The following is a 111,713-nucleotide window of genomic DNA, read 5'->3' as shown; positions in this document are numbered from 1 at the left end:
CAGACCCTCAGACCTTTCGGAGCCGCACGATGGGACGCCTCGCACAGACCGACGGCCTCACCGAGATCCAGCGGGACATCCTCGCCACCGTGCGGGATTTCGTCGACAAGGAGATCATTCCGGTCGCGACCGAGCTGGAGCACAAGGACGAGTACCCGACCGCCATCGTCGAGGGGATGAAGCAGCTCGGCCTGTTCGGCCTCACCATCCCCGAGGAGTACGGCGGCCTCGGCGAGTCGCTGCTCACCTACGCCCTGGTGGTCGAGGAGATCGCCCGCGGCTGGATGTCCGTCTCCGGCATCGTGAACACCCACTTCATCGTGGCGCACATGATCAACGCCCACGGCACCCAGGAGCAGAAGGACTACTTCCTGCCGAAGATGGCGGCCGGCGAGATCCGCGGTGCCTTCTCGATGTCCGAGCCGGGCCTCGGCTCCGACGTTTCGGCCATCTCCACCAAGGGCGTCAAGGACGGGGACTTCTACGTCCTCAACGGCCAGAAGATGTGGCTCACCAACGGCGGCACCTCCACCCTCGTCGCGGTCCTCTGCAAGACCGACGAGGGCGGCAACACCCCGTACAAGAACATGACCACCTTCCTGATCGAGAAGGAGGCCGGTTTCGGCCCGAACCCCAGGGTTCCCGGCCTGACCGTGCCCGGCAAGATCGAGAAGATGGGCTACAAGGGCGTCGACACCACCGAGCTGGTCCTCCAGGACGTCCGCATCCCGGCCGACCGCGTCCTCGGCGGCGTCCCGGGCCGCGGCTTCTACCAGATGATGGACGGCGTCGAGGTCGGCCGCGTCAACGTCGCCGCCCGCGGCTGCGGCGTCGCCCGCCGCGCCTTCGAGCTCGGCATCTCCTATGCCCAGCAGCGCTCCACCTTCGGCAAGAAGATCGCCGAGCACCAGGCGATCCAGTTCAAGCTCGCCGAGATGGCCACCAAGGTCGAGGCCGCCCACCAGATGATGGTCATGGCCGCCCGGAAAAAGGACAGCGGCGAGCGCAACGACCTCGAGGCCGGCATGGCCAAGTACCTCGCCTCCGAGTACTGCAAGGAGGTCGTCGAGGACGCCTTCCGCATCCACGGCGGCTACGGCTTCTCCAAGGAGTACGAGATCGAGCGCCTCTACCGCGAGGCCCCGATGCTGCTCATCGGTGAAGGTACTGCGGAGATCCAGAAGATGATCGTCGGACGCCGGCTCCTGGAGGAGTACCGGATCGCCGACTGATCCCCGGGCCGCCCGCCGACGGACCACATCGCCGGGCGGCCCCTCGAACCGCCGGTCGACGGGCGTGCGGGCCCGTACCGGCGGAGCGCCGTGCCCCGTCACGGGCCCGGCCTGGTCCGCCTGGGTCCGGCACGGCCCTCCCGAAGCGGCCGCAGGGCGTACAGCTGCAACGACGCGCCCTGCGGCCGCTTCCGCACACCCGCTTCCGGCCGCCACGGCCGTTTCGCCCGACGGGTTCCTTCGGCGTACCCGTTGAGACAAGAGTCACCAGCCCTGTCCGGTCCCTTGGGAACCGGACCGGGTCGAGCTACGGTCGTAGGGGTGGACGCGCACACGCGCCGCCACCGGACACGTGAACGAGCAGGCGGGTTGCCCACCCACCGTGTGCTCCCGATAGCATCCACCGGGACAGCAAGCCGTCCCTCTATTACCGATCCCGCGGTGGCCCCCGTCCAGCGGCCATGATCCCCCGCGACAAAGGTCTTCGATGCCCATCAGCCCGTCCCCTCACACCTCCGTCACGGACCGCGATGCCCTCGCAGCCCCGACGGCCGGTCGGCGACCCCGCGTGACCATCGCGCGCGGAGCCACCCCCTGGTTCGTCCCCACCCTCGCCACGGCCGCCGTGACCACCGCCCTCACCCGGCGCAGCGGCAAGTGGGCCCTGGCGGCGGTACCCGCCTGCGCGCTCAGCGCGGGCATGCTGTGGTTCTTCCGCGACCCCGAGCGTGAGGTCGGCACGGGCAGAGTGATCTCCCCCGCCGACGGCGTGGTGCAGAGCATCGACGCCTGGCCGGACGGCCGCACCCGGGTCGCGATCTTCATGAGCCCGCTGAACGTCCACGTCAACCGCGCGCCCCTGCCGGGCACGGTGACGTCGGTCGAGCACGTCGCGGGCGGCTTCGTCCCCGCGTTCAACAAGGACAGCGACCAGAACGAGCGGGTCGTCTGGCACTTCGACACCGAGCTCGGCGACATCGAGATGGTCCAGATCGCGGGGGCCGTGGCCCGCCGCATCGTGCCGTACGTGGACGCCGGAACCAAGGTCGAGCAGGGCGACCGGATCGGCCTGATCCGGTTCGGGTCCCGGGTCGACACCTACCTGCCGGCCGGCGTCGAGGTCGGCGTCGAGGTCGGCCAGAAAACCACAGCCGGGGTGACGCGCCTTGACCGTGACTGATCCTGAAACAATCGTCGGCCTGGACGACGAGGAGACGGCCCTGCGCCGCCGCCGCTGGGCGCGCGACCGCGAGCTGCGCGCCCCGCGCTCTCCTCAGCACCTGTCCACCGCCGACTTCCTGACCCTGGGGAACGCCGTCTGCGGCTTCCTGGCGATCTACTCGATCACCACCGGGGTCCTGGTCCCGCACATCACCAACCCGGACGCCGCTCCGGACCGGCACAGCGCCGCCACCGCGGTGACGCTGCTGCTGATCGGCTCGATGTGCGACCTCTTCGACGGCCTGGTGGCGCGCAAGCTGCGCTCGTCCGCCCTCGGAGCGGAACTGGACAACCTGGCGGACCTGATCAGCTTCGGCATCGCGCCGGCCTATTTCGTCGCGGTCTGGGGCATGGTCTCGCAGGGGTCCAACACCAAGCTTTCGGCGCTCATCGCGATCACGGTGCTGCTCGCGGTGGTCCTACGGCTGGCCCGCTTCTCGGCCGTCAAGATGCGGCCAGGGGTGTTCCAGGGCATGCCCTGCCCGATGGGCGCGATGACGGTGATCGCCATCGTGCTGCTCGACCCGCCGTTCCTGCCCGGTCTGCTCGCCATCTTCGGCGCCGCGTACCTGATGGTCAGCCGGATCGAGTACCCGAAGCCGCAGGGCCTGCTGGCCACCGCCACGCTCTGCTGGATCGTGGTCTCCATCGGCTGCCTGGCCGCCTGGGCCACCGGACTGCCCGGTGGCGACAACCTGATGCACGTCGGCGCGTTCGCCCAGATCACGCTCGCCGCGATGGCGCCGCTGCTGGTCATCCGCCGCAAGGTGGGGCAGAAGGTCGGCGACGTCCGCGCCCGGCGGGCTGAGTCTCGGATCGGCTGATTCCCCGCAGAAGTCATAAGAGTCAGGGCCCGGAACCAACAGGTTCCGGGCCCTGACTCTTATGACTTTTCACGACAGTCGAACGCCGCGGGTGCGGGCGCCCAAGGCGCGGTCGGTGCTGGCGACGACGTGAACGACGCAGGCGCGGTCGGTGCTGACGACGGAGCCGCCGTCGCCGTGGACGACGAACTCCATCTCAAATGTCATAAAAATCAGGCGCCACCGGTGTGCACGCTGAACGCCGAACGACGGGCCGCCCGGGCCACGCCCGGGTCCGGGTGCACGCCCGAGACCGCCGTCAGCACCGAGGCCGCCCGCGGGTGCCCGGACTGCCGGGCCCGGGCGAACAGCCGCACCGGGTCGCCCGCCGAGGCGCCCTCGACGTGGCCCACCAGCAACTCGGTCTCCCCGTGGTCGAGCACTGCGGCCGCGGTGTCCACCCAGAGCCAGGCCGCATCCTCCGCACCCAGCACGTCCGCCGGGGAGACGCCCTCGTCCGCGCGCTCCGCCAGCCACAGCAGCGCGTAGGGGCGCAACACCGGCGCGTCCACCGCCGCGCGCACCGCCTGCTCGGCCGGCCCCCCGGCCACCCGCAACGCCTCGAAGGCCAGCCCGCGCACCAGCGCGTCGTCGCCCCGGGCGGCCTCCAGCAGCTCGCCCACCGCGCGGTCGGCCGGACGAGCCGCGACCCAGGCGCGGAACTCGGCGCGGGCCGGGCCCGGCGAGTAGTCGGCGCAGGCGTTCAACAGTTCGAAGGCACTCTGCTCGATGTGCCCGGCCGCGGTCTGGGCGACCGTGCAGATCTCCTCCAGCTTGGCCCGCACCGCCCAGTGGCCGAGCGGCGACAGCTCCGCGGCATCGTTCCTGCGCACCAGGGCGCCGACCGCCGCCAGGCCGTCCAGCATCCAGTCCAGGACGGCGGCCACGTCCGAGGGCGCGGCCGGGGTGTCGATCTGCGGCGCGCGGCAGGTGCCGCGGACGGCGGAGACGGCCGAGGCCGCGTGCGGCACCGGCGACAGGCCCGGCCCGCCGAGGCCCGCGCCGACCCGGCGCTCGTCCAGCCCGCGGCGCAGCAGCTCCAGCAGCTCGCTCTCGGCGACCGGGCCGTCCACCAGGTGCAGGAAGGAGAGCAGCTGCGGGGCCTGGTCCACGGCCTGCCCGGCGAGTACGGCGAACACGCCGCGCAGCGCGGCGGGCGGCACCGGGGCGAGGAGGGTCCAGGCGTCGAACAGCGCCGACCAGCCGCGCACCACGGCCTCGTCGTCGTGCTCCCAGGCGTGCAGGCGCCAGCCGGGGCCGGCTCCGCCGTCCCGGGCCTCGACCAGACCCACCAGCAGCGCCCGACCCCATGCCTTGGTGGCGGCGCCGACCGTCATGGCCAGCGCCCGGCCCGCCGCACGGGCGTCCTCCGGGAGCAGCTCGCCGCGCTTGTCGACCTCGGCCAGCTCGCCGGCCCAGCGGGCGACCCGGACGGCGTCCACCAGCATCCGGCGGGCCAGCGGCGCCAGCTCGGCGGGTGCCGGGAAGCCCTCCGGCACGGGAACCCGACCCCGCCCGGGAGCCGGAGCCGGTCCCCGTCGCCGGGGTACTCCGTTACGGGGGACACCCGCCCCGCCCGGCCTGCCACCGGCGGGCCGTTGGGCCGTTCCGGGGAGACGGGTCACCGTCGCACCGGTACCGATCGTCGGCGGGAGCGGGGCATCACGGTCGCGCGGGTTCCGAGACGTCACGTCGAGCAGTCTTCCCCTTGTACCGGCCTTCTGTCACATCCGGTTGTCCGTACGACCGGGCGAGCGGCGGTGGCACCTCCGCAAGATCGGGCAACAGCGGCAAACCGCCTGGCCGGAATCGTATGGCCTGCCCATGCCATCCCGGGCGCCCCGGTTGCCGGGAATGCTCGACCGGTCACCGTGCGTACGGGTGGGGGGTAAGAGCCCGGGCCAATTCTTGCCCCTGACGACGGGCCGGATTTCGCGCGGGCAATCCCCTCCCCCGACATCCGGCCGGGCTGTCCAGCCCGAATCCGGACGGATGGAGGGCGGGGGCGGGGGATCGTGCCGCACGAGAAGTCGGGCCGGCCGACTTCTCGTGCGCGCTCGACGGAATGAGAGAAACGTTCATTCGTGGACGGGGGAAGACAAACGGAAAAACCGACGGGACCCGGCCGAAAGCGCCGGCGCGGTGAGAGGGGGGCTCACGCGGAACGGATCGAACGGCAGGACCCGCGCGGAAAGGCTCGCACGGAACGGCTCGCGCGGAAAGGCTCGCACGGAACGGCTCGCGCGGAACGGCTCGCGCGGAAGGCGGCTAGAGCAACGGAGTGAGCCAGCGCCGGAGGAGTTCGGTGTAGCGCTCGGGGGCGCTGTTCCAGAGGGTCGCGTGGTCGGCGCCGGGAAAGGCCTGGAGGCTGACCACGTCGCGGCGGGCGGCGGCCAGCTTCTCGGCGGTGCCGAAGGGGGCGATCCGGTCCTCGGGGCTGTGCAGGAGGAGGGTGGGCACCCGCAGGTCGGCGCCCTCGGCGATGCGGCCGAAGTCGGCGAGGTCGACGCCGGTCCGGCCTTCGGCGGCGAGGGCGCCGAGCTCCGCCGCGACGCCCGGGAAGCCGGAGCGGGCGGCGTCCCGGCGGGCGGACGCCGGGAGGTCGAGCACGGGCGAGTCGAGGACCAGGCCGCGGACGGCGTGCGACCAGGCGGAGTGGGCCGCCGTGTGGAGGACCATGGTCGCGCCGAGGGACCAGCCGTAGAGGATCACCTTGCCGGCGCCGCTGTCGAGCGCCAGCCGTACCGCCGCCTCGACGTCGCGCCACTCGGTCTCGCCGAAGTGGCTGAGCCCGTCCGGGGAGCCGGGGGCACCCCGGTCGCCGCGGTAGGTGACGGCGAGGGCGGGCAGGCCGAGCCGGTCGAGGACGGGGAGCACCGGAAGGGTCTGCCGGCGGTCGGCCCCGGGGCCGTGCACCAGGATCACCCAGGTGCCGCGCTTGCCGTCGAGCTGCCAGGCGGGAAGGGCGCCGAGCTCGCCGTCGACGGCGGTGTCGGCGAAGGCGAGGCCGAGCGCCTCGGTGGGGTCGCCGAGGTGGACCCGTGGGGTGAAGCGGACCTCGGTGCCGGAGGCGAGGGTGCCCCGGTCGGCGCGGACCAGCCGGCGGGTGACCTCCTGCTCGTCGCCGTGCAGGATCTCCTCGACGACCGCGTGCCCGCCGTCCGCCCACTCGACCGCCCAGCGGCCGGGGCGCAGGCTCCCGGGGCCGCGGGTGAAGGTGACCCGGCCGGGGGCGAGGCCGCGGACGACGACCGGAGCGGACTCCTGAACGGTGGTCACCGGACGGACCATCCGCTCGGAGGCCCGACGGCCGATCACCAGCACGGCGGCCCCGACCGCGGCGGCCGCCACGACGGCTGCGGTTCCCCAACGCATTTCGCTCCCCGCTCTCCTGCTCACGGACCGGACGGTGTTCGGGCACCAGTTCACCGGCGCCCCGCCCGCCCGGCCACCGGGCTGGGCCGTCCGGGTCACCCGGGCGGCGGGCCGGCCCTGCCGAGGAGCCGGCGGCCCCGCGCTGCCGAGGTGGCGCCGGAGACGGACGGTGAGGACGGTAAGGACGGCCGGCCCCGGGAGGGCGAAGGCAGCGGACGAGGGCAGCGGCAGACCCCGTCCTCGGCCCGCCGCGCCGACCGGCCCCACGGGGCGTCAGCGGCGTCCGCGTGTGACCAACCCCTCCGTGACCTCGGTTGACTCCCGGTTCGGGCCCGTGATGGGATCCTGGGGCCAAACGGAGGCATGGAGAGGAAGCCGGTGGAAGTCCGGCGCGGTCCCGCCACTGTCACCGGGGAGCACGCTCGGAACATCGCCACGGCGGGCCGTCGACGGCCGCTGGAAGGCTCCGAGGGTGCGTTCGACCCGGAAGCCAGGAGACTCTCGCCGCCGTCACGTCGATCCAGGGCGCGGACCCTGAGTGAGGACACGCACGCGATGCAGGCTGCCCCGCCCTGCCCGACCCCGAGCTGCCCTCCGCCGTGCGACCGATGACCCCGCCCGCGTCTTCCCCTTCCGCGCGCCCGCTGACCCGCGCCGCCGCGTTCGCGCTCGGCGCCGTCGCGGGCTACGCCGCCGACGCCCGCTTCGCCGACCCCCGCCGGGGCCACCCGGTGGCCGTCTTCGGCAGCGCCGCGACCCGGCTGGAGCGGCGGCTGTGGCGCGACGACCGCGCCGCCGGGGCCGGGTACACGGCGCTGTGCGTGGGCGCGGTCGCGGCGGGCGCGCTCGCCCTGGACCGTACGGTGGGCCGGCGCCCGCTGGGCCGGGCGGCGCTGGCGGCGGCCGCGACCTGGACGGTGCTCGGCGGCACCTCGCTGACCCGGGAGGCGCGCACCATCGGCCGTTCGCTGGCGGCGGGCGACCTCACGGCCGCCCGGGAACGGCTGCCGCACCTGTGCGGGCGGGATCCGAGCGCGCTGGACGGGGAGCAGATCGCCCGGGCGGTGGTCGAGTCGGTGGCGGAGAACACCGCCGACGCCGTGGTCAACGCGCTGACCTGGGGCGCCCTGGCCGGCACGCCCGGCCTGCTCGCCTTCCGCGCCGTGAACACCCTGGACGCCATGGTGGGCCACCGCTCGCCGCGCTACGCCCGGTTCGGCTGGGCCTCGGCCCGGCTGGACGACCTGGCGGGCTGGCCCGGCGCCCGGCTGACGGCGCTGCTGACGGTGGCCGCCGCGCCCGAGCCCCGGACGGCCTGGCGGGTCTGGCGGCGCGACGGCTCCGCGCACCCGAGCCCGAACGCGGGCCAGGCCGAGTCGGCGTTCGCCGGCGCGGTGGGCGTCCGGTTGGGCGGGGCGCTGCGGTACGGCGAGCGTGTGGAGAACCGGCCGGTACTGGGCGCGGAGCTCCGGCCGGTGACGGTGGACGACATCGAGCGGGCCTGCGCGCTCTCCCGGCGGGTGGGCGCGCTGGCGCTGGGTACGACGGTCGCGGGGCACGTCCTGCTGCGGGTGCTGCTGGAGCGGAAGTCGCCGAAGAGAAGGGGACGGGGATGAGCAACGCACTGCTGGTCGCGGGGACGACCTCGGACGCGGGCAAGAGCGTGGTGACGGCCGGGATCTGCCGTTGGCTCGCCCGCCAGGGCGTGCGGGTCGCGCCGTTCAAGGCGCAGAACATGTCACTGAACTCCTTCGTCACCTCCGACGGCGCCGAGATCGGCCGCGCCCAGGCGATGCAGGCGCAGGCCGCCCGGGTGGAGCCGGAGGCGGCGATGAACCCGGTGCTGCTCAAGCCGGGCGCGGACGGCCGCAGCCAGGTGGTGCTGCTCGGCAGACCGGTGGCCGAGGTGGGCGCGCTGGACTATCGCGAGCGCAAGCCCGTCCTGCTGGAGCGCTCCCTGGAGTGCCTGGCCGACCTGCGCCGCCGCTACGACGTGGTGGTCTGCGAGGGCGCGGGCTCGCCCGCCGAGATCAACCTGCGCGACCGTGACATCGCCAACATGGGCCTGGCCACGGCCGCCGCCCTGCCGGTGGTGGTGGTCGGGGACATCGACCGGGGCGGGGTCTTCGCGGCGATGTACGGGACGCTGGCGCTGCTGTCGGCGGAGGACCAGCGGCACGTGGCGGGCTGGTTCGTCAACAAGTTCCGCGGCGACGCGCGGCTGCTGGCGCCCGGGCTGGACATGCTGCGCGAGCTGACCGGCCGTCCGGTGCTGGGCACGCTGCCGATGCTGCCCGGGCTCTGGCTGGACGCCGAGGACTCGCTGGACCTGTCCACGGTGGTGGACCGGGCGGACGGGCCCGGGCCGCTCGGCGCGGACGTGCTGCGGGTGGCCGTGGTGCGCTTCCCCCGGCTGTCCAACTTCACCGACGTGGACGCGCTCGCGCAGGAGCCGGGCGTGCTGGTGCGCTGGGCGACCAGGCCGGAGGAGCTGGCCGACGCCGACCTGGTGGTGCTGCCCGGCACCCGGGCCACCGTCGCGGACCTCGCCTGGCTGCGCGAGCGCGGCCTGGAGCCGGCCCTGCGGGCGCGCGCGGCGGCCGGCCTGCCGGTCCTCGGGGTCTGCGGCGGCTACCAGATGCTGGCGCACTCGATCGTGGACGAGGTCGAGTCGAAGGCGGGCGCCGTCGAGGGCCTCGGGCTGCTGCCGACGCACGTGCGGTTCGGCGCCGAGAAGGTGCTGGCCCGCCCCGTCGGCGAGGCGTACGGGCAGCGGGTCGAGGGCTACGAGATCCACCACGGAGTGGTGACGGTCGAGGGCGGGGACGCCTTCCTGGACGGCTGCCGGGTGGGCGCGGTCTGGGGCACGACCTGGCACGGCGCGCTGGAGAACGACGGATTCCGTCGCGAACTCCTGTGCGAAGTCGCCGAGTTGTCCGGGCGGGCGTTCGTCCCGGCGCCGGACACCTCCTTCGCCGCGGCGCGCGAGGCCCGGCTGGACCGGCTGGGCGACCTGATCGAGGAGCACGCGGACACCGACGCGCTGTGGAAGCTGATCGAGGGCGGGGTGCCGGCGGCCGGATCGCTGCCGTTCCTCCCGCCCGGGGCCCCTGGGAGTGACGCATGACCGACGTCCGCTATCCGTTCACCGCGATCGTCGGCATGGCCGACCTGCGGCTCGGGCTGCTGCTGAACGCGGTCTCCCCGGCCGTGGGCGGCGTGCTGGTGCGCGGCGAGAAGGGCACCGCGAAGTCGACGATGGTGCGCGCGCTGGCCGGCCTGCTGCCGTCCATCGCCACCGTGGACGACTGCCGCTTCGCCTGCGACCCGGCCGCACCCGACCCGCAGTGCCCGGACGGGCCGCACGCCGTCCCGTCCGCGTCCGAACACCCCGCCCAGCTGGTCGAGTTGCCGGTCGGCGTGACCGAGGACCGGATCGTCGGCTCACTGGACCTGGAGCGGGCGCTGGCCGAGGGCGTCAAGGCGTACGAGCCCGGACTGCTCGCCAGGGCGCACCGCGGCGTGCTGTACATCGACGAGGTGAACCTGCTCCAGGACCACGTGGTGGACCTGCTGCTGGACGCCGCCGCGATGGGGCGCTCGTACGTCGAGCGCGAGGGCGTGTCGGTGCGGCACGCGGCCCGGTTCCTGCTGGTCGGCACCATGAACCCGGAGGAGGGCGAGCTGCGGCCGCAGCTGCTCGACCGGTTCGGCCTGACCGTCGAGATCGCCGCCACCCGGGACCCGGTCGAGCGCGCCGAGGTGGTCCGCCGCCGGCTGGCGTACGACGCGGACCCGGCCGGCTTCGCCGCGCGGTTCGCCGGAGAGGAACGGGCGCTCGCCGAACGCATCACCACCGCACGGGAGTTGCTGCCCGCCGTCGAGCTTACCGATGTGGCTCTGCGTCAGATCACCGCCGTGTGCGCCGCGTTCGAGGTGGACGGGCTGCGCGCGGACATCGTGATGGCCCGCACCGCCGTCGCGCTGGCCGCCTGGGACGGGCGCACCGAGGTGCTGGAGGAGGACGTCCGACGGGCCGCCCGGCTGGCGCTGCCGCACCGGCGCCGTCGCAACCCCTTCGACGCGCCGGGACTGGACGAGGAGCAGCTGGACCGCACGCTGGAGGAGCACGCCCAGGACGATCCGGAGCCCGAGGGCGACGGGCCCGGCCCGGACGGCGACGGCGGGCCGGACGGGGGGCCGCAGGACGACGGCCCCGACGGCGGACCCGACGGCGGTGGCCCTGACGGCGGTGGCGCACCCGAGCCGTCCGACGGCGGCTCCGAGGCGCCCGCTCCCGAAGCTCCCGCACCCGAGGCTCCCGCCGCCGAGGGTGCCGACGCGCCCACGCAGCCGCCCATACCGGCCCAACACCCGGCCCCCGCACGGGAGTCGGCGCCGGTCGCGGCCGGGGACCCGTTCCGGACCAGGCTGTTCACCGTCAAGGGCACCGGGCACGGCGCCCAGGGCCGCCGCTCCCCCGCCGAGACCACCGGCGGGCACACCATCCGCGCCCGCCGCCCGCAGGGCGCGCTCGCCCGGCTGCACCTGACCGCGACCCTCCAGGCCGCCGCGCCGCACCAGGCGACGCGCGGGCGCAGCGGGCGGGCGCTGCTGCTGCGCAAGGACGACTTCCGCGAACAGGTGCGCCAGGGACGGGAGTCCAACCTGGTGCTGTTCGTGGTGGACGCCTCCGGCTCGATGGCCGCCCGGCAGCGGATGACCGCCGTCAAGGGCGCGGTGCTGTCGCTGCTGATGGACGCCTACCAGCGCCGCGACAAGATCGGCATGATCACCTTCCGGGGCGCGGACGCCGAGTTGGCGCTGCCGCCCACCTCCTCGGTGGAGGTCGGCGCGGCCCGGCTGGAGTCGCTGCCCACCGGCGGGCGGACCCCGCTGGCCGCCGGCCTGCTGCGGGCGCACGAGGTGCTGCGGGTGGAGCGGCTGCGCGACCCGAACCGGCGCCCGCTGCTGGTCGTGGTGACCGACGGCCGGGCCACCGGCGGGCGGGACGCGCTGGCGCAGTCCCAGCGCGCGGCCGCGCTGTTCGCGGCGCAGGGTACGGCGAGCGTGGTGCTGGACTGCGAGTCCGGCCCGGTCCGCCTGGGCCTGGCCCGCACCCTGGCCGGACTGCTCGGCGGCACCGCCGTCAGCCTGGACGAGCTGCGCCCCGAGGGCGTCGCCTCGCTCGTCCGCGAGAACCGCTCCACGAACCGCTCCACGAACCACTCCGCGAACCGCTCCGCGAACCGCGCGACCACCACGATGCGAAAGGCGGCCTGAGCCGACATGCCCAAGGGTGTCCCCGAGAGCGTCCCCGACGACGGCCTGACGACGCGTCAGCGCCGCACGCAGCCGATCACCGCCGTGCACACCGGCCCGGGCAAGGGCAAGTCCACAGCCGCTTTCGGCATGGCCCTGCGGGCCTGGAACCAGGGCTGGTCGGTCGGGGTGTTCCAGTTCGTGAAGTCCGCCAAGTGGAAGGTCGGCGAGGAGAACGCGCTGCGCGTGCTCGGCGCCTCCGGCGAGGGCGGCACCGTCGACTGGCACAAGATGGGCTCCGGCTGGTCCTGGATCCAGCGCTCCGCCGAGCAGGAGATGTCCAGCGAGGAGGCGGCCAAGGAGGGTTGGGAGCAGGTCAAGCGCGACCTCGCGGCCGAGACCTACCGCTTCTACGTGCTGGACGAGTTCACCTACCCGATGCACTGGGGGTGGATCGACCCGGACGAGGTGGTGTCCGTGCTGGAGAACCGCCCGGGCAGCCAGCACGTCGTCATCACCGGCCGGTACGCGCCCGAGGCGCTGACCGGATTCGCCGACCTGGTCACCGAGATGACCAAGGTCAAGCACCCCATGGACGCCGGCCGCAAGGGCCAGCGCGGCATCGAGTGGTAGACCGTTGAACACCGCCCCCGGCACCGCCCCCCGCCTCGCCCCCCGCACCGTTCCCCGCACCGTTCCCCGCCTCGTGGTCGCCGCGCCCTCCTCGGGCGCCGGCAAGACCACCGTCGCCACCGGCCTGATCGCGGCGCTCGCCGCGCGCGGGCTGGCGGTGTCGCCGCACAAGGTCGGCCCCGACTACATCGACCCGGGCTACCACGCGCTCGCTGCCGGACGCCCCGGCCGCAACCTGGACGCCTTCATGTGCGGGCCGGAGCGGATCGCGCCGCTGTTCCTGCACGGCGCGGCGGGGGCGGACGTCGCGGTGGTCGAGGGGGTCATGGGCCTGTTCGACGGGGCCTCCGGGCGCGGTGAGCTGGCGTCGACGGCACACGTCGCCAAGCTGCTGCGGGCGCCGGTGGTGCTGGTGGTCGACGGCTCCTCGCAGTCCCGCTCGGTGGCCGCGCTGGTGCACGGCTTCGCCTCCTGGGACCCGCAGGTGCGGCTCGCCGGGGTGATCCTCAACCGGGTCGCCTCCGACCGGCACGAGCAACTCCTGCGCGAGGCGCTGGAGGAGGGCTCCGGCGTACCGGTGCTGGGCGCGCTGCGTCGCTCGGCGGCGGTTGCCACGCCGTCCCGCCACCTCGGGCTGATCCCGGCGGTGGAGCGCTCGGCCGAGGCCCTGAAGGCGGTTGCCGACATGGGCGAACTGGTGGCCTCCTCGGTCGACTTGGACGCCCTGCTCGAACTCGCCCGGACGGCACCGGACTTGGACGTCGAGCCGTGGGATCCGTCGGCCGAGGTCGTCCCGGTGGCCGGCCGGCCGCGGATCGCGGTGGCGGGCGGCGCGGCCTTCTCCTTCTCGTACGCCGAGAACGCCGAACTGCTCGGCGCGGCGGGCGCGGAGGTGGTTCCGTTCGACCCGCTGCACGCCTCGGCCCTGCCCGAGGGGACGGCCGGTCTGGTGATCGGCGGCGGCTTCCCCGAGCTGTACGTCCGCGAGCTGAGCGGCAACGCCCCGCTGCGCGGCGCCATCGCCGCGTTCGCCGCCGCGGGCGGGCCGATCGCCGCCGAGTGCGCCGGACTGCTCTACCTGGGGCGGGAGTTGGACGGCCTGCCGATGTGCGGCGTACTGGCCGCCGACGCCCGGATGACCGAACGGCTCACCCTCGGCTACCGGGAGGCGGTCGCCCTGCACGACTCCCCCCTCGCCCCGGCCGGCACCCGAGTGCGCGGCCACGAGTTCCACCGCACCGTCTGCGAGCCCGGCGCGGGCGAACTCCCCGCCTGGGGCTGGCGCCTGCCGACCGGCCCCCGCACCGAGGGCTTCGCCGGCGGCAACGTGCACGCCTCCTACCTGCACCTGCACTGGGCGGGCGCACCGGCACTGGCGTCCTCCTTCACGACCGCGGCGGCGGCCTTCGCGGCGGGGACCGCTACGGCGGGGACCTCCGCACCGTAGACCTCCGGCGCGGGTGCGACCCCCGGCGGATAACGCCGCGACATCGCGCGGCGTCCGGCCTAGGCTTCGCGCATGCATGTGATCGTCCTCAACGGCGGCTCCAGTTCCGGCAAGTCGAGCATCGCGCGGTGTCTGCAGGAGCTGCTGCCGGAACCCTGGCTGCACCTCGGAACGGACACCATGGTCGAGGCGCTGCCACCCTCGCTGCACAGCGGCGGCGAGGGGATCGGCGGGCTGGAGGACGGGGACGGGACGGTCGAGGTCGGGCCGGCGTTCGCCGCGCTGGACGCCGCCTGGACGGTCGGGGTGGCGGCGATGGCCCGGGCCGGGGCCCGGATCGTGGTGGACGAGGTGTTCCTCGGCGGCGCGGCTTCGCAGGCCCGCTGGCGGGCGGCGCTGGAGGGCCTGGACGTGCTCTGGGTCGGGGTGCGCTGCGATCCCGCGGTGGCCGCGCGGCGGGAGGCCGCACGGGGCGACCGGGTGGCCGGGATGGCCGCCGCGCAGGCGGAGGCGGTGCACCGGGGGGTCGCGTACGACCTGGTGGTGGACAGCTCGCAAGCGGCCGCGGCGGACTGTGCCCGGGCCGTGGCGGCACGGGTGACGGCCGGCGGCCCGTCGGACGCGCCGACGGACGGGCGGGCCGGCACCCCCGCGTAGGGCCACGGGCTACTCCCGGTCGAGCAGCGCCGCGAGGTAGGACTCCACCTCGTCGCGCAGTTCCTCCGGCGAAGGGACGTGCCAGTGCCCGCTGCCCGCCGTGGCGTTGAACAGGACGCCGTCGCACCAGCGGATCAGGCGCCGGGCGTCCGCCGCCGGGTCGGCCGAGCCGCTCCGGGCGAGCAGCGCGGCGGCGATGTCGGCGAAGCGCCCGCCCAGCCGGTCGTAGACGGCGCGCAGTTCGGGCCGCCGGGTGGCCTCCAGGGCGAGTTCCAGGCGGGCCAGGGTGAGCCGGCGGCCGGTGGTGAGCGCCCGGTGCAGCAGGTCGGCGCCGACCCGGACGAGGAGGTCCCGCGCGGAGGCGGGGGTGAGCGACGCCGCCGCGGGGGGCTCCACGGTGAGGACCGGGTGGTCCTCGGTCTCCCGCTCGACGATCCGGGTGAGCACGAGTTCCAGCAGGGCGGCCCTGGTCCGGGCGAGGTTGGAGGTCGAGCCGGGGGGCAGTCCGGCCTCCTCGTCCACGGCGCGGTGGGTCAGCCCGCGCAGGCCGCGTTCGGCGACCAGGGTGATGGCGGCGTCGGCGATCAGGGTGGGGCGCGGGGGCGTCATGGGTCCGATCATGGCCTCTCCTCTCGGACGATCCCAAACCACTACATCAGTAGTTTCCAGTGGACTACATCTGTAGTACGGTGCTGGCAGACGCACACTACGGACGTAGTGCGAGGAGAGGAGCCCTTCCATGGGCAGCCCACAGAGCAGTCGGCAGGCGATCGTCATCGGCGGCGGCATCGGCGGTCTCGCCGCAGCCCTCGCCCTCCACCGCCGGGGCGTCCCGGTCCGCGTCCACGAGCGCGCCGACTCCCTCGAACCCGTCGGCGCCGGGCTCGCCCTGGCCCCCAACGCCCTGCGCTCCCTCGACCGGCTCGGTGTCGGCGAGCGCCTGCGCTCCCTCGCCACCCCGCACCCCGCCATCGGGCTGCGCCACCCCTCCGGCCGCTGGCTGGCCCGCACCAGCACCACGGTGTTCGAGGCCTACTTCGGCGACACCATCGCCGCCGTCGCCCGCGCCGACGTCATCGACGCCCTGGTCGACGCGCTCCCGGAGGGCACCGTCCGCACCGGCTCGCCCGCCACCCTCGTCACCCCCGGCGGCCCCACCGAGCCCGCCGTCGTCCGCACCACCGACGGCGAGGAGACGGCCGACCTGGTCGTCGCCGCCGACGGCATCCGCTCCGCGACCCGGAGCCTGCTCTTCCCCCGACACCCCGGCCCCCGCTACAGCGGCTTCACCACCTGGCGCGCCGTCGTCACCCCCGACCGCCGCCCGGCCGCCGCCGGCGAGGTGTGGGGCCGCGGGTGCCTCGCCGGGATCGTCCCGCTCGCCGACGGGCGGGTCTACGTCTACGGCGCCGCCCTCGCCCCGGCCGGCGAACGGGCCGCCGACGGGGACGAGCGGGCCGAACTCCTGCGCCGGTTCGGCGACTGGTGCGCCCCGGTGCCGCAGCTGTTCACGCTGGCCGAGCCCGAGCGCGTCCTGCGCCACGACGTCTGGGACCTCGCCGACCCGCTGCCCGCCCACCACCACGGCCGGGTCGCCCTCCTCGGCGACGCCGCCCACGCGATGTGCCCCTTCCAGGGCCAGGGCGCCTGCCAGGCCATCGAGGACGCCGTCGTCCTCGCCTCCCTGCTCACCCCCGGCACCGACCCGGCCGCCGCCCTGCCCGCCTACACCGCCGCCCGGCTCCCCCGCACCACCGCCGTGGTGGCCGGCTCCCGCCGCATCGGCGACCTCGTCGCCCTCCGCTCCCCCGCCGCCACCGGCCTGCGCACCGCCGCCCTCACCCTCGCCGGCCTCCTCCCCGCCCGCGCCCTGCTGAGCCGCTCGGCCCCGACGTACGGCTGGCAGCCGCCGGCCCTGGGCGAGACGGCGTGAGGGGCCTGCCCCCGCAGCTGAAGAACGCGCACACCGCGGGGGCGTCGGCGTCGAGGCCGGGTTCGGAGCCTACGCGTCGGTGTCCTTCGGGCACCGGGGCGAGGCGTGGACGAGATGGACGGTGCGGGCCGCCTCGTCCACGACGTACCGCACCCGGCCGCCGGCGGTCACCTCGTACGCCCACTGGGGCAGCTCACGGCTCGACCACCTCGCCGTGATCGTCGCCGGGCAGGGGCCCGGTGAGCTCGGCCGACAGGTGCCAGGTCCGGGGAAAGACCGCGGGAGGCGCGGCAGCGCGGTTGGACGGTCGTTCGGAACACATTCCGAAGTCAATCGCGATGGGTCGCCAGGCCGCGTGTGTCGGCGGGGGTTGCGATGATGCGTGCCATGGGTGACTCCGGCCGACGGGCCATTGCCGAGTACTGGGACGCGGCCGCCGCGGCCTTCGACCAGGAGCCCGACCACGGGTTGCGGGCGGAGCCGGTGCGGGCGGCGTGGGTGCGACGGGTGCGGGGGTGGGTGCCGGGTGCGGCGGCGGACGTGCTGGACGTCGGGTGCGGCACCGGGTCGCTGTCGCTGCTGCTCGCGGCGGACGGGCACCGGGTCACGGGGGTGGACCTGGCGCCGCGGATGGTCGGACGGGCCAGGGCGAAGCTGGTCGCCGCGGGGCTGACGGCGCGTTTCCTGGTGGGCGACGCGGGCGCTCCGCCGCTCCGGGACGGAAGCTTCGACGTGCTGCTGTCGCGCCACCTGCTCTGGACGCTCCCCGAGCCCGAGCGGGCGTTGCGCGCCTGGGTCCGGCTGCTGCGGCCCGGCGGCCGACTGGTCCTGGTCGAGGGTCGCTGGCGCGAGGCCGGGCGGGCCGCCGACGCCCCTCCGCCGTACCCGGCCGATGCGGGGCGGCTGCCGTGGGGCGGCGGGGTCGAGGCGGAGGAACTCGCCGCGGCCGTCCGGCCGTTGGTGTCCGAGCTGCGGGTCGAGCCGCTCGGCGGGGAGGCCGAGCTGTGGGGCGGCCCGGTGGACGACGAGCGGTACGCGCTGGTCGCGCGCCGTTGAGGGGCCTGCGGGGCGTCCGCGTCAGGCGCGCCCGCCGAAGGTGCCGTTGAGCGGGTCAAACCGGTGGCAGGCGGCGCAGCGCAGCCGGGTGTAGATCGCCACCGCGCCCATGAAGACGTCCTCGCGACCGTCGGCCGGGGACGCGGAGGAGGCCGGCTCCCCGCAGTCCAGGCAGACGCGGCGCGGCCGGGCGGCGATCGAGCAGGCGCGGCAGACCAGGTGGGTCGGGTGTTCCGCGTGGACGACGACGGGCTGCGGGCCGCCGTACAGCAGGTGGTCGCACCACGTGCAGGACTCGTCCCGCTGCGACGCCAGCATTCGGGCCCGGGTCTCCTGCTGCCACTTCGCGGCCTCCTGCACCGGCACCCTGACCGGCGGCCCCCACCCGGAGGCGGTGAGCCACTGGGCGCCCTCGGCCCCGGCGGCCCGCAGCTGATCGTCGACGGCGATGTCCCTGGGGGTCTTCTTCTTCATCGGGGCCTCTCCTCCGGTGGGCTTCCGCAGGGGATAACGCGGCCGGGACGCGCCTGGACACGCCGCCCCGAGCCCGACGGCCCGGCCCGACCCGAACGGCCCGACCCGAACGGCCCGAGCCGAACGGCCCGAGCCGGCCGGCCGCCCGGTTCAGAGGAGCGGCTCGGTGTCCCCGTGGGCGATGAGGAGCTTGCGCAGCAGGGCGTCGAGCCGGGTGCGCTCCTCCGCGTCGAGGGCGGAGAGGATGCGCTCCTCGTTGTCGACGTGGCCGGCCAGGGCACCGTCGATCAGTTCCTTGCCCGCCGGGGTGAGGCGGACCAGGACGGCGCGACGGTCGGTCGGGCAGGGGTTGCGTTCGACCAGACCCTTGGCGGACAGCCGGTCGACCCGGTTGGTGATGGCGCCGGAGGTGACCATCGCGGACTTGAGCAGCGCGCGGGCGTTGAGCTCGTACGGCTCGCCGGAGCGGCGCAGGGTGGCCAGCACGTCGAACTCGGAGGAGTCCAGGCCGCAGACGGTGAAGTACTCGCGCAGGGCGTTGTCGACCCGGACGTTGAGCCGTCGCAGCCGGCCGATCAGGGCCATCGGCCCGGCGTCCAGGTCGGGGCGGGCCCGGGCCCACTGCTCGACGATGTCGTCCACGGTGTCGCGCTGCTGCATGTCCGCCGCCCTCCTGGAGCCCGTCTGTCCGCGACCGCTCGAGGCCGTCCGGATCCGTCCGTCCAACCCGGATATCTTAACATTCACATACTTGACGTTCACCGATTCCGGGCGTAGAAAGTATCTCAACGTTCAGATAATCAACGTTCAGGGGGAAGTCATGGCCGTCATGGACCGCAAGCGCGCTGGGATCGCCGTCACCGCCGCCCTCGCCCCGGCCGCGTGGGGCACCACCTACCTCGTCACGACCCAGCTGCTGCCCGAGGGCCGCCCGTTGCTGCTCGCCGCGCTCCGCGCGCTCCCGGCCGGGCTGCTCCTGCTGCTGATCGGCCGTCGACTTCCCAAGGGGCGCTGGTGGGGGCGCGCGGCCGTACTCGGGATGCTCAACATCGGGCTGTTCTTCCCGCTGATGTTCGTCGGCGCCTACCGCCTGCCCGGCGGCGTCGCCGCCACCATCGGGGCGATCCAGCCGCTGCTCGTCGCCGGGTTCTCGATCGGCGTGTTGCGGGTGCGGCCCGGGCGGCGGGCGGTGTTCGCCGGACTGGTCGGGGTCGGCGGAGTGGCCCTGCTGGTGCTCAAGAGCGGCGCCCGGCTGGACGGCGTCGGGATCGCCGCGATGGTCGCCGGGATCTCGCTGATGGCCATGGGCACCGTCCTGACCCGCCGCTGGGGCCGCCCCGAGGGCGCCACCCTGCTCGACCTCACCGCCTGGCAGCTCCTGGCCGGCTCGGTCTTCCTCGTCCCGCTCGCCGCCCTGGTCGAGGGCGCGCCGCCCGCGCTGAGCGCCGCCAACCTGGCCGGCTTCGCCTACCTCGGCCTGTTCGGCACCGCGCTCGGCTACGTCCTCTGGTTCCGCGGCATCGAGCACCTCGGCGCCGGCCCGGCCTCCTTCCTCGGCCTGATCAACCCGGTCGTCGCCACCCTCGGCGGCCTCCTCGTCCTCGGCCAGACCCTCACCCCCTGGCAGCTCCTCGGCCTCCTCCTCGCCCTCGCCGCCATGCTCATCGGTCAGGCCCCCGCCCGCCGCACGCCGGCCTCGACCCCCACTCCCGCTCCCACCGCGGCGCCTCTTGCCCCCGCACCCCACCCCACACCGGCCACCACCCGCTGACCACGCCACCACATGCCTGCGCCCCTCCGGGTCCGTCCCGGCGGGGCGCAGGCATGTGCGGCGACCGGCCGCCCGGACGACGGGCCGCCCGGACGACGGCTCCCGGGCCCGGGCGGGGGTCAGCCGGTGGCGCGGATGTAGATGTCGGCGGCGCCGGGCTGGCCGCCGGGGATGGTGGCGACGTAGATGCGGCGGGCGGTGGGCGTGTGGGTGGGGACGGCGGTGGGACTGGGGCTGGGGGTAGGGGTCCAGGTCGGGGTGGGGGCCGGGATCGGGGCCGGGTCGTCGGGGGTGGGCTCGTCGGGGGCCGGGGCGACGGCCGGAGCCGGGGCCGGGTCGGCGGCGGGGTCCGCGGGGGCGGCGAGAGGGTCCGCCCGGTTTCCCGCGGTGCCGGCGGTGCCGCCCGGACCGCCCGGGTCGGCCTCCGGCGACAGGCCCTCGGTGGAAGCGGAGGCGGAGGCGGAGGCGGACGGCGTGGCGGCGGGCAGCAGCGGGGAGGCGGGGAGTTCCGGGGCCTCGGCCGGTTCGTCGCCGCCGAGGGCGGCGACCAGGTCGGCCGGGAGCCGCGAGGCCGGGCCGGGTGAGGGGAGGTCGTAGGCGCTGAGGAAGTCGCCGAGGCCGGGGGCCCTGCCGCCGCCGAGGCGGTAGTGCAGGTAGGCGACCGGGGCGCCGTCGGAGGTGTGGGTGTAGACGGCGCCGACCGGGACGTAGAAGCGGCCGACCCCGGGGTGCTGGGACGGGTGGAGGCCGGCCAGGCGTTCGGCGCGGTCGCGGTCGGTCTCGCGGCCGGCGCTGCCGGCGGTGAGCGCGTTGACGCCGCGCACCACGAGGGCGGCGGCGACGGACACGCAGAGCACCAGCCCGACGGCGACGGTGCGCCGCAGGACCGGGCGCCCGTGCAGGGCGGGCCAGGAGTCGGTCACCATGCGCTCGGGTGGGATGCCGTCCACGGTTGTCTCGCTCCCCCGTTCGATCAGAACGCTCGATCAGGACGTCTGATCAGGGCATTCGTTCAATATGCCCGATCAGGGACGTCACTCTCTGCTCGACGTGGGACCGTAGCCGAGAGTTCCTCAGCCCAGGTAGGCGGGGGCGACCGCGGCCTTGGTGACCGGCTGCGCGCTGCCCGAACCGTCCGCCGGGACGGTCCACAGATCGGCACCGTAGTCGCCGGGCAGCGCGTAGACCAGAGTGCCGTCGCCGGACCAGAGCGCCTGGTCGTCGATGTTGCGCTGCTCGGCGGTGGCGGTCTCGGTCATGGTGGCGAGGTCGAGCACGTACAGCCGCCACGGGGAGTCGGCGGGCAGGCCGGGGACGCGCTTCTTGTACGCGACGCGGGTGCCGTCCGGGGAGAGCGACGGGCACTCGACGTTGTCGTGCAGGGCGGTGAGGGTGCGGGCGGCGAGGTCGCCGCGGACGAGGTGGGTCCGCCCGGCGCTGGCGAGGGTGGCGTAGAAGGTGTTGTCGTCGGCGAAGGTGACGCCCCAGATGTTGACGTCGTGCGCCTGGTACGGGTGGCCGTCCAGGACGACGGCGAAGTCCTCCAGGTTCTCCCGCAGGCTCCAGTCCCGGACGTCCACGATCGAGGTGCGGGTGGAGAAGTCGCTGCCCGCGTACGAGTCGCCGCTGACGAAGACCGTCCAGGCGGCGAGGTGCCCGGACGGCGAGACCCGGGAGCGGGTGGGGATGCCGGCCGCCGGGAACGAGCGGAGCTCGCGCAGGTGGTCGTCCAGGACGACGGCGCGGTAGCTGTCCTCCAGCGCGCCGCGCTGTGCCTGGAGGCAGATGCCGGTGCCGGCTGCGGCGTGGAAGCGCAGGCACTGGACTCCGGAGGCGGTGCGCGGTCCGTCCGGGTGGTCGGCGGCGACGGTGGTGATCTCGTCCCGGTGCGGGCCCCAGGCCATGTTGCGGAACAACAGCCGTCGTCCGCCGCTCTGCACCTGTAGTGACACCGGCCCCGACTCGACGGACGGCCCGCCGGGCTGGGCCTGGTCCCGGCGGGCGGTGCGGCCGGCGGCGTTCAGGACGGCCCCGGTGCCGACCGCGCCGAGCAGGACGACGGCGACCAGCAGGATGATCACCCTGGTCCGGTTCCGCAGGTTCATCGGGTCTCCTCCTGGGTCGTCTCCGACTGCTTCGCGGCGACGGCGGGCTCGGGCCGCCCGCCGACGGATCCGGGCCCGCCGCCGAGCGGTCCGGACGGGCCGGGGCCCACCGGTCCCGACGGGCCCGGCTCCACGGCGCCGGACGGGCGCAGCACCGCCGCCGCGCCGAGCACGCACAGTGCCAGCGCCCCCGCCGACCAGCCCAGCGCGGCCGGGCCGCCGACGGCGCCCCACAGCGCGCCGAACAGCAGCGAGCAGGCGAACCGGGCCAGCGCCTGCCCGGTGCCGACCAGGGCGAGCCCGGCGCCGCGCTGCTCGGCGGGTACCGCGTCGGCGGCCGCGGCGGCGAGCACGCCGTCGGTGGCCGCGTAGAAGACGCCGTGCAGCACCAGCACGCAGAGCACCACCGGCAGCCCGCGCAGCGGCGAGAGCAGCAGTCCGTACGCGAGCAGCAGCACCCCGTGCCCGGCCAGGAAGAGCCGGTGGCGGCCGATCCGGTCGGCGAGCGCCCCGAGCGGGACGGCGAGCACCAGGAAGGCAGCGGCGGTGCCCAGCGGCAGCAGCGGGAACAGGGAGACGGGCAGGTCGAGGCGGCGCTGGACGAGCAGGTAGAGGAAGGAGTCGCTGACGGTGGTGAGGCCGAGCAGGACGGCGCAGAACGTCAGCCTGCGCAGCCCCGGCAGCCGCAGCAGGGCGAGGCCGGCGCGCAGCGAGGGCGCCGAAGTCGACAAGTCGTCACCCCGCTGCCGGTTCGGCACGAACAGCAACAGGATCAGCACGCCGAGCGCGGCGACGCACGAACTGACGGTGAACACCGCGTCGTAGCCGTGCCGTTCCCCGCCGTCGGCGAGCAGCGGCCCGCCGGCCAGCCGCAGCACCAGGAAGGCGGTGAGCGGGCCGAGCAGGGCGCCGGCCGTGTCCATCGCCCGGTGCACGCCGAACGCCCGGCCGCGGTGGGCGGGTTCGGTGGCGAGCGAGATCATCGCGTCCCGCGGCGCGGTGCGCAGACCCTTGCCGGTGCGGTCGACGGCGATCACGGCGCCGATCAGCGGCACGGTGTGGACGAACAGCAGCAGGGGCCGGCACAGCGCGGACAGCCCGTACCCGACGGCGGCGACGGCCTTGTGGCGGGCGGCGCCGTCGCGGCCGCGGCGGTCGGAGAGGTGGCCGCCGACCAGCCGGACGAGGGCGCTGAAGCCGTTCTGGATCCCGTCGAGCAGGCCGAAGCCGAGCGGGGAGAGGCCGAGGCCGGTGAGCAGGTAGAGGGGGAGGACGGCGGTGACCATCTCGGAGGAGATGTCGGTGACCAGGCTGACCGTGCCGAGGGCGATGACCGCCCCGGGCACGGTGCGCGGGCCGGCGCCCCGCCGCACCGGGCCGGCGGCCGGGGAGGCAGCGGCGGCCGGCGAGGCCGGCCCGACGGGGGCCTTCGAGCTGCGGGAGTCCGCGACGTACACGGGCGTCAGTTCCAGATTCCGGTGATGTCGGCGGCGCCGGCGGAGTTGCCCGCGTGGGCGTTGACCCCGGCCAGGTCCTCCAGGGTGTGCAGCACGTCGTAGTGGTTGTAGGTGGTGGCGGTGCTGCTGCCGGGTACGACGTGGGCGCCGTAGAGCAGGGTCGGGATGCGGTTGCCGGACAGCTTGTTGTCCTCGTCGAAGGTGAGCAGCAGCAGGCTGTTGTGGCTCTTCGCCCACTGCGCGTACCCGTCGAGGTTGGCCTGGAGCCAGGAGTCGCCGGTGCCGACGGAGCAGTCGTGCATGTCGTCGCAGAGGTCCGGGACGACGAAGGAGACCTTCGGCAGGGTGCTGTAGTCGCTCGGGAAGGCGTCCATGCCGTACGCGCTGGAGGTGGGCACGTTGCCGAAGCCGAACCACGGGTTGTGCTTCTGGGCGTAGTTGCCGCTGCCGCAGTCGGTGGCGCCGGGGGCGGGCAGGCCCTCGTTGTAGCTGGCCCAGCTCTGGCCGGCGCCGATCAGTTCGGAGGCGAGGTTGGGCTCCTGCAGGGCGCCGACGTCCACGCAGCCGTCGTCCACGACGCCCTGGGAGCTGCCGGAGAACAGCATGTAGTAGTTGGGCTGGCTGGGGTGGGTGAGCGCGTAGGAGCTGGTCAGCGTCGCGCCGCCGGCCACCAGGGTGCTGTTGATGTACGGGGCCTTGGAGCTGCCGATCACCTGCGTGTAGGCGTGGTTCTCCAGCACGACGACGACCACGTGGTCCGGCGCGGGCAGCCCGGCGGCGGCGTCGGCGGCCGCGCTGCCGCCGGCGGCCCACAGGCCGAGCGAGCCGGTGACCAGGCCGAGGCCGGCGGCCAGCGCGGTGAGCGGGCGGCGGCGGAGGGGGCGCGGGAGGGCGCCGGGGACGCCGGGGGCGGGGGTTCCGGGGGTGCGCAGTCGTGCGAAGGCCATGGGGTCCTCCGGAGGTCGGGTCTTCCCGGGCGGGAGCGCCGAGAACAGTACGAGCGCCGCAGTGTCGTGTACCCCACAACGCAGGTGAAGAACAGACGAACAGCTGCCGCGCGGCGGCCCCGGGCGGACCGGCGACGCCGGGCATGGCGTCGGGCACAGCGCCGGGCACAGCGTCGGGCGCAGCGCCGGGCCCGGCGTCCGATGTCACACCCGCCACGATTGACCCGTTCCGGCCGGGCGTGGTGGGATCACCGGAGTTCGGGACGAAGGGGTGCGGCACGTGAGCGGACTGGTCGCCGTCGTCCCGCGCACCCTGGTGGCCGGGATCGGCGCGAGCAGCGGCGCCGAGCGGACCGAGGTGCTGCGACTGCTGACGGACACCCTCCGGGAGGCCGGGCTGGACCGCTCCGCGGTGGCCCGGCTGGCGACCGTGACGGGCAGGGCGGACCACCCGGCGGTGCGTTGGGCGGCCGACCGCCTCGGCGGGGTGCCGGTGGACGAGCACCCGCCCGAGGCCCTGGCGGGCGTGCCGGTGCCGAACCCCTCCGCCACGGTCGGTACGGCCGTCGGCACCGCGAGCGTGGCCGAGGCGGCGGCGCTGGCGAGCGCTCCGGGCGGCCGGCTCCTGGTCACCAAGCGGAAGTCGGCGCGGGCCACGGTCGCGATCGCCCTGGCCGCGGCACCGGACGGGCCCGCCTCGCCGGTCGCGCGGGTCGCGCCGTCCGTCACGCCGCCCGCCGCACCACCCGCCACACCGCCGGGCCCGTACGAGCCCCACGCCACACCACCCCGCACTACGAGCCCCGCCCGCACCACCCGCACCACCCCGCAAGGAGACCCCACGTGACCGCCCCCGAACCCGACCTGCGCCACCACGGCGACGCCGAGGTGCGCGCCGACGGGCTCGGCCTGGTCGACCTCGCCGTCAACGTCCGCACCGGCACTCCCCCGGTCTGGCTGCGCGAGCACCTCGCGGCCACCCTCGGCGACCTCGCCGCCTACCCCGACCAGAGCAGCGCGCGCGCCGCGGTGGCCGCCCGGCACGCCCGCCCGGTCGAGGAGGTGCTGCTCACCGCGGGGGCCGCGGAAGCCTTCGTCCTGCTGGCCAGAACTCTGACGTCTCGTCACGTCGTCGTGGTCCACCCGCAGTTCACCGAGCCGGAGGCGGCGCTGCGGGACGCCGGACACCGGGTGCACCGGGTGCTGCTCTCCCCCGAGGACGGTTTCCGGCTGGGCGCGGTCCCCGAGGAGGCGGACCTGGTCGTCCTCGGCAACCCGACCAACCCGACCTCCGTACTGCACCCCGCCGAGGCCGTCGCCGCGCTGGCCCGACCGGGGCGCACCCTGGTGGTGGACGAGGCGTTCATGGACACCGTCCCGGGCGAGCGGGAGTCCCTCGCCTCCGCCCGGGGCCTGCCCGGCCGGGTCGTCGTGCTGCGCAGCCTCACCAAGACCTGGGGCCTGGCCGGACTGCGGATCGGCTACGTGCTCGGGCCCGCACCACTGATCGCCGACCTCGCCGCCGCCCAGCCGCTCTGGCCGGTGTCCACCCCGGCGCTGGCCGCCGCCGAGGTGTGCAGCGGCCCGGCGGCGCTCGCCGAGGCGGAGCAGGCGGCGGCCGAACTGGCGCTCCGGCGCGACCACTTGGTGAAGGGCTTGGCCGCCTTCCGCTCGGTGCGGCTGTACGGCGAACCGGCCGCCTCCTTCGTCCTGGTGCGACTGCCGGAGGCGGCCGCCGTCCGGCAGCGGCTGCGCGAGCACGGTTTCGCCGTCCGGCGCGGGGACACCTTCCCGGGGCTGGGCGAGGAGTGGCTGCGGATCGCCGTCCGGGACGAGGCGACCACCGACCGCTTCCTCGACGCCCTTGAGGCCGTGCTCCGTTCGGCCTGACCGCCGGAGGGGCCCGGCCGGCCGCCCAGCCCGGCGAACGGCCGAACAGGAACCCCTACCCGAGCCCGAGCGCCTCCGCCGCCAGGGCGGTGCCCCGCACCCGCGCCGCGATCTTGGCGAAGGCGGTCTCACGCGCGGTGGAGGTGTCGTCGGCGAACGGCGAGAACCCGCAGTCGTCGGTGGTGCCGAGCTGGTCGACCGGGATGTGCCGGGCCGCGGCCAGCACGCGGTCGCGCACCTCCTCCGGGGTCTCCACCCTGGGGTCGATCGGGTCGGTCACCCCGACGAACACCCGGATCCCGGGGCGGAGTTGCTCCGCGATGACGGCGAGAACGCGGTCGGGATCGGCCTCGCTCGCCAGCTGTACGTAGAAGTTGCCGACCTTCAGCCGGAAGAGCTTCGGCAGCAGCTCGGCGTAGTCGACGTCCAGGCTGTGGGTGGAGTCCTGGTCCCCGCCCGGGCAGGTGTGCACGCCGAGACGGGCCCGCTCCTCCTCGGTGAACCGGTCGAGCACCCGGTTGTTGAGGTCCACGAAGTCGCCCAGCAGACCGCCCGACGGGTCCAGCTTGAGCGACAACCTCCCCTCGGTGAAGTCGAGTTGGACGACGTGGGCGCCCGCGTCCAGGCAGCCGCGGATGTCGGCCTCGGCCTCGTCGGCCAGGTCCTTCAGGAAGTCCTCGCGCGAGTACCCGTCGATGCCGTCGGCCGGGTAGAGCAGGCTGAGCGCCGAGGGCGCGATGACGGCCTGCTTGACGGGCTGCGAGGTGTGGCGGAGGGCCTCGCGCAGGTAGCTCTCGGCGCGGACCCGGTACCGGAACGGCCCGGCGGTCAGCCGCGGCAGCTGCCGGGTGTGCCCGTCGGCGAAGGGGATGACGGCGCCGTCCCCGTCGAGGGCGGTCAGCCCGGCGAGGGGGTACGTGACGAAGCTGGGCTTCGCCTGCTCGCCGTCCACCAGGACGGGGCAGCCGAGGTCCGCGAGCCTGGCCAGGGTGTCGGCGGTGGCCTCGTCCTGCAGCTTCTTCAGGTCGGCGTCGGACAGGCGCCCTTCGGCGTGCTCGGTCAGGGCGTTCAGCAGGGTGTTCGGCCGCGGGATGCTGCCGATGGGCTCCGTGAGAATGGTCATGATGGGACGTTAGAAAGCGCGGTGCGACGTGCACAACGGGGCGCACGGCGCACACCACCGGCTCGTTCACGCCCCGCGCGCCCCATCCCCCGTGGTTCACGCCCCCGGAACAGCGCGACCCTCAGCCCACTCCCGCAGCCTGGCGAAGTCGTCGGCCAACAGGCCGATCCGGGGGTTGACGTGCAGGGCGAGCGCCGGTCCCGGATGGTGGACGGCGATCCACTCCTCGTCCCGCGGGCCGAGTTCGTCGTCCACCCAGACGAACGGGCGCCCGGCGGCCCAGGCGACCACGTCCCTGGTCTTCCAGTGCAGCCCGTCCGAGTTCGTGCCGAACAGATCGGACCAGCGGATGAACGGGAGTTCGGGCAGGCCGATGTGCGGGCCTATGTGGGTGTTCGCCTCGCCCATCCACCCGGTGGCCCACACCAGTTCGTACGGCAGCGCCAGCAGCTCCTCGCCGTGCGAGGGGTTGAGCCACACCCGCAGCGGCTTGACCCGGACGGCCGGCGGCTTGGCGTGCTTGGCGCGCGTCGCCTGCCGGGCCTGGACCGCCGCCAGGTGCTCCTGCTTCGCCACCCACCAGGAGGGGCGCAGGCGGTGGGTGGCGTAGCCCTCGGGCCTCCGCTTCGGCGCGGCGTAGGGGTTGAGCGGTCCGTCCACGTCGAGGAGGAGCAGGGGCTGCTGGGTCATGCCATGAATTCTCGATCCGGCAGGGGCGCTTGACCAGCGGTTTGCCGGTCACGATCGGGTTCCCGCACCACGAGTCACGGACGGAGCGAGAGGTCCCAGGTGGCCCCGGAGATCACGAGCGGACCCGGAGGCCCCGGGTGGCCCCGGAGATCGCGGGCGGACCCGGAGGCCCCGGGTGGCCCCGGAGATCACGGACGGTCCCAGAGCTTGCGGGCGGCGAGCAGCGGGAGCACGCCCTCGCCGAACCAGTACGCCTCCTCCAGGTGCGGCATCCCGCTCAGCACGAACTCGTCGATGCCCAGGCCGTGGTACTCGCAGATCAGGTCCGCGACCTCGCGGTGGCTGCCCACCAGCGCCGTCCCCGCGCCGCCGCGCAGCAGCCCGATGCCGGCCCACAGGCCGGGGTACACCTCCAGCCGCTGGGCCGAGCCGCCGTGCAGCGCGAGCATCCGCCGCTGTCCCTCCGACTCGCTCTCGGCGAGCGCCCGTTGGGTCTCCCGCACCCGGCGCGGGTCCATGGCGGCGAGCAGCCGTTCGGTCTCCGCCCAGGCCTGTGCGGCGGTGTCCCGGGTGATCACGTGCAGCCGGATGCCGAACCGTACGGTCCGGCCGTGGGCGGCGGCCAGTTCGCGGACCCAGCGGATCTTCTCGCGGACCTGGGCGGGCGGTTCGCCCCAGGTCAGGTAGACGTCCGCGGACCGGGCCGCGACCTCGCCGGCGGCCGGGGAGGACCCGCCGAAGTACACCGCCGGCACCGGGTCCGGCAACCGAGTCAGCCTCGCCCCCTCGACCCGCAGGTGGGGGCCGTGGTGGTCGACCGTCTCCCCCGCCCAGAGCCGCCGGGTGACGTCCAGGAACTCCCCGGTCCTGGCGTACCGGGCGTCCTTGTCCAGGAAGTCCCCGTAGGCGCGCTGCTCGGCGGACTCCCCGCCGGTCACCACGTTGAGCAACAGCCGCCCGCCGGTGTGCCGTTGGTAGGTCGCGGCCATCTGCGCGGCCAGCGTCGGGCTGATCTGCCCGGGCCGGAACGCCACCAGGTACTTCAGCCGCTCGGTCACCTGGCTCAGCATCGCGGTGGTCAGCCAGGCGTCCTCGCACCAGGCCCCGGTCGGCGTCAGCACCCCCTCGAAGCCCAACTGCTCGGCGCTGCGGGCGATCTGACCGAGGTAGCCGATGCTCGGCGGCCGGTCCGACCCGGCCGCGCCGGGCGTGGAGCCGTGCCCGCCGCCGACGATCAGCCGACTGTCGCCGTTGGTGGGGAGGAACCAGTGGAAGGTGAGAGCCATGGACGGACACACTCCTGGGGCCGGTACTGCCTGAGGTCGGTTGACGGAACCCACCGACCACGACACCCGTCCGCCCACACCCGCCCCAGATCCACGTGCAGCCTGCGCACGAGGAGGGGCCGGTCCGAAGCAGTCACGGCCCGATTCTCCGCGAACTCCCCCGCCCGATCAAGGCCCGCCGTCCGCCCCGGACACCACCGCCCACTCAAGGCCCGCCGTCCGCCCCGGACACCACCGCCCACTCAAGGCCCACCGTCCGCCCCGGACACCACCGCCCACTCAAGGCCCACCGTCCGCCCCGGACACCACCGCCCCCGAGGGCCACGCACGCGACGGAACGCCCGCAGGCCCCCTCCTGCACCGGGAGGGGGCCTGCGGGGCGTGGTACGGGGCCCGGGTGGGGCGGGTGGATCAGATCTGGCCGGCCTTCTCCAGCGCCTCGCAGCAGGTGTTGATCAGGAGGCGGGTGACGACGTAGGGGTCGACGTTGGCGTTCGGGCGACGGTCCTCGATGTAGCCCTTCTTGTCCACCTCGACCTGCCACGGGATGCGCACCGAGGCGCCGCGGTCGGAGACGCCGTAGCTGTAGACGTTCCACGGGGCGGTCTCGTGCTTGCCGGTGAGGCGGGACTGGATGTCGTCACCGTACTGGCTGACGTGCTCCAGCACCTTCTCCTGGGAGGCGCCGAGCGACTCGCAGGCGGTGATGATGGCGTCGTAGCCCTCGCGCATCGCCTTGGTGGAGAAGTTGGTGTGGGCACCCGCGCCGTTCCAGTCACCGCGGGCCGGCTTGGCGTCCAGGGTGGCGTCGATGCCGAACTCCTCGGCGGTGCGGTAGAGCAGGTAACGGGCGATCCACATGTCGTCCGAGACGGTCAGCGCGTCGACCGGGCCGATCTGGAACTCCCACTGGCCGGGCATGACCTCGGCGTTGATGCCGCAGATGGCCAGGCCGGCGTCGATGCAGCGGTCCAGGTGCAGCTCGACGATCTCGCGGCCGAAGACCTCCTCGGCGCCGACGCCGCAGTAGTAGCCGCCCTGCGGGGCCGGGTAGCCGCCCTCCGGGAAGCCGAGCGGGCGGGAGCCCTTGAAGAAGGTGTACTCCTGCTCGATGCCGAAGATCGACTCCTGCGCGGCGTACTTCTCGGCGACCTCGCGCAGCAGGGCGCGGGTGTTGGAGACGTGCGGGGTGCCGTCCGTCTCCCGGACCTCGCAGAGGACCAGGATGTGGTCGCCGCCGCGGATCGGGTCCGGCGTCACGCGCACCGGGTCCAGCACGCGGTCCGAGGCGTGGCCCTCGGCCTGGCTGGTCGAGGAACCGTCGAAGCCCCAGGTGGGGATCTTGTCGGCGTTGGGCAGGACGCGAGTCTTGGAACGGAGCTTCGCGGTCGGCTTGGTGCCGTCGATCCAGATGTACTCGGCCTTGATTGCCACGTCGGGTCCCTCGCATTGCTGGGTGGTGGGTGCCCGCGTAGCGTTGCAAGCCGCCGTTTCCCGGTTGTTCCTCTCGTGTAACGCGCATGTGAACCAACCGTCCGCATTGACACCGTCACGGTGCGGGAGTGCCGCGGGCGGCACTCCCGCCGTTCCGGGTGCCGTCGGTGACGGCACCTACGTGGTCAGTGACGACGGATGCGGTTGCGGGCGGCCGCCGCGGTCAGTGACGGCGGGCGTGCGCGGCGCGGCGGCGCCGGGTGGCCCACAGCGCGGCCACCCCGCCCGCGACCAGGGCGGCGGCCCCTGCGGCGAGCGGGCCGGTGGCGCTGCTGCCGCCGGTGGAGGCCAGCCTCTCCGCCTTCTCCGGCGTCTCCACCCCGGCCTGCGGGACGGCGGTGCGGGAGGCGGTGGTGTCGGCGACCGGCTGGGCGGCGGGCGTGCCGGTGGACGCGGCGCCGCCGGTGGCCTGGCCGGACGGGACGGCCGGAGTGGACGGAGTGGCCTGGCCGGCCGCCGGCGCGGAGGGCTTCTCGCAGCTCACCGAGGCGACGGTGATCTTCCCGGTGACCTTGGCGACGTTCAGGTTGAGCGGGTTCACCTCCACCTGCACCTCCAGCGCGGAGGCGGCGGCGGTGGTCGTCGTCACGGTCTTCTTGGAGAACTCCACCGAGACGCTGCCGATCAGCGGCACGTCCACCTTGGTCGGCCCGTAGAGGCCGACGGTGACCGGCTTGCCGAGCACGCTGAGCTTGACCGGTGCGACCACGTCGGCGGTGGGCTGCCCGTCCACCGGACAGGTCGCCTCGGCGCTCATCGCCTCCAGGCCGAGCAGCGTGGTGGCGGGCAGGCCGGGGGCGTGCACGTCGGCGTTGACCAGCTTGACGGAGGCGGTGGCGCCCTTGGCGTCGACCCTGGTCACCGACTTGCCGATGTCGGCCTTGACCAGCTCGACCGGGCCGGTCTGGTCGACCCCGGCCACGGTGGCCGTCAGGACCGACCCTCCCCCAGCCTCCGGCTGGGGGGACCCCCCTCGCTGGGCCGGCGACTCCACCTTGTTCAGCGCGATGTTCACCGGGACGTCCAGGGCCTTGTTCAACAGGCTGACGTCCAGGTCGAGTTCGGCGGTGACGGCGCGCGCCTTGCCGGGTGACGGGGCGGGCTCGGCCGCCTGGACGGGCCCGGCGGTGAGCAGCGTGCTCGCCACCACGGCGGTGGCCGCGGCGGCGGAAACGATTCGGCGAGAAGACATGGCGGTACCCCCACACAGATGAAACGATGAGCCGCCAGTCTTCTCGAACAATCCGTCACATGAGTAACACAGAACGTCATTTCACTCGTTGGAGTGAGATTGGCGTTCCGCGCTGACTCGACTCTGCTACGGCCGGTCCGCTACGGCAGCCGCCAGTCCACCGGCTGAGCCCCCTGCCGCACCAGCAGCTCGTTGGCCCGGCTGAACGGCCGCGAGCCGAAGAAGCCGCGGTCGGCCGACATCGGGCTGGGGTGGACCGACTCCACCGACGGGACGTTGCCCAGCAGCGGGCGCAGGTTGCGGGCGTCGCTCCCCCAGAGGATCGCCACCAGCGGGCCGCCGCGCGCCACCAGCGCCCGGATCGCCTGCTCGGTGACGGCCTCCCAGCCCTTGCCCCGGTGCTGGCCGCTCTTGCGCGGCTGGACGGTGAGCACCCGGTTGAGCAGCAGCACACCCTGCCGCGTCCACGGGGTGAGGTCCCCGTTGGAGGGCTGCGGCAGCCCCAGGTCGGTGCCGTACTCCCGGTAGATGTTGATCAGGCTCGCCGGGATCGGCCGCACCTCCGGCGCCACCGAGAAGCTCAGCCCGACGGCGTGGCCCGGGGTCGGGTACGGGTCCTGCCCGACGATCAGCACCCGCACGTCGGCGAAGGGCTGCTGGAAGGCCCGCAGCACGTTCGGGCCGGAGGGCAGGTAGGTGCGGCCTGCGGCCAGTTCGGCGCGCAGGAAGTCGCCCATTTCGGCGACCCGTCCGGCGACGGGTTCCAGGGCGGTGGCCCAGCCGGGCTCGACGATCTCGTTCAGTGGACGCGGTGCCATGGTCGCCACCCTATCGGCCTACACCGACAGGGCTTTCAGCGGATGATCATGCGATCCAAGGGCCGCCAGGGAAGGCCGGCGCGACGGCCCGGACGGGCCCGCGCGTCGGTACGGACGGGCCCGCGCGTCGGTACGGACGGGCCTGCGCGGCAGCCTGGACGACCCGGCGCGCTACCCGACCACCCGCCCCCGCAGCACCACCAGCCGCGGGTCCGCGAGCACCCGGACGTCCGCCCGCGGGTCCTGCGCGTACACCACGAAGTCCGCCGGCGCGCCCTCCTCCAGCCCGGGCCGCCCCAGCCACTCACGCGCCCCCCAGCTCGCCGCCGACAGCGCCTCGGCCGGGCTCAGCCCCGCCTTCACCAGCTCCGCCACCTCGTCCGCGACCAGCCCGTGCGCCAGCGAGCCGCCCGCGTCCGTCCCGACGAACACCGGGATGCCCGCGTCGTGCGCGGCGCCCACGGTGTCGTACCGGCGCTCGTGCAGCCGCCGCATGTGCGCCGCCCAGGCCGGGAACTTGGCCTCGCCGCCGGCCGCGAGGTCCGGGAAGGTGGCGATGTTGACCAGGGTCGGCACGATCGCCACCCCGCGCTCGGCGAAGACCGGGATCAGCTCCTCGGTCAGCCCGGTGGCGTGCTCGACGCAGTCGATCCCGGCCGCCAGCAGGTCCGGCAGCGACTCGGCGGAGAAGCAGTGCGCGGTGACCCGGGCGCCCTCCTGGTGCGCGGCAGCGATCGCCTCGGCCAGCGCGTCGCCGGGCCAGCAGGCGGCGAGGTCGCCGCGGTCACGGTCGATCCAGTCGCCGACCAGCTTCACCCAGCCGTCCCCGCGCCGGGCCTCGGCCCGGACATAGGCGGCCAGGTCGCCGGGCTCGATCTCGTGCGCGTAGTTGCGGATGTAGCGGCGGGTGCGGGCGATGTGCCGGCCGGCCCGGATGATCCGGGGCAGGTCCTCGCGCTCGTCGATCCACCGGGTGTCGGCGGCCGAGCCGGCGTCGCGGATCAGCAGGGTGCCGGCGTCCCGGTCGGTGAGCGCCTGCTTCTCGCTGGTCTCGGCGTCCACCGCGCCGTGCGCGTCCAGTCCGACGTGGCAGTGCGCGTCCACCAGGCCGGGCAGCACCCAGCCGGTCACCGTCCGCACGTCCTCGGCGCTCGGCGGGCGGGTGAAGCTCACCCGGCCGTCCACCACCCAGAGTTCGTCCCGGACGTCCTCGGGGCCGACCAGCACCCGACCCCGCACGTGCAGCACCGCACCATCACTCATGGCCGCACTCTACCGACGGGCGGGTTCCGTGTAAGCAGTCATGATGCGGCAGACTCGTTTCCGCACCCACCCCCGCGAAAGGCGATAAAGACGTGAGCCCCTTCCTCGACCTGCCCCCGCTCAGCGCCGCCGAGTTCGCGGCGATCGAGGACCAGGTGGCCGCGCTGCTGCACACCGAGGCCGACGTGATCGTCACCCAGGGCGAGGCGCTCCTCCCCCTGGAGGCCGCGATCCGCGGCGCCGCGCACCCCGGCTCGACCGCCCTCAACATCGTCACCGGCCCCTACGGGCAGACCTTCGGCAACTGGCTGCGCTCCTGCGGCGCGAAGGTCGTCGACCTGGCCGCGCCCTTCGACAGCGCGGTGAGCGCCGAGCAGGTGGCCGGGGCCCTGGACGCCCACCCGGAGATCGACTTCGTCTCCCTGGTGCACGCCGAGGCCGCCACCGGCAACACCAACCCGGTCGCCGGGATCGGCGCCGTGGTCCGTGAGCACGGCGCGCTGCTGATGCTCGACGCGGTGGCCTCCGTCGCCGCCGAGCCGCTGCTCACCGACGAGTGGGGCGTCGACCTGTGCGTCATCGGCGGCCAGAAGGCGATGGGCGGCCCGGCCGGGGTCTCCGCCGTGTCCGTCTCCGAGCGCGCCTGGGAGCGGATCGCCGCCAACCCGGCCGCCCCGCGCCGCTCCTACCTGTCGCTGCTCGACTGGAAGGAGCGCTGGACGGACGCCGGCCGCGCCGTCCTGCCGCACGCCCCGGCCCAGCTGGAGATGCTCGCGCTCGGCGCCTGCCTGGACCGGATCGCCGCCGACGGCCTGCCCGCCGTGATCGCCCGCCACCGCGCCGCCTCCGCCGCGACCCGGGCCGGTGTCCGCGCGCTCGGCACCCTGGCCCCGTACGTCGTCGAGGACGCCCACGCGGCCCCGGTCGCCACCACCCTGCGCACCCAGGACGGCGTCGACGCGACGGCCCTCGCCGCCCGCCTCGACCCGGCCCTGCCCGTCCAGCCGGGCGGCGGCGCGCTGGCCGGCTCGATGCTGCGGGTCAACCACTACGGGCAGGCGGCCGCCCTGGACACCGTCCGCGCCTGCCTGTCGGCCCTCGCGGACGCGACGGACACCGACGCAGCGCCCGCCCTGGCCGCCGCCGAGGCCGCCTGGAACGCGACCGTCCGGGCCTGACCCGGTACGGCCGAGGCCCCCGGAGGACGTCCTCCGGGGGCCTCGGCCTTCGCGGACTCCGCGGTGCCCGTGTGCGTCAGTGCCCGTTGGTGTCCACCACCTCGACGCCCCGGATGTTCCGCTCGATCTCCTCCGCCGGCAGCGCGATCGCCAGCGCCCAGTAGTAGACGACCAGCGAGAACGCCACCACCACGGCGATGTCCCACCACAGCGGCAGGTTCCCCTGCGCGCCCACGCCGAAGGTGCCCTGCCAGGAGATCAGGCCCATGCCGACCAGGTAGACCGGCAGCCACTGGCCGGCCCGGAAGTCCATCCGGGGCGCGTTCGGCAGCCCCTTCGAGCGCGCGTACCAGGAGTACCCGCCGAGCAGCACGTAGCCGATCACGATCGCCAGGCCGAGGCGCCACAGGGTGTCCCAGCCGGACCAGTAGATGACCAGGCCGGCCACCACGAAGGCCAGCGGCGAGACCACCGAGCCCCCGGGCAGGTGGTACGAGCGCTCCATCCCGGGCAGCCGCTTGCGCAGCACCCCGAAGGCCAGCGGGGCACCCGCGTACATCAGCACCACCGCCGAGGTGATGAACCCGACCAGCCGCTGCCAGCTCGGGAAGGGCAGGAAGCAGATCACCCCGGCCACCCAGGCGATCAGCAGGCCGAGCCAGGGCACCGCGCGCTTGTCGGTGGACTGCAGCACCTGCGGCGCGTAGCCGTTGCGGCTCAGGCCGTAGGTGACCCGGGAGCTGGAGGTGATGTAGACCAGCCCGGTGCCGGCCGGCGAGATGACCGCGTCGATGAACAGCACGGTGGCCAGCCAGCCCAGCCCGATCAGGGTCGCCAGGCCGGCGAACGGTCCGCTGATCCCGGGGTAGTCGAGCGTGCTCCAGCCGTGGGCGAAGGTCTCCGGGGGCAGCGCGCCGATGAAGACCACCTGGAGCATCACGTAGACGATCGTGCCGATCACCACCGAGCCGAGCACCGCGCGCGGGATGTCGCGGCGCGGGTTGCGGCTCTCCCCCGCCCACTGGATGGCCTGCTCGAAGCCGAGCAGCGCGAAGATCACCCCGCTGCTGCTGATCGCCGTGAGCACGCCCTTGGCACCGTCCGGCGCGAAGCCGTGGACATCGAAGTTGGAGCCGTGGAACTCGCTGATGCCGAGCGCGAAGATGGTCACCACCGGGATGGCGACCTTCCAGACGGTGGCCGCGCTGTTGGTGTGGGCGAGCAGCCGCACGCCGAGGAAGTTGACGGCGACGAAGACCCCGAGCAGGAGGGCGGCGACGACGAACCCCCAGCTGGTCAGCGTCAGGTTCTTGTTCAGCAGGCCGTCCGCCCAGCTCCAGTGCTGGGCGTAGTTGATCATCGCCTGCACCTCGATCGGTGCGATGGTGGCGGCCTGGAGCCAGGTGAACCAGCCGAAGGACATCCCGGCGAACCCGCCGAAGGCGTAGTGCGGGTAGCGCGCCGTACCGCCCGCCACCGGGAACAGCCCGCCCAGCTCGGCGTGCACCAGCGCCAGCAGGACGATCGCGATCGCGCCGATGCCCCAGGACAGCAGCGCCGCGGGCCCGGCCGCCACCGCCGCCTTCTGCGCCCCGAACAGCCAGCCGGAGCCGATGATCGCCCCGACCGAGGCCCAGAGCAGTCCGATGACGCCGACCTCGCGCCGCAGTGCGGTGTGCCCCGAGCCGGGCGGGTTGGACGAGGAATGGGCCATGGCCGATCGCCTCTCGAAGCAGGAGGAATTCCTCGGACAGTGCCCGCCCGCTCGCCCCGAAACGCCCCGTGCCCCGTGCCCCTCACTCGAACAGCCCTCCGGAACCACCCGCCGGACCACCCGCCGGACCACTCGGCGCCGCACCTGCCGGGCCACTCGCCGACGTGCCCGCAGCGCCGACCTCCGGGACAGTTCCCGTTTCGTTCACCTGCCCGGCACGTGGAACTCACCGGAGGCAGGCAGGCTCCCGGACAGGACGTGAAGTTGGCTATACAACTTCACCCGACACGACAGCCGTAGTGCGCCGAGGAGAAGACCGATGACCGAGCTGCCGCCGTACTGGCTGCGCGACAACTGCCCGTGCGCCGAGTGCCGGGACCCGCGCAACGGGCAGAAGCTCTTCCGGATCGACGACCTGCCCGAGGGCCTCGCCGTCGCCGGGAGCACCGAGGCCGACGGGCACCTGGAGGTGCTCTGGTCGGACGGGCACCGCTCCCGCTACCCGCTGGAGTGGCTGGACCGGGCGGACGAGGGCGACGGGCGCACCGAGCGGGGCAAGCGGCTCTGGACGGCGGCGGACTTCGCGCCCGGCATCCCGCGGACGCGCTGGGAGGACTACCTGGCCGAACCGGCCGAGCGGGCCTCGGTGCTGGCCGCCGTACGGGACAGCGGCTTCGCCGTGCTGCGCGGGGTGCCGGCCGTCGAGCGACAGGTGCTGCGGGTGGCGGAGACTTTCGGGTACGTCCGGGTCACCAACTACGGGGAGCTGTTCGACGTCCGGGTCGAGCCGGACCCCAACAACCTGGCCTTCACCAGCGTCGCCATCGCCCCGCACACCGACAACCCGTACCGGGACCCGGTGCCCACCCTCCAGCTGCTGCACTGCCTGGAGAACTCGGCGACCGGTGGCGACTCCGGACTGGTGGACGGCTTCAAGGCCGCGGCGATCCTCCGGGAGGAGGCGCCGGACGCGTTCGAGGTCCTCACCCGCACGCCCGTCCCGTTCGTCTTCCGCGACCGCCGCACCGAACTGCGCGCCGACCGCCCGCTGATCGACGTGGACCCGCGGGGCCGGATCCGCGAGGTCAGGTTCAACAACCGCTCGATCGGCACCGTCCGGGCCGACGACCCCAAGGACCTGGACGCCTTCTACGCCGCCTACCGCCGCTTCGCCGCGATCACCCTGCGCCCCGAGCTCCGGCTCACCTTCCGCCTCGGCCCCGGAGACTGCCTGGTCTTCGACAACACCCGTCTGATGCACGCCCGGACGGCCTTCCAGCAGGACGGCCACCGCCACCTCCAGGGCTGCTACGCCGACCTCGACTCGCTGAACAGCACCCTCGCCGTGCTGCGGCGGCGCGCCGCCGCGCTGGACTCGATCGCCGCCCTGTTCGCGGGCGAGGGCGCCGGGGAGTACCTGGGCGAGGAGGTCACCATGGCCGAGCACATGCTCCAGGCCGCCGCTGCCGCCGAGGCCGCCGGGGCGCCGGAGCACCTGGTCGCCGCCGCGCTGCTGCACGACGTCGGTCACTTCTTCGACGAGCACGGCCACGGATCCCCGCACGGACGGGATCTGATGAAGGGTCAGGACAACCGGCACAGCGACTCCGGGGCCGACTGGCTGGCCCGCTGGTTCGGCCCGGAGGTCACCGAGCCGGTCCGGCTGCACGTGGCCGCCAAGCGCTACCTGTGCGCGGTCGAGCCCGGGTACCGGGAGCAGCTCTCCGAGGCCTCCGAGTACACGCTGGGCGTGCAGGGCGGCCCGATGGACGAGCGCCAGGCCGCCGCCTTCGCCGAACTCCCGGGCGCCCGGGACGCGGTGGCGGTGCGGCGCTGGGACGAGCGGGCGAAGGTGGCCGGCGCCCCGACGCCGGGCTTCGAGCACTACCGCCCGCTGCTCGCCGCGCTCATGCGGTGAGGACGCCCGTACGCCCAGGACGCCCGCACCTCGGGACGCCCCGCCGAGGACGCCCGTACGCCCAGGACGCCCGCACCTCGGGGACGCCCCGCCGAGGAAACCCGCGCGACACCCCGGAGGAGCTCAGTCCTGCTCCCGCGCGTGCCGCGAAAGCGCCGACGTGGCAAGGGAGTTGTGCACGCTGAACGCCACCGTCCCGGGCAGGTAGCGGTCCTGGGACCACTCCACCGGTGTGCCCGTCGGGTCGGTCGTGCGGCGCCGCTCGCGCAGCAGCGGGCCGCCCCGGCGGCAGCCGAGCAGCCGGGCGTCCTCGGCGTTGGCCGGGACGACGTCGATGGTGTGGTCGGCGTCGGTGAACAGGATGCCGTGCTCGCGCAGCACTTCGGTGTGCGAGACGACGTCCGGCGGCAGCTCGGCGACGATCTCGCCGACCCGCGGCGGGTAGACGGTGCGCTCGACCATCACGGGCGTGCCGGAGAGCGTCCGCAGCCGGACGATGACGTACACCTCGGCGCCCGGCTCCAGGCGCAGTTGCTCGCGCTCGGCGGCGTCGGCCGGGCGGCGCACCAGCGAGTCCAGGATGCCGCCGGGCTCCTCGCCCATCGAGTACGCCCAGTGCGTGAAGCTGAGCAGTTCGGAGAAGCTCTGCACCCGGGCGCCGCCGAGGACCACCCGGCGGGTGCCGCGGCGGGAGGTGACCAGTCCGTCGGAGCGCAGCACGGCGAGCGCCTGGCGGACGGTGCCGCGGGAGACGCCGTACTGCTCGGCCAGCGCGCCCTCGGCGGGCAGCCGGCCGGCCTCGCCGAACGCGCCGGTGGTGATCGCCTCGCGCAGGTCGGCGGCCACCTTCCGGTACAGCGCGCCGGGGCGCTCGGCCGGGGGCTCGCCGGCTGTCGGGCGCTCCCCGGCAGCCGAGCGCTCCCCGCCGGCCGAGTGGTCCCCGGCGGCCGGGTGCCCCTCGGTCTCGGGGCGCTGGGGCTCAGTTGCCACGTCAGTCAATGTCCCTCCTGGGGCGGTGTCCTGCGCAGCCGTACCGGCGCGGACAGCCCGACCTTATCCCGCTGCGCCTTCGAAGCATCGCACCGAACGGTTCGCGCTCCGATGGCCGGATTCCACCGTTCCCGCAGCCGACCCCGGTTCTGGGCCGTCCGTTCACCTTCCCGTCACCGGGCTCCGGCGTACTTACTGCTGTCAGCGAAGTTGGCTAGTCAACTCGGACGACGTCGATCGATCGCCCACTGGGCCGGTCCGCCGCCCTTCGCGAGACGCAAGCCCGCGGAACCCCCGCGAACGCCCCTCGCAGTACGCCCCCTTAACAGGAGACTTCCCCGTGACCGTGCACCGCGCCCGCGCCGCCGCCTTCGCGGCCGTACTGACCGCCGCCGCGCTCTCCCTCACCGCCTGCGGCTCCGCCGGTTCGAGCGCCAAGTCCGGCGACTCCGCCAAGGGCGGCGCCAAGGACGCCAAGACGGCCACCTCGGTCGCCGACTTCGGCGGCATGGACGGCCTGGTCGCCGCCGCCAAGAAGGAGGGCAAGCTCCACGTCATCACGCTGCCCCGGGACTGGGCCAACTACGGCAAGATCATCGACAGCTTCAAGGCCAAGTACGGCATCGAGGTCGAGGAGGAGAACCCGGACGGCTCCAGCCAGGACGAGATCAACGCGATCAACTCCCGCAAGGGCCAGGACCGCGCCCCCGACGTGGTCGACCTGGGCAGCGCCTTCGCCCTCCAGGCGGTCAAGGACGGCATCCTCGCCCCCTACAAGGTGTCCACCTTCGACAAGGTGCCGGACACCATGAAGGACGCGAACGGCGCCGCCGTCAACGACTACGGCGGCTACGTCTCCATCGGCTGCGACGCCAAGAAGATCGCCGTCTGCCCGACGACCTTCGCCGACCTGCTCAAGCCGGAGTACAAGGGCCAGGTCGCCCTCAACGGCAACCCGACCAAGTCCGGCTCCGCCTTCGGCGGCGTCTACGCGGCCGCGCTCGCCAACGGCGGCTCGCTGGACAACATCCAGCCCGGCATCGACTTCTTCGGCAAGCTGAAGCAGTCCGGCAACTTCAACCCGGTCGAGTCGACCCCGGCCACCGTCGAGAAGGGCGAGACCCCGATCTCGATCGACTGGTCCTACCTGAACGCCGGTTACACCGACGAGTTCAAGGGCAAGGGCGTCGACTGGAAGGTCTCCATCCCGGTCGACGGCTCCTACGCCCAGTTCTACAACCAGGGCGTCAACAAGTGGGCCCCGCACCCGGCGGCCGCCCGCCTGTGGCAGGAGTACCTGTTCAGCGCCGAGGGCCAGAACCTCTTCCTCGGCGGCTACGCCACCCCGTCCACCTTCGAGGCCCTGAAGAAGGACGGCACCCTGGACGCCGCCGCGGCCGCCAAGCTGCCGCCGGTCGAGAAGCCGTTCACCACCTTCCCGACCGTCGACCAGATCAACGCGGCCAAGAAGGTCGTCACCGAGAACTGGACCAAGGCCGTCGCGGGCTGACACCCCGGCCACGTACCGTAATTCGGGCTGAGAAAAGGCACTCATGACCACGGCTCCCACCCCGGTGCCGACCACCCCCGCCGCCACCTTCCCCGGTGGCGGCGCGGGGGCGTCCGCCACCGCCACGACCGTCTCCCCCACCACCACCACCGCCCCCGCGCCGCGGCGCCGGCCGCTCGCCCGCCTCGGCGGAGCGTCCTGGCTGGCCGCCGTGCCGCTGCTGCTGTTCTTCCTGATCGGCTTCGGACTTCCCACCGTCGCCATCGTGATCGGCGCGTTCACCACCTCCAGCGACGCGGAGACCGGTGCGGGGCAGTTCACCTTCGACAACCTGACGGCCTCCGTCCAGGGCGGCTACCAGACGGCCATGCTGAGCAGCCTCAAGCTCTCCGCGCTGACCGCGCTGCTCGCCACCGCGCTCGGGCTGCCGCTCGCCCAGGCCGTCGTCACCTCCCGGCACGGCTGGCTGCGCCAGGCGGTGCTCACCGCCTCCGGCGTGCTCGCCAACTTCGGCGGCCTGCCGCTCGCCTTCGCCTTCGTCGCCACCCTCGGCAACGCCGGCGAGATCACCAAGCTGCTGCACCTCACCGACCACGGCTGGTCGCTGTACTCCTTCACCGGCCTGACGGTCGTGTACCTGTACTTCCTCGTCCCGCTGATGGTGCTCACCATCACCCCGGCCCTGGACGGCCTGCGGACCCAGTGGCGCGAGGCCGCCCAGAACAACCGCGCCACCGGCACGCAGTACTGGATCCACGTCGCCCTGCCGATCCTGGCCCCCTCCCTGCTGGGCGGCTTCGTGCTGCTCTTCGGCAGCGCCTTCGCCGCCTACGCGACGGCCGCCGCCATGGTCGGCGCGACCGTCCCGCTGGTCAGCCGCTCGATCGCGGACGCGCTCTCCGGCAACGTGCTGGTCGGCCAGGGCAACCTCGCCCTCGCCCTCAGCCTCAACATGATCGTCGTGGCCGTCCTGGTGATGGCCGTGTACCTCCCCCTCCAGCGCCGGAGCGCCCGATGGCTCAGCTGACCACCCCCGCCCGCCCCGGCCGACGCACCGTGCGCTGGTGGCGCGGCGCCGTGCTGGCGCTCGCCGGCGTCTACTTCGTCGTCCCGCTCGCGGCGTCCTTCTGGTTCTCCATCGACGACCCCACGGGCATCTCCTTCGAGGCCTACACCGGGCTGCTCTCCGCCCCCGGCTTCCTGGACAGCCTCTGGCTGACCCTCGGCCTGGCCGTGGTCACCGTCGTGGTGCTGCTGCTCCTGCTCGTCCCGGCGCTGATCTCCGTGCGGCTCGGCTCGCCGAAGCTGCGCCCGGTCATCGACGTGCTCTGCACCCTGCCGCTGGTCGTCCCGCCGGTCGCGCTGACCGCCGGCCTCATCGGGGTGCTCCGCTGGGGCCCGGACTACCTGATGGACACCCCGTTCTTCCAGACCTTCGTGTTCATCCAGGACCCGGACTTCCCACTGGTGCTGGTCATCGCGTACGTGCTGATGGCCCTGCCGCTCGCCTACCGCGCCCTGGACGCCGGCCTGCGCTCGATGGACGTGCGCACGCTGGTCGAGGCCGCCCGCAACTGCGGCGCGAGCTGGCCGCGCGCGGTGTTCACGGTCGTCCTGCCCAACCTGCGCGGCGCCCTGCTGAACGCCTCCTTCCTCACCCTGGCCCTGGTCCTCGGCGAGTTCACCACCGCCTCGATCCTCGGCTTCCAGCCCTTCCCGGTCTGGATCTACTCGGTCGGCAACAGCCAGGCCCACATGTCGGTCGCGGTCTCCATCCTGAGCCTGCTGCTCACCTGGCTGCTGCTGCTCCTGCTGGCCACCGCCGGGCGCGAGCGCCGCGCCAAGACCGCCACCTCCTGAAACCCCCGGAGTCACCAGTCATGACCACGGCCACCGCCATCGCCAACGGCGTCTCGCTCTCCCCCGGCAGCGCCACCGTCGAATTCCGCTCCCTGCGCCGCGCGTTCGGCACCACCACCGCCCTCGACGGCCTGGACCTGACCGTCCACCCGGGCGAGCTGCTCGCCCTGCTCGGCCCGTCCGGCTGCGGCAAGACCACCGCGCTGCGCATCCTCGCCGGCTTCGAGCAGCACGACTCCGGCGAGGTGCTGGTCGACGGCCGGGACATCACCGCGATCCCCGCGCACAAGCGCGACGCGGGCATGGTGTTCCAGTCCTACAGCCTCTTCCCGCACCTGACCGCCGTGGACAACGTCGCCTTCGGGCTGCGGATGCGCGGCACCGGCAAGACCGAGCGCCGCAAGCGGGCCCAGGAGCTGCTGGAGCTGGTCGGCCTGCCGCACCGCGCCGACCACTACCCGCACCAGATGTCCGGCGGCCAGCAGCAGCGCATCGCGCTCGCCCGCGCGCTCGCCCTCCAGCCGCGCGTCCTGCTGCTGGACGAGCCGCTGTCCGCGCTGGACGCCAAGGTCCGCCTCCAGCTGCGCGAGGAGATCCGCCGCCTCCAGCAGGAGCTGGGCATCACCACCCTGTTCGTCACCCACGACCAGGAGGAGGCCCTGTCGATGGCCGACCGGGTCGCGGTGCTGCGCGCCGGGAAGCTGGAGCAGTGCGCCACCCCGTCCGAGCTGTACGGCCGGCCGGCCACCGCCTTCGTCGCCGAGTTCGTCGGCACCATGAGCCGCATCCCGTGCTCCCGCACCTCGGACGGCGTCGAGGTGCTCGGCCGCCGCCACGCGGTGGACGGCGGGATCCCGGCCGACGGCGAGCTCCAGGTGCTGGTCCGCCCGGAGAACGTCACCCTGACCCCGGCCGAGGACGGCCCCGCGCTGGTGGTCACCGCCTCCTTCCTGGGCGCCGTCACCCGGCTCACCGTCCGCCTGGACGACGGCACCGAGGTCAAGGCCGACCTGCCGACCGAGGCCGCCGCCGCGCTGCCGGCCGGTGCGCGGGCCGCGCTCACCCTGCCGGAGCGCCCGGTACTGGTGGACCGCCGCGCGGCCTGAGAGCCTCGTACCTCCCCGCTCCGCCCGACGGAGCACCGCCGAACCACCGTAGAGCCACCCGAAGGTACCGCCATGCCTGACTCCGCCATGCCCGGATCCCCCGCCCTCGCCGATTCCCCCGCCCTGCCCGCCGCCGTCCTGTTCGACATGGACGGCACCCTGGTCGACACCGAGCAACTGTGGTGGCAGGCCGCCGCCGAGCTCGCCGAGGAGCTGCACCGCCCGCTCACCGACCAGGACGCCCCCGAGGTGCTCGGCCAGGCGATCGAGCACACCGCCGCCCACCTGCACAGGGTCAGCGGCACCACCCTCGGCGAGGCCGAACTCGCCGCCCGGCTGGGCGAGTCCTTCGCCGCCAAGGTCGCCGCCGAGACGGTGCCGCGCCCCGGCGCGCTCGCCCTGCTGGCCGCGCTGCGCGACGCCCGGGTGCCCACCGCGCTGGTCTCCGCCTCCCCCCGCGGGGTGGTGGACCTGGTGCTGTCCGCCATCGGCCGGGACTGGTTCGCCGTCACCCTGGCCGCCGGGGAGACGGCGCGCACCAAGCCCGCGCCCGACCCGTACCTCGCCGCCGCCGAGCGGCTGGGCCTGGACCCGGCCGACTGCCTCGCCGTCGAGGACACCCCGACCGGGGTCGCCTCCGCCACCGCGGCCGGCTGCGCGGTGCTCGCCGTGCCGTCGACCGCGGTGCCGATGCCGCAGGGCGAGCGGATCACCCTGCTCGCCAGCCTGGAGCAGGCCGACCTCGCCCTGCTCGGGAAGCTCGCCGGAGCCGGCGCGGTTCGACCCTGACATGCCCTATCTCCTGCTCGCCCTCGCCATCGCCAGCGAGGTCTGTGCCACCAGCTGCCTCAAGCTCACCGAGGGGTTCACCCGGCTCTGGCCGAGCCTCGGTGTCGGCATCGGCTACGCGCTCTCCTTCCTGCTGCTCGGCCGCGCGCTCAAGCACATACCGGTCTCGGTCGCCTACGCGGTCTGGTCCGGGGCCGGCACCGCGGCGGTCGCCGGGATAGGCGTGGTCGCCTTCGGCGAGTCGCTCGGGCGGCTCCAGTGGCTGGGCATCGCGCTGGTGATCGTCGGGGTGGTGGTGCTCAACCTCAAGGGCGGCCACTCCTGACCGCCCCGAGCACACCTGACCGTTCCTGACGGATCGTCAATTCAGTTCAAGACTGTCAACTCGCCCGCCGGGGCGGGAAGTCGGACGCGCCGACCTCCCGCCCCGAGGGCTTCGCTACGGTGTCCCCATGACGGACCCCCGGCCCCACCACTACCGCTTCGTCCACCGCGAGCTCGCCCGCCAGGTGCTGGAGTTCGGCCCGCGCGTGGCCACCCCGACCCCGGACGGCGGCAGCCTGCTGCCCGTCGTCACCCAGATCTGGGACGACCTCGGCGCGTCCCTGCCGCCCGAGGACCGCCTGCCCGGCCACGGCCTCGACTGCCGCCACCTGTCGGTCGACGGCCACCACATGCTGCTGGTCACCCTGCCCACCCCGGTCGGCGCCACCGAGGCCCACTTCGTCGCCGCCGTCCAGCCCAAGGGCGCCAGGACCGTGCGCTACGTGACCCTCGAACACGCGCTCAGCCCCCTCGACGGCAGCCCCGGCACCGTCCTCGGCGAGTGGACCGCCGAGAGCCATCTCAACCACGGTTCCGGGCCCTCCCCCGTCGCCGAGTTGTTCGTGGCGGCCGTCGTGCAGCTCGTCGGCCGGCGCAAGCGCGGCTTCTGGCGCCGCTGAGCCCCCGTCGCGGATGTCCGCCCCGGGGTCGGGCCGCCGACGTCAAGAAGGCGTCGACGGCCCGTAAAAGTCCCGTAATGACGGCCCCCTGGCGCCGGTTCCCGCGATCACCGGCGCACCCTCGAGGACTATGCTCGCCCGGTTCGACAAGCGACGCATCGGGGGGCGAAAGTGTCCGACTTCAAGGTCAGTACCGAATTCCTCGCCAAGTTGGCCCAGGACCTCAGAGGCTGCGGCGACGAACTGGAGCAGGGGCTCAAGGCGTTCGAGGCGGCCGGCCACACCGGCACCGGCTACGACTTCCTCGACGAGTCCTGCGGCCACTTCAAGGACAAGTGGCAGTTCGGCCTGAAGAAGGTCCGCGAGTGCGTCAAGGTCCTGGACGAGGGCCTGGCGCAGGTACAGAAGAACTACGACGGCACCGAGCAGAGCATCGTCAAGGTCCTCACCCCGGCGGGGCAGTCGTGAGCACCCCCGCGCCGGCGGCGCCCGACTGGTCCGGTCTCGGCTTCGACCCCACCCCCGGCGACTCCGGCGCCGTCACCGCGCTCAGCAACAGCCTGCGCCGGGTGGGCCAGCACCTGAGCGGCGTGCACACCACGCTCGCCCAGCTCTCCGCCGACCAGGGCGAGTGGACGGGCGAGGCCGCCAAGCAGTTCGCCCAGCAGTTCGGCAAGCTGCCCGGCTACCTCCAGGACGCCTCCGAGTCGATCACCGCCGCCTACACGGCGCTCGACGTCTGGTACAAGGCGCTGACCGAACACCAGCCCAGGGCAGCCGAGTTGGCCGCCTCCGCGGTCGCCGCCAAGAAGAAGAAGGACGAGGCGGACCGCGCCCACAGCGCCGCGGCCGCCGCCCCCGACCTCCAGCTGGCCGGGCGGTACTTCCCCGACGACGCGAGCCTCGCCGCCGCCGAACAGCGCTACAACACGGCGAAGGGCCACCTGGACTCGGCCGCCGACCTGCTCACCAGCGCCACCAACGAGCTGGCCGGCCTGCGGAAACAGGCCCACGAGCTCGCCGGCACCCACGAGGCGGACGCCAGGAAGACGGCCGAGGCCGTCCGCAAGGCCGCCGACAGCAAGGCCCCGCCGGAGCCGGGCCTGCTCAGCAAGGTCGGCAACTGGTTCAAGAACCACGGCGCGGACCTGCTGACCGTCGCGGCCGGCGTCTGCGGCGTCGCGGCGATCTTCTTCCCCGCCTTCGCGCTGCCGGCGCTCCTGCTGAGCGCCGCCGCCGCGGGTGCGCACGCGACCCAGTACGCGGCCAAGGGCCAGCTGTGGCCGCCGCAGAAGAACATCGGCAACTGGCTGACCCTGGGCGGCGACGTCCTCGGCGCGATCCCCGGCGTGGGCGTCGCGGCCAAGGGCGTGACCGCCGTCCGGGAGGCCCGCGCCGCCGGTGCGGGCGTGCGCGGCGCGGTCTCCGCCGGATCCACCGAGGTCCGCACCGCCGCCCGGGCGGTCGACCCGGCCAACCCGGTCTTCACCACCGCGATCGAGAAACCGGCCGTCAAGCTCGGCGTCTCCAAGGCCACCGCGATGAACGTCTCCGACGGCGTCCAGGCCGCCACCACCGCCGGGCTCAACGCCCCGACCGCGTACGCGCTCACCCAGGACAACCCGAGCGACGGCCTCGCCGGTGCGGTCAACTACACCACCGGCGGCAACAGCGTCGTCGGCTCGGCGGGCATGATGGCCGGCGGTGGCAAGGCCAACGTCATCATCGGCAGCGTGTCCACCGTCGGCAACCTGCTCGGCATGGGCGGATGGGCGGCCGGCTATGGCCGTTGAGACCCCCGGGGCCACCGCCCCGCCGCTCTGGCTCGACCTGCCCCCGGGCTTCACCGCCGTCGACCTGGACGAGGACCCCGGCGACCGGATGGCCCGGGCCGCGGAGCAGCTGGACGCGTTCTTCCCCGACGCCGGGGCCGAGCAGAAGCTCGCCGCGGTGATCGCCTCCGAGACCGCGCTCCAGGCCCAGCTGCGCGAGGGCGCCGTCCACGTGTCCGGTTGCCTGGTCCGGGCCGGGGACGGCGGTCCGATCCACGGCGTGTTCGCCGTCTTCCTCCGCCCGCAGGACCTCGGCGAGCCGGGCAGCTACCCGGTGCGGGTCGCCGCGGAGCTGGCCGAGGCCTGGCCGGACGCCGACGTCGGCGTGGTGGACCTGCCGCTCGGCCGCGCCGCCCTGGCCGCCCGCGAGCTGACCGTCCCGGTGCCCGGCGCGGTCTGGGGCGTACCGGAGTCGGCCGTCAGCACGGTCCGCCAGCTGGAACTGCTGATCCCGCACCCGTGGAGTCCGCACGTGGTCGCCGCCGTCTTCACCACCGAGGACGTCGACCACTGGGACGAGTGGCTGCCGGTGGTCGCCGCCGCGTACCGGGGCATCTCCTTCCACCCGCCCCGGGACGAGAGCGGCGACGCCCTGCCGCCCGAGCGGTGGGACAACGTCCGGAAGGCCTTCGGATGACCATCGCCCCACCCGACCAGGGCACGCGCAGCGGAGCGCGCCGGCTCGGCGGCGCGGTGGCGCTCATCGCGCTCTCCACCGCGATGCTCGTCGCCGTCATCGCGCTGGACGTCCACGTCAACTCGTTCCTCGCCACCCTGGTGGGCTTCGGCTACCCCCTGGTGATGCTGATCGCGTTCGCCCTGCGCCGCGACGCCGACACCAACCCGGCCTTCCAGAAGCGGATGTTCGCCTGGGGCGCGGGCATCTGCGCGGTCGCGTTCGTCGGGTACCTCTCGGGTTCCGTCGCCTGGACCGACCTGATCCTGGGCTCGGGCCGGACGGTGCGGGCGGTGGTCGTCGACGAGAAGGTCTCCGACTCGCTCCACGGCACCGGGCGGGAGTACACCCTCGCCGCCACGGAGCCGGGCGGCGAGGTCCCCGGCGGGCCGCTCCAGGAGCGCGACGCCCGGTTCAAGCGCGGCGACGTGGTCACCGTCCGGATGGACCCGGCCGGGCGGGTCGCCCCGAAGCTCCCCGGCGAGGTCGGCTCCCCCGCGTACGCGCTGCTGTTCCTCGGCTGCAACGTCCTGATCGACGGCACCGTGCTCTGGTCCGTGCGCAGGCCCGGGGCGTCGTCGGCCTGAGCCGGCCGCTCGCCGACCCGGGCCCCCGCGGGCCGCGGCGGGTGGGCGTCGCACGCTTTCGTCGCGACGCCCGCCCGCCCCGGGAACGCCCGGTCAGCCCAGCAGCGCGGGCAGTTCGGCGATCGAGCCGAGGACGTGGGTCGCGCCGTCGGCCCGCAGCCGGGCCTCGTCGTGGGCGCCGGTGAGGACTCCGGCGACGACGGAGGCGCCGGCCCGGGTGCCGGTCAGCATGTCGTAGCCGGTGTCGCCGGCGACGGCGATGTGACGGACCGAGTCGGTGCCGGTGCGCAGCAGCGCGGTGAGCACCATGTCGGGGTACGGGCGGCCGCGGCCGGCGTCGGCCGGGCAGAGCGTCAGGTCGGCGACGGACTGCCAGCCGAGGGCGTCCAGGATGCGGTCCTGGGTGGTCCGGGAGAAGCCGGTGGTGAGGACCACCTTGCGGCCCTGGCCGCGCAGTTCGGCGATGGCCTCGGCGGCGCCGGGCAGCGGGGCGCAGTGGCCGGCGTCGACCAGGTCGTCGTAGGCGGCCTCGAAGGCGGCGTTGGCCAGCTGGGCCTTCTCCTCCTCGCCGAACAGGTGGCGGAAGACGGAGATCTTGGACTCGCCCATGGTGGCCCGGACGTGGGCCAGCATCGGGTCGAACTCCGGGCTGCCGGCCTCGACGCCGAGCTTCGCGGCGGCCGCGGTGAAGGCCTGCTCGACCAGGCCGTCGTCGGCGACGGTGGTGCCGGCCATGTCGAGGACGACCAGGCGGATGTCGTTGGTCATGACAGCGTTCCTTACAGGTTGGCGAGTTCGGCGGTGGTCTCGGCGATGGCGGGCGAGCAGGTCATGCCGCGGCCGCCGGGGCCGGTGACCAGCCAGACGCCGTCGCGCACGCGCTCGCGGTGGACCACCCGGGTGGAGTCGACGCACTGGGCGTACACCCCGGCCCAGCGGCGGCGGATCCGCGGCATCGGACGGCCGAGCAGCTCCTCGACGACGCCGACCAGGTGGTCGTACGGGTCCTCGACGACGTCGAAGCCGAACGGCTGGTCGTACTCGTGGGTGTCGCCGATGGTCAGGCCGCCGTCGCGGCGCTGGACCATCAGCAGCTGCATCTTGTGCTCGGCGGCGACCGGCGGCTGCGGCTGGGTCTCGCGCAGCCGGTCCAGGGCGGTGCCGGCGAAGGCGGGGTAGTAGCGGAAACTGTCGCCGTCGGCCACGGAGGTGGTCAGGGTCTCGCCGAGCGGGTCGGTCTGCATCATCTGGAGCCGCACCCGGCGGACCGGCAGGGCGGGGGCGAGTTCGCGGACCAGGCCGCCCAGCCAGGCGCCGGTGCAGAGGATCACCAGGTCGCCGGTGTGGACGTCGCCGTGGTCGTCGCGGACGGCGTTCTCGCCGACCACCTCGCGCACCTCGCGTCCGGGCAGGAAGGTGTACCGGCCGGTGGACTCCAGGTACCCGCGCAGCGCGCGCTGGGCGGTGCGGGGCTCGACGGCGGCGTCGCGCTCGCACCACAGGGCGCCGAGCAGCCTGCCGCGCAGGGCCGGGTTGACGGCGCGGGTCTCGTCCGGGTCGAGCAGCTTGTAGCCGCGGGCGGCGGCGTCCGGCAGGGTCAGGGCCCGCTCGGCGACGGCGAGTTCGGCCTCGGTGCGGATGGCCGTGAGCGAGCCGTTGGCCCGGAAGCCGAGGTCCGGGACGCGGGAACCGATGGACTCCCACAGTTCGCGGGCCCGCAGCGCGGTGTCCAGCTCCTCGCCCTGGGCCCGGCCGCTGACCCAGACCAGGCCGAAGTTGCGCACCGAGGCGCCGCGCGCCTCGGTCTCGCGCTCCAGGTGGACGACCTCGTGGCCGCGCTGTACGGCCTGCCAGGCGTGCATGCTGCCGAGCACGCCTGCTCCTACGACGATGACTCTCATGCGTCCAGGCTGATGCGCCCAGGTGTCCGAGGGGCGTCGGCGTGCCGTCCCGCAGATGAACCACCTGGGAAGTTGTACAGACAACCCGCCGCCGGGCCCGTGGGAGCTACGACCGCACCACCCGCGCCCGCAGGTAGTTGCGCCGCCCGAAGTTCGGCTCGTCCACCGCCGTCAGCTCCTCCACCTGGAACCGGTAGAGCGCCGCCGCCCCGCCCCCGGTGAGGAACTGCCGACGGACCTCCTCGTCCCGGGCGAAGGCCGGGTAGCGCCCCTGGTACGCGGCCAGCGCCGCCTCGGCCTGCCGCCCCCAGGCCTCGCTCGCGCCGCCGCTCAGCTGCAGGCCGCGCAGCTGCTCGCCGAACACCGGCGGCGGCAGGAAGACGGTGGCGGCGGCCCGGGCCTCCTCGGCCAGGTGGTGGCTGTGCCGGGTGGAGCGCTCGCTGACGAAGTAGAGGACGAGGTCGTCGTCGTACGCGAAGAAGGCCAGGTTGGCGTGCGGGCCGTGCTCGTGGCCCGCGGTGGCGAGGGTGAGCACCATGGCCTCGGCCAGCAGCCCCTCGACGCCCTTGTGCGGCAGGTCGCCCGGCCAGTCCCCCTGCGTGATGTCGAGTCGGTACGGCATTCGGCACTCCCTCCGCCGGCACACCCGGAGCCCGCGCGCCCGGGCACGAATGAGCCGGGCGGGCGCCCCCGAAGGAGGCTCCACGCCCGGCTCACATGCTCCACCCGTCGTCCGAGACCGGACAAGGGGCGGGGAGGACTACGGAACGGCGACGGCCCGCGAACCGGCCGCGGCCCGGCTCAGCGCCCCTGCGCCCGGTACCCGGAGTAGCCGCGGGCGACCACCGGCTGCTCCCCCGCGCCGAGCAGCGGGCGCAGCACGCCCGCCCGCATCCGGTCCACCAGCGGCCCGCAGCGTCCGGCGAGCGGCGCCAGCACCACCGCGACCACCAGCCCGACCAGCGCGCCGACCGCCACGTCGTGCGGGTAGTGCACGCCGACCCAGACCCGGGAGGCGGCCATCAGCACCGCGAACAGGCCGGCCACCCAGCCGAGTCGCCGGTTGACGAACCAGAGCGAGGCCGCCGCGGCGAAGGCGATCACCGAGTGGTTGCTCGGGAAGGACCAGTCCCCGGCGCCCGGGCAGGTCTCCAGCGCGACGCTGCCGGGGATCTGCGCGCACGGCCGGAGTTCCTCGACCGCGCCCTTGAGCACCGAGTTGACGCCGTACGCGACGACCACGATCAGCGGCGAGGCGAGCACCCTGGCCATCACGGCCGAGTCCGCGCCGCGCGCCCGCCACCAGGCGTAGAGCATGAAGACCGCGAACAGCCCGAGGCCGAGGGCCGACCAGACCTTGATCAGCTCGTCCAGCCAGTGCGGCGCCGACTGCGCCCAGCCGTTGACCCGGCTGTACAGGCCGCCGTCGATTCCGCTGCCGTCGTACACGGCGAGCGCCCGGGAGGACATCACGCGTCACCTCCGTGACGCCGCGCCTGACGGGCGCGGAACAGTTCGAGAACAATGGGGAGCACGGAGACAACTACTACCAGACCGATGATCGGCAGCAGGTACTGGTCGATACCGGGGATGGACGAGCCCAGCCCGTAGCCGGCGAACACCACGCCGACCGTCCAGAGCGCACCTCCGGCCACCTGCCAGAAGGTGAACGAGCGGACCGGCACCTCGAGCACGCCGCAGAGCGGATTCAGCACCGTACGGACCACCGGGATGAACCGGGCGAGCACGATCGCCTTGCCGTGGCCGTACTTGGCCAGCAGCTCCTCGGCCCGCGCCACGCCCTCCAGCAGGCTCCTGCGCCTGGTCCTGGCGAGCAGCGCCCGGCCGCCGCGCCGGCCGATCAGGTAGCCGACCTGCGCCCCGCCGAGCGCGCCGACCAGGGCGGCGGGCAGCACCTGCCACAGCTCCAGCTGCGGCCCCTGGGTGGCGCCGGGCACGCAGAGCAGTCCAGCGGTGAACAGCAGCGAGTCGCCCGGCAGGAAGAAGCCCACCAGCAGGCCGGTCTCGGCGAACAGCACCGCGGCGATGCCGAGCGCGCCGAAGGCGGCGAGCAATGAGGACGCGTCCAGCGGGTTCACCGCGAGGTGAACGGCCGGATCGGCGAGGAACTGGAGCAAGGCCGACGGACCTCCCGTACGTTGGAGGGCGGTTCGCATCGGAACCCGCCCTGATCGTCTACAGTCGCGTAGACGGTCTACATGACTGTAGACGAAACTTGGAGGAAGCGCCGCCATGCCCGACGTACCGTCCGCCCGCCGGCCCGCCGGGGAGCTGGAGGCCGAAGTGCTGGCCGCCCTCTGGTCCACCCGGCAGCCGATGACGCCGCAGGACGTCCAGGCCGCGCTCGGCGGGGACCTCGCCCGCACCACCGTCGCGACGATCCTGGCCCGGCTGTTCGACAAGGGGACGGTCGAGCGCACCCGGGCCGGCCGCGCCTACGCCTACGTTCCGACCGTCCAGGACACCGCGGGGCTCGCCGCCCGCCGGATGCACACCGAGCTCGGCCGCGAGGCCGACCGCTCCACCGTGCTGGCCCGCTTCGTCTCCGACCTCTCCACCGAGGACGAGCAGCTGCTGCGCGACCTGCTCGGCGACGGCATGCCGGACGCGCCGGAGGCGGACCCGACGGGGCCGGGCGCACCGGGAGCGGCCGGCCGATGATGCTCGCCGTCTGGGTCCCGCTGCTGCTGCCCTTCCTGGCCGCCCCGCTGGCCCGCCGCCTCGCCGAGGCGCTGCCACCGCGGGCCGCCGCCTGGATGCTGACCGGCAGCGCCGCCGTCCTGGCCGGCGGCACCCTCTGCTCGCTCGGCCTGCTGGCCGTCGACGGGCTGCTCCGGCTCCCGCCGGTCGCCGCCCTCGGCCACCTCTCGCTGCCCTGGCTCACCGCGGCCTCGCCCGACGCGCCGTTCGCGGCCGTGCTGGCCGCCCTGGCGCTCCTCGCGCTCGGCGCGCTGGCGGTGCGCACCACCCGCCGGCAGCTGCGGGAGCTGGGCATCGCCAGGGCCGCGCTCCCGGCCCACGACGCGCCCCGCACGGAACCCTCCGGCGGCCTCGCCGACCGCGCCGTAGGGGCCCTCGGTGCCGCGGGTTCGGTGGGTGCCGACGATCACCGTACGGACCGGACCGGCGCCCACCGGCCGCTCCGCGAGCCCTCCTCCGTCCAGCATCCGGACATGCGCCCCCCGCACGCCTCCGTGCGCTGGTCACGCCCCCCGGCCTGGCCGGCCGCGCTGCCGCGGCCCGCCGCACTGCTCAGGACCGCCACCCGCCTGCGGCGCGCCGCGCTGCTCCGGACCGCCGACCACCCGGTCACCGTCCTGGACGACGAGTGCGCCGACGCCTTCGCCCTGCCCGGCCGCCTGGGCCGCCCCGGCCGACCGGGCGAGCCCGGCCGGATCGTGGTCACCTCCGGCATGCTGCGCGCCCTCAGCGCCCCCGAGCGCTCCGCCCTGCTCGCCCACGAACGGGCCCACCTGACCGCCCGCCACCACGTCTTCCTCGCCCTCGCCGAGCACGCCGCCGGCATCCACCCGGCCCTGCGCCCGCTGCGCGCACCCCTCGGGTACCACCTGGAGCGCTGGGCCGACGAGGTGGCCGCGGCCCGGGTCGGCGACCGCGCGGTGACCGCCCGCGCGGTCGGCCGGGCCGCCCTGGCCGCGAGCCGTTCCCCCTGGCCGGGCCGCCCCCGGCTGGTCGCCGCCGCCCACTCGGGACCGGTCCCGCGCCGGGTCGCCGCCCTGCTCCAGCCCCGCCCGGCCGGCGCCCCCGGCACCTGGCTGCGGGCCGCCGCCGTGGCCCTGGCCGCCTGCCTGGCGCTGAGCACCGGCGCCGCCCTGGAGGCCACCGCCGACCTGCACCACACCGTGGAGGCGGCCCAGCAGGGCAGCGGCGCGCGGCACTGATCCCGCCCGGCCCCGGGCCCCGCCCCCGAACGCCCGCCGGGCACCGCCGGGCCCTGGGGCCCGGCCGCAGTCCGTACCGCCCGGTAGGCGGAGTTGCCGGACCCCGTCCCCAGCGGCCCACCGCCCCCGTACGCTTTCGTCAGCGCGTCGGCCCCGACGCGTCCTCGAACGGTGGCGAGGAGCGAAGCGCGTGCGGCAGACCGGACGGCAGTCCCGACGACCAGAGCGCCGCACCCCGCCGACCGCGACGGAACTGGCCAAGGTCCACGACCGCACCCTCGCCGACGCCGCCGCCCGGGAACTGGCCGCCCCCGCCCCCGCCCCCGCCCTCAGCGCGCAGCCCGCGGGCCCTGGCCTGCTCGAACCCCGGCCCGAGATCGGTGACTCCTGGGCCCGGCTGCAACGCCTCGGCCTCGACCCCGACAGCGGCGCCGCCGCCGTCCTGCTCGGTCCCGGCGAGATAGAACAGCGCCGCCGCACCAGCGGGCTCGACAGCGTCCTGCCGGTGCTGCGCGAGACCCTGCTGGAGGTGGGCGGCGCGGCCCCGCTGCTGGTGGCCGTCGCCGACGCCGAGGGCCACGTGCTCTGGCAGGAGGGCGAGCGCGGCCTGCGCCGCAGCGCCGACCGGATCGGCTTCATCACCGGAGCCCGCTGGACCGAGGAGCGCGTCGGCACCAACGGCATCGCGGCCGCCCTGCGCATCCGGCGCCCGACGCACGTCCACTCCGCCGAGCACTACCTGCGCAGCCACCACGCCTGGACCTGCGTGGCCGCGCCGCTGCGCGACCCCGGCACCGGGCAGCTGGTCGGCGCCGTCAACCTGAGCGTCCCGGCGCACAGCGTCCGCCCGTACCTGCTCCAGCTCACCGCCACCGCCGCCCGGCTCGCCGAGACCGAACTGCGCGCCCACCGGCTGGAGGCGCTGCACGAGTTGCGCGCCCTGGCCGCCCCGCTGCTCGCCCGGATCGGCGGCCCGGCGCTGGTGGTGGACGCGGCCGGCTGGACCGCCGCCGCGGCCGGACTTCCACCGGTCGGCCGGCTGCGGGTGCCCAGCGGGGGCTGGACCCCGGCCGCCGTGCACTGGGTGCCGGGCCTGGGCGAGTGCGTGCTGGAGCCGCTCGCCGACGGCTGGCTGGTGCGCCCGGTGCGGTCACCCGAGGACGGCGGCTCCGGCGCGGTGAGCGCCGAACAGGCCGAGGGCGCCCACCTCCGGCTCGACCTGCGCCGTCCGGACCGCCCCGAGCTGTCCGTCCGGAGCGCGGCCGACAGCTGGTCGCACCCGCTCAGCCCGCGCCACGCCGAACTGCTGCTCCTGCTCGCCACCGGACGCGAGGGCAGCACCGCCGCCCAGCTCGCGGAGGCGCTGTTCGACGACGCCCGCCGGACGGTGACGGTCCGCGCCGAGCTGTCCCGGCTGCGCCGCTACCTGGGCGGGCTGCTGGCCCACCGGCCGTACCGGTTCGCGGAGTCGGTGCTGGTCACCGTGGACGGGCCGGACGACCCGTACGACCTGCTGCCCGCCTCCTCGGCCCCGGCCGTCCGGCGGCTGCGGGCCGCGCTGGCCGCGGGGACGGCCCGGCTGCCCGGTACGCCGTCCCTCCCGCCGCCGCGCGCCGCCGGTCCGGCCGGGCGTCGCTGACCCCCGGCCCCGCGGCGCCGGCCCCGGTCGGCCTCAGCCGTCCGCGAGCAGGGCGGCCAGGTCGGCGTCGGTGGGACCGCAGACCTGCTCCTGACGCTCGGAGACCAGCGCGTAGGTGCGGTCCAGCCAGGCCTGCACCCGGGGCCTGGGAGCCTCCAGCAGCGCGCTGCCGTGCGGGGACTCGAGCGCCAGGTGCAGCGTCGCGCCGTGGCAGGGGCAGTACGCCGGCCACAGCTTGACGTCGCCCTGGCCGCTCAGCGCGCGCAGGCCGTCGCGCAGCAGTTCGCGGGAGAACACCCAGTCGGCCTCGTCGGGCCGCCCCAGGTGGAAGGTCAGCAGCACCTCGTACGGGCGCGCGGCGTCGAACCGGAACCGGGTGAGCACCTCGCCGACCACCTCCTCGCCCAGCGAGATTCGCAGGATCAGCACCTCCTCCTCCACCGCCGCCGGAGCGGCGGTGGAGCCGTCCCCATCGCCGCCCGTGGGGGTGGCGGCGAGGGGTGCACTGGAGGCTGCGGACAGCGGGTCGGGCGGCATGACGGTCTCTCCGGGACGGCGTGGGATGCCCTCAGCGTGCGTCACACCCGGCGCACCGGGCAAGGGTTGCAAGGGGGTTGCAACGACCCCCGGCCAACCCGGCCACCCCTCACCGCGCTTGTCGGACGGAGTGTCAACTTCCGTGTATCGAGCGGGTATCCGCGAAGTGGGTGGGAACCGACCGGGGCGCGGTCGCCCGCTGGTACGCTCTCCCCCTCCCCGCGCGGGCCCGCGCGGAACCGGTCCTCGGCGGCCGGAGCCGGGCCCGGCGACGACGCGTGGGAGAATACGGCGACGCGACGGCGGCTTCGGGGAGGGAGGGGTCCGGTGGCTGTGCGCGAGGACACCGCGCGAGACGTGCGACACGAGCCCGTACGGCACGGCCGGCACGGGCGGCCGCGCCCGTTCGGCGGGCTGTTCCGGCTGCCCACCCTGCGCTTCTCCGGCGCCGCGATGGCGATGTCCACCGTGGTCGGCATCAGCATCGCCACCACCCTGCTGCTGAACGAGCAGCAGGGTGTCGGCCGCCGGGCCGGCGTCGCCCGGGTCGGCACCACCCCGCCGCCCACACCGGGCACCACCGACCAGGCCGAGGCGGCCTCCGCGCAGACCCCGACCGACGCTCCGTCGCCCGGCTCCACCTCCGGCCGCTCCGTCGACGGCCGGCCCTCGCCGAACCCCTCCTCGCGCCTCTCGGCGCACCCCACGGGGCCCGCGCCGGTCGCCGCCTCCCCGTCCGCGCCCCACGGCGGGAGCCCCGGCGCGCCCCAGACCGGCGGCCAGGCCTCGGCCGGACAGGACGCGCCGGCCTCCGGCACCCAGCTCGCCGGCACCGAGGCCCGCGTCCAGGCCGACCCCTCGCCCTCCCCTTCCGTCTCCGTCCCCCCGGTCCCGAACGCCAAGCAGCCCGGCTACGCCCCCGGTCCGGCTCCCGCCCCGGGCGCCGGGCAGCCCGACCAGGGCACGGCCGCCACCATCCCGGTGCCGAACCTCCCCGGGCTGCGGCCGACCCTGCCCACTCGCCCCGTGCCGCCGCCCGTCGCACCCCTCCCGGCCGTCGGGGAGACCTCGGCCGACACGGTCGACGGCACCGGCCCGGCCGGCCCCCGGCCCTCCGCGGACGCCGACCAGGCGCTGACCGGCGCCGCCCGGCTCTCCCCGCTCGGCCGCGACGGCCTGCTCCACCGGCTCACCCTCGCGGTGGCCGAGCCGGTCACCGCGTTGCAGGCCGAGTTCCGGCTCGCCCCGGGCGAGTCGGCCCCCGGCAACGGCACCGCCTGGACCGACCTGCCGGGCGCCGTGGTGACCGCCCAGCAGGAGCGCGGCACCCTCGTCTACCGCTTCACCACCCCGCCGGGCACCGACGTCCGGCCCGGCACCTACACCTTCGGCGTCCGCGGTGCCCGGCCGGCCGCCGACCCGTCCGCCGGGGTGCGCAGGGCGGCCCCGGTGGAGAGCTGGAGCGTCTCCGCCTTCGCGCTCGACGATCCCCGCGCGGTGGCCGCGCTCGGCACCTTCGGCCCGGTGCAGCCGCTGCCCGCGCCGGTCCCGGCGCCGGGACCGGCGCCGGACACCGTAGCGGGTGCCGGGGCGGGTGCCGGGGCGGGTGCCGGGGCGGCCACCGCCCCTGCCGCCACGGCGCGCTGACCTGCCGAAGGCCGCCCTGTAACGGTCGTTCGACGATCCGGCAGCAGGCCGTTCCGGACGGGCGCATCCCCGTACCCCCGTTCGTTACTGTGGGCAGCACCCGGCCCGGCGCCCCCGACGGCCCCGGCCGGGCCGCCGATCCGCACCCGAGGAGGAGTCCGTGTCCACCGTCCTGACCCAAGGCGGCAACGCACCGCTGACCGCCGCGCGAGTGACCGTCGAGGTCACCGCGCCCAAGGCGCTGGACGTCTCCGGCCTGCTGCTGACCGATGCCGGAAAGGTCCGCTCGGACGACGACTTCGTCTTCTTCAACGCCCCGAACGGCCCCGGTGTCAGCCACCGCCCGGCCACCGCAGGCTCCCCCGACGCGATCACCGTCGACACCCGGGCCGTCCCGGCCGGCATCACCAAGATCGTGGTGACCGCGAGCCCCGCCGACCAGGTCTCCACCTTCGCCGGGATGGAGCCCACCGCCACCGTCCGCGACGCGGACACCGGGGAGGCACTGGTCACCTTCACCCCGCCCCGGCTGGGCCTGGAGACCGCGCTCATCGTGGTCGAGGTCTACCTGCGGGGCGGCGTCTGGAAGGTGCGCGCGGTCGGCCAGGGCTACGCCGACGGCCTGGCGGGCATCGCGACCGACTTCGGCGTCACCGTCGAGGACTCCCCGGCGCCGGCCCCGGTTCCGGTTCCGACCCCGGCGCCGGCCGCTCCTCCGGTCGCGCCTCCGGTCTCGATGGACCGGACCGTCCAGCTCCCGGCCCCGCCGGCCGCCCCACCGATGCCGCCCGCACCGCCCGTGCCGCCGACCGCCCCGGTCGACCCGCGGATCGCGCTCGCCACCGGCCAGACCGCCGTCCCGCCGGCGGCTCCGACTCCGACTCCGACCAAAGTCACCCTGGACAAGGGCCGGGTCAACCTGGTCAAGGGCAGCTCGGTCTCCCTGGTCAAGAACGGCCGCCCCTTCCTCTCCTCCGTCCGGATGGCGCTCGGCTGGAAGTCCGCCGCCCGCGGCCGCGCCATCGACCTGGACGCCTCCTGCCTCGCCTTCGACGCCCGGCACAAGCGCCTGGAGACGGCCTGGTTCATGAAGCTGAACATCTTCAACGGCGCGATCTCCCACTCCGGCGACAACCTGGTCGGCGGCGAGGGCGGCGACGACGAGGTGATCACCGTCCACCTGGAGGGTCTGCCGGCCGAGGTCCACGGGCTGGTGTTCGTGGTGAACTCCTTCTCCGGGCAGAAGTTCACCGACGTGCGCGACGCCTACTGCCGGCTGCTGGACGCCCGTACGGAGGAGGAGCTGGTCCGCTTCGACCTCACCCGCTCCGAGCCCCACACCGGTGTGATGATGTGCAAGCTGGTCCGCCGACCGGGCGGCGAGTGGGAGATGACAGCACTAGGCGAGTACGTCGACGGCAAGACCGCGCGGGCGATGATCGAGCCCGCCGCCGCGGCACTCTGACCCCCGGCGTCACCGCGACGCCCATGGATTCACCCCTCTGAGGCATCAAGTCGTCCACACGGCGACTCGATTGACTCTCAGGGGGGTGAACCGCACTCTCCCCCGCACCCCGAGGAGGAGAGCCGTGCCAAGCTTCCCGTCCCGCCTCGCCGTCGCCGGCACCGCCGCCGTGCTCGCCGCCGGGCTGATCACCCCGACCACCGCCCAGGCCGCCACCCGGCCGGGCGACCGCGCCGTCGCACTGCGGTGGACGGCCCTCGGCGACTCCTACACCGCCGGGGTCATCGAGGCCACCGGTGACGAGACCGACCCGCGCGACGGCTGCGCCCGTACCGTCGAGTCCCACCCCGAGATCATCCGCCGCGACCTGGGCTCCCTGGTCGACCTGCGCAACGTCAGCTGCAGCGGCGCCACCACCGACGGCGTCGACGTGACCGCCCAGGCCCCGCTCGGCCGCCCGCTCCCGCCGCTCGGCACCGACCCGAACGGCCCCTACCCGGCCGTCCCGCCGCAGATCGACGCCGTCGACGCGGCCACCGACCTGGTCACCGTCGGGGTCGGCGGCAACGACCTCGGCTTCGCCGAGATCCTCAAGAGCTGCATCGAACTCGGCGCCGTCCAGCTCGGCCAGGGCACCCCCTGCAAGGACAAGTTCGACGCGAGCCTGCCCGACCGCTTCGACCGGCTGCGCAACGGCTACGACCGGATGCTGACCGCGCTGCACGCCAAGGCGCCGTCCGCCAAGGTCCTCGCCGTCGGCTACCCGCACCTCGTCCCCGAGAACGCCGCGCTCTGCCAGTACGGCAACCTCCTGCAGTTCGGCACCTTCACCGCCGGCGACCTCGGCTGGGCCCGCACCGCGCTCCTGGAACCGCTCAACGCGCTGATCGCCGGGAGCGCCGCCGCCCACGGCGACACCTTCGTGGACCTCTACCCCGCCAGCGCCGGCCACAGCGTCTGCGACGCCGACCACTGGCTGGACGGCGTGCTGACCAGCGTCCTCCCCCTCGAGTACGCCGTGGTGCACCCCAACGCGACCGGGCAGGCGCACACCGCCGCCCTGGTCGAGAACGCCGTCCTCGGTCGCTGACCCGCCCGGAAAACCGTTCGCCCGCCCGCCCGTCGGGGGCCATCCTGGTCCGATGCCCATCGAGATCCGCGAGGCCACCCCCGAGGACTGGCCGGCCGTCTGGCCGTTCTTCCACACCGTCATCGCCGCCGGCGAGACCTTCCCCTTCCCGCTGGACATGGACTCCGAGCTGGGCCGGGAGTGGTGGATGCTCACCACCCCGGACCGCACGGTGGTCGCGGTGGACGAGGACGGGCGTGTCCTCGGCACCGCCAAGATGAACCGCAACCGCCCCGGCAACGGCTCGCACGTCGCCAGCGCGAGCTACCTGGTCGACCCGGCCCACCACGGCAGGGGGATCGGGCGGGCACTGGTCGAGTACTCCCTCGACTGGGCCCGCCGGAGCGGCTTCCGCGCCATGCAGTTCAACGCGGTCGTCGCCAACAACCACCACGCCGTGCGGCTCTACGAGTCACTCGGCTTCACCATCGTCGGCACCGTCCCCGAGGCCTTCCACCACCCGGTGGACGGCTACGTCGGCCTGCACGTCATGCACCGCCCGCTGTAGGGCCGTCACTCCTCGATCGCCCCGCCGACCCGCCGCAGGTGCTGCCGGAAGCTGTACGCCGGGTCGGCGGCGCGCCGCTCCAGGTACTCGTCGAAGCCGGTCTGCCGGCGCAGCGTGTCCCCGGAGACGATCCGCGCGGCCTGCTCGCGCTCGGTCCGGGCGATCGCGCCGGCCGTCTCCAGCACCTCCGCGACCCGGTCGGCGGGCACGAACAGCACCCCGTCCGGGTCGGCGAACACCACGTCCTCGGAGCTCACCGGGTGCGGCCCGAACTTCGCCGTCAGCAGCGCCTGCGGCTCCCGGGCGTCCAGCCGCACCGGGCCCAGCGGCAGCGCCCCGTAACTGAACACTGGCAGCCCGATCTCCCGCAGCTCGGAGGTGTCCCGGTGCAGCCCCCACACCACGATCCCGGCCACCCCGGAGGCCCGGGCCTCCAGCACCGCGAGGTCCCCGATGCAGGCCTCGTCGGTGCGCCCGCCGTTGTCGATCACCAGCACGTCCCCGTCCCGGGCCGACCCGTACGCCTCCAGGAACACGTCCACGCTCCCGTAGTGCCGCACCGGCAGCGCCCGCCCCGCCACCCGGGCCCCGGCCACCACCGCCGCCACCCCCGTCGGCGCCACCCGCAGCCCCACCCCGAGCCGCACACAGGCGTCCGCCACCAACGGCGTGGACAGCTCCGCGAAAGCCTTCAGCATCCCCAACTCCTCCGCTCGAAAAGCCAGTTCACCAGCAGGGGAATCCTAGGCGAGACCTCAAACCCACACCATCGAGTGAAACTCCGGCGTATACGGCACAGCCCGGCCGGGCCGCGAATAGCGTGACGGTCCTCTGAAGGAGGGGCATCATGTGTGCTGTGGCGCATGAGCAACCGATCACGGGCTCCCCATCGCAGGCCGACATCCTGCTGGAGAGCTTCCTGAGCCTGCACTCCCCCGAAGGCTTCCGAGCCGAGCTCATCGAGGGAGAGATCATCGTGGCACCACCGCCGGACGGCGATCACGAGGACTACATCGACCTTCTCATCGATCAGGTGAAGGCCAAGGCCAAGGTCCACATGCAGGTGTCCGGAGGCAAGGGTCTGCGGCTCGTCAGCGGCGGGCTCTGTCCGAAGAACCACGTCATCCCGGATGCGACGTTCGCGCCGCGAGAACTCCGACTCTTCCGCGGTGCACCACCGTGGATGGAACCCGACGGCGTGGCCATGGTCGCAGAGGTCACATCGAGCAAGCCCGACCATGACCGCATCACCAAGCGACACTGCTACGCCCGCGCCGGCATCCCGCTCTACCTGCTGATCGACCGCGAAAAGTCGCAGGTGAGCCTTTTCTGCAAGCCCCACCGCGAGGAGTACACGGAGGTGCACCTCGCCGCCTTCGGCGAACCGCTCGCCGTCCCGGCCCCGTTCGAGTTCGAGTTGGACACCAAGGACTTCCTCTAGAGCCGAGGACGCGGACGGCCCGCACCCCCCGTCAGGGGTGCGGGCCGTGGCCTGGGGCGCCGGAGGTCAGCCGCGGGTGGCCATGGCGCGCAGGAAGAAGGTCAGGTTGGCGGGGCGCTCCGCGAGGCGGCGCATGAAGTAGCCGTACCACTCCTGGCCGTACGGGAGGTACACGCGCATCGTGTTGCCCTCGCCGGCGAGGCGCAGCTGCTCCTCGGGGCGGATGCCGAACAGCATCTGGTACTCGAAGGAGTCCCGCTTGCGGCCGTTCCACTGGGCCAGCTGACCGGCGATCTTGATCATGTTGGGGTCGTGCGAGGCGATCATCGGGTAGCCCTCGCCCGCCATCAGGACCTTCAGGGCGCGGACGTACGCGAGGTCGACCTCGTGCTTGCCCTGGAAGGCGACCGACTCGGGCTCCTTGTAGGCGCCCTTGCACAGGCGCACGCGGGAGCCGGCGCCGGAGAAGTCGCGGCAGTCGGCCTCGGTGCGGCGCAGGTAGGCCTGGAGCACGACGCCCAGCCAGGGGAAGTCCGCCCGCAGCTCGCGCGCGATGGCGAGGGTGGAGTCGGTGGTGGTGTGGTCCTCCATGTCGAGGGTCACCGTGGTGCCCGCGTCGGCGGCGGCCTCGCAGATGCGGCGGGCGTTCTCCAGCGCGATCTTCTCGCCGTCCACCGGGAGGAACTGGCCGACGGCCGACAGCTTGACCGACACCTCGGCGCCGGCCGCGAGGCCGGTCTCCTTGAGGGCCTTGAGCAGGTGCTCGTAGGCCACGGCGGTGTCGGCGGCCTGGGCGGCGTCCTGGGTGTCCTCGCCGAGGTGGTCCAGGGTGACCTTGCGACCGGTGGCGATCAGGTCGTCGGTGGCGGTGACCGCGTCGTCGAGGACGTCGCCGGCGACGAAGCGCTCGACTATCGCGTGGGTCGGGGGGAACTTCTCGACCACGGTGCGGACCTGCGGGGACCGGGAGGCCGCGAGAAGGGCGGAACGGAGCATCGTGACTCCTGGAGCTGGTGTTTCCAAGGGTGGCAGAAGGGCCGGGGCGGCGGGTACGGGGGTGGGGCCCCGCCGCCCCGGCGGGCGACGCCCGGCTGCGGGACCGGGCGTCGCGGGTGACCGGTGGCTACTGGACGAGCCGTGCGATCGGTGGTGCGGGGCTGGTCAGCCCATGTGCGGGTAGCGGTAGTCCGTCGGCGGGACGAAGGTCTCCTTGACCGAGCGGGTGGAGGTCCAGCGCGCCAGGTTCTGCTTGGCGCCCGCCTTGTCGTTGGTGCCGGAGGCCCGGCCGCCGCCGAAGGGCTGCTGGCCGACGACGGCGCCGGTCGGCTTGTCGTTGATGTAGAAGTTGCCGGCCGCGAAGCGCAGCTTGTGCATCGCGTCCTGGGCCGCGGCGCGGTCCTGGGAGATGATCGAGCCGGTCAGGCCGTACGCCGACACCGACTCCATCTGGGCCAGCATCTCCTCGTACTTCTCGTCCTCGTAGACGTACACGGCGAGGATCGGGCCGAAGTACTCGTCCTTGAAGTACTCGCTCGACGGGTCCTGGCAGACCAGGACGGTCGGGCGGACGAAGTAGCCCACCGAGTCGTCGTAGGTGCCGCCGGCGAGGACCTCGACCTGCGGGTCGGCCTGGGCGCGGTCGATGGCGGCCTTGTTCTTGGCGAAGGAGCGCTCGTCGATGACGGCCGACATGAAGTTGGACAGGTCGGTGACATCGCCCATGGTGAGGCCGTCGACCTCGGCGGCGAACTCGTCCTTGAGGCCGGCCCAGATCGACGCCGGGACGTAGGCCCGCGACAGCGCCGAGCACTTCTGGCCCTGGAACTCGAAGGCGCCGCGGGTCATCGCGGTCTTCAGGACCTTCGGGTCGGCGGACGGGTGGGCGACCAGGAAGTCCTTGCCGCCGGTCTCGCCGACGATCCGCGGGTAGGTGCGGTAGCCGGCGATGTTGTTGCCGACCTCGCGCCACAGGTGCTGGAAGGTGGCGGTGGAGCCGGTGAAGTGGATGCCGGCGAGCGCCGGGTGCTTGAGCGCGACCTCGGAGACGGCCAGGCCGTCGCCGGTCACCATGTTGATGACGCCCTTGGGCAGGCCGGCCTCCTCCAGCAGCTGCATCAGCAGGTGCGCGGAGAACTGCTGGGTCGGGGACGGCTTCCACAGCACCACGTTGCCCATCAGCGCGGGCGCGGTCGGCAGGTTGCCGGCGATCGCGGTGAAGTTGAACGGGGTGATCGCGTAGACGAAGCCCTCCAGCGGGCGGTGGTCGCTGCGGTTCCACACGCCGTCCGAGGAGATCGGCTGCTCGGCCATGATCTGGCGGGCGAAGTGCACGTTGAAGCGCAGGAAGTCGACCAGCTCGCAGGGCGTGTCGATCTCGGCCTGCTGGGCGGTCTTGGACTGGCCGAGCATGGTGGCGGCGGCCAGGGTCTCGCGCCAGGGGCCGGCCAGCAGGTCGGCGGCCTTGAGGAAGATCGCGGCGCGGGAGTCGAAGGAGAGCGCCTGCCAGGCCGGAGCGGCGGCCAGGGCAGTGTCGATGGCGTCCTGCGCGTCGGCCTGGGTCGCGTTGCGCAGGGTGCCGAGCCGAGCCGCGTGGTTGTGCGGCTGGACGACGTGGATCTCGGTGCCGCCGCCCATCCGGCGCTCACCGTTGATCGTCATGGTCAGCTGGACCGGCTCCTGGCCGCCCAGCTCCTTCAGCTTGGCCTCCAGCCGGGCCCGTTCCGGGCTCCCGGGGGCGTAGCTGTGGACCGGCTCGTTCACCGGCGCGGGGACCTGGGTCACAGCGTCCATAGAGCGCACGCTCTCCTTCGTTCAGTGCGGGGGATCGACCGGCGCGGGTTGCACACCGACCACAGCACGAACGCTATTCCTGGCCACCGGGCCACATGATTGGCCGGGCGGCTAAAGTCCCCCGTACGGCGTTGTCCGGCCCGACGAATCGGGTCACGCCGCGGTCACGAACCGCCTCCGGCCGCCCCACTGTTCACACCCCCTCGCACCACCCCGGCCCGCCTCGCGCCCCCGGGCTCACGCCCCGGGCTCTCTCGACCGGCTCACGCTCCGGCGCCCGCCTTCCGGGCGTTCACCACCGCGGCCCCGGCCGCGACCGCCTTCCACTCCGGCCGGGCTGCGGCTCCCCGAGCTGCGCGATGAGGTTCTCGGTGCAGCGCCGCTCGGCCTCCGGCAGCGCGAGGGCGTAGTCGTCCTCGACGACGAAAATCTGTCCGTCCGGCTAAAATCAACCACAAAACGTTGTCCGAGCGGATGAAGGAGGGCCGACGTGACCACCCCCGGCCTGCCGCTCCGTCAACTCCTGATGTCCCTCGGCGAACCGCTGGTCGAGCTGCAGGCCGCCCCACTCGGGCTGGACGTCCCGGTGCGCGACGTCGCCATCCTCGACCCGGAGGACCCCCCGACCGCCGCCGCCGGCGAACTCGTGCTCGCGATCGGTGCCCGCGGCCGCGCCGCCCTGCCCGCCCTGCGCGCGGCCGGCCGGTCCGGAGCCGCCGCCGTCGCGGTCAAGCTGGACGGCCCCGGCCAGGCCGACGCGCTGCGCGAGGCCGCCACCGACGCGGGCGTCGCCCTGCTCTCGGTGCGCCGGGAGACGCGCTGGGAACACCTCGACTCGCTGGCCCGGGCGATCATCGCCGGCCCGGACGCCCCGGACGCCCCCGGCTCCCCCGAGCCCAACGCGGGCGACCTCTTCTCCCTCGCCCAGACCGTCGCCGTGCTCACCAACGGCATCGTCTCGATCGAGGACACCTCCAGCCGGGTGCTGGCCTACTCCCGCTCCTCGGACTCCGACGAGGTCGACGACCTGCGCCGGCTGTCCATCCTCGGCTGGCAGGGCCCCGAGCCGTACCTGTCCAAGCTCCGCGAGTGGGGCATCTTCCAGCACCTGCGCAGCTCGGACGCCCCGATCGCGGTCGAACCGCACCCCGAGCTGGGCCTGCGCCGCCGCCTCGCGGTCGGCATCCGGGCCGGGGCGCAGCCGCTCGGCACCATCTGGGTCCAGGAGGGCTCCCAGCCGCTGGCCCCGCTGGCCGAGCAGGCCCTGGTCGGCGCCGCCCGGGTCGCGGCCGCCCAGCTGGTGCGCCGCCGCCGGGAGCTGTCCGCCGACGTCCGGCTCACCCAGACCCTGCTGACCGGCCTGCTGGAGGGCTCCACCGGCCCCCAGTCGCTCGCCACCCACCTCGGGCTGGACCTGCGCCGCCCGGCCACCGTGCTGGCCTACAGCGCGCACACCACCGACGCGCTGCACCGCTCCGACGTCACCGGCCTGATCTCGGTGCACACCGCCGCCCGGCACCGCACCGCACTGCTCGCCCCGATCGACTCCCGGGTGTACGTGCTGCTGCCCGAGCTGCCCCCCGGGCTGCCGATGACCACCGTGCGCGACTGGGCCTCCGAGGTGGTGACCGCCGCCCGCGAGCACCTGGGGGTCCCGCTGCGCGCCGCGATCGGCTCGACCGTCGACGGCCTGGCCCAGGTCCCCGACTCCCGGGCCCAGGCGGACCGCATCCTCGACGCGATGGGCCGCGGCGGGGTGGACCTCGACGTCGCGGCGCTGATCGACGTCCAGGCGGAGGTGCTGGTCAGCGAGATGCTCGCGCTGCTCCAGGAGCGCACCGGCCTGCGCGACCCGCGACTGACCGCGCTCACCGAGTACGACCGCCGGCACGGCACCCGGCTCGCCGAGTCCGTACTGGCCTGGCTGGACGCGCTGGGCGAGGTGCGGGTGGCCGCGGACGCCCTGCACATCCATCCCAACACCCTGCGCTACCGGGTGCGCCGCGCCGAACAGTTGACCGGCATCGACCTCGCCCAGCCGCAGCAGCGCCTGCTGGCGATGCTGCAACTGCGACTGCCCGCGGACGAGTAGTCCGCGGGCAGTGCGGCAGTCAGCCGGTCAGATCCGACGGATCGTCACTCGCCGTAGCCCTGGCCGCGCTTGTGCTCGTTCAGTCGGCGCCACGGGCCGCTGACGGCCAGCTGGATGCCCGGGGTCTGGATGTTGGCGAACAGGGTCTTGCCGTCGTCCGAGAAGGTCACCCCGGTGAACTCGCTGAACTCGGGCTTCTCGGCGGTGCCGATGTTCAGCTCGTTGCGGGCGATCGGGAAGACCAGGCCGTCCTCGGTGGCGCCGAACAGGTGCGAGACGCCCTCGCCGTCCTCGGCGATCACGATGCCGCCGTACGGCGAGACGGTGATGTTGTCCGGGCCGTCGAAGTTGTCGTGGTCGCCCCAGACATCGCTGTTGACGCCCAGCAGCACCTTCAGGGTGATGGTGCGGCGGTTCGGGTTGTAGAACCAGACCTGGCCGTCGTGCTGGAGCGGGCTCTCCGAACGGGCGTAGCTGGAGACGAAGTAGAAGCCGCCGTCACCCCACCACATGCCCTCCAGCTTGCGGGCGCGGGTGACCTCGCCCTCCTTGAACTGCTTGCGCACCGAGACGGTCCTGGCGTCGCGGTCCTGGACCTTGACCCAGTCCACGCCGTAGGTGGTGCCGACCTTGGTGGCGCGGGAGAGGTCGTCGACGAACTTGCCCTGCGCGTCGAAGACCTTGAAGGCCTCCAGCACACCGGCGTCGTCGGCGAGCCGGCGCAGCTTGTGGCGGCCGTGCTTGAAGCCGGCCGGCGGGGTCCAGCGGAACAGCAGGCCGTTCGGGTTCGAGGCGTCCTCGGTCAGGTAGACGTGGCCCTTCTTCGGGTCCACCACGACGGCCTCGTGCGCGTAGCGGCCGAAGGCCTTCACCGGCTGCGGGTCACGGTTGTAGTCGTCGTCGAACGGGTCGACCTCGAAGACGTAGCCGTGGTCCTTGGTGAAGCCGTTCTTGCCGGCCTTGTCCTCGGTCTCCTCGCCGGACAGCCAGGTGCCCCACGGGGTCACGCCACCGGCGCAGTTGGTGGCGGTGCCGGCGATGCCGACCCACTGCTCGACCGAGCCGTCCCGCTTGGCGTGCACGATGGTGCAGCCGCCGGCCGCGCCCGGGTCGTAGACGTGGCCCTCGATCAGCGGCACCGGGTGCGGCCAGTTGGCGCGGGCACCGGCCAGCTCGTGGTTGACGACCATCAGGTTGCCGCCGCGCTCGTCCTCGAAGGCGGAGGTGCCGTCGTGGTTGCTCGGGGTGAACTCGCCGGTGCGCAGCTTGGTGACGCCGGCCCGGTTGAGGACCTTGTACGAGAAGCCCTTCGGCAGGGAGAGCAGGCCGGCCGGGTCCTGGACCAGCGGACCGTAGCCGACGGCGGTGCCGGCGGCCGAGTTGGTCCCGGCGGCCGCGGCGGCCGGCGCCTCGCCGCCGACCGGGGCGGCGATCGCGCCCGGGGCGCTGGCCAGCGCCTCGGCGCTGCCGGCGATCAGCACGCCGGCCCCGACGAGGGTGGAACGGTTGACGAAGTCCCGGCGGGACAGCGACATGGCAGCAACTCCTGAGGATGAGCGGGGGCGTCGGTGCGGGATGCCGACGCCCAGCAGGCTCCGCCGGACGGGTGAACCCGACATGACGTCCACCTCACACCCAGGCGGCCATTTGCCGACCGATGACCGTCACATGACCTCGGCTTTACACGTGTCCCCGTCAGACAACCCGCTGCGGACACCACGCCCCACCCGCCCGGCACCCCGTCAGCGCCGCGCCGCCCGCCACTGCTCCCAGGCCGACAGCCACAGCTGCTCGGCCAGCCGCTGATCCTCCCAGACCCCCGCCCCGCCGCCGCCCGGCCGCTCCCGCCACAGCTGCGCCCACGCCCGCTGCGCCGGCAGGCTCGCCACCTCGCTCGCGAACACCGTGTACCGGACGACCTCCTCGACGGCCGCCTCGCCCTCCGGCGTGCCGACAAGCCAATGCGTCTGCTGGGAAAGCCGGTTGAGGTGGTTCACCATCGAGGCCACCGCCGCCACGGCCTCCTCCCGGGTCTCGGTGGCCAGCCGCATCTGCTGACGCACCGCCGCCTCCCAGCGCACCGCGCCGACCTCCCCGCGCAGCCCGCGCGGCAGCCTCGGCGTGCGACCGACCCGCACCTGCGCCTCGATCGCGGCGGACTCGGCGACGCTCTGCGCGATCAGCGCCCGGTGCGCCTCCATCCCGACCACCGGCGGCAGTTCGCGCTCCTCGACCGGAACGTGGCGGGCCCGCCTGGCGGCCAGGTCGCGCAGCAGCTCGGTGCGGCCGCGCAGGCAGCGCTCGAAGTCGCCGATCGAGCCGAGCTCCAGCGCTCCGGGGGCCACCCCGCGCCCACACACCGTGACGGTCAGCCCGCCGACCCGCAGCCGCCCCGCCCACACCGGTTCCGGCCCGGCCGCCGCCGGGGCACCGGGCTCCGGCACCGGCCGGTCCTCGTGCACCTCCACCGCGCAGGGCTCGCCGTCCACCGTGATCCATGCGCGCAACGCCCGCACCCGGCCCGGCCCGTCGCCCTCGTCGACACCCAACTGCTCGTAGACGCGGTCCCGTTCGTCCTCGACCAGGTCCTCCAGCTCGGGCAGCTGCTCACCCCGGTCGGCGCCGGGCCGGTAGGTGCGCACGGTCACGTACGGGCCGGCCGCCGAACGCCAGTCACCGCACTGGACCTCGACCCAGCGCAGCTCGCCGCCGGAGGTCTCGAAGGCGGCCAGCGCCTCACCGGCCGACGTCCCACCCGCCCGTGTCCTGTCCACAGGCACCCCGTCCACCGGCGCCCCGCCGACCACGCCGTACACCGGGAAGTCGGCCGCCGCCAGGGTCCTGCGGGAGAACTCCTCCTGATCGGCGAACCGGTCGGCATACTGCTCCGCGGGCTGATCCCCGGGCTGATCCGCGGACCGCCCGGCCGCCCGGTCCGGTGCCCGGCCCGCGGGCCCACCGGCGAAACGGTCCTCCCGGACCGGCCGGTCCGGAGCCGGGGCGGACCCCGGGGAGCCGGTGTTCCGCTTCTGGTGCCCGCCGCCGCTCTCCCGCACCATCCTGTGTCGCACCCCCGAGTCCTCGCGCCCGCACCGCTGACGCCACCTTACGTGGCCGCAGCTGCCGGGTCATCAGCTCCGCCTCCGGACGCGGGTGGTGCCCGTGTCAGGAGGCCCGTTGTCAGCCACCCTCCCTAACCTGGGCGGCATGACAGCACAGAACGACGCAGCACAGGACCGGACCGGACCGGGCACCTTCCCCGCCCGGATCAGCATCGTCACCCTCGGGGTGACCGACCTCGACCGCAGCGCCCGCTTCTACGAGGCGCTCGGCTGGAAGCGCTCCGCCGCCTCCAGCCCGGAGATCGTCTGGTTCCGCACCGCCGACTCCGCGCTCGGCCTCTTCCCCACCGAGGAGCTGGCCGCCGACGCGGGCGTGCCCGCCACCGGCGAGCCCTCCTTCCGCGGCGTCACCCTCGCGGTGAACCTGGAGTCCCCCGCACTGGTGGACGCCGCGCTGCGGACGGCGGTGGAGGCCGGCGCCGTGGTGGTCAAGCCGCCGGTCCCGACCGACTGGGGCGGCTACTCCGGCTACTTCGAGGACCCGGACGGCCACCTCTGGGAGCTGGCCCACAACCCGTTCTTCCCCTTCACCGAGGACGGCTCGCTGGACCTTCCCTGACCGGGGCCCCGGAGCACACCGCGGGGCCTCGGCCCCCGGCGCACACCGGGAGGCCCCGGCTCCCGGAACACACCGTGAGGCCTCAGTTCCTGGAGCGCGCCTTGAAGGCCGCCTTGCGCGCCTCCTTGGCCAGCGCCCGGTCCGGGTGCAGCTCCCCGATGGCCTCCAGGACGTCCGCCGTGTACGGGTGGTCGACCCGCCACAGCTCGCCGAACCACCCGGCCGGGTCGCCGTTCACCGGCAGGTCGGTGATCAGTTCGCGCAGCAGCTCGGCGTCCCCGCCGTTGTCCAGCAGCTGGGCGGCGAAGGTGTCGACCACCGTCCACAGCGCCATCGCCCGGTCCGGCACCGGCACGTCCGTCGCCCCCTGCGCGGTCAGCCAGGCCCGTGCCGCACCGCCGAGCTCCGGGTCGTCCATGACCTCCCGGACGGCCGGCGCCGCGTCCGGCCCGAGCAGGTTGAGCGCCGAGACGCAGAGCATCCGGCGCAGCGGGCCGTAGCCGTCGGTGCCGCGCGCCGCCGCGAGCAGTTCGCGCGCCGCCGCCACCGGTTCGCGGTCGGCGGTCCACACCCGCAGCTCCTCCTCGGGGAGCACGTTGGCCGACTCGCACACCCCGCGCAGCAGCTCGGCCGCGTCCCCCTTGGCGAGGTCGCCGACCAGCGGCGCGTCGTAGCCGTCCTCCAGCAGCCACTGCCGGATGCCGTACTGGCCGAGCGGGGTGAGCCGGACCAGCCCGAACCGGGCCGACTCCTCCTCGTCCAGCGGCTCCTCGCCGACCACGGCGGACTCCCCGCCGTCCTCCTCGTCGAACAGCTCGGGGTCGATCGGGCGGTACTCCAGCAGGCCGAGCTCGGCGAGGTCGCCCAGCATCGGGTCCAGCGCGACCATCACGTCGGTGATGTCGCCGAGCAGCTCCTCGCTCGGCTCCTCGCCCTCCGGGACCACCAGCAGCGCGGCCAGCACGCCCAGCGGCACGGTCTCGTTGCCGGGCTCGGCGAAGGCGGTGGTCTCGTAGAGCACCTGCAGGGCCTCGTCCAGCAGTTCGGCGGCCTCGTCGCGGGCCTCCTCGACCTCGGAGAGCCCGTCCTCGTCCTCCTCGACCTCCCCGGCGGGCTCGGCGCCCTCGCCCGCCCCGCCGAGCCCGGCCGGCTCGCCCTCGGCCTCCGCCCCCTCCGGGGCGGAGTCCGCCTCGACGGCCAGCTCCCGGACGATCCCGGCGGCGGTCAGCCACAGCTCCAGGACGGTCTCCGGGTCGCCCTGCTCGGCGGGCTCCAGGTCCGGGCCGGGGACGGCGACGTGCTCGCCCTCCGCGGTCGTGCCGAGCTCCACCAGGTCCAGGTCGCAGGCCAGCGACCAGGCCCGCAGCGCCTCGACCTCGGCCTCCTCGGGCACCTCGCCCCCGGCCCCGCCCTCACCCTCGGCCGGGGCCAGGCCCAGCAGCCGGGCCGCGGGCGCGCGGTCCGCCTCGACCAGGTCCCCGAACTCGTCCACCGCCCGGTGCGGGGCGGCCCAGCGGGCCAGCGCCAGCGCGTACCCGAACATCGGTACGGCCTTCGCCTGCTCGGCCAGCTCGCGCTCGGCGGGCAGCTTCACCGGCGGGACCAGGACGGCCGCGTCGTCCAGGTCCTCGTCGTCCAGCCCGTGCGCGGCGAACGCCCCGTAGAGGTCCTGCAGCTCCAGGTCGGCCGGCAGCACGGCCTCGGTGCTGCCCTCACCCGCCGGAGCCCCGGTGTTCTTGCGACGTCGTCCGGCCATCGTTGTGCGCTCTCCCTCAGCCAGCGGTCAGCCCAACAGCGCCGCGTACCGATCCACCACCTCAGCGTATAGGTCGGGCACCCCCGATGCCCGGCCGTGTGGGGCGCGTCCAGGGGCGCGCGCCGTGGGCGTACGCCTACCCTTTATCCTTCGGTCTGGTACCGCGCACACCCCGCGCGTGCCACCGGGGCAACGAAGCCCACCGCCCTCCACCCGACCCCGGGCCGGAGGGGCCCTCTTCAGCTCACCTCGCCCCACCTGGGAGCCCTCACCCGCGGCCACCACCACAGCGCCTCCGGACGGGCGCGCCGGCACACCCCGCCGACCCCGGTGGTGCCCGGCCACAGGAGACCCCTGCCATGGCGGACCTCTCCCCCGCCGGCTCCGGCCTGCGCACCGCGCAGTTCGACGGACGCCGACTGTCGGAGGCCCTGCTTCCCCTGGAGCTCGCGCCTCGCGCCCAGCTCCAGCTCGCCGCGATCAGCCGCTGGAACGCGCTGCGCGGCGTCCGCGTCGGCCTGGTGGCCGCCGCCCTGCTGCTGATGCTGATCGGCGCCAACCTCGCGACCCCGATCTACTCGCTGCTCCAGCAGCGGCTGAACCTCACCGCGCTCGACACCACGGTCCTCTTCGCGGTCTACGTGTTCGCGCTGATCCCGGTGCTCGCCGTCGTCGGCCACTGGTCCGACCACCTCGGCCGACGCGCCCTGATCCTGCCCGCCGTCGCGCTGTCCGCCATGGGCGACGTCGTGTTCGCCACCGCCGGCAGCTTCTGGCAGCTCGCCGCCGGGCGGGCGGTCCAGGGCATCGCGGTCGGCCTGGCCACCGGCGCCGCCGGAGCCGCCCTCGGCGACCTGCTGCCCGACCGCCCGACCCTCGCCGCCAAGATCACCCTGGCCTGCTCGGCGGGCGGCGTCGCGCTCGGCCCGGTCGTCGGCGCCCTGCTGGCCGGCGGCTCCGACCCGCTGCTGACGCCCTTCCTGCTGCACGCCATCGCCCTGGTGGCGCTCTGCGTGCCACTCGCCCTCCTCCACCCCCGGATGCCCGGCCGCAACCGCCCGCCGGCGTCGCCGCCCCGGATCACCACCCCGGCCCACCTGCGCCCGCAGCGCCTGCGCCTGCCGCGCACCGGCCGCCGGGAGTTCCTGCTCGCCGCCATGGCCGGATTCGTCTCCTACGCGGTCTTCGGCGTCTACCTCAGCCTCGCCCCGGCCTTCGCCGCCAACCTGCTGCACACCGACTCCAAGCTGGTCGGCGCGATCGTGGCCGCCCTCCTGCTCGGCTCCTCGGCCGCCACCCAGCTGATCGTCCCGCCCACCTCGGACCGCGTGGTCACCGCCCTCGGCATGACCGGCCTGGCCACCGGCCTCGGTCTGGTCGTCGCCGCCGGGTACACCGGCACCCCCGCGCTGCTCTTCATCGGCAGCGTCCTCGGCGGCATCTCCCAGGGCGTGGCCTACCGCTCCCTGTTCACCGGCGCCGTCGCCGCGATGAACCCCGAACGCCGGGGCTCCGAGCTGAGCGCCCTCTGGGTCATCGTCTACCTCGGCAGCTCCGGCCCGATCATCGCCCTCGGCGCCCTCGTCCAGCGCTACGGCCTCCTCCCCGCCGTCAGCGGCTTCACCGCCCTCGCCGCCGCCCTCTGCGCCGCCCTGGCCCTCGCCATCGCCCGCAAGCCCAAGCCGACGGCCTGACCCGTACGAGAAACGCCGCTGCCCGGGACTACTCCAGTAGTCCCGGGCAGCGGCGTTCGGCCACGAGCGGCGCCCACCCATCCCCACTTCGCCCGCCGCCGGGTGAAAACCCGCGCATCATCCCCTCGCTGCGCATGTTCGCCACCGTTCCCCACCATCCACCCCCCACCCACCTGCCGGCGGGTGCCCGCCCCGGGCCTGGCCGCGTGCCGCCCAGTCGGGCGGCACGCGGCCACTGGAGCGGTAGCACCAAGCGGTCCACAAGGCGTCCCCACTCCCAAGGCTTCCATCTGTCAGTGCTGATCTCGATGCAAAAGGGCTCCGGCAACCGGACGGTTTCGCCGAACAGCCACTCCCCCAGCATCTCGTAGGTCCCGGCTCCTTGGTTCGGCTTCCCGAAGAGCGTCACCCCAGGCTGCCCCGGACCTCGGTCCACCAGCAGGTAGTACGGCACCCCGGTCCACGCATACCCCTGCCGCTTGGCACTGCGATCGTTGTGCGCACTGAAGGGCGCCGTGACCTCAGCTACCAATGTGATCTCGTCCGGGCGAAGGTACCGATCCTTCGCCTCCGACAGAATCGCTGACTCCACCTCTGAGGCCACGATCACGAGGTCCGGGACACAACCGTCCCCGATCTCCGCAAGGTCGAGCCCGACCGCCTGCACCGCCTGCACCGCCTGCACCGCCTGCCACAGACAACTCGGGTTCGTGACTTCGGCGCAGAACGCCGCCTCTTGAACGTCCGAGACGGTCGCAGCGTGGCCGACGCTCGGACAAGGCGTCACCACGAACTCCCCACCGATCACCTCGGCCCGAAGAACTTCGGTCAGCAGCAAGTGCTCGTCCAGTTCGCCACGAACCCACAGCGCATACGGCGATTCGGGCAGAATCCTCCGCCCAGACGCGACAACGAACGACATGCCCTCACCCCGGCCGCCCGCTGGCAGACGCGGCACTCTCGCGCAAACCTTTGCCCCGAAGGAGCGGTTTGCGCGGCAGCAGGTTGATAACTCCTCCCGAAGAACGGCAGATCCTGTCTCCGCCCCGCTGGATGCGATCCAGCGGGGCGGACTGCTGCCAGGCGGGAGGCGCTGGGCATGTCATACGCCATGGTCAATACCGAGGAGGTTCACGGCGCGATTGACCAATAGCTCTACGGGCGGCCACCCAGTGGATGGCCGCCCGTAGAGCTCAGGCAGTTAGCACAATGTCCAGGTATGCCTGCACAGGCTCGAAGAGCCCGTACGGCACATACTCGGGGATCTCGGCGAGAGCCACCCACGCGAGCTGGTCCAGCTCCTCCGTGTCGACCACCTCGGCCGTGCCACTGACGGCCTCGCAGGCCGTGTACGACATCAGCCGACCGGTCTTCGGATGCACCCGCTCGCCCAGGAGCTTGACGGCGGCCACGCCCAGTCCGGTCTCCTCCGCCGTCTCACGAACGGCGGCGTCCTCGGGCGACTCGCCAGCCTCGATCTCGCCGGCCGGAAACTGCCAGGAGAGTTGGCCCTCGCTCACCCGCCGCCTGACCATCAGGACGCGGCCTTCATGGACCACGATCGCGGCGGCAATACCCGGGCGTTCCTCCGCAGTCTGCTGTGTCACGTCTGCTCCTCCACGGCGGCCAGGATGGGTGGGAAGATCGTATCCGCGTCGATGAAGCGGGTCACCGAGTTTCGAGGAACCCACATCACGTCGACGTTCTCGACAGCGTCGCTGTTGGTTGCCTCGCCAGCCAGGTACTCGCACAGGAAGTACTCGCACAACACGCCCGTCACGGGGTGGACACGACTGCCGAGGCTCCCGCGGACGGCGCAGTGAACCCCGGTCTCGTCCAGCGTCTCCCGAACTGTCGCGGTCTCCGGCTTCGCGCCGGGCTTGATCACCCCAGCAGGGAACTGCCAGGTGATCCCGGACGCGTCGCCGTCGCGCCGGCAGACCAGCAGCACGTCGCCCTGCCGGAGGACAACCGCGACGGCCACCCGCAGGGCCTGTGCAGTTGGCGTGCCGGACTCGGAGGCTCCGTCGCCGCATTCTTTCGCTGCCAGGAGGGCGAAGCGCTGACGAGCCGTGTCGGAAGCTCTTTCATGCGCGGCGTCGAGGAGCTGCTGCATCTCAGCTCGCGGTACAACGGAGGAGTCGGCGTGCCATGTGGCCACCGTTCTCACCGCGATCCCGAGCTGGTTGGCGAAAGCCTCGTTGGTGAGGCGGAGGGCGGACTGGAGCAGGCAGGCGTAACGACCGCTCCAGACCTCGATGACGTCCAACGCCGTTCCCTCTCCGTCGTGGTCGCTGCAGTACAGGAGGCGTGCGTCGAAGATGCACATCGACTGCACTGGCGCTTCATCGCTGCGCGGCGTGGATACCGGAAGACTAGTGGTCGGCACCCCGAGGCCAGGCTCACCTAGGCAACTTGAGCTCTGGAAGCGTTCGGGGAGTAGCAGGACACACACGCCGACCCCCTTGGAGATTCTAGGTGAGCACCCGAAGCAGGACAGCGAGTTGGGCGATTGTGCCCGCAAGACCGCAGTGTCGACGGGGTAGCGGATCGAATGCCACCGAACCGCGCAGAGTTCACCCGTTCGGGGTGTAGGTCGGAGCGCCGAAAGTGGCTCGCCAGCGCCGGTAACCTCAGTTCATGACGGACTGATTGTTCGTCATGTCTGAATGCCAGTAAGCCGAAAGGGAACTGATGGCCGAAATCCAGGTCCACACGGTCGAGCGCACGCTCGTCCTGCTCAAGCCCGACGCGCTGGTGCGCGGCCTCGGGGGAAGGATCATCTCGCGCTTCGAGGACGCCGCGTTGAAGATCGTCGGCGTCAAGATGAAGTGGATGGACGAGGAGTTCACCCGCAAGCACTACTTCGACCTCGAAGAGCGGCTCGGGGTCGAGGTCTACAACCTCACGGCCACTTTCATGCAGCAGGGGCCGGTCATCGCCCTGGTGCTGGAGGGCTACGACGCCATCGCCACCGTTCGAAAGATCGTGGGCAGCACCTACCCGAACCAGGCTCCGGCCGGCACGATCCGCGGCGACCTCTCGCACATGAGCTCCGCGGGCAGTGTGGCAGTCGGTAAGGCCGTGGCCAATCTGGTCCACGCCTCCGGCAACAAGGAGGAGGCCGCGCAGGAGGTCGAGCTGTGGTTCGACAAGGATGAGTTGCACGAGTACCGCACGCTGGCGGAGATCTTCACCAACTGACGGCAGGTCGCGGCGTCACCACTGGGACGCCGCTGCGTTGACCACCACCGGGGCACCACCGTCTGATCTGAGAGGGCACCATGACCAACCAGACCCGCCTGGCATGCGCCGAGGAGCTGGAGTCGATCTTCCAGCGCGAGCTGGCGACCGACCGCTGGGCGGCCACCGAAACCGCCTACGCGCTGGCGGTCCGCCTCCGGGATGCCGGCGACTGGCCCAAGTCCCGCGAGTGGGTGCAGCAGTGCCTCCAGCTGCTGGAGGGTTTCCCGAGCGAGACCGAGGACCAGACGGCGACCACCCGCGTGGCGGTCGGCGGCGTCCCGCTGCCGAACTACCTGCACGCCGGCGTGATCCGCGAGCGCTTCGGCGACCTGGGCTGATCCATCCCGGGTGGTGCGGCCGGTGAAACGACGGCTGGCCGCACCACCCGGCACCACCAACTCCATACCGCCCCATCCGAACCAGCCAGGGGACACCCCACCTTGGTTCGGCTGGACCCGCCATGCCTGAAACGAGGAGACACGACCGTGGCTGTCGAGATCGAGATGCGCGCCCGCTTCGACAAGGAGACCCATGACCGGCTCATGGACCGCCTGAGGCAGGACGGCGAGGACCTGGGCGACGACGCCAAGCACATCTACTTCTACGTGCTGCCCGAGCAGTTGCTGAAGGTCACGGACAACACCGCCGCCGGCACCGCCAAGATCACTCTCAAGGGCAGCAAGATCGGCCAGGGCTCGGCCGTCCCCGAGACCGAGTTCGCCATCGCCCGCGAGGACGTCCCGGCGGCCGTGAAGGTGTTCAACGCGCTCGGCTTCGAGCCCGCGATGCACGAGGCGTTCAACTTCCGCCACAACTTCCGCTTCCAGGACGTGGAGATCGCGCTCAAGTGGAGCGAGGCGTGGGGCTACCACGCCGAGTTCGAGGTGCTGCTCGACGACGGCGCCTCGGACGCCGCCCGCGACGAAGCATCCGCCCAGATCATCGACATCGCCTTCGAACTCGGCGTGACGCTGATGAGCGACCAGGAACTGGCCGACTTCGCCGCCGCCTTCGAGGCCGCCGAGCAGGTACGCAAGGCGCGCGAGGCACAAGCCGCGCCGATCCGGTAGAAGCCCCTCACCGCGGTAGACCACCAGAAGGGGGTGGGCGCAGATGAGCACGACCCCGACGACCACGAGCCTGGTCGACCTGGCTGCCCGAAGGCAGCTGCCGCACCACCAGTACATGGACCCGGCCACCATTGAGTGGATCAAGGCCAACCGGCCCGATCTCGGCGCGGCCTGGCCACCGCCCCTGGGGCCGGCCTCGAAGCAGCTCCTGGACCGGTCAGCTCTTCCGGCGGCGTGGCTGGCGGAGCCCCGCCTCCAGGATTCACTCCACGGTGTCCGGCACAGCATGCGGACCGCCGCGCTGGCCGCCCTGCTCGCCGAGATCCATGGGCTGGACGATGCCGACACCGCCACGGTCGTCCTGGCCGCCGCCGTCCACGACTGCCAGCGCCTGCACGACAAGGACGACCGGGGCCACGGTGCCCGTGCCGCAATCTGGCTGGCCGCCAACGCCGACGCCGTCTGGACCCACTTCGACATGGTGGCCACGCCCCGGCGGATCATCCAGGCGGCGACCGCCATCCGCCTGCACGACCTGCCGTACGACGCCTTCTGCCCGGACGATCGGGCCGACTACGCCCGCGCCGAACTCATCTGCGACCTGGTGAAGGCTGCCGACGCGCTCGACCGTTACCGCCTGCCGAAGCTCAGCTGGTGGCCCGACGTGCGGCACATTCGTGAACCGGCCTTCGACCAGCTCCGCGCCATCGCCTTCAACCTCGTCGTCATCTCCGAGACCGCGCACCTCGCCGGAGCCAGCAGCGCCGAAGCCGTTCGGTTCGCGCTCGCCGAGAAGGGACTGGTGTAGCCGTGAACCTCCGCGACGCCTACGGCCGGTGGGCCGACGCGCACGCCTTCTTCGACTCCGCGCTGCTGCCCGACGCCGGGCGCGGCGACCCGCTGACGGCCCACACGGCCGCCTGGCACAAGCGCCTGACCGGCGAGACGCCGAACGGCAGCCTGCTCCGCAAGAACGCGCTCTTCGACAGCCTGAGCAGCGACGGCAAGCTGCACCTGCTCCACGTCACCCACGCCCTGGAGGAGATCAGCGAGGAGGGCGTGCTCTACCCCTCCGGCGGATGCCTCGTCGGCAGCATCTACTGCGCGCCGCTCACACTGACCGAGCACGGCTTCCGCATGCACAATCTGGCCGCCTACGTCCTCACCAAGGAGGCCCCGGCCTCCATCGCCAAGGTCGGCCCGAGCGGACGCACACCCACACCGCTGATCTTCGAGATCACCGCGCCGCCCCAGGCGTACCGCGGATTGGCGGGCGTGGACTACCTGCGGCTGGGCTCGATCCACCTGCAGATCTACACCGACCTGGAGTACCTGCTCAGCAAGACCGAGCGCCACCACCTGCGCGAGACCGTCGTCGGCCGGATCAAGAACTCGGCCGCGTTCCTGGCCCTGGCCGCCAGCGTCATCTACCAGGCCTCGACCGTGGCCACGGAGGGCTTCCTGCAGCTGCTGGATGCGGCCATCCCCCGGCTGCCGATCCTCGGCTACCTCTACTTCGAGGCCCTAGCCGAGTACCTCATGCTCCACTCCACCTCCGCACGGACCCGCCAGCTGGCCGACCTCGGGGAGTTCAACAACTGGCTCTACAAGGAGATGCTGTTCGCCTCCTTCCCGGACATGGCCGGCAAGTTCAATCTCGCCAGGTTCCGCCCCCGCCCGCAGCAACTGGCGTCACTCCTGCAGCGGGTGGACCCGACCATCGACGCCGACCACGCCCGCACGTACGTGGTCGAGCGGATCAGCTACCTGGTCGCCGCCCGGCTCTTCACCAGCGGGCAGGTGCCCGAAGCCTGGCATCGAACCCGCTGGGAGTTCGACAGCCTCGCCACCCAGCTCGGCCCGCTGCTCGGCCACCTCATCCACCGGGAGCTCCGCAGCTTCGGCCGCTACCCCGACTTCTACTTCTACTTCGACCAGCACAAGGCCCTGCAAGCCTGGAACTACTGGAACCACATGGACATCGTGGTGCCGTTCAACGGCACGATGCCCAAGGGCGAGATCGGCATCAACCCGGCCTACCCGAATTTGGACTACCGCGTCTGGCGTGCCGAGCCGGACGGCTCCGGGCACCTTCACCCTGCCGAGCAGTTGGCGCTGAGCATCGCGCCGCGTCTGGTCGACATCAAGTACACGCTCATGCGCAACAGCAGCCGCTGACCGCTGCCCCACGCCCCCTCGACGACCGATCGTGGAGGAAACGCATGCCCACCCACGGCCCAACCCCATCCACCGCCGCCTGGCCGACGCCCTCCAGCCCGCCGAGACGCTCTTCACCGAGATCTACCGCACCAATCACTGGGGATCCCCTGAGTCGGTCTCCGGGCCCGGTTCCGAGATGCGCCAAACCGAGGCCGTCCGGGCCGCCCTCGCCTCGGTGCTCGCGCACTACCCGATCCGCACCGTCACGGACGCCGGATGCGGCGACGTCAACTGGGTCCGCCCCGTCGACGGATTCGACCGGCTGAACGCCTACCTCGGCCTCGACGTCGTCCCCGACCTCGTCCAGCTCAACCAGGAACGGCACGGCAGCGAGCGCGTCTCCTTCCGCCAGGCCGACCTGAGCAGCGACAACATCCCGGCAGCGGACCTCGTCATCGCACGGGACTGCCTCGTCCACCTCACCCACCACGAGGTGCTCACGTTCCTCGACCGCGTGGCCACCAGCGGCTCGACGTACTTGCTCGCCACCACATACGTCGGCCTCGCCGGGAACCGCGAAACCACGGACACCCATTGGCGCCCGCTCAACCTCCAGGCGACCCAGGAAGCGAGACACGATGACCCCGCACGACCAGCAGGTAACCGCTCTGCGTGCCCAGCTCGACCAGGCCCTCAACTCGCCGACGACCACGCACGGCCTCGCCCGCACCCTCCGGGCGGCCGTCAAGGAAGTCGAACTGCACCGCCACCACCGAGCCAGCGTCGCCGCTCTGCCCGACGGCGTCCTCAAGCCCGGCCCCACCAAGGTCCAGATCGGCGGTGGAGGTCACCGCATCGACGGTTTCTTCAACATCGACATCGTCCCGCCGGCCGACCTCCTGTGGGACGTGCGCGAGGGCATCCCGCTCGCCGACGCCGGCACCGAGACGATCTTCTCCGAGCACTTCCTGGAGCACATCGACTACCCGCGCTCCGCCAAGTTCTACGCCCACGAGGCCCACCGCGTCCTCACGTCCGGAGGACAGCTCATCACCGGCGTCCCCGACGCCGCTTTCCTCCTGAACCAGTACCCGGCACGGCCGGACCAGGCCACCGAGATGATCGAGCGATGGTACGCCAAGCGGCAGTGCCGAGGCGACATCAACACCTACCTCGACCTCATCAACTACGTCTTCCGCGACCAGGACGACGACCCGACCTACAACCCCCACTACTGGGCATACGACCACGAGAAGCTCGCCCAACTCTTCACCGAGGCCGGCTTCAAGACCGTCGAGCCGTGGACCTTCGACCCGACCATGGCCAACCCGAAGCGCCAGTGGGCCAGCGTCCACGTGATCGCCACGAAGTAGCCTCCGGGACAGCGTCACCGCCGCGATGATGCAGGCCCGCACCGCCTTCGTCTGCGCCGACAACGCCGACCACCACGCCATGCGTACCTGGGTGCGCTCGCTCCAGTCACTTATCCCCTACTGGCCCGGGCGCCCTGGCGAGGCCGCCGGATACGCGGCGCTCGGGCAGAGCGTGGCCGGCGACATCCGCGGCACCACCAACGTCTGGCTGGCCTGCCTCTCCGTCCGCGCCCACTCCCTCCTCGGCGACGGTGAGGCCACCCGTACGGCCATCCAGCGGGCCCAGGTCGTTCGCGCGGCGGTCGAAGCCGACGACCTCGACGCCTTCGGCGGCATCATGACCTTCCCGGTACCCCGGCAGCTGTACTACGTCGCCGAAGCCACCGTGCAGCTCGGCGAGGACTCGGTACTCGGCGAGAGCCAGTCCGAAGCAGCCGTCGCCGCCTACCGCAGTGCCACCGAGGACGAGTGGGCCTTCGGCGACCAGGCCGGCGCCCAGACCGACCTCGCCCTCGCCCGCATCGCCCGTGGCGAGATCGAGGGCGCCGCCGAAGCCGTCCGCCCCGTGCTCGACCTCCCCGTCGAGCAGCGGAACTTCGGCATCGTGAGCAGCCCAGCGCGTCCGCGTCGCCCTGCACAGTGACGGCCGTCGCAGCGGCAGCGGCGCGGCGGCCGGTCTGCGCGAGGAGATCGAGCCTTCACCGCCACCCCGACCTCGGTCCTCCTCCGGTGACCCCGCGGATAGGCTCCGCAGCCATGAATCCTGTACACCTGACCGGCCCCAACCTGGCACTGCGCGAAGTCGAACCCGAGGATACCGGCGACCTCCTGGCCATCTACGGCGACCCCGAGGCCACCCGGCACCTCAGCTTCGCACCCCGCACCCGCGAGCAAGTCGAGGCGATCACCGCCCGCTCCATCGACTCCGCGCGCGCCACCCCGCGCACCGAGTACTGCCTCGCCGTCACCCGCCTCGGCGAACAGCGGCTGATCGGCTACGCCCGCCTGGCCACCGAGCCGCAGCAGGCCGCCACCATCGGCTTCGCCCTCCACCCCGCCGCGTGGGGCAAGGGCCACGGCACCGAAACCGTCCACCTGCTGTGCGCCCTCGGCTTCGACGTTCTCGGCGTGCACCGGATCTGGGCCGCCCGCTCCCCGCTCAACGAAGCCTCCGCACGCACCCTCCTGCGCACCGGCATGACCGAGGACGGCCGCATCCGCGACCACGTCTTCGTCCACGGCGCCTGGCGCGACTCGATCACCTACTCGATCCTGGAACACGAGTGGGTGCCGATCGACGGGCTCGACACGGTGAGCGCGCTCGACCGGTCCGCCGCCCCGCCCGGCGGCGAGACCGTACCGGAGAGGTGAACACGGGGTCACCGAGCCGGCCGTGTCGAACATGGTGATTGCCGCGTTCACGCGGGGCCGGCGTACCCGCCTGGCCAACACCACGCTGCCGGCGTGGGGAATGGCGTCGCGGTGCCGTCCTGTAGCCACTGGCGGCCGGTCTGTTGCCGGCTCAGACGGTCGGCCGTGTACCTTGCAGCCGTGCGGGTCACGATTGCCCTGACTCGCTGGTGGCCGCTGCGCAGGTCGGCCACCATGCCGGTGAACACGCTGGGCCTTCCCGTCCACCTGGAGTCCTACCTGCTCGATCTGCTGAACCGCGCCACCGGCCAGGTGCCGCTCGTCATCGACCTTCTCGCCGTGACCGTCAGCGGAGCGCGCGGCAAGTACCAGCACGGGTGGTCCGACCTGGACGTCTTCGTCGTCGCCGAACCAGGACACACTTCCTGGGCTCCGGCAGGCTCTCGTCCCACAGCACCGAGACCATCGAGAACAGGAAGAGCCCACCATGCAGCACCGCGTCCGCGCCGTCCTCCTCACCCCGAACAACACCACGCTGCTGATCAAGCGCATCCGCCCCGGCATCGACCCGTACTGGGTGATCGTCGGCGGCAAGATCGAGCCGACCGATGCCAGCCCCGAAGAGGCCCTACTGCGGGAGGTCCGCGAGGAAATCGCGGGCGAGGCCGAGATCATCGGCCTCCTCCACACCATCGAGACGGACGACGAGCGTCAGGACTTCTACCTCGCCACCATCGGGAAGTGGAGCTTCGAGGACCGCACCGGCCCGGAGTTCAGCCAAGAAGGCCGAGGCGAGTACGTCCTCGAAGAGATCCCCCTCACCGCCGAATCCCTCGACGCGATCAACCTCCTACCCAAGGAGATCGGTTCGGTCCTCCGCGAGGTGGTCGGGCGAGGGGATCGGACTGGTGGCCTCGGCAGTGCACCGGCCTGCTACCCGGAGCCCTGAGCGGCTGTCGCCGTGTGCCGCCCGGCCGGGCGGCACACGGCGAGGGCGGGGGGGGGGCCCCCCCCGGCGGCGGGGGGGGGGGGGATGGTGGGGAACGGCGGTGAACCTACTCAACAAGGGGATGACGCGCGGGTGTTCACCCGGCGGCGGGCGAAACGGGGGCAGGCAGGCGCCGCTCACGCGCGGAAACGCCGCTGTCCGGGACTTCCGAAGAAGTCCCGGACAGCAGCGAAGGCGCAAGGCAGCGATCAGACGTTGAAGCCGAGGGCCCGAAGCTGCTCGCGGCCGTCGTCGGTGATCTTGTCGGGGCCCCACGGCGGCATCCAGACCCAGTTGATGCGCAGGTCCTGCACCAGGCCGTCGGTGGCGGTCTTGGCCTGGTCCTCGATGACGTCGGTCAGCGGGCAGGCCGCCGAGGTGAGCGTCATGTCGATGGTGGCCACGTCGGACTCGTCGATGTGGATGCCGTAGATCAGGCCCAGGTTGACGACGTCGATGCCCAGTTCGGGGTCGACGACGTCCATCAGGGCCTCGGTCAGGTCCTCGACCGAGACCGTGCCGGCGGTGGTGCCGACGATGATGCCGGGCTGCTGCTCCTCCGCAGCGGAGGCCTCGGTGCCGGCGGTGGTGGTGCTCTCGTCACTCATGGTCTTGTCCTCCTCTGCGGGTTCAGTCGTTCACGGTGGGGTTCTGGGCGAGCGCCTGGGCGGTGGCGTCCTTCCAGGCCATCCAGCTGAGCAGGGCGCACTTGACCCGGGCCGGGTACTTGGAGACGCCGGCGAACGCGACCGCGTCCTCCAGCACCTCCTCGTCGCCCTCGCCCTGCCCCTTGCTCTGCATCAGCTCCAGGAAGGCCTCCTGGACCGCCTGCGCCTCGCCCACGGTCTTGCCGACCACCAGGTCGTTGAGCACCGAGGCGCTCGCCTGGCTGATCGAACAGCCCTGCGACTCGTACGAGACGTCGGCCACGGTGGCGCCGTCGAGCTTCACCCGCAGGGTGATCTCGTCGCCGCACGTCGGGTTGACGTGGTGCACCTCGGCGTCACCGTCCCGCAGCCCCTTGCCGTGCGGGTTGCGGTAGTGGTCCAGGATGATGTCCTGGTACATCGAGTCGAGCTTCATGGTCGTCCTGCCCCGTCCCGTCAGCCGAAGAAGTTCCGGACGTGGTGCAGGCCGTCGATCAGCGCGTCGACCTCGCCCGGCGTCGAGTACAGGTAGAACGACGCCCGCGTGGTCGCCGGAATTCCGTACCGCAGGCAGACCGGCCGCGCGCAGTGGTGGCCGACGCGCACGGCGATGCCCTGCTCGTCCAGCACCTGGCCCACGTCGTGCGGGTGGATGTCGCCGAGGGTGAAGGAGATCGCCGCGCCGCGGTCCACGGCCGTGCGCGGGCCGATGATCCGCAGCTCCGGGACCTCCAGCAGCCGCTCGACGGCGTACTCGGTGATCGCGTGCTCGTGCGCCGCGATCTTCTCCATGCCGATGTCCTGGAGGTAGTCGATGGCCGCGCCGAGTCCGACCGCCTGGGCGATCGGCGGGGTGCCGGCCTCGAACTTGTGGGGCGCCGGGGCGTAGGTGGACGAGCCCATGGTGACGGTCTCGATCATCTCGCCGCCGCCGAGGAACGGCGGGAGGTCCTCCAGCAGCTCGTGCCGGCCCCAGAGCACGCCGATGCCGGTCGGAGCCAGCATCTTGTGGCCGGTGAAGGCGACGAAGTCGGCCTCCAGCGCCTGGACGTCCAGCACCATGTGCGGCGCGGCCTGCGAGGCGTCGATGACGACCAGCGCGCCGACCGACTGGGCCTTGCGGACGATCGCCTCGACCGGGTTGACCGTGCCCAGCAGGTTGGAGACCAGGGTGAAGGAGACCACCTTGGTCTTCTCGGTGATCAGCTCGTCGATGTTCGACAGGTCGAGCCGGCCCTCGTCGGTCAGCCCGAACCACTTGAGCTTCGCACCGGTGCGCTGCGACAGCAGCTGCCACGGGACGATGTTGGAGTGGTGCTCCATCTCCGTGATGACGATCTCGGAGTCGGCGTCCACCCGGTAGGGCTCGTCGGCCCAGCCGAGCATGTTGGCGACGAGGTTGAGCGACTCCGAGGCGTTCTTGGTGAAGATCACCTCGTTGCGGCTCGGCGCGTTGACGAACGCCGCGACCTTGTCCCGGGCGCCCTCGTACAGCGCCGTGGCCTCCTCGGCGAGCACGTGCACGCCGCGGTGGACGTTGGCGTTGTGCCGCTCGTAGTAGGCGGTCAGGGCTTCCAGCACCTGACGCGGCTTCTGCGAGGTGGCCGCGTTGTCCAGGTAGACCAGCGGCTTGTCGTCGTGCAGCATCCGCTGGAGGACCGGGAAGTCCTTGCGGATCGCGTCGGTGTCGAGCAGTCCCGTGAACGGATGCGTCACTCGGACGCGCCCCCCTTCACATACGCCTCGTAGCCCTCTTCTTCCAGCTTGTCGGCCAGCTCGGCGCCGCCGGACTCGACGATGCGGCCGCCCGCGAAGACGTGGACGTGGTCGGGCTTGATGTACCGCAGGATGCGGGTGTAGTGGGTCACCAGCAGGGTGCCGACCTCGCCGGTCGAGCGGACCCGGTTGATGCCCTCGGAGACGATCCGCAGCGCGTCGACGTCCAGGCCGGAGTCGGTCTCGTCGAGGATCGCGATCTTCGGCTTGAGGAGCTCCAGCTGGAGGATCTCGTGGCGCTTCTTCTCACCGCCGGAGAAGCCCTCGTTGACGTTGCGCTCGGCGAAGGCCGGGTCCATCTGGAGGGCGGCCATCGCCTCCTTGACCTCCTTCACCCACAGCCGCAGCTTGGGGGCCTCGCCGCGGACGGCGGTGGCGGCGGTGCGCAGGAAGTTGCTGACCGAGACGCCCGGGACCTCGACCGGGTACTGCATAGCCAGGAAGACGCCGGCCTTGGCGCGCTCGTCGACGGACATCTCCAGGACGTCCTCGCCGTCCAGCAGCACCGAGCCGCCGGTGACGGTGTACTTGGGGTGACCGGCCAGCGAGTAGGCCAGGGTGGACTTGCCGGAGCCGTTCGGGCCCATGATGGCGTGGGTCTCGCCCTGCTTCACGGTCAGGTCCACGCCCTTCAGGATCTCGCGCGGGCCGTTCTCGGCGTCCACGGAGACGTGCAGGTCGCGGATTTCAAGGGTTGCCATGTGTACTCAGGACTCCTGGTTGACGGAGACGAGCACATCGTCCCCTTCGATCTTTACGGGGTAGACAGCGACCGGCTTGGTGGCGGGCAGGCCGGAGGGCTTGCCGGTGCGCAGGTCGAAGCTGGAACCGTGCAGCCAGCACTCGATCATGCAGTCCTCGACCTCGCCCTCGGAGAGCGAGACGTTCGCGTGCGAGCAGGTGTCGTTGATCGCGAACACCCCCTCGTCGGTGCGGACGACGGAGACCGGCACGCCGTTGAGGTCCACGCGCTTGGGAACGTCCTCCTGGAGGTCGCTCAGCGCGCAGGCACGGAGGAAGGTCATCGCGCTCAGACCGCCGATTCCAGCTCGGCGTCGATCTTCTCCATGAGCTGCTCCTGCACCTCGGCCACGCCGATCTGCTGGAGCAGCTCGGCGAAGAAGCCGCGCACGACCAGGCGCCGGGCCTCGTCGGCCGGGATGCCGCGGGCCATCAGGTAGAACAGCTGCTCGTCGTCGAAGCGGCCGGTCGCCGAGGCGTGGCCGGCGCCGACGATCTCGCCGGTCTCGATCTCCAGGTTCGGGATCGAGTCGACCCGGGCGCCGTCGGTGAGCACCAGGTTCCGGTTGAGCTCGTAGGTGTCGGTGCCGAGCGCGGCGGCGCGGATCAGCACGTCGCCGACCCAGACCGCGTGGGCGTCCTGGCCCTGGAGCGCGCCCTTGTACGCCACGTTCGACCGGCAGTGCGGCGTGTCGTGGTCGATGACCAGGCGGTGCTCGAGGTGCTGGCCGGCGTCGGCGAAGTAGAGGCCGAACAGCTCGGCCTCGCCGCCGGGGCCGGCGTAGTTGACCCGCGGGTGCAGGCGGACCAGGTCGCCGCCGAAGGTGACGACCACGGACTTGAAGGTGGCGTCCCGGCCGACCAGCGCGTTGTGCTGGGCAACGTGGACGGCGTCCCGCTCCCAGTCCTGCACGGAGACGAAGGTGAGCTTGGCGCCCTCGCCGACCAGCAGCTCGACGTTGGCGGCCCGGGTGCCGGTGCCCTCGTGGTTGAGCACCACGACGGCCTCGGCGAACGGCTTGACGTCGATCACCACGTGGGCGAAGCGGACCCCGCCCTCGGCGCGCACGTCGATCTTGACCGGCTCGGTCAGCACCGCGTCCTTGGGGACGGTGACCACCAGGGCCTGCTCGAAGGCGCTGAACGCCTGAGCGGCGACCCGGTCGACCGGCGTGCCGGCCTTGCCCAGGCGGGCGTCGTCCCGGCCGACGGTCTCGGCGGTGACGCCGTCCGGCAGCGCGAGCTCGACCTTGTCCTCGCCCTTCTCCGCGGCGGCGGCGGTGCCGTCGTGCAGCCCGCCGAGGCGGTGCAGCGGGGTGAACCGCCAGTCCTCCTCGCGGCCGGTGGGCGCCGGGAAGTCGTTCACGTCGAAGGACGGCTTGACCGCGACGCGCGCGTCGATCGGCTGCTGGACCGCGGTGCGGCCGGTGCCGGGGCCGGCGAGCTGCGCGCCGGCGCCGGCGGTGCCGACCTCGATCGAACCGGCGGTGGTCGCCCCGGTGGTGTTCTGAACGTCAGCCATGGCTGTCGTGGTGCTCTCTTCCTCGAAAAGTCGGTGGGCGGTAAGCGGCCGGCAGGTCAGCCGACCGAGCCCTCCATCTGCAGCTCGATCAGCCGGTTGAGCTCCAGCGCGTACTCCATCGGCAGCTCGCGCGCGATCGGCTCGACGAAGCCGCGGACGATCATCGCCATCGCCTCGAACTCGGTCAGGCCGCGGCTCATCAGGTAGAAGAGCTGGTCCTCGCTGACCTTGGAGACGGTCGCCTCGTGGCCCATGGACACGTCGTCCTCACGGACGTCCACGTACGGGTAGGTGTCCGAGCGGGAGATGGTGTCGACCAGCAGCGCGTCGCACAGCACGTTGGACTTGGCGCCGTGCGAGCCCTCGCCGATCTCGATCAGGCCGCGGTAGGAGGTCCGGCCGCCGCCGCGCGCCACCGACTTGGAGACGATGTTGGAGGAGGTGTTCGGCGCCATGTGCACCATCTTGGCGCCGGCGTCCTGGTGCTGACCCTCGCCCGCGAAGGCGATCGACAGGGTCTCGCCCTTGGCGTGCTCGCCCATCAGGTAGACGGCCGGGTACTTCATGGTGACCTTGGAGCCGATGTTGCCGTCGATCCACTCCATGGTCGCGCCCTCGTACGCCACGGCGCGCTTGGTGACCAGGTTGTAGACGTTGTTCGACCAGTTCTGGATGGTCGTGTAGCGGCAGCGGCCGCCCTTCTTGACGATGATCTCCACGACCGCCGAGTGCAGCGAGTCGGAGGAGTAGATCGGGGCGGTGCAGCCCTCGACGTAGTGGACGTAGGCGTCCTCGTCGACGATGATCAGCGTCCGCTCGAACTGGCCCATGTTCTCGGTGTTGATCCGGAAGTAGGCCTGCAGCGGGATGTCCACGTGCACGCCCTTCGGCACGTAGATGAACGAGCCGCCGGACCACACCGCGGTGTTCAGCGCGGCGAACTTGTTGTCGCCGGCCGGGATCACGGTGCCGAAGTACTCCTTGAACAGCTCCGGGTGCTCGCGCAGCGCGGTGTCGGTGTCCAGGAAGATGACGCCCTGCTCCTCCAGGTCCTCGCGGATCTGGTGGTAGACGACCTCGGACTCGTACTGGGCGGCGACGCCGGCGACCAGGCGCTGCTTCTCCGCCTCCGGGATGCCGAGCTTGTCGTAGGTGGCCTTGATGTCCGCCGGCAGGTCCTCCCAGGACTCGGCCTGCTTCTCGGTGGAGCGGACGAAGTACTTGATGTTGTCGAAGTCGATGCCGGTGAGGTCGGAGCCCCAGGTCGGCATGGGCTTCTTGCCGAACAGCTTCAGGCCCTTGAGACGCAGGTTGAGCATCCACTCGGACTCGTTCTTCTTCGCGGAGATGTCGCGGACGACCTCCTCGCTGAGCCCGCGCTTGGCCGCGGCACCGGCGGTGTCCGGGTCGGCCCAGCCGTACTCGTAATTGCCCAGGCCGTCGAGCTCCGGGTGCGAAACGGTGTCAGTCATGCGAGCTTCCTAACGCGCGGACGCAGAATCTTCGGTGGACGTACCGGCAGTCGGCGCCGCATCGGAGCCGCGGCCCGAAGGCACCCGGGCGGACGACGATGCGGCACCGGATGCCGGCACATAGGTGGTGCAGACCCCGTCGCCGTGGGCGATCGTGGCCAGCCGTTGCACATGGGTGCCCAGGAGCCGGGAGAAGACCTCGGTCTCCGCCTCGCAGAGCTGCGGGAACTGCTCGGCGATGTGCGCGACCGGGCAGTGGTGCTGGCAGAGCTGGGCGCCCGCGGGGGCCTGGGCCGCGGCCGACGGGACACGCCGCACCGTGGCAGCGTACCCGTCCGCGCTCAGCGCCTGGGCCAGCGCCTCGGTGCGCTCACCGGCGGCGGCCAGACGCAGCGCCTCCAGGTACTTCTCGGCCTGCTTGCCGAAGCGGGCGCGGGCAAAGGCGGCGACCGCCTCCTCGCCCGCCTTGCCGCCGCCCACCGAGTCCGCGATCCAGCGCAGCGCGTCGGCGGCGAGCTGGTCGTACGCCTGGTAGAAGGCGTCCCGGCCGGCGTCGGTGAGGGCGAAGACCTTGGCCGGGCGACCCCGGCCGCGACTTCCGTAGACCCGCTGTTCACGGGACTCGACCAGGCCGGTGGCGACCAGCCCGTCGAGGTGGCGGCGGACGGCGGCGGTGGTGAGGCCGAGCCGGTTCGCCAGGTCGGCGGCGGAGGAGGGGCCGTGGTCCAGGATCGACCGCGCGACCCGGTCCCGGGTGGCCCGGTGGCCGTCCAGCAGCACCTCGGCCGCCGTCACGGGCACGTCACAGGAGGAGGCCGACTCGGCCTCCTGCTGCTGGGCGTGCTCGCGCATGTTTTTCACAACACCAGTGTTGCGTAATTCCTTCCGTCGGGACAAGCCGTGATCCATGCCTCACCGGTGGCATCGATCACGCAGGTAAGCCTTACCTGGCCTGGGAAAACGATCACCGAGCCGCCGAGCGGCCCGCGCGTCAGGCCCTCTTACACTCGCCGGTATGCACTCCGAACCCGCGGTCCAGATCGCCGGGCTGGTCAAACGCTACGACGACAAGCTCGCGGTGGACGGCCTCGACCTCACCATCCCGGCCGGCGCGATCACCGCCGTCCTCGGCCCCAACGGCGCCGGCAAGACCACCACCATCGAGACCTGCGAGGGCTACCGCCGCCCCGACGCCGGCACCGTCCGCGTCCTCGGCCTCGACCCGGTCACCCAGAACGCCGCGCTGCGGCCCCGGATCGGCGTCATGCTGCAGTCCGGCGGCGTGTACGCGGGCGCGCGCGCCGTCGAGATGCTGCGGCACACCGCCAAGCTGCACGCCCACCCGCTGGACGTGGACGCCCTGGTCGAGCGCCTCGGCCTCGGCTCCTGCGGCCGCACCACCTACCGGCGGCTGTCCGGCGGCCAGCAGCAGCGGCTCGCCCTGGCGATGGCCGTGGTCGGCCGCCCCGAGCTGGTCTTCCTGGACGAGCCCACCGCCGGCCTGGACCCGCAGGCCCGCCGGGCCACCTGGGACCTGGTGCGCGACCTGCGCCGGGACGGCGTCACCGTGGTCGTCACCACGCACCACATGGACGAGGCCGAGCAGCTCGCCGACCGGGTCGCCGTCGTCGACCGCGGCAAGGTCATCGCCGACGGCACCACCGAGGAGCTGTGCCGCGGCGGCGCCGAGAACGCGCTGCGCTTCGACGGCCCGCCCGGCCTCGACCTCGGCCCGCTGCTCAAGGAGCTGCCCGAGGGCGCCACCGCCACCGAGACCGCCCCCGGCAGCTACCGGATCGAGGCGCCCGTCGACCCCCGGCTGGTGGCCACCGTCACCGGCTGGTGCGCGGCCTCCGGCATCCTGCCCGAACGGCTGTCCGTCCAGCGCCGCAGCCTGGAGGACGTCTTCCTCGACCTGACCGGACGGGAGCTGCGCTCGTGAGCGAACGAAGCGAGGGAACCATGGGCGCCGTCACGACGGACTACTCCCCCCAGCCGGGCCCCGCGCCCGTCGGCCGGATGCTGCTCGCCCAGACGGCGTTCGAGACCAGGATGCTGCTGCGCAACGGCGAGCAGCTGCTGCTCACCGTGGTCATCCCGACCGTGCTGCTGGTGCTGTTCTCCGCCGTGGACATCGTCGCGGTCGAGGGCCCCGGCAAGCGGGTCGACTTCCTGGCCCCCGGCCTGCTCGCGCTGGCCGTGATGTCCACCGCCTTCACCGGCCAGGCCATCGCCACCGGCTTCGAGCGCCGCTACGGCGTGCTGAAGCGGCTCGGCGCGAGCCCGCTGCCGCGCTGGGCCCTGCTGACCGCCAAGACCGGCTGCGTCCTGGTGACGGAGGCGCTGCAGGTGGCGCTGCTGTCGGTGATCGCGCTGGCCCTCGGCTGGTCCCCGCACGGCGATCCGCTGACGGTCGCCGCGCTGCTGGTGCTCGGCACCGCCGCCTTCTCCGGCCTCGGCCTGCTGATGGCCGGCACCCTGAAGGCCGAGGCCACCCTGGCCGGCGCCAACCTGGTGTTCATCCTGCTGCTGCTCGCCGGCGGGGTGATCGTGCCGCTGAGCAGGTTCCCCGACGCCGTGCGGTCGGTGCTGGAGCTGCTGCCGATCTCGGCGCTCTCGGACGGCCTGCGGTCGGTGCTCCAGGGCGGCGCCGGGGTGCCGTGGGCTGACCTCGGCATCCTGGCCGGCTGGTCGGTGCTCGGCCTGGCCGCCGCCGCCCGCTTCTTCCGCTGGGAGTGAGCCGGCGCCCGACCGACGCGCGACGCCCCCGGCCTCACCCGGCCGGGGGCGTCGCGCTTCATGAGCCTACGGAGCGTCAGCTCTCGTTGCCGCCACGGCGCTTGCGGGCGAGCAGGACGAGCGCGCCGCCGAGCAGCAGCACACCGCCGCCGGCCGCCGCGATCATCGGGGTGGCGTCGCTGCTACCGGTCTGGGCGAGCGCCGGCGCGCTGGTGGTGGGCGCCGGGACGGGGGTCCTGCTCGGGGTGGGCGTGGCCGACGGGCTCGGGCTGGCCGGGGGCGTGACCGACGGAGTCGGGGTCACGGTCGGCGTGGGGGTCGGCGTCGGCGTGGGGGTCGGCGTGGGGGTGGGGGTGGGGGTCGGGGTGGGCGTGGGGGTCGGAGTCGGCGTGTGGCACGGCTCGATGGTCTTGGTCTCGTTGATGTTCCAGCCCTTCTCGTTCGGGTTCTCCGTGGTGGTGACCACCAGGTTCGCCTTGATCGGGGCATCGTGGTCCTTCACCGGGAAGGTGCCGTGGAACTCCTTCGGGAAGATCTTGCCGTCCAGGACCTTCTCACCGTCGATGGTGAGGCTGACGGTGTTCTTCACGGTCTCGTTGCCGCTGTAGTTGATCAGATCGACCGCGACCTTGTCGCAGGTCACCGTCCACGTCGGCACGTGTGCCGAGGCGTTGGACGCCAGCGCCAGAGGCAGTAGAAATCCGGCCGCAGCCGTCCCGGCGAGTGCCGTGGCGCCGATCGCGAAGTGCCGCTGCTGTCGCACCATTACCTTGTTCCCCTCCGAACGGTCCTGTGCAGCAGGCGTGTTGAGTGTTTCGCGGTGGCCCGCTACGACTGTCCGGGGGACTCTACCGGCACTTCCGCACCCTGCCACACCCCGCCGTACGACCGGATTTCGACTGTCCGTCCGTCTTCCGATGTGCACGACCAGCCCATCACAGCCGCCACCTCGCGGAACACGGATTCGGCAAAGCCGAATGAACTTGGTCACTTTCAAGACAGAACGGCGCCCCCGGTGATCGAGTCGAGTCACCGAGGGCGCCGTTTCGGTCAGTTGACGAACTCACGTCGACCGGCCCGGCCGGTTTCAGGCCTTCCGGGCCGCCTTGCGCCGGGCGGCCACCACGATCGCCCCGCCGGCCGCGAGCACGACCGCACCGCCGACGGCCAGCGGCAGCACCGGACCGGAGCCGGTGTGCGCCAGGTCGCCGCCCGCGTCCGGCCGGGCGGACGGACTGCCCGAGGCCGCCGGAGCGGCCGTCGAGCCGCCGGCCGACGCACTGGCCGAGCCGCTCGCGCCGGGCGTGCCGGTCACCGGGGCGGACGGGCCGCCCGAGGGGCTCGCCGAACCGCTCGGGGAGGCCGACGCGCTCGGCGTGGCCGACGGCGAGCCGCTCGGCACGGTCGGCGGCACCGTCGGCGTGCCGGACGGCGTCGGGACGGTGGTGCCGGGCAGGCAGCCGGTGAAGGGGTAGTGGTGCGTCTCGGCACCGGAGGTGCCGGTCAGCGAGGCGGCGATGACCGAGCCGTTGATCGGCGCACCACCCGTCCCCGGCCCGCCGTTGACGCCCGGGGTGTTCAGCGAGACGGCGGCGTTGGGCGCCAGCACCGTCCCGGCCCAGGCGGCGTCGCCCTTCTTGGTCACCTTGGTCGCGGTCGGGAAGTTCCAGAGCAGCTTGGACCGGATCGCCCCGCCCGACGCGCTCTGGCTCTTGTCGTCCAGCACGAAGGCCGACTTGCTCTGGTCCCAGAGGAGGAAACCGCTCGTCCCGGCCGACGCCATGTCGTACGAACCGCCGGTCACGTTGATCACGGTCACCGCCCCGACCGGCACCTTGACGTACACCTCCTTGGCGCCCTGCAGCTTCGCCGCGTCGACGGTGAAGCTGTTGTACTTGGCGTCCCCGCCGGTGAACGTCAGCTTGGCGCCCTCGGCCTGGACGGTGGCGCCGGCGGTCTGCGGGACGGCCGCCAGCGAGGCGGAGGCTGCGCGCAGCTTGGCGAACTCGGCCTTGAAGTCGATCGGCGAGGGCCCCTGGACGACGGTGCCCTTGTGGGCGTCGACCACGGCGCCGTCGGCCTTGGAGCCGTAGACGCCGTTGCCCTTCATCACCTGGGTGTTGTGGCCGGTGATCTTGCCTGCCACGACCAGGGCGTTCCTGCCGGGCAGCGCGTCGACCTCGGCGGGGGTGAGCTCCTGGCCGACCGAGAAGCCGCCGGTGAAGTCGGCGTTGCCGCCGACCGCGACCGCGCCCTCGGCGTCGGGGGTGTGGGTGTCGTCGCCCTCGATGAACTCGCCGTAGAGGTTGGCGACCCCGAGGCTGCGGCACTCCTGGGCGGGGTCGGCGGCCTGGGCGGTCGGGGCGACCAGACCGGCCAGTGCGAGAGAGCCACCGACGGCGAGCGCGGCGGCGGAAGTGGGTATGCGCATGTGCAGGATCTCCGCTTGGGTGCGGGAGGAGTGGGGAATGGTCCGAAAAAGGTATGGACCAATCCGCACTCTTTCGGCCAAACAGGTGATTGGTCAAGACCAATTCACTCCTTGACCGAACCGCCCTGGTTTGTCCGCGTGTCGCCTCCCCGCGTGTCGGCACCCGCCGACCGCCGCGCCTCCCGCGCCGGGCCGCCGCGCCTCCCGCGCCCCGCCCCAAGATCGCCTGTAAGGCCGCCTACGATTGACCCCGTGCCTAACCCCTTCTCCCTGCTCGCCGAGCGCTGGCAGCCATCCGCCGAGATGGTCCGGCGCGCCACGTTCGCCGCGCTGGTGATGAGCGTGGTGATCGTCGTCACCGGCGGCGCCGTCCGGCTCACCGCCTCCGGCCTCGGCTGTACGACCTGGCCCCGCTGCACCGACGAGAGCCTGACGCCCACCGCCGAGATGGGCTTCCACGGCGTCGTCGAGTTCACCAACCGGATGCTCACCTACGTGCTGAGCGCCGCCGTCGGCTGGGCGATCCTGGCCGCCCGCTGCCACCGCCCCTGGCGGCGCGGCATGACCAAGCTCGGCTGGGCGCAGTTCTGGCTGGTGATGAGCAACGCCGTGCTCGGCGGCATCACCGTGCTGACCGGCCTCAACCCGTACACGGTGGCGCTGCACATGATCGCCGCGATGGCCCTGGTCTGGGTCGCGCTGCTGATGTGGGAGCGGTCCAAGGAGGGCGACGGCCCGGCCAGGCTCTCGGTGGCCCGGCCGATCCACCAGCTCTCGTACGTCCTGGTCACCGTGATCGGCCTGCTCGTCGCGGCGGGCACCCTGGTGACCGGCGCCGGCCACCACCCGGGCACGCCCAAGGACAACAAGATCGTCCCGCGCATCCCGATCGACTACGACCGCCTCGCCCAGTTCCACGCGGACTTCGCGTTCGTCTCGGTCGGCCTGGCCATCGCGGTGATCTTCGTCTTCGCGGCCGTCAAGGCCCCCCAGCCGGCCAAGGCCCGCGCCAAGGAACTCCTCGCGGTGCTGCTGCTCCAGGGCGTGCTCGGCTTCATCCAGTACTTCACCGACGCCCCCGAGCTGATGGTCGGCCTGCACATGCTGCTCGCGGCACTGACCTGGATCGCCGCACTCCGCATCCCCCTCGCCCTGCGCACCCGCGCGGACGTGGCGGCGGCCGACCAGCTGCCCGCCCAGGCCCCGCAGACCGCCTCGGTCTGACCGCGGCGACAAACCGGCGGCCCGGTTCCCCCACGTGGGGGAACCGGGCCGCCGCCGTATCCGGGGCCGGGCTCCGGGCCGGGCTCAGATCTGGATGCCGGCCATCCGCTTCCACTCGTACTCGCCGGTCTTCACCTTGAGGCCCAGCTCGCCCTCGAAGTTCTCGTGCACGGTCAGCCCGGCCAGCTCCGCGGCCCGGCGGCCGACGGCGTAGCTGGGGGCCACCTGGTCGCCCCAGGCGCCGTCCGCGCCCACCACGACGATCCGGGTGGCCACGGCGCCGACGTACTCGACGACCGCGTCGGCGCTGCCCCCGTGCTGCCGGGCGAAGCTGGTCAGGTTCTTGGCGATGCGCTTGGCACGGCGCTCGGTACGGGCGTCCGGCGCGGTGGCGGTCTCAACGCTGCTCATGCCCGCATGCTACCCACCGGTAGCGGAGCTGGCGACGGGAGCGCCCTGTGCACCGGGACACATACTGGAGAGGTGACCTTCACAGGCTGGCCGGCCGAGGCGCTCGACTTCTACGAGCATCTGGAAGCCGACAACTCCAAGACCTTCTGGCAGGCCCACCGGGAACAGTACGACGACGCCGTGCGGGCCCCGATGGAGCGGCTGCTCGCCGACCTGGAGCCCGAGTTCGGGCCGGGGAAGGTGTTCCGTCCCAACCGCGACATCCGGTTCAGCGCCGACAAGTCCCCGTACAAGACCCACATCGGCGCCCATCTGGAGAGCGGCGGCTACATCCAGCTCTCCGCCGACGGCCTGGCCTGCGGCAACGGGATGTACCGGCTCGCCCCCGACCAGCTGGAGCGCTACCGGGCGGCCGTCGCCGAGGACGTCGGCGGCGCCGAGCTGGAACGGGTGATCGCCCGGGTGGAGCAGGCCGGCCCGCGGGTGCACGGCCGGGACAGCCTCAAGTCGGCCCCGCGCGGCTATCCCAGGGACCACCCCAGGATCGAGCTGCTGCGCCACAAGGGCCTGGTGGCCTGGCAGGACTGGGAGCCCGCGAAGTGGCTGGGCACCCGCGCCGCGTACACCCGGATCACCGGCTTCCTGCACGCCTCCCAGCCGCTGCGGGACTGGCTGGACGGCCACGTCGGCCCCTCCGAACTGCCCGCCCGCTGAGCCGCGCCGCGCCGCGGCACCCCCCCGGCAGACGAAGGAGCCCCGGTCCACCGGACCGGGGCTCCTCGGGTTCGTACGGACGCCTACTTCACGAACGGGTCGATCGCGCAGACCACCATCAGCAGCGACAGGTAGGTGATCGACCAGTGGAACAGCCGCATCTCCTTGAGCTTCGCGCCCACGACCCCGGCCTTGGCCCGCCCGTACAGCGCGTGCGCCTCGCGCAGCCAGGCCCCGCCCAGCAGCACCGCGGCGACCGGGTACAGCCAGCTCATGTGCCCCAGCGGCCAGAGCGCCAGCGAGACCGCCACCATCACCCAGGAGTAGACGACGACCTGCTTGCCGACCGCCACGTTGCCCTTGATCACCGGCAGCATCGGCACGCCGGCCCGCTCGTAGTCCTCGCGGACCTTCATCGACAGCACCCAGGTGTGCGGCGGCGTCCAGAAGAACACCACCAGGAAGAGCACCACCGCGGCCCAGGAGACCGAGTTGGTCACCGAGGACCAGCCGACCAGCACCGGCATGCAGCCGGCGATGCCGCCCCAGACGATGTTCTGCGAGGTGCGCCGCTTGAGCCCGAGCGTGTAGACGAACACGTAGAACAGCAGAGCGCCCAGCGCCAGCCAGGCGGACAGCCAGTTGACCCCGATGCCCAGCAGCAGGGTCGAGACCACCGCGAGCACGACGCCGAAGACCAGCGCCTCGCGCGGCGAGACCATCCCGGTGACGATCGGGCGCCGCTCGGTGCGCGACATGACCGCGTCGATGTCCCGGTCGATGTACATGTTGAGGGCGTTGGCGCCGCCCGCCGAGAGGTAGCCGCCGACGACGACCTTCAGCACCAGCAGCATGTTCGGCACGCCCTGCTGGGCCAGGAACATCACCGGCACGGTGCTCATCAGCAGCAGCTCGATGATCCGCGGCTTGGTCAGTGCGACGAACGCGCCGACACGGGCCCCGAAGGGCCGGCGCGCAGGAGTCGCCCCGGTGACCCCGGCGGGACGGGTTTCGACGGCGGTCACTAACACCCCAACTGAAGATGAATCTTCGCAGGCGTCCACAGGAACGAAGGGTCCCGAATCGTCCGCTCTGCGCGTACCACGACACCATAGACGCTCCATATATCGCATCCGGCTCCGGGGTCCCCCGGCGAGGCGGAACGCACACCCCCGGGTGAACCGCCCGGGCGGGGCCGTCGGGGGCCTCCCGGGGGCCGCTGCCGGGGCCCGCTCGCCCGTCCTGACCACCGGAGCGGCGCGAGGCCGCGAATCGGGAGAGTCTGGGACAAATCCAGTCCGACCGTCCCAGTGGGAATCTGCGTGCGGAATTGCCGGTTGTCCCAGCACGGAGGGTGAGCCGTGACCCGGACGGTAGGCTCGCACGCAGAAGCGGGATCTACCCTCCGTGACCGGCACCACCCAACGTCGGGACCACAGCGCCGTGGCCGACCCGGTCCCCATTCACGGGGTCACTCTTCACAACGGAAGGAGCCCTGAGACAGGGTGAGCACTGCGCCGACGAACGCATTCGAGTGGACCGATCTGGACGACCGCACGGTCGACACCGCACGGGTCCTGGCCATGGACGCCGTCCAGAAGGTCGGCAACGGGCACCCCGGGACGGCCATGTCGCTGGCCCCGGCCGCGTACCTGATCTTCCAGCGGTTCCTGCGCCACGACCCGACCGACCCGTCGTGGGTCGGGCGCGACCGCTTCGTCCTCTCCCCCGGGCACACCAGCCTGACGCTCTACACCCAGCTCTACTTCTCCGGCTACGGCCTGGAGCTGGACGACCTCAAGGCCTTCCGCGTCGCGGGCAGCCGCACCCCCGGCCACCCCGAGCACGGCCACACGGCCGGCGTGGAGACCACCACCGGCCCGCTCGGCCAGGGCATCGCCAACGCGGTCGGCATGGCGATGGCCGCCCGCTACGAGCGCGGCCTGTTCGACCCCGAGGCCCCGGCCGGCGAGTCCCCGTTCGACCACACCGTCTGGGCCATCGTCTCCGACGGCGACCTGGAGGAGGGCATCTCCGCCGAGGCCTCGTCGCTGGCCGGCCACCAGAAGCTGGGCAACCTGGTCGCCCTCTACGACGACAACCACATCTCGATCGAGGGCGACACCGACACCGCCTTCTCCGAGGACGTCCTCAAGCGCTACGAGGCGTACGGCTGGCACGTCCAGCGGGTCACCCCGAAGGCCAACGGCGACATCGACACGGCCGCCCTCGCCGAGGCGCTGGCCGCGGCCAAGGCCGAGACGTCCCGCCCCTCGATGATCGCGATGCGCACCATCATCGCCTGGCCGGCCCCGGACGCCCAGAACACCGCCAAGGCGCACGGCTCCGCGCTCGGCGCCGCCGAGATCGCCGCCACCAAGAAGGTCCTGGGCTTCGACCCGGAGAAGACCTTCGAGGTCAGCGACCAGGTCATCGAGCACGCCCGCCAGGTCATCAAGCGCGGCAAGGCCGCCCGCGACCAGTGGCAGCAGGGCTTCGACGCCTGGCGCGCCGCCCACCCGCAGCGCGCCGCCGAGTTCGACCGCATCCAGGCCGGCGAGCTGCCCGAGGGCTGGAAGAAGACCGTCCCGACCTTCCCCGCCGGCAAGGACGTCGCCACCCGCAAGGCCTCCGGCGACACCCTCAAGGCCCTCGGCGCGGTGATCCCGGAGCTGTGGGGCGGCTCGGCCGACCTCGCCGAGTCCAACCTCACCACCATCGACGAGGACAGCTCCTTCCTCCCCGAGGGCAACCCGCTGAAGTCGGCGAGCCCGTACGGCCGGACGATCCACTTCGGCATCCGCGAGCACGCCATGGGCTCGACCATGAACGGCATCGCCCTGCACGGGAAGACCCGCGTGTACGGCGGCACCTTCCTGGTCTTCGCCGACTACATGCGCCCGGCCGTCCGCCTGGCCGCGCTGATGAAGCTGCCGGTCACCTACGTCTGGACGCACGACTCGATCGGCCTCGGCGAGGACGGCCCGACCCACCAGCCGGTCGAGCACCTGGCCGCGCTGCGCGCCATCCCGGGCCTGGCCATGGTCCGCCCGGCCGACGCCAACGAGACCGCCGTCGCGTGGCGCACCGTCATCGAGCGCCAGACCAGCCACCCCGGCCCGGTCGGCCTGGCGCTGACCCGCCAGGGCGTGCCGACCTTCGACCGCGAGGTCTTCGGCTCCGCCGAGGGCACCGCGAAGGGCGGCTACATCCTGGCCGAGGCCTCCACCGGGGACCCGCAGGTGATCCTGCTCGGCACCGGCTCCGAGGTCCAGCTGGCCGTCCAGGCCCGTGAGGTGCTGGAGGCCGAGGGCATCGGCACCCGGGTGGTCTCGATGCCGTCGTTCGAGTGGTTCCAGGAGCAGGACCAGGCCTACCGCGACAGCGTGCTGCCGCCGTCGGTCAAGGCCCGGGTGTCGGTCGAGGCCGGCATCGCCCAGGGCTGGCGCGAGCTGGTCGGCGACCACGGCCGGATCGTGTCGCTGGAGCACTTCGGCGCCTCCGCCGACTACAAGGTGCTGTTCGAGGAGTTCGGCATCACCGCCGAGCGCGTGGTGGCCGAGGCCCACAACGCCCTGCGCTCCCTCGAGGCCGTCAACCGCTAGCGGCTCCGGGCCGCGTGCCCGCCCGCACGCGGGCACGCGGCCCCCTCCGACCACCCCACGAAGCACGAAGAACAAGGGACTGAAGCACCATGACTGACGCACTGAAGCGCCTCAGCGACGAAGGCGTTGCGATCTGGCTGGACGACCTCAGCCGCAAGCGGCTGAACTCCGGCAACCTGGCCGAACTGGTGCAGAACAAGCACGTGGTGGGCGTGACCACCAACCCGACCATCTTCCAGAAGGCCATCGCCGGCTCCGGCGACGACTCCTACGACGGCCAGCTGCGCGACCTCGCCGTCCGCAAGGTCACCACCGACGAGGCGATCCGCATGATCACCACCTCGGACGTGCGCGACGCGGCCGACGTGCTGCGCCCCGTCTACGACGCCTCCAACGGCCGCGACGGCCGGGTCTCCATCGAGGTCGACCCCCGCCTGGCGCACGAGACCGCCACCACCGTGGCCGAGGCCAAGCAGCTGTGGTGGCTGGTCGACCGCCCGAACGTCTTCATCAAGATCCCCGCCACCAAGGCCGGCCTGCCCGCGATCGCCGAGGTCATCGGCAAGGGCATCAGCGTCAACGTCACGCTGATCTTCTCGCTGGAGCGCTACAAGGCCGTCATCGACGCCTACCTGACCGGTCTGGAGGCCGCCAAGGCCAAGGGCCTGGACCTCTCCCAGATCGAGTCGGTCGCCTCCTTCTTCGTCTCCCGCGTGGACACCGAGATCGACAAGCGCCTGGACAAGATCGGCGGCGAGGCCAGGAACCTGCGTTCCAAGGCCGCGCTGGCCAACGCCCGCCTCGCGTACCAGGCGTACGAGGAGGTCTTCGGCAGCGTCGACGGCAAGACCGCCGGCAACGCCCGCTGGGCCGCCCTGGAGGCCGCCGGCGCCAAGCCGCAGCGTCCGCTGTGGGCCTCCACCGGTGTCAAGGACCCGGCCCTGCCGGACACCCTGTACGTCACCGAGCTGGTCGCCCCCGGCACCGTCAACACGATGCCCGAGGCCACCCTGGACGCCACCGCCGACCACGGCGTGGTCACCGGCAACACCATCGTCCCCAACTACGCCGACGCCAAGGCCGTGCTGGACGCGATCGCCGCCGCCGGCGTGGACTACGACGACGTCGTGCAGCTCCTGGAGGACGAGGGCGTCGAGAAGTTCGAGCAGTCCTGGAAGGAACTGCTCGACACCGTCACCGCCTCGCTCGCCTCCTTCGCCGACGAGAAGTGACCCCTGCTCACAGCCAGCGCACGAAAGCGGAGCCCATCAAGTGAGCACTGATTTCCCCGAGTTGACACCGGAATCGGACGTGGACGATCTCCCGCCCGCGGCCGTCAACCCGCTTCGTGACCCCTCCGACCGGCGGCTCCCGCGCATCGCGGGGCCGTCCGGTCTGGTCATCTTCGGGGTCACCGGCGACCTGTCCCGCAAGAAGCTGATGCCGGCCATCTACGACCTGGCCAACCGCGGTCTGCTTCCGCCGGGCTTCTCCCTCGTCGGCTTCGCCCGCCGCGAGTGGGACGACGAGGACTTCGCAAAGGAGGTCCACGACGCCGTCCGGGACCACGCCCGCACCCCGTTCCGGGAGGAGGTCTGGCAGCAGCTCGCCAAGGGCATGCGCTTCGTCCACGGGACGTTCGACGACGACGACGCCTTCGACAAACTGCGCGAGACCATCGAGGAGCTGGACAAGGCCCAGGGCACCGGCGGCAACTTCGCCTTCTACCTGTCCGTCCCGCCGAAGTTCTTCCCGACCGTCGTCCAGCAGCTCAAGAAGCACGGCCTGGCCGACCCGCCGCAGGGCTCCTGGCGCCGCGCGGTCATCGAGAAGCCCTTCGGCCACGACCTGGAGAGCGCCCAGGAGCTCAACAAGGTCGTCCACGAGGTCTTCCCCCGGGACGAGGTCTTCCGGATCGACCACTACCTGGGCAAGGAGACGGTCCAGAACATCCTGGCGCTGCGCTTCGCCAACCAGATGTTCGAGCCGATCTGGAACCGGTCGTACGTCGACCACGTGCAGATCACCATGGCCGAGGACATCGGCATCGGCGGCCGGGCCGGCTACTACGACGGCATCGGCTCCGCCCGTGACGTCATCCAGAACCACCTGCTCCAGCTGATGGCGCTCACCGCCATCGAGGAGCCCGCCTCCTTCCACCCGAAGGCGCTGGTGGCCGAGAAGCTCAAGGTGCTCAGCGCCGTCAAGCTCCCGGCCGACCTCGGCCGGCACACCGTGCGCGGCCAGTACGCCTCGGGCTGGCAGGGCGGCGAGGAGGTCGTCGGCTACCTGGACGAGGACGGGATCGACCCCGAGTCCAAGACCGACACCTACGCGGCCATCAAGCTGGAGATCAACAACCGCCGCTGGGCGGGCGTCCCGTTCTACCTGCGGACCGGCAAGCGCCTGGGCCGCCGGGTCACCGAGATCGCGGTCGTCTTCCAGCGCGCCCCGTACCTGCCCTTCGACTCCTACGCGACCGAGGAGCTGGGGCAGAACGCCCTGGTCATCCGGGTCCAGCCGGACGAGGGCGTGACGGTGCGGTTCGGCTCCAAGGTGCCGGGCACCTCCTTCGAGGTCCGGGACGTCACGATGGACTTCGCCTACGGCGAGTCCTTCACGGAGTCCAGCCCGGAGGCGTACGAGCGGCTCATCCTCGACGTGCTGCTCGGCGACGCCAACCTGTTCCCGCGCCACCAGGAGGTCGAGCTCTCCTGGCAGATCCTCGACCCGATCGAGAAGTACTGGGACAGCCACGGCAAGCCCGCCCAGTACGCGGCGGGGACCTGGGGCCCCGTCGAGGCGGACGAGATGCTCGCACGAGACGGCAGGAGCTGGCGCCGGCCATGAAGATCGACCTCACCAACACGACGTCCAGCAAGATCAACGCCGCGCTGATGGAGGCGCGCCGGGCCCGCGGCTCCGGCGCCGCCGGCATGGTGCTCACCCTGGTGATAGTGACCGACGAGGGCAGCGCCTACGACGCCCTCAAGGCCGCCAACGACGCCTCCCGCGAGCACCCGATGCGCACCCTCGCGGTGATCAAGCGCGCCGGGCGCTCGCCCCGGGCGCGGGCCGAGACCCGGCTGGACGCCGAGATCCTGGTCGGCTCGGACGCCGGTTCCGGCGAGACGGTCGTCCTGCGGATGCACGGCGAACTCGCCTCGCACGCCCAGTCGGTGGTCCTGCCGCTGCTGCTGCCGGACGCCCCGACCGTCGTCTGGTGGCCGGACAACGCGCCGCACCACCCGGCGCAGGACCCGCTGGGCTCGATCGCCCAGCGCCGGATCACCGACGCCGTCACCGCGGAGTCCCCGGTCGGCCAGCTCGCCCAGCGCGCCCAGAGCTACACCCCGGGCGACACCGACCTGGCCTGGACCCGGATCACCGGCTGGCGCTCGATGCTCGCCGCCGCGCTGGACCAGCGGCCGTCCACGATCGTCTCCGCGGTCGTCGAGGGCGAGTCCTACAACCCCAGCGTCGAGCTGCTCGGCCTCTGGCTGGCCAACCGGCTGCACGTGCCGGTCGAGCGGGTCGTCACCAACGGCCCCGGCATCACCGCGGTGCACCTGCGCACCAAGGACGGGGACATCACCCTGGACCGCCCGGACGGCCTGCTGGGCACGCTGTCCATGCCCGGCTCGCCGGACCGCCAGGTGGCGCTCAAGCGGCGCGAGACCTCGGAGCTGATCGCCGAGGAGCTGCGCCGACTGGACCCGGACGACATCTACGCGACGGCCGTGCGCACGCCCGTCGAGCGGCTGCAGGAACCGGCCAACGCCGAGACCGAGGCGGCCGAGAAGGTCGCCCGCGAGCTCGCCGAGGAGGCCGAGGTCGCCGTCGAGGAGGCCGCCGAGGCCGCCGTGGCCAACCCGGAGCGGGTGACCGCCGAGGCGGCGGAGCGCAAGCCCGCGCGCAAGGCCGCCGGCAAGCGCACCACCAAGGAAGGCGCATGACCAACGCGACCCCGCAGCTGGTCGTCCACCGGGACAAGGAGCTGATGGCCCAGGCGGCCGCGGCCCGGCTGATCACCCGGATCGTGGACGCCCAGGCCGCCCGCGGCAGCGCCTCGGTGGTGCTCACCGGCGGTCGCAACGGCAACGCCCTGCTGGCCGCGATCGCCGCCTCCCCGGCGCGCGACGCGGTCGACTGGGGCCGGCTGGACCTCTGGTGGGGCGACGAGCGCTTCCTGCCCGCCGCCGACCCGGAGCGCAACGCCGTCCAGGCCCGCGCCGAGCTGCTGGACGCCGTCCCGCTCGACCCGGCGCGGGTGCACGAGATGCCCGCCTCGGACGGGGTGGACGGCTCGGACGTGGAGGCCGCCGCCGCCCGCTACGCCGAGGAGCTGGCGAAGGCGGCCGGGCCGGGCGACCGGCTCGGCGTCCCGGCCTTCGACGTGCTGCTGCTCGGCGTCGGCCCGGACACCCACGTCGCCTCGCTCTTCCCCGAGCACCCGGGCGTACGGGAGACCGAGCTGACCGTGGTCGGCGTTCGCGGGGCCCCCAAGCCCCCGCCGGTGCGCATCTCGCTCACCCTCCCGGCGATCCGCACCGCCCGCGAGGTCTGGCTGCTGGCCGCCGGCGAGGACAAGGCGGGCGCGGTCGCGCTGGCCCTGTCCGGCCCCGGCGAGCTCCAGGCGCCCGCCTCCGGCGCGTACGGCCGCAGCCGCACCCTGTGGCTGCTGGACCGCGCCGCCGCGGAGCGGATCCCGCCGCAGCTCTACCCGCCGGCCTCCGCGTAACCGGATCCGGCAACGCCGAAGGGCGCCACCGTCGTTCGACGGTGGCGCCCTTCGTGCTGTTGCCGTTGTCCGGGCCGGAGCCGTTCCGCTCAGATCTCGCCGCGGAGCTTCGCGAGCGCCTCCGCCAGGATCGCCTCGCCGTCGGCGTCGGTGCGCCGCTCACGGACGTAGGCGAGGTGGGTCTTGTACGGCTCGTTGCGCGAGGGCGCCGGCGGGTTGTGCTGGTCCTGCCCCGCGGGGAAGCCGCAGCGCGGGCAGTCCCAGGTCTCCGGGATCGCCGCTTCGGCGGCGAAGCTGGGACGGGTCTCGTGCTTGTTCGCGCACCAGAAGGAGATCCGGTTGCGCGGGGCGGACTCGCCGCGTTCCGCCTCGCCCATCGGGCCGGCCCCGACCCTGCTGCCACGGATGGCATTGCCACTTGCCACGGTCTGACTCCCTGCGTACTGGTGCGCCGACCCGCCGCGGTGCGCGTCGGTGGCGAAAGTCGTCCTAGTGTAAGCAGGAGTTAAGCATCCGCCACCATCGCCTCCGCACCCGACCGTCCCAGGATAGGCGCTCGGGAGACGGGGCGTCAGGGATACGTCAGCTCTGGTACTTCAGCACCAGGCCCAGGATGATGATGCTCGCGAACCATCCCGAGCCGACCACGATGGTGATGCGGTCCAGGTTGCGCTCGGCCACCGCCGAGCCGCCGCCGGTGGACATCGCGCCACCGCCGAACATGTCGGACAGGCCGCCGCCCTTCCCCTTGTGCAGCAGCACCAGCAGGATCATCAGCAGACTGAAGATGATCAGGGCAATCGAGAACCCGAGAACCACGACGGGACCAACTCTCTCGTATCTTCGGCGAAGGGGCCGGGCCGCGTACGGCGGTCCGGCCCCAAAGCCTACGTTGCTGCGGCGGCGTTAGCCTACTGCCTGCTCACGGTAGCGCACGATCTTGACGAACTCGTCGGCGTCCAGCGAGGCACCGCCGACCAGGCCGCCGTCGATGTCGGGCTTGGCCATCAGACCGGCCGCGCTCGACGACTTCACCGAACCGCCGTACAGCACCCGGACCTTGTCGGCCAGCTCGGCGTCGTACAGCTCGGCGATCCGCTTGCGGATGGCGGCGCAGACCTCCTGCGCGTCCTCCGGGGTGGCCACCTCGCCGGTGCCGATCGCCCAGACCGGCTCGTAGGCGACCACGATCGACTCGGCCTGGTGGGCCGGGACGTCGGCCAGGCCGCCGTCCAGCTGCGCCAGGGTGTACTCGACGTGGGTGCCGGCCTTGCGGATCTCCAGCGGCTCGCCGACGCACAGGATCGGGGTGATCCCGGCGCGGTAGGCGGCCTTCACCTTGGCGTTGACGATCTCCTCGTTCTCGCCGTGGTACTGGCGGCGCTCGGAGTGGCCGATCACCGCGTAGGTGCACTTGAGCTTGGCCAGCATCGGGCCGGAGACCTCGCCGGTGTAGGCCCCGCCGTCGTGCTGCGAGATGTCCTGCGAGCCGTACTTGATCTTCAGCTTGTCGCCGTCGACCAGGGTCTGCACCGAGCGCAGGTCGGTGAACGGCACCAGGACGGCGACCTCGACGGCCTCGTAGTCCTTGTCGGCCAGCGCGAAGGCCAGCTTCTGGGTGTGCTGGATGGCCTCAAGGTGGTTGAGGTTCATCTTCCAGTTGCCCGCCATCAGCGGGAGACGGTCGGTCATGTGTTTCAGTCCTCCAGAGCGGCGAGACCGGGGAGGGTCTTGCCCTCCAGGTACTCGAGGCTGGCGCCGCCGCCGGTCGAGATGTGCCCGAACTTCGTCTCGTCGAAGCCCAGGATGCGGACGGCCGCGGCGGAGTCGCCGCCGCCGACCACGGTGAACGCGTTGCTGTCGATCAGGGCCTGGGCGACGGCCTTGGTGCCGTTCGCGTAGTCCGGGTGCTCGAAGACGCCCATCGGACCGTTCCAGAACACGGTGCCCGCGTCGGCCAGCTTGGCCGCGTACAGCTCGCGGGTCTTCGGGCCGATGTCCAGGCCCTCCTCGTCGGCCGGGATCTTGTCCGAGTCGACGGTCGAGGGGTTCGCCGGGGCCTTGGTCTTGAGGTCCGGGAAGTCGGCGGAGACCAGGACGTCCACCGGCAGCACGAACTCGACGCCGCGCTTCTCGGCCTCGGCCAGGTAGCCGAGGACGGTCGGGATCTGGTCCTCCTGCAGCAGCGAGATGCCGACCTCGTGGCCCTTGGCCTTGAGGAAGGTGTACGCCATGCCGCCGCCGATCAGGATCCGGTCGGCCTTCTTCAGCAGGTTGTCGATCACACCGAGCTTGTCGGAGACCTTGGCGCCGCCGAGCACCACCACGTACGGGCGGGCCACGTCCTCGGTGAGCTTCTTCAGCACGCCGACCTCGGTGGCGATCAGGTCGCCCGCGGCGTGCGGCAGGCGGGCCGGCAGGTCGAAGACCGAGGCGTGCTTGCGGTGCACGGCGCCGAAGCCGTCGCCCACGTACAGGTCGGCCAGCGCGGCCAGCCGGTCGGCGAAGGCGCCGCGCTCGGCGTCGTCCTTGCTGGTCTCGCCGGCGTTGAAGCGCAGGTTCTCCAGCAGCGCGACCTCGCCGTTCACCAGCGCGGCCACGACGGCCTTCGCGCTGTCGCCGACGGTGTCGCCGGCGAAGGCGACGTCCTTGCCGAGGATCTCGCCGAGGCGCTTGGCCGCCGGGGCGAGCGAGAACTTCGGGTCCGGCTCGCCCTTGGGGCGGCCGAGGTGCGAGGCGACGACGACCTTCGCGCCGGCCTCGGCCAGCTTGGCGATGGTCGGCGCGACGGCGCGGATCCGGCCGTCGTCGGTGATCTTGTCACCCTCCAGCGGCACGTTCAGGTCGGCGCGCACGAAGACGCGCTTGCCTTCGACGCCGGCTTCGATGAGCTCTTCGATGGTCTTCACGGGGATTCGGTTTCTCCTGGGGAGATGGTTGATGCGCAGTGAGGCGGCACGGCGCAGGGGCCGCCTGAGAAGTCCTTGAGCGCGGAACGAGGGCCCGGTCGGCACCGTACGCCGTCCGGGCCCTCGCCCCTACATCACGTCAGCTCCCGCAAGGTCAGAGCTGCCCGCCGACGAGGGCGACCAGGTCGACGACGCGGTTCGAGTAGCCCCACTCGTTGTCGTACCAGCCGAGCACCTTGACCTGGTTGCCCTGGACCATGGTGAGGCTGGAGTCGAAGATGCAGGAGGCCGGGTCGTTCACGATGTCCGAGGAGACGATCGGGTCCTCGGTGTAGGCCAGGATGCCCTTGAGCGGGCCCTCCTGCGCGGCCTTCTGGAAGGCCGCGTTGACCTCGTCCTTGGTGACCTCGCGCTCCAGGGTGACGACCAGGTCCGTGATGGAGCCGGTCGGGACCGGGACGCGCAGCGAGGTGCCGTCCAGCTTGCCCTTCAGCTCCGGCAGGACCAGGGCGGTCGCCTTGGCGGCACCGGTCGACGTCGGGATGATGTTCTGCGAGGCCGCACGAGCACGGCGCAGGTCCTTGTGCGGGAAGTCCAGGGTGACCTGGTCGTTGGTGAACGCGTGGACGGTGGTCATCAGACCCTTGACGATGCCGAAGCTCTCGTTCAGCACCTTCGCCATCGGCGCCACGCAGTTGGTGGTGCAGGAGGCGTTGGAGATGACGTGGTGGTTGGCGGCGTCGTACTTCTCGTCGTTGACACCCAGGACGATGGTGACGTCCTCGTCGGTGGCGGGCGCCGAGATGATGACCTTCTTCGCGCCGGCGGCGAGGTGCTTCTTCGCGGCCTCGGCCTTGGTGAAGATACCGGTGGACTCGACGACGATGTCGGCGCCCAGGGCGGCCCACGGGAGGTTCGCGGGGTCACGCTCGGCGGTCACCTTGAAGGTGTGGCCGTCGACGGTGATGCTGTCCGCGGTGTGCGAGACCTCGCCCGGGAAGGTACCCAGGGTGGTGTCGTACTTGAGCAGGTGTGCCAGGGTCTTCGTGTCGGTGAGGTCGTTGACACCGACGATCT

Annotated in this window: 107 protein-coding genes and 1 riboswitch (1 of these 108 only partly in view); of the genes, 56 read left to right on the top strand and 51 right to left on the bottom strand. The window is 73.0% G+C overall.

Annotation, left to right across the window (positions count from 1 at the left end):
- The first annotated feature begins 29 nt into the window (after window positions 1–29).
- The 3 genes from ACIQ87_RS13685 to ACIQ87_RS13675 all read left to right on the top strand — a co-directional run bounded on the left by ACIQ87_RS13685 (window position 30) and on the right by ACIQ87_RS13675 (window position 3,277).
- Window positions 30–1,232: an acyl-CoA dehydrogenase family protein gene (locus ACIQ87_RS13685; protein ID WP_402405707.1), complete on the top strand. Its 1,203-nt coding sequence runs from the start codon at window positions 30–32 to the stop codon at window positions 1,230–1,232.
- A 487-nt stretch (window positions 1,233–1,719) separates the two neighbouring features.
- On the top strand, window positions 1,720–2,412 hold the full coding sequence (locus tag ACIQ87_RS13680) for a phosphatidylserine decarboxylase (RefSeq protein WP_402405705.1): 693 nt from the start codon (window positions 1,720–1,722) through the stop codon (window positions 2,410–2,412).
- A complete protein-coding gene (locus tag ACIQ87_RS13675) occupies window positions 2,399–3,277 on the top strand; it encodes a CDP-alcohol phosphatidyltransferase family protein (RefSeq protein ID WP_392913973.1) in 879 nt (292 codons plus the stop codon). Before ACIQ87_RS13680 ends, ACIQ87_RS13675 begins: the two co-directional genes overlap by 14 nt.
- A gap of 69 nt (window positions 3,278–3,346) precedes the next feature.
- Here the strand turns inward: ACIQ87_RS13675 and ACIQ87_RS13670 are convergent, their stop codons facing one another.
- The 3 genes from ACIQ87_RS13670 to ACIQ87_RS13660 all read right to left on the bottom strand — a co-directional run bounded on the left by ACIQ87_RS13670 (window position 3,347) and on the right by ACIQ87_RS13660 (window position 6,691).
- On the bottom strand, window positions 3,347–3,472 hold the full coding sequence (locus ACIQ87_RS13670; protein ID WP_402405704.1) for a hypothetical protein: 126 nt from the start codon (window positions 3,470–3,472) through the stop codon (window positions 3,347–3,349).
- 17 nt (window positions 3,473–3,489) lie between these two features.
- On the bottom strand, window positions 3,490–4,815 hold the full coding sequence (locus ACIQ87_RS13665; protein ID WP_402405703.1) for a hypothetical protein: 1,326 nt from the start codon (window positions 4,813–4,815) through the stop codon (window positions 3,490–3,492).
- Between the two features lie 769 nt (window positions 4,816–5,584).
- The gene (locus ACIQ87_RS13660; RefSeq protein WP_402405701.1) at window positions 5,585–6,691 is read right to left on the bottom strand and encodes an alpha/beta hydrolase; all 1,107 of its coding nucleotides are present in this window, start codon (window positions 6,689–6,691) and stop codon (window positions 5,585–5,587) included.
- Between the two features lie 367 nt (window positions 6,692–7,058).
- A riboswitch (cobalamin riboswitch) is annotated at window positions 7,059–7,192 on the top strand.
- A gap of 107 nt (window positions 7,193–7,299) precedes the next feature.
- Between ACIQ87_RS13660 and ACIQ87_RS13655 the strand changes: the two genes are divergently transcribed.
- From ACIQ87_RS13655 to cpt, 6 genes are all read left to right on the top strand, one after another.
- Window positions 7,300–8,307 (top strand): cobalamin biosynthesis protein, encoded by a 1,008-nt coding sequence (locus ACIQ87_RS13655; protein WP_402405699.1) that lies wholly within the window; start codon window positions 7,300–7,302, stop codon window positions 8,305–8,307.
- Window positions 8,304–9,818: a cobyric acid synthase gene (locus ACIQ87_RS13650; protein ID WP_402405698.1), complete on the top strand. Its 1,515-nt coding sequence runs from the start codon at window positions 8,304–8,306 to the stop codon at window positions 9,816–9,818. The genes ACIQ87_RS13655 and ACIQ87_RS13650 overlap by 4 nt, the downstream gene beginning before the upstream one ends.
- Window positions 9,815–11,974, top strand: a complete 2,160-nt coding sequence (locus ACIQ87_RS13645) for a putative cobaltochelatase (protein ID WP_402405696.1) — start codon at window positions 9,815–9,817, stop codon at window positions 11,972–11,974. The genes ACIQ87_RS13650 and ACIQ87_RS13645 overlap by 4 nt, the downstream gene beginning before the upstream one ends.
- A 6-nt stretch (window positions 11,975–11,980) precedes the next feature.
- Window positions 11,981–12,586: a cob(I)yrinic acid a,c-diamide adenosyltransferase gene (gene cobO, locus ACIQ87_RS13640; RefSeq protein WP_402405694.1), complete on the top strand. Its 606-nt coding sequence runs from the start codon at window positions 11,981–11,983 to the stop codon at window positions 12,584–12,586.
- Between the two features lie 4 nt (window positions 12,587–12,590).
- Complete coding sequence (locus ACIQ87_RS13635; protein WP_402405693.1) at window positions 12,591–14,033, top strand: cobyrinate a,c-diamide synthase; 1,443 nt, start codon at window positions 12,591–12,593, stop codon at window positions 14,031–14,033.
- A gap of 72 nt (window positions 14,034–14,105) precedes the next feature.
- Window positions 14,106–14,690, top strand: coding sequence for a chloramphenicol phosphotransferase CPT (gene cpt, locus ACIQ87_RS13630; RefSeq protein WP_402405692.1), 585 nt, complete (start codon window positions 14,106–14,108; stop codon window positions 14,688–14,690).
- A 9-nt stretch (window positions 14,691–14,699) separates the two neighbouring features.
- Here cpt and ACIQ87_RS13625 read toward each other — a convergent pair whose 3' ends face one another.
- The gene (locus tag ACIQ87_RS13625) at window positions 14,700–15,311 is read right to left on the bottom strand and encodes a TetR/AcrR family transcriptional regulator (RefSeq protein ID WP_402405691.1); all 612 of its coding nucleotides are present in this window, start codon (window positions 15,309–15,311) and stop codon (window positions 14,700–14,702) included.
- Between the two features lie 118 nt (window positions 15,312–15,429).
- On the opposite strand from ACIQ87_RS13625, the gene ACIQ87_RS13620 reads away from it, so the two are divergent.
- Window positions 15,430–16,623, top strand: coding sequence for an FAD-dependent monooxygenase (locus ACIQ87_RS13620; protein ID WP_402405690.1), 1,194 nt, complete (start codon window positions 15,430–15,432; stop codon window positions 16,621–16,623).
- Between the two features lie 387 nt (window positions 16,624–17,010).
- Window positions 17,011–17,679 carry a class I SAM-dependent methyltransferase gene (locus tag ACIQ87_RS13615; protein ID WP_402405688.1) on the top strand — a complete coding sequence of 223 codons (669 nt, stop codon included), beginning with the start codon at window positions 17,011–17,013 and terminating at the stop codon, window positions 17,677–17,679.
- Window positions 17,680–17,700: 21 nt separating this feature from the next.
- On the opposite strand, the gene ACIQ87_RS13610 is transcribed toward ACIQ87_RS13615, so the two are convergent.
- Both ACIQ87_RS13610 and ACIQ87_RS13605 read right to left on the bottom strand, forming a co-directional pair.
- The gene (locus ACIQ87_RS13610; RefSeq protein ID WP_402405687.1) at window positions 17,701–18,153 is read right to left on the bottom strand and encodes a hypothetical protein; all 453 of its coding nucleotides are present in this window, start codon (window positions 18,151–18,153) and stop codon (window positions 17,701–17,703) included.
- A gap of 150 nt (window positions 18,154–18,303) precedes the next feature.
- A complete protein-coding gene (locus tag ACIQ87_RS13605) occupies window positions 18,304–18,813 on the bottom strand; it encodes a MarR family winged helix-turn-helix transcriptional regulator (protein ID WP_402405685.1) in 510 nt (169 codons plus the stop codon).
- A gap of 160 nt (window positions 18,814–18,973) precedes the next feature.
- On the opposite strand from ACIQ87_RS13605, the gene ACIQ87_RS13600 reads away from it, so the two are divergent.
- Window positions 18,974–19,924 (top strand): EamA family transporter, encoded by a 951-nt coding sequence (locus tag ACIQ87_RS13600; RefSeq protein WP_402405683.1) that lies wholly within the window; start codon window positions 18,974–18,976, stop codon window positions 19,922–19,924.
- 119 nt (window positions 19,925–20,043) lie between these two features.
- Here the strand turns inward: ACIQ87_RS13600 and ACIQ87_RS13595 are convergent, their stop codons facing one another.
- The 4 genes from ACIQ87_RS13595 to ACIQ87_RS13580 form a co-directional block, all read right to left on the bottom strand.
- Window positions 20,044–20,874, bottom strand: a complete 831-nt coding sequence (locus ACIQ87_RS13595; RefSeq protein WP_402405681.1) for a hypothetical protein — start codon at window positions 20,872–20,874, stop codon at window positions 20,044–20,046.
- A 123-nt stretch (window positions 20,875–20,997) separates the two neighbouring features.
- The gene (locus ACIQ87_RS13590; RefSeq protein WP_402405679.1) at window positions 20,998–22,029 is read right to left on the bottom strand and encodes a TolB family protein; all 1,032 of its coding nucleotides are present in this window, start codon (window positions 22,027–22,029) and stop codon (window positions 20,998–21,000) included.
- The gene (locus ACIQ87_RS13585) at window positions 22,026–23,486 is read right to left on the bottom strand and encodes an MFS transporter (RefSeq protein ID WP_402405677.1); all 1,461 of its coding nucleotides are present in this window, start codon (window positions 23,484–23,486) and stop codon (window positions 22,026–22,028) included. The genes ACIQ87_RS13590 and ACIQ87_RS13585 overlap by 4 nt, the downstream gene beginning before the upstream one ends.
- Before the next feature lie 5 nt (window positions 23,487–23,491).
- Complete coding sequence (locus tag ACIQ87_RS13580; protein WP_402405675.1) at window positions 23,492–24,433, bottom strand: alkaline phosphatase family protein; 942 nt, start codon at window positions 24,431–24,433, stop codon at window positions 23,492–23,494.
- 280 nt (window positions 24,434–24,713) lie between these two features.
- On the opposite strand from ACIQ87_RS13580, the gene ACIQ87_RS13575 reads away from it, so the two are divergent.
- Window positions 24,714–25,280 carry a cobalamin biosynthesis protein gene (locus ACIQ87_RS13575; RefSeq protein ID WP_402405673.1) on the top strand — a complete coding sequence of 189 codons (567 nt, stop codon included), beginning with the start codon at window positions 24,714–24,716 and terminating at the stop codon, window positions 25,278–25,280.
- Window positions 25,277–26,323 (top strand): Rv2231c family pyridoxal phosphate-dependent protein CobC, encoded by a 1,047-nt coding sequence (cobC, locus tag ACIQ87_RS13570; protein ID WP_402405672.1) that lies wholly within the window; start codon window positions 25,277–25,279, stop codon window positions 26,321–26,323. The genes ACIQ87_RS13575 and cobC overlap by 4 nt, the downstream gene beginning before the upstream one ends.
- A gap of 55 nt (window positions 26,324–26,378) precedes the next feature.
- Here the strand turns inward: cobC and ACIQ87_RS13565 are convergent, their stop codons facing one another.
- The 7 genes from ACIQ87_RS13565 to ACIQ87_RS13535 all read right to left on the bottom strand — a co-directional run bounded on the left by ACIQ87_RS13565 (window position 26,379) and on the right by ACIQ87_RS13535 (window position 34,189).
- Window positions 26,379–27,446 (bottom strand): cobalamin-independent methionine synthase II family protein, encoded by a 1,068-nt coding sequence (locus ACIQ87_RS13565; protein WP_402405670.1) that lies wholly within the window; start codon window positions 27,444–27,446, stop codon window positions 26,379–26,381.
- Window positions 27,447–27,542: 96 nt separating this feature from the next.
- The gene (locus tag ACIQ87_RS13560) at window positions 27,543–28,136 is read right to left on the bottom strand and encodes a hypothetical protein (RefSeq protein WP_402405669.1); all 594 of its coding nucleotides are present in this window, start codon (window positions 28,134–28,136) and stop codon (window positions 27,543–27,545) included.
- Between the two features lie 188 nt (window positions 28,137–28,324).
- The gene (locus tag ACIQ87_RS13555) at window positions 28,325–29,422 is read right to left on the bottom strand and encodes an LLM class flavin-dependent oxidoreductase (RefSeq protein ID WP_402405667.1); all 1,098 of its coding nucleotides are present in this window, start codon (window positions 29,420–29,422) and stop codon (window positions 28,325–28,327) included.
- Window positions 29,423–29,833: 411 nt separating this feature from the next.
- Window positions 29,834–30,856: a glutamine synthetase gene (gene glnII, locus ACIQ87_RS13550; RefSeq protein WP_402405665.1), complete on the bottom strand. Its 1,023-nt coding sequence runs from the start codon at window positions 30,854–30,856 to the stop codon at window positions 29,834–29,836.
- Between the two features lie 223 nt (window positions 30,857–31,079).
- Complete coding sequence (locus tag ACIQ87_RS13545; protein ID WP_402405664.1) at window positions 31,080–32,108, bottom strand: SCO1860 family LAETG-anchored protein; 1,029 nt, start codon at window positions 32,106–32,108, stop codon at window positions 31,080–31,082.
- Between the two features lie 140 nt (window positions 32,109–32,248).
- Window positions 32,249–32,926, bottom strand: a complete 678-nt coding sequence (locus tag ACIQ87_RS13540; RefSeq protein ID WP_402405662.1) for a uracil-DNA glycosylase — start codon at window positions 32,924–32,926, stop codon at window positions 32,249–32,251.
- A 171-nt stretch (window positions 32,927–33,097) separates the two neighbouring features.
- A complete protein-coding gene (locus ACIQ87_RS13535) occupies window positions 33,098–34,189 on the bottom strand; it encodes an amidohydrolase family protein (RefSeq protein ID WP_402405661.1) in 1,092 nt (363 codons plus the stop codon).
- A gap of 92 nt (window positions 34,190–34,281) precedes the next feature.
- On the opposite strand from ACIQ87_RS13535, the gene ACIQ87_RS13530 reads away from it, so the two are divergent.
- Window positions 34,282–35,367, top strand: coding sequence for a pyridoxal-phosphate-dependent aminotransferase family protein (locus tag ACIQ87_RS13530; protein ID WP_402405659.1), 1,086 nt, complete (start codon window positions 34,282–34,284; stop codon window positions 35,365–35,367).
- A 76-nt stretch (window positions 35,368–35,443) separates the two neighbouring features.
- On the opposite strand, the gene ACIQ87_RS13525 is transcribed toward ACIQ87_RS13530, so the two are convergent.
- Window positions 35,444–37,081, bottom strand: a complete 1,638-nt coding sequence (locus ACIQ87_RS13525; RefSeq protein WP_402405657.1) for an APC family permease — start codon at window positions 37,079–37,081, stop codon at window positions 35,444–35,446.
- 319 nt (window positions 37,082–37,400) lie between these two features.
- Between ACIQ87_RS13525 and ACIQ87_RS13520 the strand changes: the two genes are divergently transcribed.
- On the top strand, window positions 37,401–38,999 hold the full coding sequence (locus ACIQ87_RS13520; RefSeq protein ID WP_402405655.1) for a TauD/TfdA family dioxygenase: 1,599 nt from the start codon (window positions 37,401–37,403) through the stop codon (window positions 38,997–38,999).
- A 123-nt stretch (window positions 39,000–39,122) separates the two neighbouring features.
- Here ACIQ87_RS13520 and ACIQ87_RS13515 read toward each other — a convergent pair whose 3' ends face one another.
- Window positions 39,123–39,989, bottom strand: coding sequence for a GntR family transcriptional regulator (locus ACIQ87_RS13515; protein ID WP_402405653.1), 867 nt, complete (start codon window positions 39,987–39,989; stop codon window positions 39,123–39,125).
- Window positions 39,990–40,329: 340 nt separating this feature from the next.
- On the opposite strand from ACIQ87_RS13515, the gene ACIQ87_RS13510 reads away from it, so the two are divergent.
- The 11 genes from ACIQ87_RS13510 to ACIQ87_RS13460 all read left to right on the top strand — a co-directional run bounded on the left by ACIQ87_RS13510 (window position 40,330) and on the right by ACIQ87_RS13460 (window position 49,293).
- The gene (locus tag ACIQ87_RS13510) at window positions 40,330–41,499 is read left to right on the top strand and encodes an ABC transporter substrate-binding protein (RefSeq protein ID WP_402405651.1); all 1,170 of its coding nucleotides are present in this window, start codon (window positions 40,330–40,332) and stop codon (window positions 41,497–41,499) included.
- A 43-nt stretch (window positions 41,500–41,542) separates the two neighbouring features.
- Window positions 41,543–42,526, top strand: coding sequence for an ABC transporter permease (locus tag ACIQ87_RS13505; RefSeq protein ID WP_402405650.1), 984 nt, complete (start codon window positions 41,543–41,545; stop codon window positions 42,524–42,526).
- A complete protein-coding gene (locus ACIQ87_RS13500) occupies window positions 42,514–43,359 on the top strand; it encodes an ABC transporter permease (protein ID WP_402405648.1) in 846 nt (281 codons plus the stop codon). The genes ACIQ87_RS13505 and ACIQ87_RS13500 overlap by 13 nt, the downstream gene beginning before the upstream one ends.
- A 20-nt stretch (window positions 43,360–43,379) precedes the next feature.
- Window positions 43,380–44,465, top strand: coding sequence for an ABC transporter ATP-binding protein (locus ACIQ87_RS13495; protein ID WP_402405646.1), 1,086 nt, complete (start codon window positions 43,380–43,382; stop codon window positions 44,463–44,465).
- A gap of 72 nt (window positions 44,466–44,537) precedes the next feature.
- Entirely contained in the window at window positions 44,538–45,254 is a 717-nt protein-coding gene (locus tag ACIQ87_RS13490) for an HAD family hydrolase (protein ID WP_402405644.1), read from the top strand.
- A gap of 1 nt (window position 45,255) precedes the next feature.
- Window positions 45,256–45,579: a DMT family transporter gene (locus ACIQ87_RS13485; protein ID WP_392878414.1), complete on the top strand. Its 324-nt coding sequence runs from the start codon at window positions 45,256–45,258 to the stop codon at window positions 45,577–45,579.
- A gap of 127 nt (window positions 45,580–45,706) precedes the next feature.
- Entirely contained in the window at window positions 45,707–46,198 is a 492-nt protein-coding gene (locus ACIQ87_RS13480; RefSeq protein WP_402405642.1) for a hypothetical protein, read from the top strand.
- Between the two features lie 171 nt (window positions 46,199–46,369).
- Window positions 46,370–46,666 carry a hypothetical protein gene (locus ACIQ87_RS13475; RefSeq protein WP_402405641.1) on the top strand — a complete coding sequence of 99 codons (297 nt, stop codon included), beginning with the start codon at window positions 46,370–46,372 and terminating at the stop codon, window positions 46,664–46,666.
- Window positions 46,663–47,991, top strand: coding sequence for a putative T7SS-secreted protein (locus tag ACIQ87_RS13470; protein ID WP_402405639.1), 1,329 nt, complete (start codon window positions 46,663–46,665; stop codon window positions 47,989–47,991). The genes ACIQ87_RS13475 and ACIQ87_RS13470 overlap by 4 nt, the downstream gene beginning before the upstream one ends.
- Window positions 47,981–48,667, top strand: a complete 687-nt coding sequence (locus tag ACIQ87_RS13465; RefSeq protein WP_402405638.1) for a hypothetical protein — start codon at window positions 47,981–47,983, stop codon at window positions 48,665–48,667. Before ACIQ87_RS13470 ends, ACIQ87_RS13465 begins: the two co-directional genes overlap by 11 nt.
- The gene (locus ACIQ87_RS13460) at window positions 48,664–49,293 is read left to right on the top strand and encodes a hypothetical protein (RefSeq protein WP_402405636.1); all 630 of its coding nucleotides are present in this window, start codon (window positions 48,664–48,666) and stop codon (window positions 49,291–49,293) included. The genes ACIQ87_RS13465 and ACIQ87_RS13460 overlap by 4 nt, the downstream gene beginning before the upstream one ends.
- A 93-nt stretch (window positions 49,294–49,386) precedes the next feature.
- On the opposite strand, the gene ACIQ87_RS13455 is transcribed toward ACIQ87_RS13460, so the two are convergent.
- The 5 genes from ACIQ87_RS13455 to ACIQ87_RS13435 all read right to left on the bottom strand — a co-directional run bounded on the left by ACIQ87_RS13455 (window position 49,387) and on the right by ACIQ87_RS13435 (window position 53,332).
- On the bottom strand, window positions 49,387–50,061 hold the full coding sequence (locus ACIQ87_RS13455; RefSeq protein WP_402405634.1) for a phosphonatase-like hydrolase: 675 nt from the start codon (window positions 50,059–50,061) through the stop codon (window positions 49,387–49,389).
- A gap of 11 nt (window positions 50,062–50,072) precedes the next feature.
- The gene (locus ACIQ87_RS13450) at window positions 50,073–51,194 is read right to left on the bottom strand and encodes a TIGR03364 family FAD-dependent oxidoreductase (protein ID WP_402405632.1); all 1,122 of its coding nucleotides are present in this window, start codon (window positions 51,192–51,194) and stop codon (window positions 50,073–50,075) included.
- Window positions 51,195–51,300: 106 nt separating this feature from the next.
- The gene (locus ACIQ87_RS13445) at window positions 51,301–51,816 is read right to left on the bottom strand and encodes a pyridoxamine 5'-phosphate oxidase family protein (protein WP_402405630.1); all 516 of its coding nucleotides are present in this window, start codon (window positions 51,814–51,816) and stop codon (window positions 51,301–51,303) included.
- 179 nt (window positions 51,817–51,995) lie between these two features.
- Window positions 51,996–52,664, bottom strand: a complete 669-nt coding sequence (locus ACIQ87_RS13440) for a phosphatase PAP2 family protein (RefSeq protein ID WP_402405810.1) — start codon at window positions 52,662–52,664, stop codon at window positions 51,996–51,998.
- The gene (locus tag ACIQ87_RS13435; RefSeq protein WP_402405628.1) at window positions 52,664–53,332 is read right to left on the bottom strand and encodes a DedA family protein; all 669 of its coding nucleotides are present in this window, start codon (window positions 53,330–53,332) and stop codon (window positions 52,664–52,666) included. The genes ACIQ87_RS13440 and ACIQ87_RS13435 overlap by 1 nt, the downstream gene beginning before the upstream one ends.
- A gap of 115 nt (window positions 53,333–53,447) precedes the next feature.
- Between ACIQ87_RS13435 and ACIQ87_RS13430 the strand changes: the two genes are divergently transcribed.
- The 3 genes from ACIQ87_RS13430 to ACIQ87_RS13420 all read left to right on the top strand — a co-directional run bounded on the left by ACIQ87_RS13430 (window position 53,448) and on the right by ACIQ87_RS13420 (window position 56,756).
- A complete protein-coding gene (locus ACIQ87_RS13430) occupies window positions 53,448–53,876 on the top strand; it encodes a BlaI/MecI/CopY family transcriptional regulator (protein WP_402405627.1) in 429 nt (142 codons plus the stop codon).
- Window positions 53,873–55,117: a M48 family metalloprotease gene (locus ACIQ87_RS13425; protein ID WP_402405625.1), complete on the top strand. Its 1,245-nt coding sequence runs from the start codon at window positions 53,873–53,875 to the stop codon at window positions 55,115–55,117. The genes ACIQ87_RS13430 and ACIQ87_RS13425 overlap by 4 nt, the downstream gene beginning before the upstream one ends.
- A 190-nt stretch (window positions 55,118–55,307) precedes the next feature.
- On the top strand, window positions 55,308–56,756 hold the full coding sequence (locus tag ACIQ87_RS13420) for a GAF domain-containing protein (protein ID WP_402405624.1): 1,449 nt from the start codon (window positions 55,308–55,310) through the stop codon (window positions 56,754–56,756).
- Window positions 56,757–56,789: 33 nt separating this feature from the next.
- On the opposite strand, the gene ACIQ87_RS13415 is transcribed toward ACIQ87_RS13420, so the two are convergent.
- The gene (locus ACIQ87_RS13415; RefSeq protein ID WP_402405622.1) at window positions 56,790–57,293 is read right to left on the bottom strand and encodes an SsgA family sporulation/cell division regulator; all 504 of its coding nucleotides are present in this window, start codon (window positions 57,291–57,293) and stop codon (window positions 56,790–56,792) included.
- A gap of 327 nt (window positions 57,294–57,620) precedes the next feature.
- Here ACIQ87_RS13415 and ACIQ87_RS13410 point away from each other — a divergent pair, with 327 nt between their 5' ends.
- The 4 genes from ACIQ87_RS13410 to ACIQ87_RS13395 all read left to right on the top strand — a co-directional run bounded on the left by ACIQ87_RS13410 (window position 57,621) and on the right by ACIQ87_RS13395 (window position 62,042).
- Complete coding sequence (locus ACIQ87_RS13410; protein ID WP_402405620.1) at window positions 57,621–58,940, top strand: hypothetical protein; 1,320 nt, start codon at window positions 57,621–57,623, stop codon at window positions 58,938–58,940.
- Between the two features lie 172 nt (window positions 58,941–59,112).
- Entirely contained in the window at window positions 59,113–60,405 is a 1,293-nt protein-coding gene (locus ACIQ87_RS13405; protein ID WP_402405808.1) for a TerD family protein, read from the top strand.
- A 124-nt stretch (window positions 60,406–60,529) separates the two neighbouring features.
- On the top strand, window positions 60,530–61,495 hold the full coding sequence (locus ACIQ87_RS13400; protein WP_402405618.1) for an SGNH/GDSL hydrolase family protein: 966 nt from the start codon (window positions 60,530–60,532) through the stop codon (window positions 61,493–61,495).
- A 58-nt stretch (window positions 61,496–61,553) separates the two neighbouring features.
- A complete protein-coding gene (locus ACIQ87_RS13395; protein WP_402405807.1) occupies window positions 61,554–62,042 on the top strand; it encodes a GNAT family N-acetyltransferase in 489 nt (162 codons plus the stop codon).
- A gap of 5 nt (window positions 62,043–62,047) precedes the next feature.
- Here ACIQ87_RS13395 and ACIQ87_RS13390 read toward each other — a convergent pair whose 3' ends face one another.
- Window positions 62,048–62,740 (bottom strand): RraA family protein, encoded by a 693-nt coding sequence (locus ACIQ87_RS13390; protein ID WP_402405616.1) that lies wholly within the window; start codon window positions 62,738–62,740, stop codon window positions 62,048–62,050.
- Between the two features lie 149 nt (window positions 62,741–62,889).
- Here ACIQ87_RS13390 and ACIQ87_RS13385 point away from each other — a divergent pair, with 149 nt between their 5' ends.
- Window positions 62,890–63,483 (top strand): Uma2 family endonuclease, encoded by a 594-nt coding sequence (locus ACIQ87_RS13385; protein WP_402405614.1) that lies wholly within the window; start codon window positions 62,890–62,892, stop codon window positions 63,481–63,483.
- A 66-nt stretch (window positions 63,484–63,549) separates the two neighbouring features.
- Here ACIQ87_RS13385 and ACIQ87_RS13380 read toward each other — a convergent pair whose 3' ends face one another.
- Complete coding sequence (locus ACIQ87_RS13380; RefSeq protein WP_402405613.1) at window positions 63,550–64,479, bottom strand: proline dehydrogenase family protein; 930 nt, start codon at window positions 64,477–64,479, stop codon at window positions 63,550–63,552.
- A 165-nt stretch (window positions 64,480–64,644) separates the two neighbouring features.
- A complete protein-coding gene (pruA, locus tag ACIQ87_RS13375; RefSeq protein ID WP_402405611.1) occupies window positions 64,645–66,273 on the bottom strand; it encodes an L-glutamate gamma-semialdehyde dehydrogenase in 1,629 nt (542 codons plus the stop codon).
- Between the two features lie 490 nt (window positions 66,274–66,763).
- Between pruA and ACIQ87_RS13370 the strand changes: the two genes are divergently transcribed.
- Complete coding sequence (locus ACIQ87_RS13370) at window positions 66,764–68,365, top strand: PucR family transcriptional regulator (protein WP_402405609.1); 1,602 nt, start codon at window positions 66,764–66,766, stop codon at window positions 68,363–68,365.
- A 44-nt stretch (window positions 68,366–68,409) separates the two neighbouring features.
- Here ACIQ87_RS13370 and ACIQ87_RS13365 read toward each other — a convergent pair whose 3' ends face one another.
- On the bottom strand, window positions 68,410–69,900 hold the full coding sequence (locus ACIQ87_RS13365) for an alkaline phosphatase PhoX (RefSeq protein ID WP_402405608.1): 1,491 nt from the start codon (window positions 69,898–69,900) through the stop codon (window positions 68,410–68,412).
- 207 nt (window positions 69,901–70,107) lie between these two features.
- Window positions 70,108–71,436 (bottom strand): hypothetical protein, encoded by a 1,329-nt coding sequence (locus tag ACIQ87_RS13360; protein WP_402405606.1) that lies wholly within the window; start codon window positions 71,434–71,436, stop codon window positions 70,108–70,110.
- A 136-nt stretch (window positions 71,437–71,572) separates the two neighbouring features.
- Here ACIQ87_RS13360 and ACIQ87_RS13355 point away from each other — a divergent pair, with 136 nt between their 5' ends.
- A complete protein-coding gene (locus tag ACIQ87_RS13355) occupies window positions 71,573–72,046 on the top strand; it encodes a VOC family protein (protein WP_402405604.1) in 474 nt (157 codons plus the stop codon).
- Window positions 72,047–72,128: 82 nt separating this feature from the next.
- Here ACIQ87_RS13355 and ACIQ87_RS13350 read toward each other — a convergent pair whose 3' ends face one another.
- Entirely contained in the window at window positions 72,129–73,802 is a 1,674-nt protein-coding gene (locus ACIQ87_RS13350; protein WP_402405602.1) for a hypothetical protein, read from the bottom strand.
- Window positions 73,803–74,161: 359 nt separating this feature from the next.
- On the opposite strand from ACIQ87_RS13350, the gene ACIQ87_RS13345 reads away from it, so the two are divergent.
- A complete protein-coding gene (locus ACIQ87_RS13345) occupies window positions 74,162–75,496 on the top strand; it encodes an MFS transporter (protein WP_402405600.1) in 1,335 nt (444 codons plus the stop codon).
- Window positions 75,497–75,524: 28 nt separating this feature from the next.
- On the opposite strand, the gene ACIQ87_RS13340 is transcribed toward ACIQ87_RS13345, so the two are convergent.
- From ACIQ87_RS13340 to ACIQ87_RS13330, 3 genes are all read right to left on the bottom strand, one after another.
- A complete protein-coding gene (locus ACIQ87_RS13340) occupies window positions 75,525–76,418 on the bottom strand; it encodes a Uma2 family endonuclease (RefSeq protein WP_402405598.1) in 894 nt (297 codons plus the stop codon).
- A 271-nt stretch (window positions 76,419–76,689) separates the two neighbouring features.
- Window positions 76,690–77,103 carry an NUDIX hydrolase gene (locus ACIQ87_RS13335; RefSeq protein WP_402405596.1) on the bottom strand — a complete coding sequence of 138 codons (414 nt, stop codon included), beginning with the start codon at window positions 77,101–77,103 and terminating at the stop codon, window positions 76,690–76,692.
- Window positions 77,100–77,765, bottom strand: coding sequence for an NUDIX hydrolase (locus ACIQ87_RS13330; protein ID WP_402405805.1), 666 nt, complete (start codon window positions 77,763–77,765; stop codon window positions 77,100–77,102). The genes ACIQ87_RS13335 and ACIQ87_RS13330 overlap by 4 nt, the downstream gene beginning before the upstream one ends.
- A gap of 425 nt (window positions 77,766–78,190) precedes the next feature.
- Between ACIQ87_RS13330 and ACIQ87_RS13325 the strand changes: the two genes are divergently transcribed.
- The 9 genes from ACIQ87_RS13325 (at window position 78,191) to ACIQ87_RS13285 (ending at window position 85,665) form a co-directional block, all read left to right on the top strand.
- Window positions 78,191–78,700: a nucleoside-diphosphate kinase gene (locus ACIQ87_RS13325; protein ID WP_402405594.1), complete on the top strand. Its 510-nt coding sequence runs from the start codon at window positions 78,191–78,193 to the stop codon at window positions 78,698–78,700.
- Window positions 78,701–78,780: 80 nt separating this feature from the next.
- Entirely contained in the window at window positions 78,781–79,080 is a 300-nt protein-coding gene (locus ACIQ87_RS13320) for a hypothetical protein (RefSeq protein WP_402405593.1), read from the top strand.
- Between the two features lie 147 nt (window positions 79,081–79,227).
- Entirely contained in the window at window positions 79,228–79,812 is a 585-nt protein-coding gene (locus ACIQ87_RS13315) for a hypothetical protein (protein ID WP_402405592.1), read from the top strand.
- Between the two features lie 43 nt (window positions 79,813–79,855).
- Window positions 79,856–80,620, top strand: coding sequence for a hypothetical protein (locus tag ACIQ87_RS13310; RefSeq protein ID WP_402405590.1), 765 nt, complete (start codon window positions 79,856–79,858; stop codon window positions 80,618–80,620).
- A gap of 2 nt (window positions 80,621–80,622) precedes the next feature.
- Window positions 80,623–81,990 (top strand): hypothetical protein, encoded by a 1,368-nt coding sequence (locus tag ACIQ87_RS13305; protein ID WP_402405588.1) that lies wholly within the window; start codon window positions 80,623–80,625, stop codon window positions 81,988–81,990.
- Between the two features lie 620 nt (window positions 81,991–82,610).
- The gene (locus ACIQ87_RS13300; protein WP_402405586.1) at window positions 82,611–83,345 is read left to right on the top strand and encodes a class I SAM-dependent methyltransferase; all 735 of its coding nucleotides are present in this window, start codon (window positions 82,611–82,613) and stop codon (window positions 83,343–83,345) included.
- Between the two features lie 25 nt (window positions 83,346–83,370).
- Window positions 83,371–83,988, top strand: coding sequence for a hypothetical protein (locus ACIQ87_RS13295; protein WP_402405585.1), 618 nt, complete (start codon window positions 83,371–83,373; stop codon window positions 83,986–83,988).
- Between the two features lie 113 nt (window positions 83,989–84,101).
- Window positions 84,102–84,716 carry a GNAT family N-acetyltransferase gene (locus ACIQ87_RS13290; RefSeq protein WP_402405583.1) on the top strand — a complete coding sequence of 205 codons (615 nt, stop codon included), beginning with the start codon at window positions 84,102–84,104 and terminating at the stop codon, window positions 84,714–84,716.
- A gap of 487 nt (window positions 84,717–85,203) precedes the next feature.
- Entirely contained in the window at window positions 85,204–85,665 is a 462-nt protein-coding gene (locus tag ACIQ87_RS13285) for an NUDIX domain-containing protein (protein WP_402405581.1), read from the top strand.
- Window positions 85,666–85,913: 248 nt separating this feature from the next.
- Here ACIQ87_RS13285 and ACIQ87_RS13280 read toward each other — a convergent pair whose 3' ends face one another.
- From ACIQ87_RS13280 to ACIQ87_RS13245, 8 genes are read right to left on the bottom strand one after another with little or no spacing between them, the layout of a single operon-like run.
- Window positions 85,914–86,312: a metal-sulfur cluster assembly factor gene (locus ACIQ87_RS13280; protein WP_402405580.1), complete on the bottom strand. Its 399-nt coding sequence runs from the start codon at window positions 86,310–86,312 to the stop codon at window positions 85,914–85,916.
- Window positions 86,313–86,334: 22 nt separating this feature from the next.
- The gene (gene sufU / locus ACIQ87_RS13275) at window positions 86,335–86,787 is read right to left on the bottom strand and encodes a Fe-S cluster assembly sulfur transfer protein SufU (RefSeq protein ID WP_360340874.1); all 453 of its coding nucleotides are present in this window, start codon (window positions 86,785–86,787) and stop codon (window positions 86,335–86,337) included.
- A 20-nt stretch (window positions 86,788–86,807) separates the two neighbouring features.
- Window positions 86,808–88,067, bottom strand: coding sequence for a cysteine desulfurase (locus tag ACIQ87_RS13270; protein WP_402405578.1), 1,260 nt, complete (start codon window positions 88,065–88,067; stop codon window positions 86,808–86,810).
- The gene (gene sufC, locus ACIQ87_RS13265; protein ID WP_392878485.1) at window positions 88,064–88,828 is read right to left on the bottom strand and encodes a Fe-S cluster assembly ATPase SufC; all 765 of its coding nucleotides are present in this window, start codon (window positions 88,826–88,828) and stop codon (window positions 88,064–88,066) included. The genes ACIQ87_RS13270 and sufC overlap by 4 nt, the downstream gene beginning before the upstream one ends.
- A 6-nt stretch (window positions 88,829–88,834) precedes the next feature.
- Window positions 88,835–89,152: a bifunctional 3-phenylpropionate/cinnamic acid dioxygenase ferredoxin subunit gene (locus ACIQ87_RS13260; RefSeq protein ID WP_063349526.1), complete on the bottom strand. Its 318-nt coding sequence runs from the start codon at window positions 89,150–89,152 to the stop codon at window positions 88,835–88,837.
- A gap of 5 nt (window positions 89,153–89,157) precedes the next feature.
- The gene (sufD, locus tag ACIQ87_RS13255) at window positions 89,158–90,390 is read right to left on the bottom strand and encodes a Fe-S cluster assembly protein SufD (protein WP_402405576.1); all 1,233 of its coding nucleotides are present in this window, start codon (window positions 90,388–90,390) and stop codon (window positions 89,158–89,160) included.
- A gap of 56 nt (window positions 90,391–90,446) precedes the next feature.
- Window positions 90,447–91,862: a Fe-S cluster assembly protein SufB gene (gene sufB, locus ACIQ87_RS13250; protein WP_402405574.1), complete on the bottom strand. Its 1,416-nt coding sequence runs from the start codon at window positions 91,860–91,862 to the stop codon at window positions 90,447–90,449.
- A 9-nt stretch (window positions 91,863–91,871) separates the two neighbouring features.
- The gene (locus ACIQ87_RS13245; RefSeq protein WP_402405572.1) at window positions 91,872–92,714 is read right to left on the bottom strand and encodes a helix-turn-helix transcriptional regulator; all 843 of its coding nucleotides are present in this window, start codon (window positions 92,712–92,714) and stop codon (window positions 91,872–91,874) included.
- Between the two features lie 163 nt (window positions 92,715–92,877).
- Between ACIQ87_RS13245 and ACIQ87_RS13240 the strand changes: the two genes are divergently transcribed.
- On the top strand, window positions 92,878–93,804 hold the full coding sequence (locus ACIQ87_RS13240) for an ABC transporter ATP-binding protein (RefSeq protein WP_402405570.1): 927 nt from the start codon (window positions 92,878–92,880) through the stop codon (window positions 93,802–93,804).
- Between the two features lie 20 nt (window positions 93,805–93,824).
- Window positions 93,825–94,601, top strand: a complete 777-nt coding sequence (locus ACIQ87_RS13235; protein ID WP_402405803.1) for an ABC transporter permease — start codon at window positions 93,825–93,827, stop codon at window positions 94,599–94,601.
- Window positions 94,602–94,677: 76 nt separating this feature from the next.
- Here the strand turns inward: ACIQ87_RS13235 and ACIQ87_RS13230 are convergent, their stop codons facing one another.
- Together ACIQ87_RS13230 and ACIQ87_RS13225 are read right to left on the bottom strand one after the other, a co-directional pair.
- The gene (locus tag ACIQ87_RS13230) at window positions 94,678–95,367 is read right to left on the bottom strand and encodes an LAETG motif-containing sortase-dependent surface protein (RefSeq protein ID WP_402405568.1); all 690 of its coding nucleotides are present in this window, start codon (window positions 95,365–95,367) and stop codon (window positions 94,678–94,680) included.
- 321 nt (window positions 95,368–95,688) lie between these two features.
- A complete protein-coding gene (locus tag ACIQ87_RS13225) occupies window positions 95,689–97,032 on the bottom strand; it encodes a choice-of-anchor A family protein (protein WP_402405566.1) in 1,344 nt (447 codons plus the stop codon).
- A gap of 252 nt (window positions 97,033–97,284) precedes the next feature.
- On the opposite strand from ACIQ87_RS13225, the gene ACIQ87_RS13220 reads away from it, so the two are divergent.
- Entirely contained in the window at window positions 97,285–98,256 is a 972-nt protein-coding gene (locus ACIQ87_RS13220) for a heme A synthase (RefSeq protein WP_402405564.1), read from the top strand.
- Window positions 98,257–98,340: 84 nt separating this feature from the next.
- Here ACIQ87_RS13220 and ACIQ87_RS13215 read toward each other — a convergent pair whose 3' ends face one another.
- Window positions 98,341–98,667 carry a hypothetical protein gene (locus tag ACIQ87_RS13215; protein ID WP_402405562.1) on the bottom strand — a complete coding sequence of 109 codons (327 nt, stop codon included), beginning with the start codon at window positions 98,665–98,667 and terminating at the stop codon, window positions 98,341–98,343.
- Window positions 98,668–98,739: 72 nt separating this feature from the next.
- On the opposite strand from ACIQ87_RS13215, the gene ACIQ87_RS13210 reads away from it, so the two are divergent.
- A complete protein-coding gene (locus tag ACIQ87_RS13210; RefSeq protein ID WP_402405560.1) occupies window positions 98,740–99,381 on the top strand; it encodes a DUF2461 domain-containing protein in 642 nt (213 codons plus the stop codon).
- 83 nt (window positions 99,382–99,464) lie between these two features.
- Here the strand turns inward: ACIQ87_RS13210 and ACIQ87_RS13205 are convergent, their stop codons facing one another.
- On the bottom strand, window positions 99,465–100,412 hold the full coding sequence (locus ACIQ87_RS13205; protein ID WP_402405558.1) for a heme o synthase: 948 nt from the start codon (window positions 100,410–100,412) through the stop codon (window positions 99,465–99,467).
- 474 nt (window positions 100,413–100,886) lie between these two features.
- On the opposite strand from ACIQ87_RS13205, the gene tkt reads away from it, so the two are divergent.
- From tkt to pgl, 5 genes are all read left to right on the top strand, one after another.
- A complete protein-coding gene (gene tkt / locus ACIQ87_RS13200) occupies window positions 100,887–102,986 on the top strand; it encodes a transketolase (RefSeq protein WP_402405556.1) in 2,100 nt (699 codons plus the stop codon).
- An 89-nt stretch (window positions 102,987–103,075) separates the two neighbouring features.
- Window positions 103,076–104,218, top strand: coding sequence for a transaldolase (gene tal / locus ACIQ87_RS13195; protein ID WP_402405554.1), 1,143 nt, complete (start codon window positions 103,076–103,078; stop codon window positions 104,216–104,218).
- Between the two features lie 79 nt (window positions 104,219–104,297).
- Window positions 104,298–105,836 (top strand): glucose-6-phosphate dehydrogenase, encoded by a 1,539-nt coding sequence (gene zwf, locus ACIQ87_RS13190; protein ID WP_402405801.1) that lies wholly within the window; start codon window positions 104,298–104,300, stop codon window positions 105,834–105,836.
- Complete coding sequence (opcA, locus tag ACIQ87_RS13185) at window positions 105,833–106,942, top strand: glucose-6-phosphate dehydrogenase assembly protein OpcA (RefSeq protein ID WP_402405553.1); 1,110 nt, start codon at window positions 105,833–105,835, stop codon at window positions 106,940–106,942. Before zwf ends, opcA begins: the two co-directional genes overlap by 4 nt.
- Window positions 106,939–107,727: a 6-phosphogluconolactonase gene (pgl, locus tag ACIQ87_RS13180; RefSeq protein ID WP_402405552.1), complete on the top strand. Its 789-nt coding sequence runs from the start codon at window positions 106,939–106,941 to the stop codon at window positions 107,725–107,727. The genes opcA and pgl overlap by 4 nt, the downstream gene beginning before the upstream one ends.
- A gap of 89 nt (window positions 107,728–107,816) precedes the next feature.
- On the opposite strand, the gene ACIQ87_RS13175 is transcribed toward pgl, so the two are convergent.
- The 5 genes from ACIQ87_RS13175 to gap all read right to left on the bottom strand — a co-directional run.
- Window positions 107,817–108,104, bottom strand: coding sequence for an RNA polymerase-binding protein RbpA (locus ACIQ87_RS13175; protein ID WP_223245297.1), 288 nt, complete (start codon window positions 108,102–108,104; stop codon window positions 107,817–107,819).
- A gap of 205 nt (window positions 108,105–108,309) precedes the next feature.
- Window positions 108,310–108,546 carry a preprotein translocase subunit SecG gene (gene secG, locus ACIQ87_RS13170; RefSeq protein ID WP_402405551.1) on the bottom strand — a complete coding sequence of 79 codons (237 nt, stop codon included), beginning with the start codon at window positions 108,544–108,546 and terminating at the stop codon, window positions 108,310–108,312.
- A gap of 87 nt (window positions 108,547–108,633) precedes the next feature.
- The gene (gene tpiA / locus ACIQ87_RS13165; protein WP_402405549.1) at window positions 108,634–109,419 is read right to left on the bottom strand and encodes a triose-phosphate isomerase; all 786 of its coding nucleotides are present in this window, start codon (window positions 109,417–109,419) and stop codon (window positions 108,634–108,636) included.
- Between the two features lie 5 nt (window positions 109,420–109,424).
- Entirely contained in the window at window positions 109,425–110,636 is a 1,212-nt protein-coding gene (locus ACIQ87_RS13160; RefSeq protein WP_402405548.1) for a phosphoglycerate kinase, read from the bottom strand.
- A 154-nt stretch (window positions 110,637–110,790) separates the two neighbouring features.
- Window positions 110,791–111,713: the 3' portion of a type I glyceraldehyde-3-phosphate dehydrogenase gene (gene gap, locus ACIQ87_RS13155; protein ID WP_392878528.1), read on the bottom strand. It continues 85 nt past the right edge of the window; only the last 923 of its 1,008 coding nucleotides appear in the window; its start codon lies off the right edge, out of view; the stop codon is at window positions 110,791–110,793.

It is taken from the genome of Kitasatospora sp. NPDC096204 (assembly GCF_044763205.1).
In the GTDB taxonomy this organism is placed as follows: Bacteria; Actinomycetota; Actinomycetes; order Streptomycetales; family Streptomycetaceae; genus Kitasatospora.
Note: the sequence above shows the minus strand (reverse complement) of the source record. Positions and strands in the feature narration are given on the sequence as shown.

Bases quoted from the DNA above. Each gene is read 5' to 3' on its own strand.
- ACIQ87_RS13230 (WP_402405568.1), bottom strand. From the start codon at position 95,367: ATGGTGCGACAGCAGCGGCACTTCGCGATCGGCGCCACGGCACTCGCC.
- ACIQ87_RS13605 (WP_402405685.1), bottom strand. From the start codon at position 18,813: ATGCAGCAGCGCGACACCGTGGACGACATCGTCGAGCAGTGGGCCCGG.
- ACIQ87_RS13505 (WP_402405650.1), top strand. From the start codon at position 41,543: ATGACCACGGCTCCCACCCCGGTGCCGACCACCCCCGCCGCCACCTTC.
- cobO (WP_402405694.1), top strand. From the start codon at position 11,981: ATGCCCAAGGGTGTCCCCGAGAGCGTCCCCGACGACGGCCTGACGACG.
- ACIQ87_RS13545 (WP_402405664.1), bottom strand. From the start codon at position 32,108: ATGTCTTCTCGCCGAATCGTTTCCGCCGCCGCGGCCACCGCCGTGGTG.
- ACIQ87_RS13565 (WP_402405670.1), bottom strand. From the start codon at position 27,446: ATGACCATTCTCACGGAGCCCATCGGCAGCATCCCGCGGCCGAACACC.
- ACIQ87_RS13175 (WP_223245297.1), bottom strand. From the start codon at position 108,104: ATGGGCGAGGCGGAACGCGGCGAGTCCGCCCCGCGCAACCGGATCTCC.
- ACIQ87_RS13600 (WP_402405683.1), top strand. From the start codon at position 18,974: ATGGCCGTCATGGACCGCAAGCGCGCTGGGATCGCCGTCACCGCCGCC.
- ACIQ87_RS13260 (WP_063349526.1), bottom strand. From the start codon at position 89,152: ATGACCTTCCTCCGTGCCTGCGCGCTGAGCGACCTCCAGGAGGACGTT.
- ACIQ87_RS13240 (WP_402405570.1), top strand. From the start codon at position 92,878: ATGCACTCCGAACCCGCGGTCCAGATCGCCGGGCTGGTCAAACGCTAC.
- ACIQ87_RS13415 (WP_402405622.1), bottom strand. From the start codon at position 57,293: ATGCCGCCCGACCCGCTGTCCGCAGCCTCCAGTGCACCCCTCGCCGCC.
- tpiA (WP_402405549.1), bottom strand. From the start codon at position 109,419: ATGACCGACCGTCTCCCGCTGATGGCGGGCAACTGGAAGATGAACCTC.
- ACIQ87_RS13580 (WP_402405675.1), bottom strand. From the start codon at position 24,433: ATGGCCTTCGCACGACTGCGCACCCCCGGAACCCCCGCCCCCGGCGTC.
- ACIQ87_RS13285 (WP_402405581.1), top strand. From the start codon at position 85,204: ATGCAGCACCGCGTCCGCGCCGTCCTCCTCACCCCGAACAACACCACG.
- ACIQ87_RS13490 (WP_402405644.1), top strand. From the start codon at position 44,538: ATGCCTGACTCCGCCATGCCCGGATCCCCCGCCCTCGCCGATTCCCCC.
- ACIQ87_RS13645 (WP_402405696.1), top strand. From the start codon at position 9,815: ATGACCGACGTCCGCTATCCGTTCACCGCGATCGTCGGCATGGCCGAC.
- ACIQ87_RS13225 (WP_402405566.1), bottom strand. From the start codon at position 97,032: ATGCGCATACCCACTTCCGCCGCCGCGCTCGCCGTCGGTGGCTCTCTC.
- ACIQ87_RS13340 (WP_402405598.1), bottom strand. From the start codon at position 76,418: ATGTCGTTCGTTGTCGCGTCTGGGCGGAGGATTCTGCCCGAATCGCCG.
- ACIQ87_RS13560 (WP_402405669.1), bottom strand. From the start codon at position 28,136: ATGACCCAGCAGCCCCTGCTCCTCCTCGACGTGGACGGACCGCTCAAC.
- ACIQ87_RS13650 (WP_402405698.1), top strand. From the start codon at position 8,304: ATGAGCAACGCACTGCTGGTCGCGGGGACGACCTCGGACGCGGGCAAG.
- ACIQ87_RS13300 (WP_402405586.1), top strand. From the start codon at position 82,611: ATGACCCCGCACGACCAGCAGGTAACCGCTCTGCGTGCCCAGCTCGAC.
- ACIQ87_RS13590 (WP_402405679.1), bottom strand. From the start codon at position 22,029: ATGAACCTGCGGAACCGGACCAGGGTGATCATCCTGCTGGTCGCCGTC.
- tal (WP_402405554.1), top strand. From the start codon at position 103,076: ATGACTGACGCACTGAAGCGCCTCAGCGACGAAGGCGTTGCGATCTGG.
- ACIQ87_RS13460 (WP_402405636.1), top strand. From the start codon at position 48,664: ATGACCATCGCCCCACCCGACCAGGGCACGCGCAGCGGAGCGCGCCGG.
- ACIQ87_RS13425 (WP_402405625.1), top strand. From the start codon at position 53,873: ATGATGCTCGCCGTCTGGGTCCCGCTGCTGCTGCCCTTCCTGGCCGCC.
- ACIQ87_RS13450 (WP_402405632.1), bottom strand. From the start codon at position 51,194: ATGAGAGTCATCGTCGTAGGAGCAGGCGTGCTCGGCAGCATGCACGCC.
- ACIQ87_RS13535 (WP_402405661.1), bottom strand. From the start codon at position 34,189: ATGAGTGATGGTGCGGTGCTGCACGTGCGGGGTCGGGTGCTGGTCGGC.
- ACIQ87_RS13485 (WP_392878414.1), top strand. From the start codon at position 45,256: ATGCCCTATCTCCTGCTCGCCCTCGCCATCGCCAGCGAGGTCTGTGCC.
- ACIQ87_RS13670 (WP_402405704.1), bottom strand. From the start codon at position 3,472: ATGGAGTTCGTCGTCCACGGCGACGGCGGCTCCGTCGTCAGCACCGAC.
- ACIQ87_RS13495 (WP_402405646.1), top strand. From the start codon at position 43,380: ATGACCACGGCCACCGCCATCGCCAACGGCGTCTCGCTCTCCCCCGGC.
- ACIQ87_RS13390 (WP_402405616.1), bottom strand. From the start codon at position 62,740: ATGCTGAAGGCTTTCGCGGAGCTGTCCACGCCGTTGGTGGCGGACGCC.
- ACIQ87_RS13290 (WP_402405583.1), top strand. From the start codon at position 84,102: ATGAATCCTGTACACCTGACCGGCCCCAACCTGGCACTGCGCGAAGTC.
- ACIQ87_RS13685 (WP_402405707.1), top strand. From the start codon at position 30: ATGGGACGCCTCGCACAGACCGACGGCCTCACCGAGATCCAGCGGGAC.
- opcA (WP_402405553.1), top strand. From the start codon at position 105,833: ATGAAGATCGACCTCACCAACACGACGTCCAGCAAGATCAACGCCGCG.
- ACIQ87_RS13620 (WP_402405690.1), top strand. From the start codon at position 15,430: ATGGGCAGCCCACAGAGCAGTCGGCAGGCGATCGTCATCGGCGGCGGC.
- pruA (WP_402405611.1), bottom strand. From the start codon at position 66,273: ATGGACGCTGTGACCCAGGTCCCCGCGCCGGTGAACGAGCCGGTCCAC.
- ACIQ87_RS13350 (WP_402405602.1), bottom strand. From the start codon at position 73,802: ATGGCCGGACGACGTCGCAAGAACACCGGGGCTCCGGCGGGTGAGGGC.
- ACIQ87_RS13365 (WP_402405608.1), bottom strand. From the start codon at position 69,900: ATGTCGCTGTCCCGCCGGGACTTCGTCAACCGTTCCACCCTCGTCGGG.
- ACIQ87_RS13615 (WP_402405688.1), top strand. From the start codon at position 17,011: ATGGGTGACTCCGGCCGACGGGCCATTGCCGAGTACTGGGACGCGGCC.
- ACIQ87_RS13680 (WP_402405705.1), top strand. From the start codon at position 1,720: ATGCCCATCAGCCCGTCCCCTCACACCTCCGTCACGGACCGCGATGCC.
- cpt (WP_402405692.1), top strand. From the start codon at position 14,106: ATGCATGTGATCGTCCTCAACGGCGGCTCCAGTTCCGGCAAGTCGAGC.
- ACIQ87_RS13355 (WP_402405604.1), top strand. From the start codon at position 71,573: ATGACAGCACAGAACGACGCAGCACAGGACCGGACCGGACCGGGCACC.
- ACIQ87_RS13320 (WP_402405593.1), top strand. From the start codon at position 78,781: ATGACCAACCAGACCCGCCTGGCATGCGCCGAGGAGCTGGAGTCGATC.
- ACIQ87_RS13540 (WP_402405662.1), bottom strand. From the start codon at position 32,926: ATGGCACCGCGTCCACTGAACGAGATCGTCGAGCCCGGCTGGGCCACC.
- sufU (WP_360340874.1), bottom strand. From the start codon at position 86,787: ATGAAGCTCGACTCGATGTACCAGGACATCATCCTGGACCACTACCGC.
- ACIQ87_RS13465 (WP_402405638.1), top strand. From the start codon at position 47,981: ATGGCCGTTGAGACCCCCGGGGCCACCGCCCCGCCGCTCTGGCTCGAC.
- ACIQ87_RS13610 (WP_402405687.1), bottom strand. From the start codon at position 18,153: ATGAAGAAGAAGACCCCCAGGGACATCGCCGTCGACGATCAGCTGCGG.
- ACIQ87_RS13215 (WP_402405562.1), bottom strand. From the start codon at position 98,667: ATGAGCAGCGTTGAGACCGCCACCGCGCCGGACGCCCGTACCGAGCGC.
- ACIQ87_RS13445 (WP_402405630.1), bottom strand. From the start codon at position 51,816: ATGCCGTACCGACTCGACATCACGCAGGGGGACTGGCCGGGCGACCTG.
- ACIQ87_RS13245 (WP_402405572.1), bottom strand. From the start codon at position 92,714: ATGCGCGAGCACGCCCAGCAGCAGGAGGCCGAGTCGGCCTCCTCCTGT.
- ACIQ87_RS13480 (WP_402405642.1), top strand. From the start codon at position 45,707: ATGACGGACCCCCGGCCCCACCACTACCGCTTCGTCCACCGCGAGCTC.
- ACIQ87_RS13440 (WP_402405810.1), bottom strand. From the start codon at position 52,664: ATGTCCTCCCGGGCGCTCGCCGTGTACGACGGCAGCGGAATCGACGGC.
- ACIQ87_RS13520 (WP_402405655.1), top strand. From the start codon at position 37,401: ATGACCGAGCTGCCGCCGTACTGGCTGCGCGACAACTGCCCGTGCGCC.
- ACIQ87_RS13660 (WP_402405701.1), bottom strand. From the start codon at position 6,691: ATGCGTTGGGGAACCGCAGCCGTCGTGGCGGCCGCCGCGGTCGGGGCC.
- ACIQ87_RS13500 (WP_402405648.1), top strand. From the start codon at position 42,514: ATGGCTCAGCTGACCACCCCCGCCCGCCCCGGCCGACGCACCGTGCGC.
- ACIQ87_RS13655 (WP_402405699.1), top strand. From the start codon at position 7,300: ATGACCCCGCCCGCGTCTTCCCCTTCCGCGCGCCCGCTGACCCGCGCC.
- ACIQ87_RS13385 (WP_402405614.1), top strand. From the start codon at position 62,890: ATGTGTGCTGTGGCGCATGAGCAACCGATCACGGGCTCCCCATCGCAG.
- ACIQ87_RS13380 (WP_402405613.1), bottom strand. From the start codon at position 64,479: ATGCTCCGTTCCGCCCTTCTCGCGGCCTCCCGGTCCCCGCAGGTCCGC.
- pgl (WP_402405552.1), top strand. From the start codon at position 106,939: ATGACCAACGCGACCCCGCAGCTGGTCGTCCACCGGGACAAGGAGCTG.
- ACIQ87_RS13525 (WP_402405657.1), bottom strand. From the start codon at position 37,081: ATGGCCCATTCCTCGTCCAACCCGCCCGGCTCGGGGCACACCGCACTG.
- ACIQ87_RS13325 (WP_402405594.1), top strand. From the start codon at position 78,191: ATGGCCGAAATCCAGGTCCACACGGTCGAGCGCACGCTCGTCCTGCTC.
- ACIQ87_RS13555 (WP_402405667.1), bottom strand. From the start codon at position 29,422: ATGGCTCTCACCTTCCACTGGTTCCTCCCCACCAACGGCGACAGTCGG.
- sufB (WP_402405574.1), bottom strand. From the start codon at position 91,862: ATGACTGACACCGTTTCGCACCCGGAGCTCGACGGCCTGGGCAATTAC.
- sufD (WP_402405576.1), bottom strand. From the start codon at position 90,390: ATGGCTGACGTTCAGAACACCACCGGGGCGACCACCGCCGGTTCGATC.
- ACIQ87_RS13235 (WP_402405803.1), top strand. From the start codon at position 93,825: ATGGGCGCCGTCACGACGGACTACTCCCCCCAGCCGGGCCCCGCGCCC.
- ACIQ87_RS13430 (WP_402405627.1), top strand. From the start codon at position 53,448: ATGCCCGACGTACCGTCCGCCCGCCGGCCCGCCGGGGAGCTGGAGGCC.
- ACIQ87_RS13280 (WP_402405580.1), bottom strand. From the start codon at position 86,312: ATGAGTGACGAGAGCACCACCACCGCCGGCACCGAGGCCTCCGCTGCG.
- ACIQ87_RS13310 (WP_402405590.1), top strand. From the start codon at position 79,856: ATGAGCACGACCCCGACGACCACGAGCCTGGTCGACCTGGCTGCCCGA.
- ACIQ87_RS13345 (WP_402405600.1), top strand. From the start codon at position 74,162: ATGGCGGACCTCTCCCCCGCCGGCTCCGGCCTGCGCACCGCGCAGTTC.
- ACIQ87_RS13295 (WP_402405585.1), top strand. From the start codon at position 83,371: ATGATGCAGGCCCGCACCGCCTTCGTCTGCGCCGACAACGCCGACCAC.
- sufC (WP_392878485.1), bottom strand. From the start codon at position 88,828: ATGGCAACCCTTGAAATCCGCGACCTGCACGTCTCCGTGGACGCCGAG.
- ACIQ87_RS13455 (WP_402405634.1), bottom strand. From the start codon at position 50,061: ATGACCAACGACATCCGCCTGGTCGTCCTCGACATGGCCGGCACCACC.
- ACIQ87_RS13625 (WP_402405691.1), bottom strand. From the start codon at position 15,311: ATGATCGGACCCATGACGCCCCCGCGCCCCACCCTGATCGCCGACGCC.